Below are 115343 nucleotides of genomic sequence, written 5' to 3'. Positions count from 1 at the left end.
CCGCACCGGTTCGCCGAGCATCAGCAGGCGGGTGGCGTGGCCGAGGCCGACGACCCGGGGCAGCAGGTAGGCGGCGCCCATGTCGCCGCCGGACAGGCCGACGCGGGTGAAGAGGAAGGCGAAGCGGGTGCTGGGGTCGGCGACGCGGAAGTCGGCCGCGAGGGCGAGGACGGCACCCGCCCCGGCCGCGACGCCGTGCAGCGCGGCGATCACCGGGAACGGGCACTCCCGCACGGCCCGCACCACCTGGCCGGTCATCCGGTTGAAGTCCAGGAGCTGGGCGGTGTCCATGGACAGGGTGGCGCCGATGATCTCGTCGACATCGCCGCCGGAGCAGAAGCCGCGTCCCTCGCCGGCCAGCACCAGGGCGCGTACGGACCGCTCCCGGGACAGCTCGGCGAGCAGGTCGCGCAGGTCGGCGTAGGCCTCGAAGGTGAGCGCGTTGAGCTTGTCGGGGCGGGCCAGCGTGACGGTGGCGACACCGTCGGTGAGATCGACGCGCAGGTGCCGCCAGTCGGAGGTGCGGGCGGCGGAGCCGGTGAAGGGACTCATGAGGGCGGCCTCCTGGGACGGGCACGGCATCACTGAGCGCTACCCCTCGAAGCTATCACCCTTCTGTGACTGTCGTCACGAGTGCGCGATAGGCCGGGCGGGGGGCCGTTGGCGGACGATCGGCTTCCGTCACATCCGTCACCGGACGTCGATAACGCGGTAACAGCGGGAGCGCCCGGGCGAGGGAGGACGTTCACCCGGGTAGGCCGTCCGGTACCGGGGTCGAAGGTCCCGCGTGGTGCCCGTCGAAGGGCTCTGCCGGGCGGCGCCGTACCATTCATAAGGTTGAAAGCAGGACAGGACCGCCTGCTCCGGAACGGACTCGCCGTGCACGATCGCCCCTCTGCCCCCGCCCTCTGGCGCATCGCGCTGCCGCACACCACCGCGGCCGTGCCGGTGGCCCGTGCCCTGGTGCGTACGGCGCTGGCCGAACTGGAGCACACGGCCGACAGCGACACCGCGGAGCTGCTGACGGCCGAGCTGGTCGCCAACGCCGTCGAGCACACCTCCGGCGGAGCCCCGATAGAGCTGGTGGTGGAGCTGCTGCCGACCGGCTGCCAGGTCGAGGTGCACGACCCCGACCCGCGACCGCCGGGCGACCTCACGCGCCCGGACACGGAGCCGCCCGACCCCTGGCAGGAGCACGGGCGCGGTCTGCTGCTGATCCGCGCCCTCAGCTCCTCCTGCGGTCACCGCCCCACCGACTCCGGCAAGGCGGTCTGGTTCAGGCTTCCTGGGGTACCCGCTCAGCGGCGTCCTCCGCGGTGAGCGGGGTCCGGGCGAGCCGGGAGTGCCGGCGCCCGTAGGCCGAGTAGACCAGCAGGCCGACCGCGAGGAACACGGCGAACTGGAGCCAGGTCGTCGCGCCCGTCTCGTAGATCAGGTAGAGGCAGAAGCCGACGCCGAGCAGCGGTGTCACCGGGTACAGCGGGACGCGGAAGGTGCGGGCGAGGCCCGGCTCGCGGCGGCGCAGGGCGATCACCGCGATGTTGACGGCGGCCATCGTGGCCAGCGTGCCGATGGTGCACAGGTTGACCACCGCGTCCAGCGGGGCGAAGGCGGCCGGGAGCGCGAAGACGACGCCGACGATCAGGGTGCCGGCGACGGGCGTGGCCGTGCGCGGCGAGACCTTCTCGAACACCGGCGGGACGAGCCCGTCGCGGGACATGGACAGCAGGATGCGGGTCTGGCCGTACATCACGGCGAGCACCACCGAGGCGATGGCCACGACCGCGCCGAAGGCGACGATGCCGCCGCCGATCGTGGAGCCGGTGACCTCGTTGACGACGTAGGACAGCGCCGCGGGCCGGTCGCCGACCGTGTCGCCGCCGACGGCGCCGATCGCGGCGACGGCGACCGCGCAGTACAGCAGGGTGACCAGGCCGATGCAGACCAGGATCGCGATGGGGATGTCGCGGCGCGGGTTCTTGGCCTCCTCACCGGCGGTGGTGATGGCGTCGAAGCCGATGTACGAGAAGAAGGCGGCCGTGGTGCCGGCGCCGATGCCGCCGAGGCCGGCCGGGGAGAACGGGGTGAGGTTGCCGTCCTCGAAGGCGACGAAGCCGATGGCGCAGAAGGCGACCAGGACGGCGAGCTTGAGGACGGCCATCGCCGCGGTGGCCCGGGCGCTCTCGCGCACGCCCCGCACCAGCAGCACGCAGGCCAGGGCGATGACGATCACCGCGGGGAGGTTGATCAGGCCGCCGTCGCCGGGACCGGCGGAGAGCGTGTGCGGCAGCTGGAGGCCGACGACGCTCTCCAGCAGCTCGTTGACGTACTGGCTCCAGCCGACCGCGACCGCGGACACGGACACGCCGTACTCCAGCAGGAGGCACCAGCCGACCAGGAAGGCGGTGCGCTCGCCGAGACCGGCGTAGGCGAAGGAGTACGACGATCCGGACACGGGGATCGCGCCGCCCAGCTCGGCGAACGCGAACGCGGTGAAGACGCAGGTGATCGCGGCGAGCACGAAGGAGACGACGACGGCCGGGCCGGCTTCGGCGACCGAGTCGGACAGGCCGACGAAGATGCCGGTGCCGACGATGGCGCCGACGCCGAAGCAGACGAGCTGGAACAGCCCCATGGTGCGCTTCAGGCCGTGGCCTTCGCGGTCGGCGCCGGATTCGGCGACGAGGAGTCGGGGCGACTTGATGCGGTGAGCGGGCATTGCGGGTGGTGCTCGTTTCTGGTGGTGCGGGGCGCGACGGTGGTCGCGGTCGGCGGCGCGGAAGGGGTGGCTCCGGGCCGCCGGTCAGCTTATCGGTGCTGCTCAGGCGAGGGTGGCGACCAGGACGGCCTTGATGGTGTGCAGGCGGTTCTCCGCCTCGTCGAAGACGATCGAGTGCGCGGACTCGAAGACCTCGTCCGTGACCTCGAGGGAGTCGAGGCCATGGGCGTCGAAGATCTCCTGGCCGACCTTGGTGCCCAGGTCGTGGAAGGCCGGCAGGCAGTGCAGGAACTTCACGTCCGGGTTGCCGGTGGCGCGCAGGACGTCCATGGTCACCGCGTACGGGGACAGCGCGGCGATCCGCTCGGCCCAGACGTCCTTGGGCTCGCCCATGGAGACCCAGACGTCCGTGACGACGAAGTCGGCGCCGCGGACGCCCTCGTCCACGACCTCGGTGAGGGTGACGCGCGCCCCGCTCGCCTCGGCGAGCTTGTGGGCCTCCTCGACGACCTCCTGGGCGGGCCAGTAGGCCTTCGGGGCGACGATGCGCACGTCCATGCCGAGCAGGGCGCCGGTGACCAGGTAGGAGTTGCCCATGTTGAAGCGGGCGTCGCCGAGGTAGGCGAAGGAGATCTCCGACAGGGGCCCCGCGCTGTGCTCGGTCATGGTGAGCACGTCGGCGAGCATCTGGGTGGGGTGCCAGTCGTCGGTGAGACCGTTGTACACGGGCACTCCGGCATGGGCGGCCAGCTCCTCGACCTTCTGCTGGCTGTCGCCGCGGTACTCGATGCCGTCGAACATCCGCCCGAGCACACGGGCGGTGTCCTTGACCGACTCCTTGTGGCCGATCTGCGAGCCCGACGGGTCGAGGTACGTGGTCGAGGCGCCCTGGTCGGCGGCGGCGACCTCGAAGGCGCAGCGGGTGCGCGTGGAGGTCTTCTCGAAGATCAGCGCGATGTTCCTGCCCCGCAGGTACGGTGTCTCGCTCCCGGCCTTCTTGGCGGCCTTCAGCTCCGCGGCCAGCTCGACCAGGCCGCGGAACTCGTCCGCGGTGAAGTCGGTCTCCTTGAGGAAGTGGCGGCCGGCGAGGGCGGTCGGGACTGTCGCCATGGGGGCGCTCCAGAGGTACAGGGACAGGGACTCCTGGAAGTCTATACGAAGTTCTGAATTTATATACGGACCTGCCTTTCCGAGGACTCCGGACGCCCCTCTAGACGGCCGCGCGTTCCACCGGACAGCTCATGCAGCGCGGCCCGCCCCGTCCCCGGCCCAGCTCGCTGCCCGGGATCTCGATCACCTCGATGCCCTGCTTGCGCAGGTGCGTGTTGGTGGTGGAGTTGCGCTCGTAGGCGACGACGACGCCCGGCTCGACGGCCAGGACGTTGCAGCCGTCGTCCCACTGCTCGCGTTCGGCCGCGTGGACGTCCTGCGTCGCGGTCAGGACGCGGATCTCGCCCAGTCCGAGCGCGGCGGCGATCGCGCGGTGCATGTGCTCGGGCGGGTGGTCGGTGACCTTCAGCTCCTTCTCGCCCACGCCCGGTTCGATGGTGTAGGAGCGGAGCATGCCGAGCCCGGCGTACTGGGTGAAGGTGTCGCCGTCGACCATCGTCATCACGGTGTCGAGGTGCATGACGGCCCGCCGCTTGGGCATGTCGAGGGCCACGATGGTGCGGGCCGAGCCGGCCGCGAACAGCTTGTGCGCGAGCATCTCGACGGCCTGGGGCGTGGTCCGCTCGCTCATGCCGATGAGCACGGCGCCGTTGCCGATGACCAGCACGTCCCCGCCCTCGATGGTGGAGGGGTAGTCGGCCTGGCCCTCGGACCACAGCGGAAACGTCTCGTCGCGGAAGAGCGGATGGTGCCGGTAGATCGCCTCGAAGTGGACCGTCTCGCGCTGCCGTGCCGGCCAGCGCATGGCGTTGATCGAGACGCCGTCGTAGATCCAGGCCGAGGTGTCGCGGGTGAACAGGTGGTTGGGCAGCGGGCCGAGCAGGAAGTCGTCCAGCTCCATCACGTGGAAGCGCACGGAGGTCGGCTCCGTGTGGGCGTCCAGGAACTCCCGCTTGGTCATGCCGCCGACCAGGGCCTCGGCCAGCTCGCGGGCGGGCAGGGTCTCGAAGGCGGCCCGGAGGTGGTCGGTGGCCAGCACTCCGTACTCCTTCTCGTCGAAGACCCGGTCCAGGACGAGCCGCCGGGCCGCCGGCACGTCCAGGGTCTCGGCGAGCAGGTCACCGAAGAGGTGCACCTCGACTCCGCGGTCGCGGAGCACGTCGGCGAACCCGTCGTGCTCGGCGCGCGCCCGGCGCACCCAGAGCACGTCGTCGAAGAGAAGGGCGTCCTTGTTGCTGGGGGTGAGCCTTTTGAGCTCGAGATCCGGCCGGTGCAGGATGACGCGGCTGAGCCGCCCGGCCTCGGAGTCGACGTGGAATCCCATGCCTCCATCCTGACCATTCGGGCGCGCGTTCACCCCCCGCTTGCGCGGACCCGTGCGCGACGCCGGTCCGGGCGGGGTGCCTCGGGCGCCGGGAGGCCCGGAGCGGGCACACCGGTGCCGGGCGCACCGCCGTGCCGTGCACCGGGGCCGCCGCGCGCTCCCGCGCGGCCGGGCGGCCGGTCAGCAGCGGCAGCGGCTGGGTGAGCCGCGTCGTGGTGGGGGCCATGAACACCGGTACCGGGGGCCGTACACCCGCTGACCGCCGGGCGCGGCGGGCGGGCGGCCCGCCGTCGCCCGCCCGCCGCCCGGATTCACAGCCGCGGGTCCACCGGCTCCGACTCCAGCGCCAGGACGCCGAAGACCGCCTCGTGCACCCGCCACAGGGGTTCGCCGTCCGCGAGCCGGTCCAGGGCCTCCAGGCCGAGGGCGTACTCGCGGATCGCCAGGGACCGCTTGTGGTTCAGGAACCGCTGCCGCAGCCGGACCAGGTTGTCGGGACGCGTGTACTCGGGACCGTAGATGATCCGCAGGTACTCGCGGCCCCGGCACTTGATGCCGGGCTGCACCAGGCGGCCCTTGTCTCCCCCGCTCTCGGCTTCGCTCGATCGGGAGGACCCCCACCGCACGAGGGCGCCGACAGGCTTGACGACCATGCCCTCGCCGCCCCGGCCGGTCATCTCCAGCCACCAGTCGATGCCCGCCCGCACCGACTCGGGGTCGCCGGTGTCGACGTACAGCCGCCGGGTGGTCTGGAGCAGGCCGCTGCCGTCGTGCTCGACGAGCCGGTCGATGAGGGCGAGCTGCTCGTCGTGCGGCAGGGCGGCCAGGCTGCGGCCCTGGGCGGCGAGTATCTGGAACGGGGCCAGGCGGACGCCGTCCAGGCCGTCGGTGGTCCAGCAGTAACGGCGGTAGGCGTCGGTGAACGCGGCCGCGTCGGCGGACCGGGCGCGCTGGCGGTCCAGCAGCCCGGCGACGTCGACGCCCCGTGCCGCGGCGCCCTCCAGGGCGGCCAGCGCGCCGGGGAACACCGCGCCGGAGGCAGCGCCCACGGCGGCGTACTGGGAACGCAGCAGCCCGGAGGCCTTCAGCGACCACGGCATCAGCTCGGCGTCCAGCAGCAGCCAGTCGGTGGACAGCTCGTCCCACAGGCCGGCCTCGCCGATCGCCGTGCGCAGCCGGTCGAGGACCGCCTCGGTGAGGGACGCGTCGTCGAGGAAGGGGCGGCCGGTGCGGGTGTAGAGGGACCCGGTGGGGCCGTCCACGCCGAAGCGGCGGCGCGCCGCCTCCGCGTCGCGGCACACCAGGGCGACGGCCCGGGAGCCCATGTGCTTCTCCTCGCACACGACCCGCGCCACCCCGTCGGCCGCGTACTGCGCGAACGCCTCCTTCGGGTGCTCCAGGTAGCCGTCCACCGCCGAGGTGGCGGTCGGCGCCATGGTCGGCGGGAGGTACGGCAGCAGCCGGGGGTCGGTCGCGAAGCGGCTCATGACCTCCAGGGCCGCCGCGCCGTTCTCCTCCCGTACGGTGATGCGGCCCGCGTGCCGGGTCTCCACCACCCGGCGGCCCTGAACGTCCGCCAGGTCCAGCGGCCGGCCGTCGTGCCCGCCGGGCGCCTCGGTGCGCAGCGGCTTCGCCGGCTCGTACCAGACCCGCTCGGCGGGTACGTCGACCAGCTCGCGCTCCGGCCAGCGCAGCGCGGTGAGCCTGCCGCCGAAGACGGCGCCGGTGTCCAGGCAGATGGTGTTGTTGAGCCAGGTGGCCTCGGGGACGGGGGTGTGGCCGTAGACGACGGCCGCGCGGCCCCGGTAGTCCTCGGCCCACGGGTAGCGCACCGGCAGCCCGAACTCGTCGGTCTCGCCGGTGGTGTCGCCGTAGAGGGCGTGGCTGCGGACCCGGCCGGAGGTGCGGCCGTGGTACTTCTCGGGCAGGCCGGCGTGGCAGACCACGAGCCGGCCGCCGTCGAGGACGTAGTGGCTGACCAGGCCGTCGATGAACTCCCGCACCTCGGCGCGGAACTCCTCGCTCTCGCCGTCCATCTGCTCGATGGTCTCGGCGAGTCCGTGGGTGTGCTGGACCTTGCGGCCCTTGAGGTGGCGGCCGTACTTGTTCTCGTGGTTGCCGGGCACGCACAGCGCGTTGCCCGCCTTCACCATCGCCATGACGCGGCGCAGTACGCCGGGGCTGTCCGGGCCGCGGTCGACGAGGTCGCCGACGAAGACGGCGGTGCGGCCCTCGGGGTGGACGCCGTCGGTGTAGCCGAGCTTGCCGAGCAGGGTCTCCAGCTCGGCGGCGCAGCCGTGGACGTCGCCGATGATGTCGAAGGGGCCGGTGAGGTGGGTCAGGTCGTTGAACCGCTTCTCGGTGACGACGGTGGCGTGCTCGATCTCCTCGACGCCGCGCAGGACGTGCACCTTGCGGAAGCCCTCGCGCTCCAGGTGGCGCAGGGAGCGGCGGAGTTCGCGGGTGTGGCGCTGGATGACCCGGCGGGGCATGTCGGCCCGGTCGGTGCGGACGGCGTTGCGCTCGGCGCAGACCTGCTCGGGCACGTCGAGGACGATGGCGATCGGCAGGACGTCGTGCTGCCTGGCCAGGTCGATCAGCTGGCGCCGGGCGTCCTGCTGCACGTTCGTCGCGTCCACGACGGTGCGGCGGCCGGCGGCGAGCCGCTTGCCCGCGATGTAGTGCAGGACGTCGAAGGCGTCCCGGCTCGCGCTCTGGTCGTTCTCGTCGTCCGCGACCAGCCCCCGGCAGAAGTCGGAGGAGATGACCTCGGTGGGCGTGAAGTGGCGGCGGGCGAAGGTGGACTTGCCGGAGCCCGAGGCGCCGATCAGCACGACGAGGGAGAGGTCGGTGACGGGCAGGGCGCGGGCCCGCACGGTGGTGTCGGTGGTGGTCATGCGGCCTTCGCCTCCTTCTCGTTCGCGGTCTTCGGGTCGTCGGTCTGCGGCCCGTCCCCGGTCTTCGGGTCGCTCGCGGCCAGGGTGAACACGGCCATCTGCGTGGGCGGGCCCACCTCGGGGTCGTCGGGTCCGACGGGGCGGAACTCCACGCCGTAGCCGTGCCGTTCGGCGACCGCCCGCGCCCAGGTGCGGAATTCCTCGCGGGTCCACTCGAAGCGGTGGTCGCGGTGGCGTACATGGCCGGCCGGGAGGGTCTCCCAGCGCACGTTGTACTCCACGTTCGGCGTGGTGACGACGACGGTGCGGGGGCGGGCCGAGCCGAAGACGGCGTACTCCAGCGCGGGCAGCCTCGGCAGGTCGAGGTGCTCGATCACCTCGCTGAGCACGGCGGCGTCGTAGCCCTTGAGGCGCTTGTCGGTGTAGGCGAGGGAGCCCTGGAAGAGGCGCACGCGGGCGGCCTGCCGCTCGCCCATGCGGTCCAGCTTCAGCCGGCGGGAGGCGATGGTCAGCGCGCGCACGGACACGTCCACACCGGCGATCTCGGTGAACCGCGGGTCCTTGAGCAGCTCGCGCACCAAGTGCCCCTCGCCGCAGCCGAGGTCGAGGACGCGGGCGGCGCCGCCGTCCCGGAGCGCGGTGAGGATCGCCTCGCGGCGCTGCACGGCGAGCGGGGTGGGCTTCTCCTCGGTCTCCGGGGCCACCTCCTGCGCCACGGCGTTGTCGATCTCCTCGACGACGCTGTCGTCGGTCTCGGCCAGCCGGACGAGCTCCAGCCGCTCCATCGCCTCACGCGTCAGCGACCAGCGGCGGGACAGGAACCGGTTGGTGATGAGCCGGACCTCGGGGTGGTGGTACAGCCAGGCTCCGCCGGCCCGCATCAGCTTGTCCACCTCGTCCGGGGCGACCCAGTAGTGCTTGGCGTCGTCCAGCACCGGGAGGAGGACGTACAGGTGGCGCAGCGCGTCGGAGAGGGTGAGGGTGTCCGCCTCCAGCGTCAGCCGCACGTACCGGGAGTCCCCCCACTCGGGGAACGCGGTGTCCAGCGGGACGGCCTCCACGGTCACGGCCCAGCCGAGCGGCTCGAACAGACGCCGTACGAGGTCGGGGCCGCCGCGGGCGGGCAGCACGGGCACCTCGACACGTAGCGGGAGCGGCTCGGCGGCACGCTCGGGGCGGGCCTTGCACACGCCGCGCAGCGCGCTGGAGAAGACGTTGCTCAGGGCCACGGCGAGGAGGGAGGAGGCCGCGTAGGGCCGGTCGTTGACGTACTGCGCGAGTGCCGCGTCGGGGGCGCCGCCCCGGCCCTTGCCCTTGCCGCGCCGGACCAGGGCCACCGTGTCCACCTCCAGCAGGAGCGCCGCCGTGCAGCGCTGTTCCTCCGCCTCTGGGTAGAGCACGTGGGCCGTGCCGAAGGAGGTGGAGAACGCCTGCGCCTTGTCGGGATGCTTGTGCAGCAGGAAGCCGAGGTCGGTCGCGGGGCGCTCGGGGGTGCCGGTGGTGGTGATGGTCAGGAACATGCGGAGGGCCTCTCCGGCTTGGACGGACACAACTGCGCCGTCGTACGCGAAAGCCCCCAGGAGTGGTGATCCTGGGGGCTCGGCAGGACGACGGTCACACCATCGCACAGGGCGGCCGGCCGGCGCCTTCGTTTATCGCGGGGGCGCGGTCAGGACAGCTGCGCCTGCACCTGGGAGGAGATCAGCTCCAGGTGGTCCAGGTCGTCGAGGTCGAGGACCTGGAGGTAGATCCGCTGGGCGCCGGCGGCGGCGTAGCGGCCGATCTTGTCGACGACCTCGGCCGGGGAGCCCGCCAGGCCGTTGGCCTTCAGCTCGTCGACCTCGCGGCCGATCACCGCGGCCCGGCGGGCGACCTCGGCGTCGTCCTTGCCGACGCAGACGACCAGGGCGTTGGAGTAGGTCAGCGCGTCGGCGCCGCGGCCGGCCTCCTCGGCGGCGGCCCGCACCCGGGCGAACTGGCGCTCGGTGTCCTCGATCGAGGCGAACGGGATGTTGAACTCGTCGGCGTACTGTGCGGCGAGACGCGGGGTGCGGGTGGCTCCGTGGCCGCCGATGAGCACGGGGACCTTCGCCTGGGCGGGCTTGGGCAGCGCGGGCGAGTCGGTGAGGTCGTAGAACTTGCCGTGGAAGTCGAAGGTCTTGCCGGCCTCCGTGGCCCACAGGCCGGTGACGATGGCCAGCTGCTCCTCGAGGCGGGCGAACTTCTCCTTCGGGAAGGGGATGCCGTACGCCTTGTGCTCCTCCTCGAACCAGCCGGCACCCAGGCCCAGCTCGACGCGGCCGCCGGACATCCGGTCGACCTGGGCGACCTGGATGGCGAGCACGCCGGGCAGCCGGAAGGTGCCGGCCGTCATGAGCGTGCCGAGCCGGATGCGCTTGGTCTCGCGGGCGAGGCCGGCGAGGGTGATCCACGCGTCGGTGGGGCCGGGGAGCCCGTCCACGGACCCCATGGCGAGATAGTGGTCGCTGCGGAAGAAGGCGTCGAAACCGAGGTCCTCGGTCGCCTTCGCGACGGTGAGCAACGTGTCGTAGGTGGCCCCCTGCTGGGGCTCGGTGAAGATACGGAGATCCATGCCGTCCATCCTGCCCGGTCGGGCGGCGTCCGCCGGACAGGCTCCCGCGTGCCACGGCGCGCGGGGCGGCCCCTCGGGCTATCCCGCCTCCCGCTCCGGTAACGACGCGTCCCGGTCCGCCAGTCTGCGCAGCATCTCCAGGACCCGGTCCCGCGACTCGTCCGCCGCGTCGATGGCCTCCATGCACTGCCAGTACGTGCCCTCGTCCTCCACCGTGCAGGCGATGCCGACGAGGGCGATGCCGATCTCGCCGAGGAGCGTGCCGAGGCACATCAGGGCCTGGCGGGCGTCACCCAGCTCGGTGAGCTGGGCGGCGCGCAGCTCACCCGGGGCCAGGTCCGGGGTGCGCAGCACTCCGCAGCCGCGGCCCGCCAGTTCGGTCAGTCCCAGGGCCTCGCCGCGCAGTTCGGGTGGTCCGTGGACCGCCAGCCGGCTGCCGATCGCCTGGGCGAGCGCCTGCGCCTGCCACACCTCCGTCAGGATCTCCGGCACCTCGCCGCCGGCCGCCAGGGCACGCCCGCTCGTCACGATGAGCCGCACCGCGTCCATGCGCTGCCCCCGTCTGTCCGACGCGCCTGCGGCGCGTCCGCCCGAACTCCGTTGCTCACTACCCAGAGTGAAGGCGTGTGGGGCGAAAAGCTATAGCTAGGCAGAAATATTCGGACAACAAAGGGGTCAAGGGACGAGATGTGGATGCGGAGAGTAATACCGGAGCGTACGGCTCCCCTATTCTCCGCTCCCGCCGCGCGCGGGGAAGCGGGACTCGTTGCGGTCGATCTTCGCGTCCAGCGCGGCGAGGGGATCGATGCCGAGCACCTCGCAGAACTGGAGCAGATACGCCAGGACGTCGGCGACCTCGTCCCGGACGCGGTGCGCGGACTCGGGGTCGTCCATGACGCGGGCCGACTGCTCGGGCGTCAGCCACTGGAAGATCTCGACGAGTTCGGAGGCCTCCACGCTGAGGGCGGCGACCAGGTTCTTCGGGGTGTGGTACGGCTGCCAGTTCCGTGCGGCGGCGAACTCGGCCAGTCTGCGCTGCAACGCCGCCAGGTCCGGGGCGGGCCGGGGGTGATCGGTCACGGGCTCAGGTGTACCACCGTGACGCCCGGTGCCGCCGTCCAGGAGGCGTCCGCGACGGCGCCGACGAGGCGGATGTGCCCGCGGTCGCACATCCGGGCCGCCAGCCGGAGCAGTTCGGCGCGCTGACGCACGTCCAGGCCGCGGTCGAGGCCGTCGGCGAGGACGGTGAGCGCCTGCAGCGCGGCGGGCACCTCGCCTGCCGGGTCGACCTCCAGGACGCCGGGGCCGGTGAAGAGCACGAGCGCGAGGGCGAGGTAGCGCAGCTCGCCGTAGCCGAGGCGCGGGAGGCCCGTGCGGATGCCGTCGCCCCGGTCCAGCAGCGCGCGGACCGCCCCGCCGACGAGCGGTTCGGCCAGGACGTCCTCGACGGGGCCCGCGCATCCGGCGCGTACGGCGGTGACGAACTGGGCGTGCCGCCGGCCGCACTCGGCACGGGTGCGCCACAGCACGTCGGCGAGGTTGTCGCAGCCGCCGAGCAGCCGGCCGGATCCGGTGGGCACGGGCTCGCGCATCCTCGCGGGGCGCGGGTCGCAGGCGAAGACGGAGCGCAGGGCGACCACCGTCTGCTCGGCCGCCGCCAGCACCCTGCGCTGCCCGTCGGTCTTGCCCGCCACGCGCAGCGGCAGCAGCGGGGTGCCGAGCCGGTCGTCGGGCAGCGGAGCGCGTGTGACCGGCGCCGACCCGGCCGTGTGCCAGGCGGCCTGCACGGTTCGCCGGCCGGGGTCGCGCAGGGCGGTCTGCAGCAGGACGAGTCCGCCGGCCGTCAGCCGCTCCCCCACGATGCGCAGTTCGGGCTCCGCCTGCACGGCCACGTCGAGGCGTACCGGGCCCTCGGGTCCGTCGACCGTGCAGCCGATGCGGAAGCCGCGGCGCCGCTGGGCGTCGGGCCGGGCCCGCTCGGGGACGCAGGCGGCCGGGTCGGGGAAGACCGTGCCGAGCTCCGCGCCGCCGCCGAGCCGGGCGAGCGCCTCGTACGCCCGCAGGGCGCTGGTCTTGCCGCAGCCGCTGGGCCCGGCGAGCAGGGTGAGGGGCGCGAGCGGAATCCGGGCACGCCGGTGCCGGGCGAACGCGGACAGCCGCAGTTCCGTGACGCGCGGTCGGTCCGGGTGCGCAGGGACGGGGACGGCGGACGCCGTCGACGGGGACGCCGTCGACGCGGGTGACACGGCCATGTCCGGACCGTAGGGCTCCGGATTCCGGGCGAACCGTTCCGCCCGGGCGACGTTCCCACGATCGGGGGACGGGCCCGTCAGGCCGGGAGCGCATGTCACACGTCGGGGTCCGCAGGACCCTCGCCGCACCGGCTCCCGGCCCGGGGGCCGTCACATCCCGGGAACCCCGGCCGCGTCCTCCATCAGGCCGTTCACCTCGGTCCCCGACGGGGTCAGCAGGAACACGTTGCGGTCGACCCGGTGCATGCCGCTGGCCAGACCGAAGACGACACCCGTGCTGAAGTCCAGGACGCGCTTGGCGACCTCGGTCTCGGCGTTGGTCAGGTCCAGGAGCACCGGGATACCGGCCATCAGGGTCTCGGCGACCTCGCGGGCGTCCGCGAAGACGTTGACCCGCAGGACGACGAAGCGCCGCCGTGCCTCCGTCTCCGCCTCCGGCATCGCGCGATGGCCGACCGACGACGGCCAGGCGTCGCGCCCGCGCAACGGAACGACCTGGGCGAGCCCTTCCCACTGTTCATCGGTGACGTCGTAGCTGTTCACCGGCTCCCCCGATTCCACTCGCCTTCAATGCGTGCACCAGCCAATTCTTACGTCAACTCACCCGTTCGGCCCAACAGCGACACGGTTCGCACCCTTCCCGGCGCTCACCGCCACCCCGAGGTCGCCGTGACCCGCGACGGGTACCCGGACAGGACGAGCGGGCACGCGCGCCCGCCGATGCCGGTGAAGCCCGGGGCGGGACGAGCCCGTTGGCCGCGGTTTGGCGCACAGGGGGCCGGGCGGGGCCGGGCCGCCCGGGGTCGCTACGCCCGGAGGGCGGCTCGTGGCATGCGGGCCCTCGCCGCCTCGCGTTTACTGAAGCACACACGATGCACGCGCGACGGGCCGTCGGTCCGCGCCGGGAGGTGGGCGGACCATGGGAGGGCCCGTGACGACTCAGCCCCTGCCGCCGCTCGCCGTGCCCGTGCCGGGTTCGCGCCGGACGGGCCCGTGACGGCGCCCGAGAGCCCGTCGGCCGCACCGGCGAACGCCGTCCCGGCCCGGGCCGAGCAGTCCCTGCGGCGCACCCTGCTCAGCCCCGGCTACCTGCTGCTGTTGCTGCTGTGCGTGCTGCTCGGCGTTCCCATCGCGCTCGCCTGCTTCTTCTTCGTAGGCCTCCAGCACGAGCTCCAGCACTGGGTGTGGACGTCGCTGCCGGAGGCCGCCGGTTACGGCACCCCGCCCTGGTGGTGGCCGTTGCCCGCGCTGGTGCTGGCGGGGCTGATCCTGGCGCCGATCGTGACCCGGATGCCGGGCGCCGGAGGGCACCTGCCGGTGAACGGGCTGGGCGGCGCGCCCGTCGGGCCGAAGGCCCTGCCCGGCGCCGTCCTGGCCGCGCTGGCCACCCTGCCGCTCGGTGTGGTCCTGGGACCCGAGGCCCCCCTGATGGCCGTCGGCAGCGGGCTCGCCCTGCTCGCGGTGCGGCGGGCGGGCGCGGACGCGGATCCGAGGGCGAGCGCGATCCTCGCCACGGCCGGCTCCACCGCCGCGATCTCCACCATCCTGGGCGGCCCGGTGGCGGCGGCCGTCCTGCTCATCGAGGGGGCGGGGCTCGCCGGCGCCCGGATGGTCGCCCTGCTGCTGCCCTGTCTGCTGGCCAGCGCGACGGGCGCCCTGGTCTTCACCGGCTTCGGCAACTGGACCGGCCTGGAGATCGGGGCGCTGTCCCTGCCCGACGTGCCGCCGAGCACCGCCCCCGACGCCGGTGATTTCCTGTGGGGCATCCCGGCGGCGGCACTGATCGCGGTGCTGATCACGCTGGGCCGCGCGCTGGGCCGCCGCACCGCGACCTGGACGGGGCACCGCACGGCCGCCCGCACCGTCCTGTGCGCCACGGCGGTCGGCGTCTGCATCGCCGCGTACGCCCTGATCACCGGCCGTTCACCGGCGGAGGCGGCGCTGTCCGGGCAGGCGGCCCTCGCTCAGCTCGCCGCGCATCCGCACGCCTGGTCCGTGGGCGCGCTGGTCGCGCTCGTCGCGTGCAAGGGACTGGCGTGGGGCATCGCGCTGGGCAGTCTGCGCGGGGGTCCGATCTTCCCCTCCGTGCTGCTGGGCGCGGCGACGGCCATGGCCTGCTCGGGCCTGCCCGGCTTCGGCGTCACTCCGGCCCTGGCCCTCGGCATCTCCGCCGCCGCGGCCGCGGTGACGGGGCTGCCGCTGGCCAGTTCGGTGCTGGCGGTCCTGCTGCTGGGCAGGGACGCGCACGACCAGATGCCGCTGATCGTCGTCGCGTCGGTGGTCTCGTTCGTCGTCGCCCAGGTGGTCCGCCGGAGCCCGCCGGAGACGGAGGCGGGGAAGTCACCGGTGCGGCCGGGGCCGGACCGCGGGGCGGAGCCGGATCGGTGACCGGCCGCGGGGACGACGGCCGGGGCCGCCGGGCCGGGTTCGGCGGTTCCGGGCGTTCGGTGCGGTCCTGGCTGGTACGGGTCAGCGTGGCCGTGGGCCTGGTCACGGCCTACTTCCTGCTGCCCCTCGACCGGCTGGGTTCCGATCGCCCCGTCCTGAGCTGGCTCCTGTTCGCCCTGGCCCTGGCGGTCGTGGCCGCGCTGCTGCTGCGGCAGATCCGCCACGTCCTCACCGGCCGCACGGACACCCATCCCGGCGTGGTCATCGCCCTGCTGATCGTGCTCTCGGTCCACGTCTTCGCCGCGACCTACTACGTCCTGGCCAAGCAGCCCGGTGAGTTCACGGGGCTGCGCACCCGCGTCGACTCCCTGTACTTCACCGTCGTCACCCTCGCCACCGTCGGCTACGGGGACATCACCCCGCACGGCCAGACGGCGCGGGTCGTGGCCGTCCTGCAGATCCTGTACAGCTTCGTCTTCCTCACCGCCGCCGGCACGGCACTGGGCCAGCAGCTGCGTTCCCGGGTGGTCCGGCGCGCCGACGACAACCCCGCCCGTGACGACCCGCCACCTCGCCCTCCAGCGCAGGCGTGAGGAGATCTTCGCCACGTCGTGCGGGGACGGCGGCACCGTACGAGGGAGCGCCCGCGCGGAATGCTCCCGCGGCCACCGGCCCGGCGGGGGCCGGCCGCGGGGAGGCCCGCTTGTCACCACCCTCGTGGGCGCACTACTGTCGCCACGCCTTGGTGAACGGGAAATCCGGTGAAGTACCGGTGCGGCCCTCGCCACTGTGATCGGGAAGTCCGGCTCCAGCCCTCCAAGGGCAGCCACTGGGTCTAGGGCCCTGGCACTGCATTCCCGTCTGCCCTTCGGGCGGACGACGGGAATGCAGTGCCAGGGCCCGGTGACCCGGGAAGGCGGAGTTCGGGCGGTGGTACCCGTCAGCCAGGAGACCGGCCAAGGCGCGTCGTCCATCCACGAGGTGCTGGAGAGGGTCTGCTGAGCCATGCACATAGCCGAGGGCTTTCTGCCTCCGGCGCACGCGATCGCCTGGGGTGTCGCGTCCGCGCCGTTCGTCGTCCACGGAGTACGGTCACTCACCCGTGAGGTCAGGGAACACCCCGAGAGCACGCTGCTGCTCGGGGCGTCCGGAGCCTTCACGTTCGTGCTGTCGGCCCTGAAACTGCCCTCCGTCACCGGGAGTTGTTCGCACCCCACGGGGACCGGTCTGGGCGCCATCCTGTTCCGGCCGCCCATCATGGCGGTCCTGGGCACGATCACCCTGCTCTTCCAGGCCCTGCTGCTCGCCCACGGCGGTCTCACCACGCTCGGCGCCAACGCCTTCTCGATGGCGATCGCCGGCCCCTGGGCCGGATACGGCGCTTACCGCCTGCTGCGCCGGTACGGGGCGCCGCTGATGGTCACGGTGTTCTGCGCGGCGTTCGTCGCCGACCTGTCCACCTACTGCGTCACCAGCGTGCAGCTCGCGCTGGCCTTCCCCGACCCGAGCAGCGGATTCCTGGGCGCGCTCGGCAAGTTCGGGTCCATCTTCGCCGTCACGCAGATCCCGCTCGCGGTGAGCGAGGGCCTGCTCACGGTGGTCGTGATGCGGCTGCTGGTGCAGTCCAGCAAGAGCGAGCTGACCCGGCTGGGCGTGCTGCCGAGGGACACCGGCGAGCGTGCGGAGGCGGTCGTCCGATGAGCCGCAACACGAAGATCAACGTCCTGCTGCTGATCGCGGTGGCCGCGCTCGCGGTGCTGCCGCTGGTGCTCGGACTCGGCGACCACAAGAAGGAGCCGTTCACCGGTGCCGACGCCGAGGCGGAGACGGCGATCACGGAGATCGAACCGGACTACGAGCCGTGGTTCTCGCCGCTGTACGAGCCGCCGTCCGGGGAGATCGAGTCCGCGCTGTTCTCCCTGCAGGCGGCGCTCGGCGCGGGCGTGCTGGCCTACTACTTCGGTCTGCGCCGGGGACGCCGGCAGGGCGAGGAGCGCGCGGCCCGGGCCGCCCGCCAGGACACGCACACGCCCGAAGGGGACTGAGTGCTGCCGATCGACGCGGCGGCGCACAGCAGCCGGTGGCGCCACCGCCACCCCGTGGACAAGGCCGTGCTCGGGCTGGGCCTGACCGTGCTCGCGATCTCGCTGCCGCCCTGGCCGGGCGCGGCCCTGGTGCTGGTGGCGGCGCTGGCCGTGCTGCTCGGCCCGGCGGGTGTGCCCCGGCGGCGCCTGTGGCGGGCCTACCGGGTGCCGCTGGGGTTCTGCGTGACCGGCGCGCTGCCGCTGCTGGTGCGGGTCGGGGGCCCGGGCGGCTTCGTGGGCGCGGCGGACGGCGGTGCGGTGCGCGCCGGGGAGCTGCTGCTGCGCACGTCGGCGGCGTCCCTCGGGGTGCTGCTGTTCGCGTTCACCACGCCGATGTCCGACCTGCTGCCCCGTCTGGTGCGGGCCGGGGTGCCCGCGCCGGTGGTGGACGTGGCACTGGTGACGTACCGCATGAGCTTCCTGCTGCTGGACTCCGTGCGCCGGATCCGTGAGGCGCAGGCCGCGCGGCTGGGACACACCACCCGGGCCGCCGCCTGGCGTTCGCTCGGCGGGCTCGGCGCCACCGCGTTCGTGCGGGCCTTCGACCGGGCGACGCGGCTGCAGGCCGGGCTCGCCGGGCGCGGCTACGACGGCACGCTGCGCGTCCTGGTGCCCGAGGCCCGGGTCTCCGTGCCCTTCACGGCGGCGAGCGTCACCCTGCTGGCGGCGCTGACCGCCCTCACCTTCGTACTGGAAAGGCCGTTGTCGTGAACGAGCCCGTCGCACCTGCCCTGGTCGCCCTGCGGGACGCGTCGTTCGGGTACGAGGAGGGGCCGGTGGTGCTGAGCGGCCTGGACTTCGAGGTCCGCGAGGGGCGCGCGCTGGCACTGCTGGGCCGCAACGGCAGCGGCAAGACGACGCTGATGCGGCTGCTCAGCGGCGGACTGCGGCCGCATTCCGGGCAGTTGACGGTCGACGGGCGGCCGGTGACGTACGACCGGGCGGGGCTGACGCGGTTGCGGACCACCGTGCAGCTGGTGGTGCAGGACCCGGACGACCAGTTGTTCGCCGCGTCCGTCGCCCAGGACGTGTCGTTCGGACCGTTGAACCTGGGGCTGCCGGATCCGGAGGTCCGCTCCCGGGTCGAGGAGGCGCTCGCCGCGCTGGACATCGCCGCGCTGGCCGACCGGCCCACGCATCTGCTGTCGTACGGGCAGCGCAAGCGGACCGCGATCGCCGGTGCGGTCGCGATGCGTCCCCGGGTGCTGATCCTCGACGAGCCGACCGCCGGGCTCGACCCGGACGGGCAGGAGCGGCTGCTCGACACCCTCGACCGGCTGCGGACGGGCGGCACGACGGTGGTGATGGCCACGCACGACGTGGATCTCGCCCTGCGCTGGTCCGACGACGCCGCCCTGCTCACCCCCTCCGGGGTGCACACCGGCCCCACGGCGCCGACGCTGGCCCGCGCCGACCTGCTCGGTCTGGCGGGGCTGCGGCTGCCGTGGGGCGTGGCGGCGGCGCGGCTGCTGTGCGCCCGGGGACTGCTGGCGGACCCGGCCGAGGGGCCGCGCACGGCGGAGGACCTGGCGGCCCTGGCCGCACCGGCCGACTGACCGGCCCGGCGCCGGTCAGCTCGTGGAGTCGCTGTACTCCGCGTCCCGCGCGGGCGCCGGCTCGTCCTCGGTCCGGTGCTGTGCGGCGGCGCGGCGGCCGGGCAGGACGGCGAGGACGATCACGGTGCCGGCGGCCATGATGATCCCGCCGATCAGGCTGGTCGTGGCGACGCCGTGGGCGAACGCCTCGTGGACGGCGTCGGCCAGGGCCTGGGCCTGCTGCGGTCCGGCCGACGGCGACTTCGCGATCTGTTCGGCGACCGCGAGCCCGCCGCCGACGGAGTCCTGGGCGGTGTCCAGGGCGGCGGCCGGGAGCCGGCCTCCCACCAGGTCGGCCAGTTCGTCGCGGTAGGCGGTGCCGAGCAGGGAGCCGAGGACGGCGATGCCGAGCGAGCCGCCGAGTTCCAGCGCGGTGTCGTTGGCGCCGCCGCCGACACCCAGTTCGCTCTCCGGGAAGGAGCCCATGATGGTGTCGGTGGCCGGGGAGACGCTGAGGCCGATCGCGAGACCGAGCAACAGCATCGGGGCCAGGAAGCCGGAGTACGTCGAGCCCTTGTCGACGAGGACGAGCAGGAAGACGCCGACGGTGCCGATCACCATGCCGGACCCGATCATGGCCTTGACGCCCAGCTTCGGGGTCAGCCGCCCGGTCACGGCGGCGCCGACGAACACGGCCCCGGCCAGCGGCAGCAGCCGTACGCCGGTCTCCAGGGCGCCGTAGCCGAGGACGAACTGCAGGAACTGCGTGGAGTAGTAGATGGCGCCGTAGGTGCCGAAGAAGAAGAACAGCACGGCCAGCATCGAGCCGCTGAACGGCCGCTGGAGGAACCTGCGCACGTCCAGCATGGGGTGCGGGTGGCGCAGCTCCCAGGCCACGAAGGCCACCAGCCCGACACCGGCGACGACGGCCGCGGTGACCGGGCCCGCGCCCCAGCCGAAGTGGGGGCCCTCGATGGTCGCGTAGACCAGGCTGCCGACGGAGACGATGGAGAGCAGACCGCCCACGTAGTCGATGCGGCCCATGCCGGCCGCGCGGGACGGCGGGACGAGGAGCAGCGCGCCGATGACGGCGAGGACCGCGACGGGGACGTTGACCAGGAACGTCGAGCCCCAGGCGTGGTCGCCGAGCAGCCAGCCGGCCACCAGCGGGCCGACGGCGATGGCGAGTCCGGACGTGGCGGTCCAGGCCGTGATGGCGCGGGCCCGCTCACCCCTCGGGAAGATCGCGACGAGCAGGGACAGCGTGGCCGGCATGACGACGGCGGCGCCGACGCCCATGACCGCGCGGGCCGCGATGACCAGCCCGGTCTCGTCGACCAGGCTGCCCATCACCGAACCGCCGGCGAAGATCACCAGGCCGGTGACCAGGGCGCCGCGACGGCTGTACTTGTCGCCGATCGCGCCCAGCACCAGCATCAGCGCGGCGTAGGGGACGGTGTAGCCGTCGATGACCCACTGCAGGTCGCTGCTGCTCAGGCCCAGGTCGGTGGTCATGGCCGGGGCGGCCACGATCAGGGACGTGTTGGCCATGACGACGATCAGCAGGCTCAGGCACAGCACGATCAGGGCCCACCAGCGCCGTGGGTACGGCCCGGTCATCTTCTCGACGGGTGTGGTGGCCAGTAGGGGCATGGGGGCTCCCGGGTACGAGGGCGGGTTAATTGCCCATCGGTGTGCAGACTAATCTCAGGTTAGTTTCTTGCCCACTGATGTGCAAAACAACCTCGGGGTACCCACCGATGACCACCACACGCACCCGGATCCTGCGCGCGGCCGAACGCGAACTGGGTCGCGACCCGGACAGCTCACTCGCCGCGATCGCCGAGGCGGCCGGTGTGGCGCGCCGCACCCTGTACGGGCACTTCGCGGGGCGGGACGCGCTGATCGAGGGGCTCGTCGGGGAGGCCGCGGAGGCGGTACGGCACGCGCTCGACGACTCCGGCGCTCCGGCCGCCCGCGCGACGCGGGACGACCCCGCGACCGCCCTGGCCCGTTTCGTCCTCGCCCTCTGGCCGGTCGGCGACCGCTACGGCACGCTCATCGCCCTCGCCCGCCGGGACCTGGGGCCGGACCGGACGAGCGAGCGGATGGGGCTCCTGCTCGCCCCGGCCCGGGACACGCTGGCCGCGATCCTCGCCCGCGGCCGGCGGGAGGGCGTCTTCCGGACCGTCGTCCCGGCCGGTGTGCTCGGCGCGGCCGTCGAGGCGCACCTGCTGGCCCTCCTGGACTGCGTGCGCCGCGGCGCGTGGACCGACGACGGCACCGGCGCGGCCACCGCCGCGCTCGTCGCGGCGGGCGTCGCCGCCGACACTGCGACGGAGACGGCCCACCGGGCCCGGGGCACGCGTGCGTGACCCGGCCGTGCGGGGCGTCCGACGTGAGCGGCTCCGGTCACCCGGGACGGCTCCCGCGCCCTGGGCCCGTCCGGCCTGCGCCGCGCGCCGACGCCTGCCTGCCGCGCGCGGGCGGGGCGGACCGGACAGCGCGGCCCGCCGGGACGGTGCCGAGCACAGCGGGGACGGTCCCGGCGGCGGGCGGGCGCTTCGGAACGGGCAGGGGCGGGGAGCGCCCCGCGCGGGAGTGGGTGGGCAGGGCGTCGGCGGGCCAGGCCGGGGTGCCGGGTGGGCGCGCTGGAGGGGCAGGGATGGGGAGGCGCCCCGCGCGGGAGGGGGCAAGGCGTCGGCGGGTCCGGCCTGGTGGGCGGCGGGTGCGGGGCCGACGAGGGTCAGTCGCCGGGGTCCGGCTTCGGGGGGACCGTCGGGGCCACGGACTCGACGACGGTGCGGGCCCGGTCCTGCGGCACGCCGGCCGCGACGAGTGTGGCGACCGCGGCCCGCGTGCCGTCGTCCTCCAGCGCACCGGTGTTGACCTGCTCCAGCAGGGCGACCGTCATCGCCTCCAGCCCGGCGCTCAGCACGGCGGGCGGCAGATGGGCGGGGAAGGTGCCGTCGCGCTGGCCGCGCTCCAGGATCGCGGTGACCTCGGCGCGGGCCGGCGTGAGGATCTCGGCCACCCGCTCCGCGCCCAGGTCGTGCCGGGCCAGCGCCAGCAGCATCCGGTAGCGGTCGCCTACGGGCCACATCAACAGCAGGAAGTACGCGAGCGCGCGCTCGGCCGGTACCTGCGGCCCGGCCCCCTCCCCGGCCGACTCCATCGTGCTGCGCAGCACCTCGGAGGCCTCCTCGGCGAGTGCCTCCAGCAGCGCCGCGCGCCCCGGGAAGTGACCGAAGAGGGTGCGCCGTACGACACCGGCGGCCCGCGCCAGTTCCTCCAGGGTGGTGTCCGGGTTCCGTCCGAGCTCCCGGCGGGCCGTGGCCAGGATGCGTGCCCGGTTGGAGCGCGCGTTGCGTCGCTGCGGCTCGCGGGCCACTGGCTTGGACACGGGAGGACCTCGGTGGATCAGTGCGGAGGGACGCGGGGCGGGACGGCGGGACGGAGGCGCGTCCATTCTGGCACGGAGGACTCCCCCGGCCCGGTCGCCGCCCTCAGTCCCGCAGGCACCAGTCGACGAACCGGGTGATGCTGCCGTCCACCCGGGCGTCCTCGTCGGCCACCGCCGCCGTGCAGAAGTAGCGGACCTCCTGGAAGTCCAGCTCCATCGCCTGGACGAGACTGCGCAGACCGAGTCCCTCGCAGAGCCAGGCGCGGGCGCCGTCACTGTCGTCGAGGCGGTCGGGCACCAGGCCGTGCCCGGCCAGCAGGTCGGTCTTGCTGATGGCGACGGCCAGCCGCGAGCGCTTCAGCGGGGCGCCCATCGCGGCCACCGCCTGGACCGACCGGCCGAAGACCTCCTCCGGGTCGACCGTCGAGGCGAGGGTGCGGTCCAGCAGCGGGCCCGGCGCGGGTTCCAGCGAGGTCCAGAACGCCTTCACCGACATCGGGTCGAGGACGAAGAGGAAGGTGCGCGCGGCCCGGGCATAGCGCAGCGCGTCCGTCTCGTCGCGGTCGACGAACCGCTCGCCGGCCGTGTCGAAGAGGTGGACCAGCCGTTCGGAGCGGCCGGTGCCGAGGACGAAGGAGTGCGCCCGGGGCAGCGCCTTCTGGGTGGCCCGGGTGTGGCCCTGCATCCGCAGGACCTCGCGCAGCACCTGGTAGTTGGCGTCCGAGTCGTCGTCGGCGAGCGTGATCGCCGGCCCGCCGTCGGCCGCCGCGTTCTCCAGCGCGAGGAGCATCGCCGCCATCAACTGCGTCTTGCCCGCGGCCTGTCCGCCGATGAGCGGCAGGACGACCTCGGGCATGTGCCCGGCGTCCGCGTTCATCGGCTTCTCGCAGTGCGGATGCACGCAGTACGCCTGGAGCCGCGCGTCCCTGCTCATCAGCATCAGCAGTGTCGGCATGCGCTGCCCGCACTCGCAGCGGCGGCGGAAGATGCCGTACGTGCCGGGGCGGATGTCCGCGTGCCGGCGCCGACAGGTCGCGCGGGGGCAGTCGTACGCCGGATAGGGGACGCGTTCGAAGCAGTGCGGGCAGAGCATCCCGGTGCGCAGCCGCTTCACCCACAGCACCGTCCGGTCGGCCGCCCGCAGGGTCCCGGCGACCGCCCGGGCCCCGCCCGTCAGCAGGACGAGGACGAGCGCGTGCAGCGCGAGGAGCACGGCGAGCGGCGGCAGCGCCAGGACCGCGCCAAGGCAGAGGCCCAGGTACAGCGTCACTCCGTACGGCACGGTGAACGCCCGGTGCCGGGTCGGGGCCACGAACTGCCGCGAGGTCACGGCGCGGAAGGAGTCGCCGGTCGTCCTCAGGTACGCCCGGCGCTCCAGCGTGAGGAGTTGGCGCAGGTCCCGGTAGCCCGGGCCGAAGAAGTAGTTGCGGTACGCCTTCACCGCCTCGTCCTGCGGGCGGTAGGGCGCCATCGTGCGGTACTCGGGGGTGCGCCGGTACAGGACGCCGATCAGCAACCGGACGTGGCCCCACAGGAGTTCCATCGTCAGCGCGACGCCCCGCAGCAGCACGACGGCCGGGACGACCACCAGGTAGGCCGTGAGCGCGGCGAGGTAGAGCACGGGCATGAAGACCCAGGCGATGATCTCGGCCACCGGACGTCACCGTCCCTTCTTCTCGCCCTGGGAGCCGTCGCCCTGGGAGGCGTCACCGCGGGAACCGCCGTCCGGAGAACCGCCCTTGCCGCGGCGGAAGGACAGCCGCACCTTCCCGGCCAGCTTCTGCGGGCCGCTGCGGCGGGCCTCGGCGCACTCCCGGTAGTAGTCGGCGAGCTGTGGGTGGTGGGGGCGTACCACCGCTTCGAGCCGCTTCACGTCCTCGGTCCGCCAGTACCTGCCGGTGTGGCCCCGGACCGTGTGGACGAGCTCCCGCTGGGCCTGGGAGAGCCGCCCGTCGGCCGTGGGCAGGGCTGCCACGGCGGCCACATGGCCGAGCAGGACGTCGTCGAAGCGCTCGGCGCCGGTCGCGGCCCGGCGTACGGCCGCCAGGTAGTCCTCCGCGAGGGAGTGGCCGAAGTCCGGCAGCCCGTCGCGGAGCCGGCGGACGTCGACGGGCAGGGCCAGCATGGCCGGCACCAGGCGGTACCGCTTCAGCGCCTGTGCCGCGGTCCAGGTGGCGGTTCCCGACACCCGGAACGCGCCGGCGAGTCGGACGGCCTCGCCCTCCGTGCGCAGCGCCCGGTCCAGTTCCAGGATGATGCGCACGCGTTCCCGCGCGGCCGGCGGCAGCCAGGCCGTGTGCCCGGGCGAGGAGAGCACCTCGCACAGCTCCAGGCAGGCCGCGAGCCCCTCCTCGTCGTCGATCCGCTGATTGACCGCGCGGTCGAGCCACTCGCCGACCGCCTCGTCCACCCGCCCCGCGTCGGACAGCCCGCGGACGATCCGCAGGGCCTCTCGGTGGGTCCAGGGCCGTGAGTGCCGCCACAGGCCGCGCAGCAGTTCGGCGTCGGGCGAGGTCCGGCCGCGCACCTCCAGGATCGCGAACAGGATCTCGACCGTGCGCGAGGGCTCCCGTTCGGCGCGGGCCCGCCAGTGGTGCTCCAGGAGCAGCGGGCGGTCCCGCAGGTCCCGCTCACCAAGGAGTTCGGCGGGGAACTGCGCGAAGAGCTGCTCCTGTCCGTCCCGCCCTTCGAGGGCCTCCTGCACCGCCTCGGCCAGCGCCTCCCGCATCCGCGGCAGGCCGTCGACGAGTTCGACCACCTCCCGGCGCAGGCCGGGGCCGGGGCCGGCGGAGCCGAGCAGGGTGCGGGCCAGGGCGAGCGTCTCGCGTGCGACGAGGTCCGGTGCCGGTGCGAGTCGGGCACCGAGCGCCCACAGCAGCAGCCGCACCCGCTGCCGGGCCGTGGTCGCCTCGCCGCCCAGCAGCCGTTCCCACAGGGCGGTGGCCCGTTCGCGTTCCGCCCGGTCGGTGATCGGCACCGGCGCGCTGGCGTCCTCGGCGCCGGTCATGTACGCCCGCATCCGGGACTCGTGCAGCTTTCCCTCGATCTCCTGGTGCACGGCCGTTTCGCCGCCGGCCTTCGCCGCGTCGCTGAGCGCCGCCAGCTGAGCGTCGTCCAGGTCCCGGTGCTTGCGGTGCAGGTCGGCGGCGACGGCGGCGCGGCGCGGCCCCAGGTGGTCGGCGCCGGCCAGCCAGCCGATCACCGCGCGGACGTCGGCGCCGGTGAGCGCGATGCCGCCCGAGGCCGCCGCCGCGGCCACCGGTGCGTGCCAGTCGGCCGGGGTCTCCTCCCCGCCGTGGGTGTAGTCCGCCGTCCAGGACCAGACGGGCCGGACGGAGCCGACCCCGATCCGGGTCAGCAGCGGCACCAGCCCGGGGACGGCCACCTGCGGGAAGTGGCCGCGGGAGAAGTCGAAGACGGTGTAGGCGGCCTCGTCGTCCGTGCCGAAGTCGAGCTGCGCCTCGGGCACCGTGCCGATCAGGTGCAGCCGGCTGCGGGCGGGCCGGAAGACGTAGGTGGCGAAGGAGAGACGGCGGGCGAGCGGGGGCGGCAGCAGGTAGGACACGGCGGCGAACCAGCGCGCGATCCGGTCGGTCGAGTCGTCGACGACCACCACCGAGCCGTGGTCGGTGAGCGCGGCGAACACGGCGGCCAGCAGGTCCGGCAGCCGCTCCGCGTGCGGGTGGGACCGGAGGAAGTCACGGACCGCGCGGGTGCCGAGCGTGCCGCGCGGGGGCGCCGCCAGCACCGGGATCTCGGTGTCCGGGGACGCCGAGCGGGTCCACACCGGCGAGTCCCACAGCTCGATGCCGAGCATCCCGCCGCCGGCCGCGGGGAAGTCGTCGCTGTGCAGGGCGTGGGCGAAGTAGTTGCCGAAGCGGCGGGCCGAGTCCCGGCCCACGTAGCGCACGCACAGCACGGTGGCCGTCCGGCCCTGCGGGTCGAAGGGCCGGTAGCAGAGGTTGACCGGGCAGCGCGCGAGCAGTTCCGGGGTGTCCGACTCCACCATGGAGCGCGGCGGTTCGTACCCGGCGAGGGCCTCCACGGCGTGCCGGGTCTCGGCGCTGACGCCCGCGCTGACGGCGTTGAACTGGAACCCGGAGAAGCCGCTGAGACCGTGCTCGCAGGAGGTGTAGTACAGCTGCTGGAAGTGTGCCCGGGGGCCGGGCGGCCCCGGCGCGTCCCGGCCGCTCATCCGCGTCCCGCCCTCGGCACCGAACCGAACTCGGCGAGCAGCCACAGCAGCGGGTCGGCCACCCGGTAGGGCTGGATGCCGGTAGGGGCGACCCGGGCCTCGGGGGTGGGGTTGCGGCCGAGGGCGGAGACGCCGAAGTAGCGGTAGCGGGTGTAGTGGTTGTCGAGGAGCTGGTCGATCTGGACGCCGTCCCAGTCCTTGAGGAGCCGGCGCACCTCCTCGTGGACGCTGAGGCTGTCGCTCACGTCGAACCGGCCGCCCGGCGGGGCGTAGTCGCGCAGCGGGCTGCCGGCGTCCAGCTGGTGCCAGAAGGCGTCCATCTTGGAGAAGACCACGGCGATCGGCGTGTCGATCTTCTGCGAGGACCGGCCGCCGCGCGGGGCGAGCAGCAGGCTGGTGACCCGGGACAGGACGTTGACGGGCGCGTCGAGTCCCTCGGTGCCCGGCAGCGGGGTGCCCGGCAGGGCGCCGGCCCGGGCGTCGGACATCTGGAGCGGGTCGAGGAGCAGGATGATGCCGTCGGCGCCGGTGAGGTAGCGGGTGTTGAGCTCCACGCTCTCCCGGGAGCTGAAGTCCTCCCCGGCGGTGTCGAAGAAGGACAGGACGGTGTGCTGGGGGCGTTCGCCGAGGAGGGTGCGCCGGCCCAGGCTGAAGCGGAAGACCAGCGGGTCCACCCGGTTGAGGTTGGTGGAGGCGGTCTGGGTGCCCGGGAACATCTGGTTGTCGCGGTAGAGGCGGTCCTCGTAGTCGGAGCTGTAGCGGCGCATCGTCGCGTCGTCCAGGCCCATCAGGGCGGCCCCGAACGCCTCGCCCACCCTGTTCCTCATCTCGTGCAGCAGCACCGTCATGTAGACGGTCTTGCCGGACGCCTTGGCGCCGACCATGGCGATCAGCCGGTTGTCCACCCGGCCGAACTGGACGGGCAGTTCGGAGTGGCACACCGGGCAGATCCGGTAGGTGCTCTCGCCGTCGCAGTCGGGGCACGGGGCCGTCGGCTTGCGGCCGTCGGCGGCGAAGTCCGGTCCGAGGTCGTGGCTCGGGCGCGGGCCCCGGCGCTCGTCGAGCACCTGGTCGCGGCGGCGTGAGCATTGCTTCCCGGTGCGGCTGAGACGGCTGTTGCAGCGGAAGCGGATCTCGCGCGGCGCGAAGCTCTCGTAGCAGTAGGGGCAGGTGAGTCGTCTGGCCATCACGTCACTCGCAGTCTGTGCAGCGCCGTCGGGCGGATGTCGACGGGCGCGTCGGTGGCGGCGTTGCCGTCCGCCGGGAAGCAGACCAGCCAGGAGGGGCCCCGGGTGGCGGGCAGCGGGAACTCCACGGTCAGCGGGGTGCCGGCGGGCAGTCGTTGCGCGGGCACCTCGTGCAGCACGGTGCCCTCGGCGGTGCTGGTGGGACGGAAGCGGCCGAGGCTGTGGACGATGCGCAGTGCGGGCAGGTCGCAGCCGGTGGCGGAGGTGAAGGCGACCGAGGCGACCCGGCCCTTGAGGCGCCGGCGCACGCTCGGTTCGTACTCCACGACGGGTGCCTCGGCGGGCACGAGGAGCGACGAGGCGCCCTCGCAGTCCGCGCCGGGGTCCGCGACCAGGGCCTCGACGGTGAGGGTGACCGCGCCCCGGCCGACGGCCAGGTCGAGGCCGCCGTCGTGCTCGTAGACCCGGCGCCGGCAGAGCATGTCGCCCTCCCTCGGGAGGCCGCTGCGCGGCCCGTCGCCGACGGGGCCCGTCTCGCGGCGCCAGCGGACGCGGGCGCTGAGGGCGCCGTCGGGCCAGGCCCACAGGACGAGGAGGTGGTCGCCGCGGCGCAGGGCCTGGAGCTGTCCGACGGGGACGGCGAGGTGGTCCCGGGGGGCCGTGGCGGCATCGGCGGGGTCCGCCGCCGGGGCGCCGGGGGCGGTGTCCGCGGTGTCCTGGCCGCCCGGGCCGCGGGTGGCGTACGGGTCCGGGGAGGGCCCCGGGACGGCCTCGGGGGTCTCGGGCGGCGGCTCCGGTGCCCGACGGGGGCCGGGGACGGTGACGGTGGGGTGTGCGGGCGCGGGCCCGGCGACCGGGGCCGCCGGGTGCTCCGGCTCGTGCGGTGGAGGCGGGTGCGGTGACGACGGATCGTTCGGCGGCCGGGAGCCGTCCGTGGCGCTCCGCGGGTCGCCGGGAGCGGTCGTGGGGGCGTCGCGGTGTGTCGCCGGTTCGGGGTCCTCGGGCAGCGGGTGCCGGGGGCGGGGGTCGGGGTCCGGTACGGGTGGGGCGGCGGGGTCCGTGTCCCGGCCCCGGGCAGGGGCCGTACGGGTGTCCCGGTCCCAGTCCCGTACGGGGATGCCGGCACGGTCCGCGTCCGGGTCCGGCAGGAAGTACCGGCCGCCGGTCCGGGCGGGCGCGGGGGCGGGGCCGTCGACGATGCGCAGGACGGGGAAGTCGCGCAGGGCCAGCAGCCCGCGTACGACGGCGAGTTCGGGCAGGTGACCGCGGACCGTGAGGCCCTGGGCGGCCGGCAGCTCCTCGATCTCGGCCCGCCGGCCGGGCGTCGCGCACAGGCCGCCGGCCAGCAGGACCGTGTCCACCATCGGCCCGGCCGCGGTCAGTTGCTCCGCCACGGCTTCGAGTGCCCGCTCCCGCAGGGGGCCCACCGCCCGCTCGAAAGCGGCCCGGTCCAGGGTCAGCCGGTGCCGGCCGCCCGCCGCGTCCTCGACGGTCTCGACGGCCTCGTCCGAGGCGCCGAGTGCGCGCCGCAGCAGCTCCGCCGCCCGGAGCGGGTCCACCCCGTCCGGCAGCCGCCCGGCGAGGCCGGCGGCGAGTGCCGCGTCCCAGTCGTCGCCGCCGAGCCGGTGACTGCGGGTCCGCACGAGGCGCACCGTGAGGTCCGGTGTGACGGCGAGGACGGTCAGGTCCAGCGTCGTCGCCCCCTGGTCGCAGACCAGCACCGTGCGGTCCACGCCCTCGTCGACCGCCCCGTAGTGCAGCGCCACCGCCACCGGGTCCGGTACGACCCGCGCGACGTCCAGCCCGGCGCTCTCGGCCGCGCGCCGCAGCTCGTCCTCCCGGCCGCCGGACGCCGGTATGCCGAGGACCGCCTGCCGGTCCGGCTCCCCGGCCGCGGCCGCCCTGCCCGCCGGGGCGGGCCCGAACAGCAGGGGCAGCGCCCGCCGCGGCCCCAGGACGCCGTCGGTGCCGTCGAGTCCGGTGGCGGTCACGGCCGGTTCGCCGTCGGGGCCGATCCGCCCGACGCGTCCGAAACGGTGCCCGAGGTCGATGCCGATCACGTTCCCTCGCCCTCCTCCCGCGCGCGGGGCGCGGTCCCGTCGGCCGTGACGCGGGCGGTGCCGTCGGCCGCGATGGCGGCCCGGATCCGGCTCCCCGGGGCCGGCCGGTGCTCCAGCAGGTGGCGCACGACGGCCGCCCGCACCTGCTCCAGTTCGTTGCGGATCTGCCGTCCGCCGTACGCCTGGTGCTCGGGGTCCGACATCCGCTCGGTGATCCACGGGTGCAGGGTGTCCGCGTCGGGGACCAGCTCGACGCGGTGCCGCTCGCGCACCGACTCGGTGAGCTGTCCGAGGAGCCGGTCGGCGATCCGGACGATGTGCTCGCGGCGCAGCATGTCGAAGACGACCACGCCGGGCTTGAGCCGCCCGTAGATCTCCGGCCTGCCGATCTGCCGGAACTTCTCCTCCACCGCCCGCGTGAAGTGCGCCTCGAGCTCGGGGTAGGTGAGCTCGTCGCCGCGCTCGCTCAGCAGGCCCTGCACCGCGTCCGCGCCCGTGTTGGAGGTGAAGATGATCAGGCACTGGGAGAAGTACGCGGTCTGGCCGCGTCCGTCGGTGAGCCGGCCGTCCTCCAGGATCTGCAGGAACTTGTCCAGCACCTTGGGATGGGCCTTCTCGATCTCGTCGAAGAGCAGCACGCTGAACGGCCGTTCCTGCACCCTGCGGGTCAGCTCGCCGCCCTGCTCGTGGCCGATGTAGCCCGGCGGTGCGCCGGCGAGGCGTTCGGCGGCGTGCTCCTGCTGGTACTCGCTCATGTCGAACCGGGCGTAGGCGCTCTGGTCGCCGAACATCAGCTCGGCGACCGACTTGGCCAGTTCGGTCTTGCCGACGCCGGTGGGGCCGACGAAGAAGAACGCGCCCCGGGGCCGCGCGTTCCCGGAGTTGCCGAAGTCGACGCCGACGAAGGCGGACTGCAGGGCCGACGCGACGGCGTGCACGGCCGTGTCCTGGCCGACCACCCGGGCCCCGAGCACGTCCGCGGCGCCGGCGACGGTCTCGCGGTCGAGCTGGGTCCAGGGGTCGACGCTCACGTTGAGCCGGTGCAGCTCCAGGAGCTTGTCGGGCTTGCGCAGGGGTGCGTTGCGCAGCCACGAGGTCCGGGCGAGGGACTCGATGTCCCAGCCCGTCATGCCGTCGGTGGCGCCCACGAGGCCTTCGAGGTCGGCACGCGAGGCGTCCTGCGCGCCGTTGAAGTGCCGGTGCAGCCAGCTCAGCCAGAGCCGGCGTTCGCTGGGGTCGGGCGGGGCGATGTGGAGGGTGGCGATCCGGGGGTCCTCCAGGTGGAACCAGCCGGGCAGGCGTCCCACGTCGCCCACGGCGCAGAGGACGGCGTTGCGGGCGTGCGGGGCGGGTCCCGCGGCGGAGTGCGGGGTCACGGCGTCCGTCATGGCGGCGCGCAGCCGCAGATAGCCGAGGTGCGAGTCGGGCTGGCCGGGCGGGAGTTGGTGGTCGACGTCCTCGAAGACGAACGCCGTGGCCGCGTCGGGCGAGGCGGCCAGGCGGTGCACGGTGGCGACGACGTCGTCGAAGGTCCGGGGCCGTCCCGGCGTCCGCGGGGCCAGCAGGCGCTCGCGGCCGCGGTGCCGCTCGTCGCCGCGCCGGGTGCGCGCGGTGCGGGCCTCGGTGTCGGTCGCGTCGTCCTCGCCGCGGTTCTCCCAGGGGCGTGCCGTCCTGCCGTCCTCCGGTGACCGGCCCCGGCCGTCCGGGGCGCCGGTGCCGGTGCCGGTCCCGTGGGCCGTGCCGCCGGGTGTGCCGTTCGACGCGCCGCCATGAGCGCCGCCGGGTGTGGCGGGGCGGGTGCCCTGGGGGTCGTTCGGCGGGAGTCCCGCGACCAGGCGGTCGAAGCGTTCGGCGTGGCCCGGGACCGGGAAGGTGAGCCCGGCGACCGGGTCCCACCAGCCGACCAGTTCCGCGCCGCGCAGCTCCAGCATCCCGGCGACCACCTCGCGGAACGAGGCGGGCCGGTCCTCGAACCACCAGCGGTCCCTGACCTGCCCGTTCAGGATCACCTGGCGCCCGCGTCGCAGCTCCCACCCGAGGGAGACCGCCCACAGCGGCATCATGCCGTCCGCGGCGGCCGGCTCACCGTCCCGGCCGGCACCGCCCCGCTGCTCGGCGCGTTCGGAGGGCGACGGGCCGCCGACGCCGTTCGCCCGCTTGTCCCAGCCGACCGTGCTCACCGGCTCCATGTCCACTCCTCCGCGCCGGGCAGCTGCCGGGCCTGCCGCGAGGGCGGCTTGCCCTGCCAGGTGAGTTCGCCGGGGACGAAGCCGTCCTGTCCGCCGACCGCCTCGTGCACCCGCTCCAGGAGGTCCTCCGTCCGGTCGCACACCGCGCCCTCGGGCGCCGGTTCGAGGGCCACGTCGGGCTCGCCGTCCACGTGGTAGACGAGTACGGGCGTGCCGCCGGTGTCCGTGGCGATCGTCGTCTCGTAGCTCGCGCCGCTGGGACGTTCGAAGCGCAGGACGAGGCGCTCGCCCTGGTCCTCGCCGCCCAGGAAGGCGAAGCCCTCGCCGAGCATGGCGTCCTGGAGCGCCTGTCCGAGGTCCATCCGCCGGGTATGGGCCAGCTGGAGTTCGTCCAGCCGCGCCTCGGCCTCGGGGAGCAGTTCCTCCAGCGCGGTGACCGCCGCGAGGGCCTCGGTCGCCGCGCCCGCCGCGAGCGGCCCGGTGGCGGCGCGCAGGGCCTCCTCGATCCGTTCCGCGAGCTGCGGGTCGGCGAGTTCCCGGGCGTCCTCCGCCGCGTCCTGCGCGGAGCGGTGCACGACGTCGAGCCGGTCCGCCGCCTCACCGAGGGCGGCCGCCAGGCGTTCGCGTTCCGCCTCCTGGGCCGCCTCATCGGCCGCGGCCCGGGCGGCGGCGCGTTCCTCGGCCTGCCGCTGCTCCTCCCGGACCTGCTGTTCGCGCTGCCGTTCCGCCTCGACGCGCCCCGCGGCGGTCGCGGCGTGCCGGGTGAGCGCGTGCTCCATCGTGCCGAGCAGTGCCTCGAAACGGGTCCGGCCGTCGGGACCGGCCGAGGCGCGCAGCCGGCCGAGCAGTTCCAGGCACCGCTGCCGGCCCTCCGCGTCGTGCTCCGCGGCGTCCGGGCCGATCTCGGCCAGCCTGCGTTCGAAGCCGGCCAGCACGGCACCGGGGTCGGCTCCCCGGTCGGCGTCGTCCCCCCGCCGGTCCAGCAGGACGATGCGGCCGCGCAGTTCCTCGATCGCCCCGCCGAGCTGCTCCCCGTGGCCGATCCTGCCCCGCAGCGTCCGCACCTGTTGTTCCAGCGCGTCCAGTTCGCCGGCCGGGGCGCCGTTGCCGGACGTCCGGACGCGGACGAGCAGGTCGTGCACCTCGTCGAGGCGGCGTGCGTCGGCGCCCGCCTGCTCCTGGCCGAGCCGGGCGGCGTGGGCCTGCTGCTCGGCGGTGCGCCGGGCCGCGAGTTCGTGTCGCCGACGCTCGGCCTCGGCCTTCGCCCGTTCCCGGCGCGCGGCGGCCTCCCGGGCCCGCCGGGCGGCGAGTTCGGCGCGTTCCCTGGCGCGCTGGGCCTCGCGGCGGCGGCGTGCCGCCTGCTGTTCCCGGCGCCGTTGCTCCTCCCGCTGCCGGTAGGCGGGAGCGACCGTGACGGTGCTGTACTTCGGTGATCCGCTCATGCTTCCCTCCGTGCCTGGGTGTGCAGCACGAAGCCCCGCGCCGCGAGTTGTTCCTCGAGTCCCTCCCGGAATCCGGGGGTCGGTGGCACCCCGGCCCAGGAGAGCGATCCGTCGGCCTCCAGCGAGAGTTCGACGCCCGCGCTGGTGTCGGGCTGGTCCGTCAGGTGGGCGTAGCGGTCGGTGAGGGCGACGATGCGCTGGTTGGCCGAGCCCCGCCAGCGCAGACCGGCGTGGCGCGCGGCCACGTAGGGGCCGTCGACGAGGAGGTCGAGGCGCCGCAGCAGGGCCTGCCGGTCCGGGCCGCCCCTGCGCAGGGCCTCGTAGCGGAATCCCGAGTACGCCATCGCGCTGAGCCCGGGCCTGCGCGCGCGTACCGCGTCGAGCAGCGCGGCCAGCGGGGCCGCCTGACTGAAGGGCTCGCCGCCGGAGAGGGTGACGCCCTCCACGTCGGGCAGTGCGCAGAGCCAGTCGGCGAGTTCGCCGACGGTGTACGCGGTGCCGCCCTCGAAGGGCAGGGTCTCGGCGGCCACGCAGCCGTGGCAGCGCAGGGGGCAGCCCTGCACCCAGATCACGGCGCGGTTTCCCGGGCCGAGGACGGTGCAGTGGCCGAGCCTGCGGGCCACGGAGAGCCGGGTCGTCTCGGTCATGCGGTCTCCTCCTTCGGGTCCTGCCCCTCGCCGGCCCGTTCGGCCAGGTCGCACCAGGGGCACCAGGGCCGCTCCACCGTGTGCACGTGCAGGGGGTCCGTCCGGCAGGTCCTCAGCCGGGTCGGGGCCGACTCGGCGGCCAGCGCCTCGGCCCAGGCCGACGCGGAGGGCCGCACGCCGCCGAACGCGGCGCGCATCAGGTCCGCGAGCCGCCGGGGCAGCAGGTCGACGGGCGGCGCGGAACGGGGCAGCAGCACCGACGTGCGGTCGAGGAGGCGGCACCGGCCGTGCAGGACGTTGTCGTCGTGGGAGCGGTAGTCGCCGCCGTCCGCGGGATACCCGGCGAAGGGGTGCAGTCCGTCCATCAGCAGCTGGTGGATCAGAACGGCGAGCACGAAGTCGTCCGAGGTCCGCTGCGGCGGGGTGCCGGCGGGCGCGCCGATCCGCTCGGGGGCCAGGTAGCCGGTGGTGCCCATCCGCCCCGGGAACAGTTCGCCGCCGTCCGTGAACTGCCAGGAGTCCACGTCGGCCATGCCGACCTCGCCCCGGTCGTCCACCCACAGGTTGTCGGGCTTGAGGTCGCCGACCACATAGCCCTCGGCGTGCAGGTCGGCCAGCAGCCGGGCGAGCGAGAGGGCGGCGGTCAGCGCGGTCGCCCAGGTGGCCCGGGGCAGCAGGGCGCGGCGGGCGGCCGGGGTCAGCAGGTGCGGGAAGGGCCGGTGGGCGTGGCGCATGTCGGTCATCACGTAGCCGTCGACGCCGTCGGCGCCCGGGCCACCGGTGCGCACCCCCACCATCGGCCAGGCGACCCGTACCGGCGCCGTGGAGAGCAGCCGCACCGTGCGCGGCTCGCGGCGCTGGCGGACCAGCCGGGCTATGCGGCGGCGGTAGGCGGCCGGGTCGGGCGGGTCGGGGACGAGCTTGGCCACCAGGGGGCGCGCGTCGTCGACGCCGTACACGACTCCCTCCGAGCCGCTGCCTATCCGCTCGGTGAGGCGCCATTCGCGTCCGTTGCCGGACACCACGGTGAGGGCCATCGTCACCTCCCGTCGGCCAGGGCGCACAGCACGGTCAGGTCGTCGCCGGTGCGTGCCGCCCCCGGCCCGGAGAGCAGGGCCCGCAGGGGTTCGGCGTTCCCGCCGTTGGCGCGCAGGGTGGCGGCGAGCCCGCAGAAGAACCGCTCCGACGGCAACGGCCCCGCCTGCGGGGGCAGTCCGCGTACGGAGGGGTGGTCGAGGGTCAGTGCGGCGCAGCCGTCCGTGGCGAGGACGACGCCGCTGAGTTCCGGCTCCCACACCACGAACGACCGTGCCCGCAGAGCGGCCCCGGGCGAGGAGAGGAACACCGGTCCCGGACCCCGGGGTTCGGGCGGCGGCAGGACGAGGTGGCAGCGCTCGGCCGGCTCCGGCTCCGTCCCGTCCGTGGCCCGCCGGGTGAGCACGGTGCCGAAGCAGTCGCCGACCGAGACGAACGCCGCCCACGGCGGCCGGACGACGGCGGCGGCCAGGGTGGCGGCGAGGGCGCCGGCGTCCACGGGCTCCGCGTCCGGCGGGTCCGTCCGGTGCGCCGGGTGGGCCGGAGCCGTCGCCGACAGGACGGCCGTCACCGACCGCAGGTACTCCGCGACCACCCGGGCGCCGGCCGCGGCGATCCACCGGGTCCAGGTCTCCGGGGCGTCCTCCGGGCCAGGGGCGTCCTCGGCCATCACCCGGCAGGCCGTGTCCACGGCGATGTGGGCGCCGAGCGCGCTGCGCTCCCGTCCGCCGGCGCCGTCCGCTACGGCGAGGACGGCGCTCTCGCCCAGGTCGACCGCTTTGAAGGCGTCCTGGCATCCCCGTCCCGTCGCCAGGTGCCCGGTGCCCTGGACGGCGGCCCCCGCGACGATCACTGGTATCTCTCCTCGAGCAGTTGCAGACGCCGCTGCCGGTCCGCCAGATCGGCCACCCGGCCGCGGATTTCGTCGGCCGTCTGGTCCGGTCCGCTGCGGTCCGAGCTCTGGAACAGGAGGTCGAGGATCCGCTCGAAGCTCAAGTCCTCCAGCATCAGCGTGCCCTCGGGTGCGAGGACCCGCAGGAGGTCCAGGTCGGCGCCGCGCACTCCGACGGCCTGGAACACGCACTCGCCCCGCTCCTCGCCGCGGCGCACCCTCGCCGCCGTGCCGGCCAGGGCGGCGGGACCCATCGGCTGCCCGTCTGCGTCGCTCGGCGCACCGTCCGTCAGCACCCACAGGAACGGCCGCCGCACCTGGACGCGCTGCGCCTGGAGCGCCCGGTAGCGTTCCCGGGCGAGGTCGAGCGCCGTCTCGACGGCCTCCGTCATGCGCGTGAGCCCGGACGCCTCCAGCCGGGGCGGGCGCATCCGGTCCACCGGCACGAAGAGCCGGTCCGCCGCGGACTCCCCGGCCGGCGCCAGCGCCCCGCGGACCGGGTCGAAGACCCGCACCCGCGAGTCGAACGCGATCAGGCAGACCTCCACCCGCGCACGCAGTCTCGGCTCCTGCCTGACCCCGGCGAACCAGCGGGCCAGCGCGTCGTTGAGTTCGTCGATGCGGGGGCTTCCGGCGGGCCGCCCCATGGAGGCCGACGTGTCGAGGAGCAGGACGACGGGCTGCCGTTCGTCGTAGCCCTCCGCGAGGCCGATGCCGTACTCACTCATGCCCGGGCCGCCCGTCCCCGGCCCCCGGCGCGGCCCGGTGGGCGACGAGCCCCCGCCGCTCGGCGTCGTGGCGCACGACGACCTCCGTTCCCGGGGGCATGTCCGGGGAGTCCGGGCGCATGCGCAGCAGCACACCCTCGACCAGGACATACGCGTCGGGCGCCGGCCAGGTGACGATCCGGCCCGACGCCCCGAGAGCCCACTCCCGCATCCCGCCGCTCATGCGCCCACGGTAGGTGACAGACCGTCAACTGTCCCTGACCAAGCGGAAATCCGTGGTGCGTACATCGCCTGACACCTCCTCGCGCCCCCGTGCGCCCCAGTGGATCACCGTGCGCTCCCGTGCACCCTCACGCACCCTCGTCCGCGCCCCCGCGCCTCCTCGCACGGACCGGGGCGCCCTTCCATTCCACCGGGTCAGCCGGTCGGCCGCTGGTCGCGGGCCGGGCGGATCCTGGCCCGGACCCGCTCGACCACCGCCGCCGCCTCCGGCGTACGCACCAGGAAGTGGACGTCCCACCGCGCCCCGCGCGCGAGTTCGGCCTCGAGGGCGGCCCACACGGCGGCGAGACTGACGTCGTACGGCAGTCCGCCGCGCCCCGACCCGAGCAGCGGGAAACACACCGAACGCAGCGGCGGGTCGTGCCGGTCGTGCTCCTGGGCCAGTACGGCGAGGGCCCGGGACGCGGCCCGGGTGACGTCGGCCGGCAGCACGTCGTAGTCGTTGGTGCCGGCCCGCGGCACGGCGACGGCCGCGTGGTAGATCCGCCGGATGCCCTGCTCCGCCAGGGCACCGGGCCCGGTGGCCACCACCGTGCCGGGCAGCACCGCGCGGCCCGACGTGCCCTGCCGGTCCGCCCAGGCCCGCAGCTCGTCGCGCACCGGGTCGTCCAGGACCTCGCCGGTCACGCCGCGCACGGCGGCCGCCCGGCGCAGCGACGCGGCGACCGACGACTTGTACGACTCGGGCAGCGCGAAGTAGACGTTGGCCGGGGAGACGATCACGTCCACGTCGCGCAGCAGGTCCGCGGGGTGCATGTGGAGGGTGAGCCGCACGTCCCGGCCGGCCACCCGGGCCGTCACGGAGCGGTGCGTGCCGGTGTCCCCGGCGTCGACCGCCGCGGCGCCGGGGGATCCGGTCGTCGTCTCGGCCATCAGCAGCACGATGTGCTCGGCGATCTGCCCGAGGACCATCACCTCGTGGTCCTTGCGGAACCGCTCGACGCTCACCCCGTACACCGCGGCGGCCCTGGCGCGGCGGGAGGACGCGGGCCAGTCCCTGGTGCCCTGCGCCAGACCGAGGGTGTACTCGGCGGCGGTGCGCAGCGTGCCCGCGTCCAGGCGCGACACGGCGAGCCGCAGCAGCGCCTCGACGGCGGCGCCCGGGGTGCGGGCGGTGCCGGCGCCCACCGCCTCGGCGGCCGGCTCCAGCGCGGGCAGCGCCCGTCCGCGCAGCCGGACCAGGCCCGCGCGCCTGACCTCCCTGAGGTCGCTGTGAAGTGACGCGTGGTCAGGAGGAGTCGATGCCATGCGCTCACGATGGCACCAGGTTTCACACCCGGACAAGCGGGACGACCGGCCCCCGAACAGGGCCGGTCGCCCCGGTCGTCACGGACGGGCCGGCCGGGAGATCTCCGACCGCAGCGGTGCGAGGAGTTCGTTCGCCCGGTCGATGCCCGCGTCGGAGCCGAGGTCCGCGATCCCGCCGTCGGGCAGCACCTCCAGTGGTTTGCCGTCGCAGCCGCGGCAGTCGCCGAACCGGTCGTGGAAGAGCACCAGTGCCCGCTCGGGCCGGTTGCGCCGGGACTGCCAGACCAGACCGACGATGTCGGGCGTCCGGGCGCGGATCTCGCTCGCCCAGCGCCTGGCCTGCGGATAGTTCCGCTCGTCCTCCAGGAGCGTGGAGTCCTGGCAGACGGCGGCCAGGTCCTGTTCCCCGAGCAGCGAGACGAGGCTCAGGTCGCACCTGGTGCGCAGGGCGCTCAACGACCGTCCCCGGACGGTGATCCAGGGGATGTACCGCATGCTGTACCGGGGGTCGAACGGCCGCGAGCGCAGCACGCTCTCGGCCAGTGCCGTCGTCGGGTCGGCCGCCAGGTACAGGGAGTGGTACGGGTCGAGCACCGTGCCGTCGAAGCGGCTGCCCGCCCTGTGGTCGTGCACGTCCGCGAGGTTCGGGTTGAACTGGTCCGGCGCGTACGTGGTCTTGTGCACCCGCCACAGTTCCGTGCCCGCCGGGACCGACTGCCGGTTGGGGCGCAGCTCCAACGGCGTCGTGGGAAAGAAGCCGCTCATCAGTCCCCCTCCGCCAGTGCCGTGGCCGCGCCGACCAGCTCGCCGTCGGGCAGCCGGCCGAGGAGCGACGCGGGTGTTCCGCCCAGCCAGCTGTTCCCGCTGAGCCACCAGGCGGCGGCGCCCCAGGGGTCGATGTCGGCGAGGAGTACGCGGTTGACCTCGAGGACCACCGCGCAGGGGCTGCCGTCGCCCGCGCCGAACTGGAACTCCGGGTAGCGGTCACCGCCCCGGGCGTCCGTCAGTCTGATCAGCTCGGGCGGCGGTGCCGTGCCGCCGCACCGGGCCCGCGCCTCGTCGGCGGAGAGGGCCGGTGCCCTCAGCAGCTCGTCCTGCGCGGTGTCGCCGTCGCCGGTGTCGGGGTCGGCGCCTGCGGGCTCGGTGTCGTCGCCGGTGGCTTCGGGACCGGGGGAGGGTGCCGGGATCACCAGGCGGGCCATCAGCTCCCGCGCCCCGGTCACCGTGGACGGCCCGGGCGGCGCCGCGACCAGGCGTACGGAGTCCAGCGCCGCGCGCACCGGATGGTCGAGCGGCAGCGGGAGCAGCGCGAGCTGCACGCCCCGCAGCGCTCTGCGGACCGCCCTCGTGTCGTCGGACGCCGCGTCGGCGAGCGCGGCCAGCCTGGTGAGCAGCAGCGCGTACTGCTCGTCGTCGAGGGCGTCCCGGACGGTGTCCCGGTGCTCGCCGATCAGGGCGAGCAGCCGTTCCGCCCCACCGCCACGGTCCTCGCCCGTGCCGTCGTCGTTCACGCGTTCCTCCCTTCTGTCGTGCCGGGTGTCGTGCCGTCCGTCATGGTCCGTGTCCTCGCTTCCCTCCGGCCCGGATGTCCCTGGTGGACGAAGGCGGCCCACAGCGGGATGCGGTCGAGCCCGGGCCGTTCCATCTCCCTGAGCAGTTCGCCGTCGAGCGAACCCGGGTTCTCGCGGTGCGGGTCGAGCATCCACAGCTGCGCCGCCCTGAGCGCGTCGACGGGGCTGAGCCCGTCGACGGTCAGGTGGTGGTGGAAGACCGCCATCAGCAGCGCCGACGTGCTGTCGTTCGTCGTCCACCGCGAGCCGACGACGTCCCGCGCCCCGCCGGCGACGAAGGCCGTGGTGAGGGTCAGCGCCTCGTCGTGGTCGCGGTTGCTCAGGTCGGTCTCGCAGGCGCTCAGCACGACCAGCGGGCCGTCCGGGGCGCCGTCCGCCGCGCCGTGCCGCGGACCGGCCCGGTCGAGCAGCCGGGTCACCGTGAGCAGTCCGGGGCCAGGCGCGGCGTCCGACGCGGTCCCGTGGGCGGGAGCGTTCCCGTCGTCCTCGGCGTTCTCGGCGTTCTCGGCGTCCTCGGGGGCGGCGAGACACAGGGCGGAGACCGTGGGACGCGTGCCCGCCGATCCGTGCGTGGCCACGTGGAGCAGCGACGCTCCGTCGGCGAGCAGCGCGAGGATCTCGTCGGGCGTGCCGGCGGCCAGGCTTCCCGGGGGCTCGTCGAAGATCTCCCCGCACAGCCGTGCCCGCGGGTAGAAGGCGTCCCGCAGGGCCCTGACCTCGACGTCGGCGTGGACCAGGTCCATCGTCGGGTCGGCCACCAGGACGGGGGCGGCGGCGGGGTCGCGCGGTGCGCGCCGCACCGTGCGCAGGAACTGGCCGCCGGACGCCGCGTAGCTGACGACCGCCGTCTGGCACAGGTGGTCGTAGGGCGCCTCGGCCGGGAAGCGGGCGGCGTGCCAGGGGACGATGCCGAGGCGTCCGCAGGGCACCAGGACCGCCCGCAGCGGCCTGTCGTCGAGCCGTCCGGCGGCCGTGAGGCGTTCCTCGATGCCGGCGAGGACCGGGCCGATCACCTGGAACGCCCAGTCGCACAGCGCCCCCAGGGCCTCCTCCCAGGCCTCTTCGGCGTCCGGGTCGGGTTCCGGGCCGGTGCCGCGTGCGTCCGCCGCGTCGAGGTAGCGCTCCAGCGGACCGCTCCCGGAGCCGGACAGCAGGGGCAGCGCGCCCACTCCGGCGCCGAGGTCGGGTCCGACCGCGATCACCATCCCGGGGACCTCGTCCTCACCGGGGACCAGGTACAGGAGTACGTCCGCGCCGGCCTCGGCGACCGCGTCCGCGAGCTCGGCGAGGGTGGGTGTGGCGAGCAGGCCGCCGTCCTCCTGCCGGTAGCCGAGGGCTTCGAGGGCCTGGCGGCGCAGCGTACTGGGCAGTTCGCCGGGGACGCCCGCTTCTGCCGGGCCGGTGCCGCGGGCGCCGCCGGCCGCGCGCCAGGCCTCGGCGAGTGCGGGGTGCCCGGCCGCGTCGAGCAGGTCGGGCACGGCCGACGCGGTGGCGGCCGCCTGGAGGACCAGGGCCCGGCCCAGTTCCAGGGCGGCCACGGCCTCGTGCACCCGCCCGCAGGTGAGCGCCCAGTGGGCGGCTCGCAGTCCACGGCTCGCCCCGGAACGCGCGGCCAGCAGTCCGTGTTCCGCCCCCGTCTGCAGCAGGACGTCGGCGGCCAGCGCGGTCAGGGCCTCCTGCGCGGCGTCCACGCAGGCGGTGTCCCCCGCGTCCTCCCGCAGCACCCTGCGCAGGTGGTACGCCTCGGCCAGTCGCCACAGCGCGTCGGCGGCGATCCGCTGTCCCCTGCCCTGCCGGACCTCGCCGCGGACGCGCTCCAGCACGTGGACCAGGGCGTCCAGGGTGGCCGGGTCGCGGGTGTGGGCGAGGCGCATGCCGAGCAAGGCCGCGCAGGCGTCGAGCTCCTCCGCCGAGGCACCCTCGGGAGGCTCGGGCGGGAACTCCTCGGGCACCGCCACCCGCTCGCCGGTGAGACCCGCCCGGATCAGGGCGAAGTCGGGCAACGGCGTGTCCGGCACGGGCAGTCCGCCGGCGAACGGCAGTCCGCTCTCCTTGGCGCCGGTGATGCCCTGCTCGGTGTAGGGCAGGGATCGCAGGAGCATCTCCCTGTCCTGGGTGACGGCGCCGAGCCGGCCGTAGGCCGCGCCGAGGCAGGAGAGCACGGCGAAGCGGAACGGATGCTCCTCGGGCACCGATCTCTCCAGTGCCTCGGCCTCCGCCACGAGCTCACGGAGCCGTTCGACGTCCTCCGTCTCGCCGGCCTCGAGGATCCGGCTGAACGTGGCGAACGCGCGGCCCAGGACGGAGGGGTCGCCCACCCCCGGGGGCGGCGACTCGGCGATCCGGTTCATGTGCGCCAGGACCGCGTCGATGTGGGCGCGGCCCGCCGAGCGGTCCTGGAAGGTGCCGCCGACGGCGGGGCTGACGGCGAGCAGCAGTGCCCGCAGGCTCTCCATCGCGGGCGTGGCGTCCAGCCCGGGCAGCGGCGTGTCCTGGACGGAACGGAGCTGGCCGAGCAGCCGGTTGAGCCCCTCGGGCTCCCCTCGCCTCAGCACGTCGTCGAGCCCGACCGTGGTCTCCCCCACGGCCCCCAGCGCGGCGGCGAGCCGACGGAGGTCGTCGGGGGTGAGCGGGGTCCGCGGGGGTGGGGCGGGGTCGGGAGGCGTCGGGCGACCGGGCGTCGGGGCTTCCTGCGCACCGGGCGGCCGCTCCGTCATCCGCCGGACCCGGTCGGCCGTCGCCGTCCCGGCGGGCATCGTGCCGGCCGGCAGGTCCCCGGCCCCGGCCCCGGCGGGCGTCGCGAGCACCCCCCGCACGCGGCGCAGCTCGTCGAGGAACTGCGGCGGCAACGGCAGTCGCATCACCTCCGCCGACAGCGTCTCGACCTCCGCCGCCGCGGCCGCCATCCCGCCGGGGCCGCGCCGTACGGCCCACTCCAGCAGCGCCGAGACGTCGGGCGCCGCCCCCGGCCCGGCCGACCCCGGCCGCAACGGCATCACGTGCGACAGCAGGAACAGCGCCGCCCACCCCCGGTCCTCGTCGCTCACCGCCGCGCCCGGCGCCGTCCCCCGGTCCCGGGCGTCCCGCAGCAGCCGCTCCGCACGCTCCCGGTCAGCGGGCGCCCCGCCCCCGGCGGCGTGCCGCAGGGTCAGCGCGCCGCCCAGCCACACGCTCACCGCGCCGCGCAGGCCGGGGTCGTGGTCCAGGAGACGGGACAGGCCGTCGAGTTCGGCGACCGTCGCGTCGTAGGCCGACGGCGGTGACGCACCGGCTCCCGTGGCGGGCACCAACCGCCGCGCCCGCTCGATGGCGTCCGCCGCCCAGACACGCAGGCCCAGAACACCGCCGGTCTCCTCGTCGCCCGCCGACACCCGCCTCACCACCTGCCTCGCTCACGGAAGGGGCCCGGCCCCCTGTGCCGGTCCGTACTATGCCGATCCGTCGGGCGTCCGGTGGCCGTTCCGCCCGTTTCCCGTGCTCAACGCCCGGAATCCGCCCGGGAAGCACCCAGATCGGCGCGCATCTCGCGCCGCATCTCCCGCAACCGCTCCCAGAGCGCGTCGATGGCCTCCTGCGCGGCGGCGGTCGAGTCCCCCGGCCGTGGTGCGCCGTCGTCCAGTCGCCGGACCGTGCCGTACACGACGCCCAGTTCGTGGCTGACGTCTCCCGCGTGCGCGAGCACCCGCTGCGGCAGCCGCATCTGGGCCTCCGCGTACACGTCCCGGTACTGGTCGCGCGCCCCGGTCAGCCGCTGCCGTGCGGAGGGCAGTTCCTCGGCGCGGCCCAGTGCGTGCAACAGGTCGGTGAGCGCGGCGAGATACTGCCGGCCCGCGGTGTTGAGCGCGACGTAGCAGGACCGCAGTTCCTGGGCCTCACTGCGCCGTTCCCGCACGGCCTCGGCGCGTTCCTGCTCGCGCTGCCGGCTGCGGTCAGCCGCCCGCTGGGTCAGCAGCGCGGACAGCAGCGTTCCGACGACTCCCACGACCGCGGCGACCAGCGCGGTCGCATCCCCGAGATCCACGTCGCCTCCTCCCTCGCTCTCGTCCACGACCAGCGAAGCAGCAGGCATCCGCGGGGTGAACCCCCGGCCCGGACGACGACCGGTGTTCGCCCCGCCGCCGACCACCCGCGCACCGGCGGCCGGACGGGCGCGGCGAAGGCAGCGCAGGGCGCCTCCTGGCCGATTTCCGGTCGCGTCGAGGGAGTTGGCGCCATCCCCGTACCGGAAGGCCTGCTGCCGAGCCATCATGAGGCCACGGGGGCCGGTGAGCCGGCGGGTACGGATTCCGCGGCGGACAGGGGGCGCGCGAGCATGGTGAACGACGAGGCGGACGGGGGCGTCCGGGGGCTGCGGCTCTGGGCGGACGACGCGATCGGACGTGCGGCCCGGCTGATCGCCCGGTCGGGCGAGGGAACGGTGTCCTCCGGGGATTTCGACGGCCCCGTGGCCGAACTGTCCGGGCTGCGCGACCTCTTGGACCACGACCGGCCGCTGCTCGGTGCCGTCACCGTGCGGCTCGGCTGGCTGCTCGCCATCCGGTACGCCACCGGGAACGGCACCCCGGAGGACCGCGCGCGTGCGCAACGCCTGCTGGACGAGGCCCGGGACCCCTCGACACCCGCGGGCGAGGCGGTGACGGCGCAGGACAGGCAGATGGCGGCGTTGCTCCTGCTGACCGTGTCGGACTCCTCCGTGCCCGTCGGCACACCGGGGGCGGCCCCGGACTTCTGGCACGTCTTCGACCGGGCCCAGCGGATGGGATCGGGCACGGCGGCAGAGGAAGCGGCGAAACTCGCCGCGCTGGCCGCGGAGGCGTCCGAGGCCGGGCAGCTGCCCCTGCCACCGGAGTTGCGGGAGCAGCTCGCGCTGATGCAGGACCTGCTGGGCCATCCGGCGCTGACCGACTTCTCCGATCCCGCGGCGCTGCTGGGCATGCTGCCCGACGGCTTCCCGTTCGCCGATCAGCTGCGGATGCTGGTGGACCTCGCGAAGGACCTGCCCGAGACACCCGCCGACGCCACCACGCCCGGAGGCACCGGGGCCGGAGACGACGAGGCCGGCGACACGGTCACCGCCTCCTGGCTGGCCGCGATGTTCGGCGCCACGGAGGCCCTGCGCACGGGCGACCCGGAGCAGGTCAGCCGGCTGCTCCGGCGACTGGGCGCGGACCTGGACCGCCTGCCGGAGGGCCATGACCGGGCTCCCGAGATCGAGAACCTGATGCGCCTGGTGCTGCAGACGGGGATGCCGCTGAGCGGCAGTCACCAGGACACGGACGTCGCCCGCGACCACGCGAGGCGGGTCACCGAGCACTTCGAACAGCAGGCGGCGTCCGACCCCGCCGCCACCGGACTCCTGATCGGCAACCGGGCGATGAACCTGCTCGGCCGGGTGCGGGAGGCGGAGGAGGCGGAGTCGGCGGAGGACCTCGCGGCGGTGGTGGACGAACTCGAGTCCCTCGAGCGGTCCGTGCCGGACGGGCACCCGTTCCGCCCGGTGGTGCGGCTGGCCCTCGGCAGCGCGCTGACCAGCCTCGGCTCGTACACCCACGACACGGGGGCGCTGCTGCGCGGGTTCGCCCGGCAGGAGGAGACGCTGGCCGCCATGACCACCGCGTCCCTCGGCGTCCCGGAGGCGCTGGCCGATGCGCTCAGGGACACGTTGCGCACCGCCCGGGCCGTCGTGGGCGGTGCGCCGGACATGATGCCCGAGTACGCCCCTCCCGCCGCGGACGCCTCCACGGAGACCCGCTACCTCTCCGCCCTGGCGGCGACGATGCGGCACACCGTGACCCAGGACCCGGCCGACCTGGACGCCGCCATCGGCGAACTGCGGCGGGTCCGCGACCGCGTCCGGCAGGGCCGGTCGCCGCAGATCGCCGCCCCCGCCCTGTGGCAGCTCGCGGAGAACCACCGCCTCCGCCTCGAGCGCACCCAGGACCCCGCGGACCGCGACGCCGCCACGGACGCGGCGCTGGAGTCGCTCCAGGCGCTCGCGGGTGACGTGGTCCTTCAGGACGGCCCCGACCACGGTCTGCTCGCCGCCCGGTCGGGAGCCGACCGCGGCATCCGGGCCGCGATCTGGGCGGCGTCCCAGGGCAGGGTCGAGGAGGCCGTGGCCGCGCTGGAACTGGGCCGGGCCCTGGTGCTGCAGGCGGCGTCCACCTCGCGGGCCGTTCCCGAACTGCTGGAGTCCCGGGGGCACCACGACCTCGCCCGGGAGTGGCGGGCGGCGGCCGGCGCACCCGACGGGCAGCCCGGCGCGCTCCCCCGCGAACTGCCCAGCTCGCTGCGCCGCCGTGCGCTGGAGGCCCTCGGCCACCGGGAGCCGGGCGGCGCGCTGTTCCGCACGCCCACGGTCGAGGAGCTCAAGGCCGGTGTCGCGGAGGGCGACGCGGACGCGCTGGTCTACCTGCTGGCGGGCGAGGGCACCATGCCGGGCATGGCGATCGTGGTGGGACCGGACACCGGCACCGGCGTGCGGGCCCTGCCCCTGCTCTCCGGCGAGCACAGCGGGCCCCTGGAGCGTTACCTCGACGCGGCCGCCCGGCACCAGGCGAGCCCCGGGGACTCCGCGGCCACCGCGGCGTGGGAGGACGCCCTCTCCGAGCTGTGCGACTGGGCGACCGGAGCGATGGTCGCGCCGGTCATGAGCGGTCTCGCGGAGCGGCTCGCCGCCAACGAGGACCGGCGCAGGGACCGCCCCGGGCCGCCCAGGATCGTGCTGGTGCCGTGCGGCCGCCTCGGCATCGTCCCGTGGCACGCCGCGCGGCTCCCGGCCGGGGCGCCGCACGCGTACGCGTGCCAGGCGATCGTGTTCAGCTACGCGGCGTCCGGCCGGCAGTTCCTGGACTCGGTCCGCCGCGCCCGGCGGGCCCCGGACGCGGATGCCGTGCTGGTGGCGGATCCCAGCATGAGCCTGCCGTACGCCGACCTGGAGGTGACGGCGCTCCAGCGGTCCGTCTATCCCGGAGCACGGCTGTACGGGGAGCTGTACGAGCCGCCGGTCGAGCCGGAGGCCGCCGGCACTCCGGACGACCTCCTGGACGCGCTCGGCGGGGCGCCGTCCCTGCTCCACATCGCCTGCCACGGCTCGGCCGGCCCGAGCCCGACGGCGTCCGCGCTGCAACTGGCGTACCCGCAGGGCGGTCCGGAGGAGTCCGCCGAGCTGCCGCCGGACGAGGGCGGGCCGGACGCGCGGCCGAACGCGGGCATGCTGACGGTGTCCCGGCTGCTCGGCCGCCGGACGGGCGAACGGCGCACCCCGGACGGTCCGTTGATCGTGCTCAGTGCGTGCGAGACGGACCTGAGCCGGCGCGACCACGACGAGGCGCTCACCCTGACGACCGCGTTCGTTGCGGGCGGTGCGCGGGACGTGGTGGGCTCGCGCTGGGCCACCCGTGACTCGGCCTCGGCGCTGATGATGGCCGTGTTCCACCACTACGTGGCGGTGGAGGGCCGCAGTCCGGTCGACGCGCTGAGGGCCGCGCAGATGTGGATGCTCGACCCGCGCCGCACGGCCCCGGCCTCGCTCGGCGGCGACCTGCTCGACGAGCTGGGCAAGGGCCCGGTGCTGGACCGTCCGGCGGCCTGGGCCGCCTTCATCCACCAGGGCCATCCGGGGCCCGGCACGACACGCACCGCACAGGGCACCGGCTGAGAGCCGACGCCGCGGCCGCTCCCGGGAGCGCCGCGGCGTCGGCGGACACGGCAGGGCCGCGTCAGTCCAGGCAGAACTCGTTGCCCTCGGGGTCGGTCATCACGATGAAGCCGGTGCTCATGGGGGGTTCGGGTTCGAAGCGGCGTACCCGCGTCGCGCCCAGCGCGACGAGCCGCTCGCACTCGGCCTCCAGCGCCGCCATCCGCTCCTCGCCCTGGAGACCGGGGGCCACCCGGACGTCGAGGTGGACCCGGTTCTTGGCGGTCTTGTCCTCCGGGACCTGCTGGAAGAACAGCCGCGGGCCGTTCCCGTCCGGGTCCTCGATGGCCGATCTGCTGTTGCGCTGTTCCTCCGGTACGCCGACCCGGGCGAGGAAGTCGTCCCACGCGGCCAGCGGGTCGGTGCCCTCGGGCACGTCGACGCCGGGCGGGCCGGGGTGGACGTACCCCAGGACGTCACGCCAGAAGCTCGACAGGGCCCGGGGGTCGTGGGCGTCGAAGGTGACCTGGAAGTGACGGCTCATCGGGTTGCTCCGTTCGCAGTGGGGTTCCGGCCGGGTCGGTCCGGTCCGTCGAGCCACCCTGACACCCCTTGCGGTCAGATGCCGTCCGCTTTTAGGAAGGGCGACACGATCGGGCCGGCCGAGCCCGTCGCGCCGGCGCGACGGTCATCCCCGTCCAGGACCACACGGACCTGGGCAAGCATGTCGACGCCGCGAGCGAGGGGACGACGATGCCGTATCGGTCGGTGATCGTCGCCAGGGCGCCGTCGTGGATCTGCCGGGCGGTCACCGACGTACTTCCCGCAGGCAGGGACGCGCCTTGGGCCGTGAACACGACGCACACGTTGGTCATGAACCCGGCGATGACGAGGTCGCTGTTCCCGGCAGGACTGAAGGAGCCCGCCGCGCCCGGCGAGTGTTGGCCAGAGTAAAGGTGATCGACAGAGAGGTCTAGACCCCATACGTCTTACCTTCGTCCCGCGCGCCCTTCATCATCATGGGAACACCACCCAGTTGATGGTCCAGACCAAGTGGGGAGATCTCATGGGAAGACGCGCGAGCACCATCGTCACGATCGGCACGATCTTCGCACTCGCAAGCGCCGTGACGCTCGAGGCACTGCCGGTCGCCGCCGCCCCGCACACCGCTCCCCGCGCGGCGTCCGGGGCGTCCGCGGTGCCGCCGGTCTCGCCGACCCCGCAGTCCCTCACCCGCACGGGCCGTGACGCCGACGTGACGGGCCGGGTGCTCGTCGTGGCCGACGAGGACACCGACGCCGCCGCCCGTACCCGCCTGGTCGAGGAACTGAAGGCACACGGCGCCGACCGGGTGGACGTCGTCGCCCCCGGGAAACTCCCCGCGGCCGCCGCCGGCCTGCTCACCCTGCGGCTCGGTCCGGCCACGCGGCCCGACATCGAGGCCGCGCTCGGGGACACGGCCGTACCGGACCACGCCGAGGGCTACGCCCTGCACGTCTCGGGCGCCAGGCCCGGCGCGCGGATCACCCTGGCCGGCACGGACGCGGCAGGCCAGTTCTACGCCGTCCAGACGCTGCGTCAGCTCTTCGCCCGCGCGGGCGACGGCTGGGCGGTGGCGGGCGTGCGGGTCGGCGACTTCCCGTCCATGCCGCTGCGGGGCACCATCGAGGGCTTCTACGGACAGCCGTGGACCCACGCGGAGCGCCTCGACCAGATGGACTTCTACGGAGACGTCAAGGCCAACACCTACATCTACGCGCCCAAGGACGACCCCTACCACCGGGGCAAGTGGCGCGAGCCCTACCCGGCGGACAAACTGGCGGAGCTGGGCGAGCTGGTGGACCGGGCCACCGCCAACCACGTGCGCTTCACCTTCGCCGTCTCCCCCGGCGAGTCGATCTGCTACTCCGATCCGGCCGACCGCGCGGCCCTCAAGGCCAAGATGCAGGCGCTGTACGACCTGGGGACCCGCGCCTTCTCCATCCCGCTCGACGACATCAGCTACACCCGCTGGAACTGCGAGGGCGACCGGACGGCGTTCGGCGAACCCGGCCGCGAAGCCGCCGCTAAGGCCCAGGTCGACCTGCTCAACGACGTCCAGCGCACCTTTGTCGCCACCCACGAGGGCACCCGCCCGCTCCAGATGGTGCCCACCGAGTACGGCGACCTCACCGACACCGCCTACAAGCAGACCATGCGCAGCACCCTGGACCCGGCGGTCGTGGTGATGTGGACCGGCACGGACGTCGTACCACCGAAGATCACCGTCGACGAGGCCGACCGGGTGTCGAAGCTCTTCGGGCGCAAGGTCTTCGTGTGGGACAACTATCCGGTCAACGACTTCGGCAACACCAGCGGCCGGCTGCTGCTCGCGCCGTACGACAAGCGCGAGGCCGGGCTGTCCTCGCACCTGTCCGGCATCGTGGCCAACCCCATGAACCAGCCGTACGCCAGCAAGGTCGCCGTCTTCGGCGCCGCCGACTTCGCCTGGAACGACCGTGCCTACGACGCGCGGACGAGCTGGCCGCGCGCCATGGCCCACCTCGCGGGCGGTGACCGCGAGGCCACCGACGCGCTGCTCGTCCTCGGCGACCTGGAGCACCTGGCCCCGACCTTCGGCGCCACGCCCTGGCAGCCGCAGGCACCCGAACTCGCCCGGCGCGTCCAGCAGTTCTGGACGGCCTGGGACACGGGAGAGCGCACCGAGGCACTGACGGCCCTGCGCGCCTACGCGACCGCCGTCGCCGAGGCCCCGGCCACCATCCGCGGCGGTGCCGTGGAGCGGGGCTTCGCCGTCGACGCGGGCCCCTGGCTGGACGCCACGGAGCTGTGGGGCCGGGCGATGGTGACGATGCTCGATGCCCTCGCGGCGCGGCAGTCCGGGGACGAGGCCGCTGCCGGCCGGCTCCTCGCCGAGTCGAACGACCTCCAGCGGCGGGCCCGCGCCGTGCGGGTCGACCCGCCCCGCAACTCCTGGGGCAGGGTCCAGCCCAAGGTCGGCGACGGAGTCCTCGACGCCTTCCTCGTGCAGGCCGACGTCCGGCTCCAGTTGTGGGACGCCGCGGGCGGCGGGGAGAACCTGGCCCTGAAGGGGACGGCGTCCGCGTCCAGCGTGGAGCAGAACCTCGACCGGCTGGCCCCGCGGTACGTCAACGACGGCCTGCTCGGCACCCGTTGGGCCTCCGGCTACGCGGACGACGCGTGGGTACAGGTCGAGCTCGCCGCCCCGGCGAGGGTCGCGGCGGTGACCTTCGCGTGGGAGAGCGCCTGCGCGAAGCAGTACACCGTCCAGACCTCGCGGGACGGCGTGCACTGGACCACCGCGTCCACCCAGCGCCCCGACGGCTGCGGCAACGACGTCGTCCGGCTCCCCGCCACGGAGGCGGTGCGGTACGTCCGCATGCAGGGCGTCGAGCGGAGGACCGCGTGGGGTTACTCGATCCACGAGATGGGCGTCTACGGAGCCCCCGCGTCCTGACGCGCGGCGCGTGCCCCGTCGTCACCGGTCCGGGCCGCCCGTCGACGGTCCGCTCGACGAGCCTTCGCGGTCGCTGCGCACGGTTGCGGCGGAACAGCCCCGCGGAGTCTGAAGCGGCGCACTCCGCCTCACACTCCGCGGGGCTGCCTCGTCGTAGGGGTACGACCACTTCTCGAGGAGGATGCGATGACGTCGCACGAAACCGACATCAAGGCGCTGCTGGAAGAGCGCGTCGAGGCCAGCCGGACCAAGGACATCGACCGGCTCATGTCCCTCTACTCCGACGACATCGTCTACTACGACGTCGTTCCCCCGCTCCAGTTCACGGGCCGCGCGGAGGTCCGCCGCAACTTCCTGCGGTGGTTCGACGGTTACGAGGGCCCGATCGGCCTGGAGACACACGCGCTGACCGTCGCGAGCGGTGACGGGGACATCGCCTTCGCGCACATGCTCCACCTGGACTCCGGCACGCGCAGGAACGGGATGCACATGGGCATCTGGGTGCGCTCCAGCGTCGGTCTCCGGCGGTCGGAGGGCAGGTGGCTGATCACGAACGAGCACATCTCCCTGCCGATCGACCCGGAGAACCTCCAGGCCTGGTTCCCGCCGGACGAGTGAGCCGGAGCGCCGACCGCGCCTTCCCTCTCTCCCCTGCCGTCAGAGCATGATGAGCAGGCGTGTCTGCGGCTTGAGCTTCCTGTTCACCGAGCGGCTCTGCACGTACACCTCCAGCTTGGGGTTGTTGCCCGCCTTCACGGAGACGGTCCCCTGGATGCCCGTGCCGAACAGGAGGCTTCGGGCCGCGTCCCCCGTGTAGGCGCGGTCGGTGTCCTTCTCGACCACGATGACCTCCTTGTTGGGCTGGACCAGGGCGCGGGCGCCCAACTGGTAGTAGCAGGAGCCGCGTTCGTAGGTGACTCCCGGGTGCGAGTCGACGAACGGGCGGATCTCGATCTCCTTGTCGACCTTCAGGAGCCGGTACTTGTCGGCCGGGATCGGTTCGAGGTTCGCCCGCACGTCGTCGACGGATATGTCCTGGCCGACGGCGAACAGGTTCTTCGTGCCGCGCACGCCCTGCTCGCGGCCCCGCAGGAAGCTGGTGGCGGCGGCCCGCACGGTGCCGATCGCCTCCTCGACGCCCTTCTGGGAGTCCGCGTCCCAGATGGCGATGTTGCCGGCGGGGAAGCCGTAGTTCTGTGCGGTGCGCTTGGCCAGGGAGTTCGGGACGAGGATCGCGGAGGTCCAGTGGCCCGGCAGTCCGCTCATCTTCGCCGCGATCCTGTCGAGCCAGGGGCCGAGGATGGTCATGTCACCGTCGTGCCGCCGGTCGCCGCCGGAGGCGTTCTCCTCGCCGTCCGTCACCACGATCTGGAGGAAGCTGTGCTCGCCGTACTCCTCCCAGATGTGCCCCAGGTCGTCCAGGGACTTGAGGGACGCCTCGATCAGGGCCGTGGCGCCGTTGTTGACCTTGTACAGGCCCCGCATGGACGGCAGGTGCTTCACGTCCATGTCCCATACCAGGTTCTCCACCCGGTGGTCGAAGGAGTAGAGGCTGATCCGGGTCTCATGGCCGAGGCTGTCCGACTCGGCCTTCAGGCCGGCCACGAACTCGTCCACCACGCGGATGAGCTGGCTCTGGTGCTGACGCATGGAACCCGAACAGTCCACGACCAGCGCGACGTGATTCACCTTGTGCTGGATCCTGTTGGCGGACATGGTTCTGCTCCTTCTCCGAGGCTCCCCGACTGATGCTCGAACACTAGGGGGAGGCACTGACAACGCCGTCTGACGCACGATCACCCGCCGCCCGCCCGCCCGGCCGACCGTCCGGCGCCGGGCGCGCCGGGCGAGTGGCCGCGGCGTATTACGGGGATGAGAAATACGCCCGGAATTCCTCGCCGACGCACCGCATCTGCGAGGGAATGCGGCCGGTACCCCTCGTAACTGCCAGCCCGAGTTCCACGGAGCGTGGATACGGTGACCACGGGCCGGATGTGCCCGACCGTCCCACCCAGACCGGCTCGCGTCCTGTACGGGACCGCGGCGGAAGCCGGCCGGCAGTCGGGCCTTGACCGACAGCCCCGCGGCACCGTATTTTCGACCGGACCGACTCGTGGGCTGCTGGAAGGAGGCGAAGTCGGATGTCGATCATCTCCGACCTGCATCGCCTCGCGCAGCGGACCGTATGGGTCCCGGGTCGCGTCGCACACGGCTGCTGACCAGCCTCTTCTTCCCGGCGTGCCGGATTCACGGCCCCGGTGTCTTCTGATCTCTTCACCCGCCCTCGGCACGCCCTTGCGCGCTGTTTTCCGGACGGGATTCTCACGCTTCAGCTGCGCCACCGAAAGAGAAAGCCCCTGAAATGGCGACGAGCATCATCTGTACGACCGCGCTCCGAAATGAGGATGTGCCATGGTAGAGGCACGGATCACGGTCAACGGGAAGAGCACACCGATTTCCCCGGCCGCACCCCAGGCGACGGTCCTGGATTTCCTGCGTGAGCGTGGCCTCACCGGGACCAAGGAAGGCTGCGCCGAGGGCGAATGCGGCGCGTGTTCGGTCCTGGTGGCCCGCCCCGGGGTGAACAAGCCCACCGACTGGGTGGCGGTCAACGCCTGCCTGGTTCCGGTCGCCTCGCTGGACGGTCAGGAGATCGTCACCTCCGAGGGCCTCGCCACCGCCGGTGAGCCCGGTACGCCGCCCGCGCTGCATCCGGTGCAGGAGGAGATGGCGGTCCGCGGCGGCTCGCAGTGCGGTTACTGCACGCCGGGGTTCGTGTGCAGCATGGCCGCCGAGTATTACCGGCCCGACCGCTGCGCGCATTCGGACAAGGACGCCGGCGCGGCCGACGGCGCCGACGCCGAGCACGGCCCGAACGGTTTCGACCTGCACTCGCTGAGCGGGAACCTGTGCCGCTGCACCGGTTACCGCCCGATCCGCGATGCCGCGTTCGCCGTCGGCGCGCCCTCCGAGGACGACCCGCTGGCGCGGCGCCGCGAGCAGTCCCCGCCCGAGCCGGTCGCCACCGAATACACCCAGGGCGGCAGCGCGTTCGTGCGGCCGGGCACCCTGGACGAGGCGGTCCGGCTGCTGCGCGAGCGGCCCGACGCGGTGGTGGTCGCCGGCAGCACCGACTGGGGCGTCGAGGTGAACATCCGCTCCCGCCGGGCGGATTGCGTGGTCGCCGTCGACCGGCTGCCCGAACTGCGGGAGCTGCGCGTCGAGTCCGACCACGTCGAAATCGGGGCGGCGCAGACGCTCACCGAGATCGAACGGCGCCTGGACGGCGCGGTGCCCCTGCTGGCGGAGCTGTTCCCGCAGTTCGCGTCGCGGCTCATCCGCAACAGCGCGACCCTCGGCGGCAACCTGGGTACCGGCTCCCCCATCGGTGACAGCCCGCCGGTGCTGCTCGCGCTGGAGGCGTCGCTGGTGCTCGCCGACGCCGACGGCGAGCGGGTGGTCCCGCTGGCCGACTACTTCACCGGTTACCGGCAGAGCGTGCGCCGTCCCGGCGAGCTGATCCGCGCGGTGCGCATCCCGCTGCCGCTGTCCCCCGTCACGGCCTTCCACAAGATCGCCAAGCGGCGCTTCGACGACATCTCCAGCGTGGCGGTCGCGTTCGCGCTCGACATCGAGGACGGCGTCGTCCGCAAGGCACGCATCGGCCTGGGCGGCGTGGCCGCCACCCCGATCCGCGCCCTCGCCACCGAGGCGGCCCTGGAGGGCAAGCCGTGGGTGACGGAGACCGTCGAGGCCGCGGCGCAGGTGCTGCAGGCCCAGGGCACGCCGATGAACGACCACCGCGCCAGCGCCGACTACCGCGCCGCGATGCTCGGCCAGAGCCTGCTGAAGCTGTACGCCCAGACCCGTGAGGCGGTGTCGTCATGAGCCATCTGTCCGAGCGACCCGAGAAGGCCGTCGTCGGCGTCTCGATGCCGCACGAGAGCGCGACCCTGCACGTCACCGGCACCGCGCTGTACACCGACGACCTGGTCCAGCGCACCAAGGACGTGCTGCACGCCTACCCGGTGCAGGTCATGAAGGCCCACGGCCAGATCCTCGCGCTGAACACCGAGCCCGCGCTCGCCGTGCCCGGTGTGGTGCGCGTGCTGACCAAGGCCGACGTGCCCGGTGTCAACGACGCCGGCATGAAGCACGACGAGCCGCTGTTCCCGGACGAGGTGATGTTCCACGGCCACGCCGTGGCCTGGGTGCTCGGCGAGACCCTGGAGGCGGCCCGGCTCGGTGCGGCTGCCGTCGAGGTGGAACTCGACGAACTGCCCTCCCTGGTCACGCTCCAGGACGCCATCGCGGCGGACAGCTACCACGGCGCCCAGCCCGTGATGGAGACCGGCGACATCGACGCCGGTTTCGCCGACTCGGCGCACGTGTTCTCCGGGGAGTTCCAGTTCTCCGGCCAGGAGCACTTCTACCTGGAGACGCACGCGGCGCTGGCCCAGGTCGACGAGAACGGGCAGGTGTTCATCCAGAGCAGCACCCAGCACCCGTCGGAGACCCAGGAGATCGTCGCCCACGTGCTCGGCGTGCCCTCCCACGAGGTCACCGTGCAGTGCCTGCGCATGGGCGGCGGCTTCGGCGGCAAGGAGATGCAGCCGCACGGGTTCGCGGCCATCGCCGCGCTCGGGGCCAAGCTCACCGGCCGGCCGGTCCGGTTCCGGCTCAACCGGACGCAGGACCTGACCATGTCCGGCAAGCGGCACGGCTTCCACGCCACGTGGAAGATCGGCTTCGACGCGGACGGCCGTATCCAGGCCCTGGACGCCACCCTGGTCGCCGACGGCGGCTGGAGCCTGGACCTGTCCGAGCCGGTGCTGGCCCGTGCGCTGTGCCACATCGACAACACCTACTGGATTCCCAACGCGCGCGTCGCCGGTCGCATCGCCAGGACCCACACGGTCTCCAACACCGCCTTCCGCGGCTTCGGCGGACCGCAGGGCATGCTGGTGATCGAGGACATCCTGGGCCGCTGCGCGCCGCTGCTCGGCCTGGACCCCATGGAGCTGCGGGAGCGCAACTTCTACCAGCCGGGCCAGGGCCAGACGACGCCGTACGGGCAGCCGGTCACACAGCCCGAGCGGATCTCCACCGTCTGGCAGCAGGTGCTGGACGAGGCCGGTATCGCCGACCGCAAGCGTGAGATCGCCGCCTTCAACGCCGCGCACCCGCACACCAAGCGGGCGCTGGCGATCACCGGCATCAAGTTCGGCATCTCGTTCAACCTCACCGCCTTCAACCAGGGCGGCGCGCTGGTGCTGATCTACAAGGACGGCTCGGTCCTGATCAACCACGGCGGCACCGAGATGGGGCAGGGCCTGCACACCAAGATGCTGCAGGTGGCCGCGACCACGCTGGGCATCCCGCTGCACAAGGTGCGCCTCGCCCCGACGCGCACCGACAAGGTGCCCAACACCTCGGCCACCGCCGCCAGTTCCGGAGCGGACCTCAACGGCGGCGCGGTGAAGAACGCGTGCGAGCAGCTGCGCGATCGGCTGCTTCAGGTGGCCGCCTCCCAGCTGGGGGTGAACGCCTCGGACGTGCGCATCGTCGAGGGCGTCGCCCGTGCCCTGGGCAGCGACAGGGAGCTGGCCTGGGACGACCTGGTGCGCACCGCGTACTTCCAGCGGGTGCAGCTGTCGGCGGCCGGTTTCTACCGGACCGAGGGGCTGCACTGGGACGCGAAGACGTTCCGGGGCTCGCCGTTCAAGTACTTCGCCCACGGCGCCGCCGCGACCGAGGTGGAGGTGGACGGCTTCACCGGCGCGTACCGCATCCGGCGGGTGGACATCGTGCACGACGTCGGCGACAGCCTGTCCCCGATGATCGACATCGGTCAGGTCGAGGGCGGGTTCGTGCAGGGCGCGGGCTGGCTGACGCTGGAGGACCTGCGCTGGGACACCAGCGACGGCCCGAACCGCGGCCGGCTGCTGACCCAGGCGGCCAGCACGTACAAGCTGCCGAGCTTCTCGGAGATGCCCGAGGAGTTCAACGTCACGCTGCTGGAGAACGCCACCGAAGAGGGCGCGGTGTTCGGGTCCAAGGCGGTGGGTGAGCCTCCGCTGATGCTGGCGTTCTCGGTGCGCGAGGCGCTGCGGCAGGCCGCCGCGGCGTTCGGGCCGGCCGGTATCAGCCTGGTGCTCGCCTCCCCGGCGACTCCGGAGGCCGTGTACTGGGCGATCGACGCCGCCCGCAAGGGGGGCGCCCGGGTCGGCGGCGATGCCCGTGAGGGCAGCGAGGTCACCACCGGCACCAGTGCCCTGAGCAATGCCTGACATGACCTGGGTGGCCGCGGTCGCGCGGTTGCGAGCCCGCCGGGAAGCCGGCGTGCTCGTGACCGTCGCGGCCGTGCGCGGTCACGCCCCGCGCAAGGCCGGCGCCAAACTCGTCGTGGGACCGTCCGAGACGTGGGGTTCGATCGGCGGCGGCAACATCGAGGCGGTCGCGATCGACCGGGCCCGCGAGCTGATCGGCAGGCACGACGCGGAGCCGGAGCTGATGGAGTTCAAGCTCAACGACAAGGTCACCAACCGGCACGGCGTCCAGTGCTGTGGCGGCGCCGTCACGGTCCTGCTCGAACCGCTGCCGGTGGTGCCGGCGGTGGCGGTGTTCGGCGTCGGTCACGTCGGGCTGGAGCTGGCCCGCATCCTGGCCCGCCATCACCTCGATCTGCACCTGATCGACACCCGCCCCGACATGCTCACCGACGAACGGCTCGGTGTGCTGGCGGACGCGGTGGCGCAGATCCACGTGCACCACACGCCGCTGCTGCCGGAGGAGGTGCTCGAGGAGCTGGCGCCGGGCACTCACGTCCTGATCATGACGCACGACCACGCCGAGGACGCCGCGCTGGCCGACGCCGCCCTGCGTACCGCCGGTCTCGGCTCGATCGGCTTGATCGGCTCGGCCGCCAAGTGGACGCGGTTCCGGCACCGCCTGGCCACCGAGGGCGGCCACGACGCCGCCACCATCGACCGGATCAAGACCCCGATCGGACTGGCCGAGATCACCGGCAAGGAGCCCGCCACGATCGCGGTGAGCGTCGCGGCGGACCTGCTCCGGACCTTCGAACAGGACGGCCGCTGAGCGGTTCCGGTGAGCGGAGCCGGCCGGCCCGGGCCTCGAGTCAAGCAACAGGGACGACGGCGGACCGGCCTTGTAGGAGTCTACGAAGAGCCGGTCCCTGCCTGCGGGGTTTTCATGTTTTCCACCCCTAGCTGACGCCCCTTCGCGGGCTGTGTACTCCTCACACAAGCCGCGCTTCGCATGCCGATGCATGGTGAAGCAGCCCGAAAAGATGCGGCGGTGCCCCGCATGGGGCGGGGCGTCCGGGGAAATCCCCACCGTGTCCGAGAAGGAGTGACCGTGACCGCGCACACCCAAGAAGCGAGCATCCAGGACCTCAAGCGCGCCTGGATGGAAGAGGCGATCAGCCTGGCCACCAACAGCGTGATGAACGGCGGCGGCCCGTTCGGCGCACTGGTCGCCAAGGAGGGGAAGGTCGTCGCGCTCGGGAACAACCAGGTCACCGCGACCCTGGACCCGACGGCGCACGCCGAGGTGAGCGCGCTGCGTGCCGCCTGCAAGGAGCTGAACACCTTCTCGCTCGAGGGCTGCGTGCTGATCACCTCGTGCGAGCCGTGTCCGATGTGCCTGTCCTCCGCGCTGTGGGCGCGCGTCGACGGGATCGTCTACTCCGCCGACCGGCACGACGCGGCGGTGGCCGGCTTCGACGACCGCAAGTTCTACGACCTGTTCGACAAGAAGCCGCAGTCGATGTGGCCGACCCGCGTCGAGCACCTGGACCTGCCGAACCGTACGGCCCCGTTCGACGCCTGGCTGGCCAAGTCCGACCGCATCGACTACTGACCCGGCGTCAACGGCAGCCCGTCCACGCGCCCGGGCAGCGGTGACCCCGCACATCACCGCCGCCCGCGCCGACGCCCCTCCTCGCCGCTCGCGGCCGGCCTGTGATGCCGCGGTAACGGCCGCTGCACAGCGTCCATGCTCCCCGTACCGCAGACGCGCCCTCTGGGCGACGGCCTAGCTGACCACGGCGACCGCCCTGCCGACCGGCCCACTGCCCGCGGCGAGGCCGCCGGTTCCCCGACCAGAGCCGCCAAGGTGTACTCGCCCCCAGCCCGCCTCTGAGGAGCCAGCGGGGACGCGACGTTCTTCGTCGCCTTCGAGAAGCAGGAGCTGCGCGCCCCCGTACCCGCGTCCCCGCTCTGACCGGCTTCCGCTTCACCTCGCGCCTGACAGGACCGTCCGTGGAGCCTGACGCTCAGGCGACGGCATAGTGGGCCAGGGCCGCTTCGAGCATGTCGAAGGCGGTGCCCGCTTCCCCGGTGATGACCTCGGCGATCTCCTGGTCGGGGTGGCCGGCCAGGGTGAGATCCTGGATGCGTTGGAACAAGATGCGGTGGACGGTGCCGATCAGTCCGGCGGCGGTCCGGACGGTGATGTCGTCCGACGGTGCGCCAGTGGCCGCGGCGAGCGCTTCGGCCAAGGCGCTCTCGCGCTGGTCGTGCAGGCCGCGCAGGCAGGCCGTGAGGGTGGGGCTGTCCGCGATCATGCGGGCGAAATCGGGGCCGGAGAACCCTGAGACCGGGTCCGCTGCGGCGGCTGCGTCCATGAAGGCGCGGCGCAGCGCCGCCAGGGCGGACTCACCGGACCGCCGCCCGGTCACCGTCCGTGCCAGGGAGGCGATGAACGCGTCCTGGTGATCCAGGGCCAAGTCCTCCTTGCGCGCGAAGTAGTTGGTCACCGTCTTCTTGGCGACCCGTGCGGCGGCGGCGATCTCGGCAACGGTGGTCTGCTCGAAGCCCTGGGCGATGAACAGGCGCGTGGCGTGATCCGAGATGAGCTGCCGGGTCTCCTGCTTCTTGGATTCACGCAGGCCGGCGGCGGGCGCGGGCGCTGTGATGTCGGTACTCATGGAGCAATCTTACCCTCGTAGCATTTTTATGTTGACAGTCAGGCACCGCCGAGGCTAACTTTACCTCCGTCGTAAGTTTACGTCGACCGAACGAAGAGGAGAGTCCATGCGTGCCTTCCCCCGCATCTCGGCCGTCGCCCCAACCACCGGCCTCGGCAAGCTCCTGGCGGCCCGGGACAGCGGCAGCCCCGCGTCGGTCCCCGCGTCGCGTCGCCGTGACGGGCAGCAGCACTCCCGGACGGCGGCCACCCGCGCCCGGCGCGTCACCCCGCCCGTCCGCAGCCTGCCGCGCCGCAGCGGCTACTGAGGTACTGGCTCACCGCCTCACCGACGATCACGCCCGACCGCCTCGCCCCCCCGCGGCATCGGACTCCGCGAAGCCATGAGGAGAACGTCTTGCAGATCACCGCGTCCACCGTCTCGCTCACCGTCGACGACCTCGCCGCGTCCCAGCGCTTCTTCACCACCCATCTCGGCTACACCGAGCAGGCCGCCGCCGAAGGATTCGCCTCCCTGTCGCGCGACGACGCGGCGGTGGACATCGTCCTGCTCGCCCGCGGCAACGAGGTGCTGCCCGCCGGCCAACGTGACCAGCGCGCCGCCGGCCTGATCCTCGCCTTCACCGGCACCGGCATCGACCACGAGGAGAAGCGGCTGCGCGCCGAGGGCGTCGAGATCACCATGCCGCTGCGCGAAGAGCCCTGGGGCGAACGCCTCTTCCAGGTCACCGACCCCAACGGCGTGATCGTCCAGTTCGTCGAGTGGGTCACCCCCTCCTGACCCCGGAATCCGACGTCACAGCGCCGGCCCGGCTACGGTGAGAACATCGGCGTCGCGTCCCTGCCCCCGCGATTCCCTCGTGCCCCCGCCCCGAACGACGAAGGAAGCAGACCCTTGATTTTCATCACCGTGAAGTTCCGTGTCCTTCCCGAGCACGCCGACCGGTGGCCCGAGGTGGTGGAGGAGTTCACCCGCTCGACGCGCGCCGAGCCGGGATGCCTGTGGTTCGACTGGTCCCGCAGCATCGAGGACCCGGCGGAGTACGTTCTGGTGGAGGCCTTCCGGGACGACGAGGCCGGTGCGGCGCACGTGGGCTCGGCGCACTTCAAGGCGGCGCAGCAGACATTGCCGCCCCATCTCGCCGAGACCCCCAGGATCGTCAACGTGAAGGTGCCCCAGGACGACTGGTCACTGCTCGGCGAGATGGCCGTCGACGAAGGCTGACGCGGGGCGGCCGCACCACGGAGGGGGCGTTCGGGAAACGCGTGGTTCACGCTGCCGTGGCAGCAGGGGCGAGGCCCGTGCACCGCTCGTCCATGGCGCACCGCATACAGCAGGCGGCCCCTCCTCCAGTCAGGAAGGGCCGCCGGATCATGGTCGTTTCCGCATACGCCGAGGGCTACGCGGGATCCAGCACGGGCCGCTCGGGGAGTCCGCCGTTCTTCTCGCAGCGCAGTTCCTTGGCCATGGCCAGCGAGAAGGAATGCGCCACGGTCGCGTAGGCGTCCTTCAACGCCTCGACGTTGTCCTCGTTCTCCGTCGGCATGCCCCAGCGCTCCACACCGATGGCGACGAGAGTCTCACTCGTCCTGCTGGGGAATTTGTCACTCCGACAAGCGAACAGCACCGACGCCCTGTTCGCCGCCGCCAGAGTCTCCTCCCCCATCGGCAGCACGGTGAAATCCGGGGCCGGAGTTCCCGTCGAGTTGCCGTCATCCAGTCGCCAGGTGACTCGGATCGAGAAATCCGACGTTCCGTCGGCCGGGTAGATGCGGCAGACGTCGTCGCGTCCCCCGGTGGGGGCCGGAAACGCCGCGACAAGGTCCGTCGCGGCCTGCGCGACGGTGGACTTCTCCCCCGTCGTGCCGAACCTCGACGACCCCGTGATCACCTTCAGCGCCTTGGACGCCTGGGCCGACACGGCGTCGCCACCGCACAGTTGCGTCCCGGCCACAGTCTCGTCGGCCGCCTCCTCGTCTGCGTCCCCACCGCAACCGGTGGCCCCGAGACACAACAAGCCGGCCACGGCCGTGGCAAGGAACCCAACGCGCACCGGCCTACGATTGATCACTATCCGCATCCTTACGTCTCCTCGGCCGCCGGCCTCAGCCGGTCTCAGGGTCGTTGCCCTGCTGGTTCTCCCGGTCGTTGCCGACCCCGTAGCCGATCAGCATCGATTCGCGCAGGTCCTGCCCGAACTCGCTGTTGGGGTCCACGCCGTTGTGCCGCAGGAACTCCTCCATCGGGGCCTCGGCCATGCCCTCACCGGCGGAGTAGATCTTGGTCTTCTCCTCCCTGGTGAGCTCCTCCACCTTCTCCTTGTGCTCGTCCACCGAGTTGTCGGAGATGTCGCCGACCATCTGGCCGATGAGCTGTTCGGCCGCACCACTGGCGGTGTCGGTCGCCAGCGGGATGAGCACCGCGGCCGTGCCCACGGCCGCGGTCGCGGGCAGGAAGGCGACGCCCGCCGCGATGCCCGCAGCGGCCCCGAACTCGACCCAGCCCGCCCGCTTGGCGACCGCCTTCTCATAGTCCTCGTGGGTCTTGAGGTTCGTCGCCTCCACCTGGTCGGCCCGGGACTGGTCGAGCATGCCCTGCACCTCGGCACCCACGCGTACGGTCGCCCTGGCCGCGCCCTCGTCGTCGATCTTTCCGTTCGGGCCCACTGTCTCTTCCAGCGCGCTGCGGGTGTAGACCTGCTCCGCGGTCGAGACCGTCGCGTAGGCGTCCGGGTGCTGACCCAGGGTGCTGAGGAAGCCCCGGACGACGCTCCGCCCGTTCCCGTCCGCGGTGTCCGCGAAGTCGAGGTGCCCGCCCGGGTTCTTGCCCGGCGCGAACACGCTGTTCGGATCGTTCTTGTCCAGCGCCCAGTTGATGTCGTCGATGTAGCCGGCGCCCATGACGCCCAGGCTGTCGGCCATCGCCTCGTGGTGTTCCTTGAGGAGACCCGGGTCCGCGGCGTACTTCTCCATGACCTTCTGCATGATCCCGGCGTTGTCCGCGTCCCGCACCACGCCGGCGTCCGGGTGCCCGGCCGGGTAGCCGAGGGTCGCCGCCTCCAGGGCGTGGCCGAGGGCATCGGGCATCTGGTCGAGCGACGCCTTGAGCTCCTTCTCGTCGAGCGAGTTGACGTCGGGGAAGGACTCCCACTTCTCGTTGCCGAAGAAGTCGAGGTAGTTGTCGATCGCCTCGCCGTCCTTGTTCTTTCCGAGATCGGCGGTGGCGCCGCGGTTGACCGTGCCGTCCTCGTTGTACGCGGTCGGGGGGTCGGTGAAGAACTTCTTCGCCGCTTCCGGACTGTTGCCGAGCGCTTCCAGCATCGCGGTGGCCGGATCGTAGCCCGCCCCGTTCACGCCGGAGGGGTTGAACGGGTTCTTGAACGGGCTGTTCACCACCTTGTTGTCGGCGAACATGTACGGGTCCTTCTGATGCAGCTGCGCCACGTGTTCGGCGATCGGATTGAGGAACTTCGCGTCGTAGTTCCCGTACCGCATGATCCCGCCGAGCAGCTGGTATCCGAACGGCCCGCCGTAGTCGTGCTTGGCCAGCGGAATGCGCTCCGTACCCAACTTGCGGAGCTCCGGGCCCCACTTGTCGGTGAACTCCTTGTCGTGGGAGGCGGTGGCCAGGTTGAGGCCCAGGTTCTTCTGGAGTTCCTGGACGTCCTTGAGGCGCTCCTTGTCGACCTTGCCGTACTCGTACGTGTCCGTGGAGAGCTGGCCGAAGAACGCGAGCGACTTCTCGGGGCCGAGCTTCTCGTAGAAGCTCTTGGAGAAGTCCACCGACGACCCGTTGTCCTTCAGCAGCTCGTTGAGCTGCTGAAGTTCCGTGTGCGTGATGTCCCGGCCCTTGGCCGCCAGGGCGGCGGCACGGGCGGCCTCCTCCTGGTCCAGCTTCGTGTACGTCGGAGCGCTGAAGTCCTTGCGGTCGGTGACGTTGGCCTCGAGGGTGTTCTTGAGGGCGACGTCGGTGTCGTTGCAGTTGTCGACGATGAGGTCGATCCTCTTCTGCCACGACTCGATGTTCTTCCTCTCCTCCTGGAGGAGACTGCTGTAGTCGGGGTCGTGCCGCGCCGCGGGGATCTCGGACAGCGGGTTCTTCGCGGTGACCTTGCCCTTGCCGTCCACCCGGATGCCGGCCGCGGGGCCCTCGTGGTCCCGGATGTTGGTCAGGTCGTCCTTGGCCTTCTTGATGGCCGCGTGACCCTCTTCCAGGATGATCTTGACACCCTTGGCCTCGGCCGCGGCGTCCGCGAACTCCTTGGCCGTCTTGCCGATGAACGCCTTGGTGACGCCTGCGTTGACGCCCTCCCAGGAAGCCTTGTCCGCCTTCGTCTTCATCCCGTCGGCGGCTTCGGTGGCGAGCTTGTCCAGCTTCCCCGCCATCTCCGACCAGTCGTCGGCGGCGGCCTTCAGCTTCCCCACCGGGGCGTCGATTATGTCCTCGTACTTCAGCATGTTTCGCGCTCCCCCGAGCCCTATTTCATGTATTCCGTAAGCACGGATATCCGCGTCAGATCGCCCTCGATCTTCGCCTCGTCCTCGGCGTGCCGGGCCTTGCTGTAATCGAGGTGATTGGAGATCTGCGCGCAGGCGTCCAGCAGCGTCTTCAGGTGGGTCTGCCAGAAATCGTGCACTTTCAGCACGGCCGAGCCGCTCACGAAGTTCCCGTTGGTCAGCGCCGTCGCCGCGTCGAACGTGGAGGCACGGGCGATGTCGCCGTCCTTCCCCAGCCGGCCCAGCAGGTCGTACGCGTCACTACCGATGGCGCCGAGGTCGTCCCGATTGACCACCAGGTCTTTCCCGCCGCCGCCTCCGCCGCCTTCGGCCGGAATGCTGTCGATCTGCATCGCAGTGCGCTCGGCCGCCGCGGAGTGCAGTTCGGCCCATTCTTGCTCGAACGTCATGAATTCCCCCAAGTCCATCCGGGCGGGCCACTCCACCGTACTCGCGCGGCCACCGACCTGATCACCCGTCCCTTGTATCATCAACCACCCCCGGGGCGGCCAGGGCGAGGGAGAACTCCAGGGCCGTTCCCCGGCGTTCGGTGCGGCGCCGGAGCTTGCCGGCCTGGTTCACAGCGACCGTCTCTGCCGGCCGCTCGTCCGGCTGGAGTCGAGCCGCATACGCATCGGCGGAACTCTGCCGGGCACAGCCATGGTCAAGGTCCCGGTGAGCGCGGACGCCTGTCGCACACCGCGGAACAGGCCGAGAGACGACCCGGAACAGAGATCCTGATCCATTCGACGCCCGACGAGACGAAGACCAGCATCGATGCGACCTTCGGCGCCGACGATGCGACCCACGCCCGGTTCCGCCCACCCGACCGCCGAGAGCCGGGCCGAACGTCAACGAATGGGGAACCAGGTCGAGAGGCATTCGGTGATGACCTGTACATCGATGTCGTCCCGTGCGACTTCCTCGACGAACCGGCCGGCGACGGAGACCACTATTCCCGGCCGTCCCTGGCGAACTTCGCAGCAGTGCTCGGCTGCCCGACGAGAGTGCTGTCCGACGGGCACGTGGCGGCACTTGAGCAAGTACCCCATGCGTTCGCCGCGACCGTGGTGGACTGGATCGGTCGCATCTGACCTCCGCGGAAGGCGACCCCGGGACAGGGAAGGGCCCCTCTGGCTGCCCGGAGGGACGGGTCGAGCAACCCGCCCCGACGGTAAAAGCGCGGGTCAGAGCCAGCCCCTTGCCCGCCGGTTCGAGGATCGCCACACACTCCACGTGATGCGTCGTTGAGAAGATGTCGGCCGGAGCACCTCACGGAAAAGCCCAGGTCAGCGTCAGTTTCTCAGTTCGCCGTCCTGCGCGTGAGTACCTGGAGCGTCAAACGAGCGTCACAGCGGACAGTGTCGGGTCGGTGTCGGGCCACCCGGCCTCGCGGGGCGAGCGAGCGGGATCCCTCGGGATGATCTGGTTGCCGCAGTCTGTTCAGCCCTAAGCAGCACGGAGCAGGTCGCGCGGTCTACCAGGATTCCTGGTCTCGCCTGGAAGCGCCCCACTCTCGTCGGCGCAACAGGTCCTCCGCCCACGGCGGAACCGCGACCGGCATGCCCGCGATCGCCACGGTCATGTCCGGTCACGATGCACGTGCGGCTCTGTCACCCGTTGAGCGCCACGCACTCCCGGAATACCGGTTCCAGGCGCAGTTGGGTGTCCTCGCGATCGAAGACCTGGAGGGCGTCGAGGAAGTCGACGATCCACCGTGCCTCGTCCTCATCATCGATCTTGAGCGCGACGGCGGTCACCGCGCCTTCCAGGTCGAAGAGGCCGTCCTTGAACTCGTCGGTGAGGGCCCGGTATCCGGCGGCCAGCAACTGATCCGCGTACACGCCGGTCGCCTCGGCGAATGCGCGGGCCTGGGCCCGGTCCGCGCGGAGGTCGGCCAGACGGCGCAACACCTCGTCGGGGTCGCCCAATTCCTCGTGCAGGCGGTGGGCCCGGTCCACCAGGAGCGGCCAGCCGCCGGTCAGTTCGTGGAGACGGTCCAGGCGGTCCTCCGTGTGGAACATGTTGATGCGCTGGGCCCAGCCGCGCAGGCTGCGGTGGTCGTGCCTACGCAGCACCACCGGTGCGGCCGAGGTGGGCTCGGTTCCCGTCAGCAGGGAGCGCCACAGGGTGAGCTGAGCGGGGTCGGTGACGATGACGACGGCGCGGGTGACCCCCGGAGTGGCAGGCAGCAGCGTCTCGGCCAGGTCGACGGCTTCGCGGCAGGTCTCGGGCCGGACCGGATCCCGGTAGTTGACGAAGTCGCTGATGACGACCCGTCGTTCTCGGGGGCGTCCGCCAGAGAGTTCCTGTTTGTAGACGCTGGGCTTGCCCACGGGTGGCAGCGTCCAGCCGTCGATCGGTCCGGCGATCGTACGCAACGTCCGGGCGACGTCCATGACTCCGGTGGCGGTGCTACCGAGGACGACTCGGGTCCGGTTGGACCGCTCGCCCAGGACATCGTCGAGTTGAGTGTTGGTCAGCGGAGCCGGCCGCCCGTCGGGGAGCTCGGGGCGGCCCTCCTGCACGATGCTCTCCTGCAATTCACAGTCCTGTTCAGCCCTAAGCAGACGTGCCTCCACCTCGTGCGAGGTCCCGATCATGCGCAGGGCGTTGGGGCCACGCAGATGCCAGCCCAGCCCGTCGTGGTTGGGCGCGAGGATACCGAGACCCACCATCTCGGAGAGGTAGGCGCGGAAGCCCTCGGTGTCGAGCTGTTCGAACCCCTTGCGCCAGTACGTCTCGCACTCCTCACGCAACTCGGTGTCGCTCAGCCGCACCTCCAGGCCGTGATGGCGGGCGTGGTACGCCAGCACATTGGCGATCACGTCATAGCGGTGGTCGAGGCTCAGCGTGTCCTTGAAGGCCGCCGAGATGCCGTCCCGGAGCGCGGCGTCCGACTCCACGATCTCGATGTCGGTCACCTCCACCTCGTAAGGGGGTTGCCCGGCGCCGCGCCGCGTCCGCTTGCGGTGCATCAGCTCGACCAGCCGGTGCCCGAACATCTGCAGGAGGAACGGCTGGTACGAGCAGTAACCGAGCACACGGTTGACGAGATCCAGGTCCTTGAACTCGAACCCGAGCGCCCGCATCGGCTCGACCAGCAGTTCCGCAGCCGACTGGGGAGCCAGCGGGCCGATCACCTTCGGGGTCTGAGCGAGGTGGCCGAACGGCCCGTTGCTCGCAAGCTTAGAGAAGCGCTGCACGGAGTGAAGTCCTGCGAAGACGACCTTTGCCGCGTCCTTGGTGTCGGACCCGAGGCCCTTGAGCTTCTTGGTCTGGTCGAACCGCGGGGCGTCGGCCTCAAAGAACTGGTCGCACTCATCGAGCAGGATCAGCAGTCGGCGACGGGAGTCCCCGTCCAGCCAGGCCCGGATGCCGGCGCGCACCCGCTCGGAGGTCTCCTGTCGCTTTCCGCGCCCCTGCGGCCGGTCATCGAGTACCTGTGCCACGGTCAGCTCTCTCAGGAGGACGCTCCACAGCGCCTCCGGCCCGCGCGAGCTGCCCTTGCCGATGTTCTCCTGGTCGAGGTTGACGTACACGGTCTGGTGATATCCGGGGCGCTGCTCCGTGAACAGTTCCCCGGCGTCGGCGAGCAGCGCAGACTTGCCCAGGCCCCGGCCGCCGTAGATGACCTGGGTGCCGCGCGGGTCGAGGATGCTCTTGCGTTCGGCGTCGCGGCCGTAGAACATCTCGCCGCCGATCCGGCCGCGCTTCTCCCTGATGTACGGGTTGACGCCGGAGAAGGGCAGCAGGGTCTGCGTGGCGGCGCTGACCTGGCGGTTGCCGCAGGCCGCGAGATAGGCGAGGGCTGCATCGTCCACCACGAGCAGCGGCTGCAACCGGTCGGAGCCGGCGGCGAGTTCGACTCGGGCCTCACGGCTCAGCGTGCCGAAGTAGACGACGAGAAGGCTGGCTCCGCTGGTGTCGCGCTCCGCCCAGCTCATGACGACCTTGGCGGGCGGCCTGCCCCAGACCACCATCACCCGCAGGTTGCCGCCCTGCTCCTTGATCTGCGAGCCGAACGCGGGCGCTTTCGCTCTACCGTTGATCTCCACGCCGGTCGCTTCGAAGAGACGGTATTCCCGCCGGTGCTGGGATCGGTCGTCGAGCGGCCTGGCGCTCTTGGCGTCGTAGCCGAGGAGCTTTAGGAGAGGCGGCACCTGTCGCGTCGGAGCCACCTGGAGCCGGTCCTTGCGTTCGGTGGCGGCAAGCGCGCGCCACTCACCGAGGGCGTCGGCCGCCAGCGCCGCCTCGTCGGTGGAGAGGCCGCCGTAGTCCAGGACGGGGACCATCGGATGCTTGCCGCCGGACCGGACCAGCTCGACGAGCTCATGGTCGATCCCTCCGGGCAGGCCGTCGGGCACGGCCGGGAAGAACTCGGTCAGATGGGACTCGCCACCCTCGATCTCCGGGACCGGCTCGCCGATCTCCAGGAAGTAGACGAGGTCGGCAGCGGTGGCCAGGTCGTTCGTCTCCAGGCGCCGCAGGACCTGGGCCCGCTCCTCCACGGAGGGGTCCAGGGCGTCGAGCCGAGCCCGGATTCGATCCGCCGCCTGCTCCCGGAAGGCCGGCAGGCCACTCCGTACCGTGTCGAGCGCCCGCCGCACGTGCAGCAGGTCGTGTCGGTCACCGCTTTCGAGGCTGTTGTGGGCGTCGGCGAGCAACTCCTGAAGGCCCAGGTCCTGGTCCTCGGTCACGGCACCGTCGGCCTGCGCACGGTGCAGCTCGGCGACGAGTGCGTCGTGTGCCTTCCGTAGCTGCGCACGCCGGGTGGTCTCCCTGTCGTCGATCTCGGCTTCCGCAGGCGGGACGAACTCCCCCGCCCCAGCGGCAGGCAACAGCCCGCGCCCGGCCAGCTCGACGATGTCACGGGCCGCGGTGAACGCGTCGTGGGAGAGCCGCTCGTCCAGAGCCTCCTGCCAGCTCCGGTGGACCGCGGTCAGCAGTTCGTCGGGCGACGGCCGCTCGTCACGGGTGTCACACACCTTCAGCAGCTCCGCGTCCAGAACGAGCGCTGGGTCGACGGGACCGCCGGAACGCGTGGTCACGGTGACGTCAGCGAGCAGAGCGAACAGCTCCTCCATCGAGGCGTGGGCCGCCCAGGCCATCGCGCCCGAGAGGGCGTCCGGGCGCCGCGCCAACCGCTCCAGTTCGCCCAGCGCCGCTTCCCTGCCGTCCAGCAGGGACTGGCGCAGGGAGGAGGTCTCCTTGACCGCCCGGCTGCCGTCGGAACGGTCACCGCGACGGGTGCCGTCGACCGCCAGGCACCACTCCCTGACCAGGCTGACGGCCCGCTCCACAAGATGCACCAGGTCCTGCCGCCCGGAGCCCTGGAGCGGCTTGCCGCTGGACGAGCGGTACTTGCGGTCCATGCGGTCGATCTCGCTGTTGACCTCGGCCAGTTTCGACAGTCGATCGGCCTGCTCCCGCACCTGCTGCAGCGCGTGGCGGTCGTCGCCGACGACAGTCGTGAGCAGCGATCCGAGCATCCCGTTGTCGGGGGCGAGCCAGCGTTTGGCAATCTCCGTCGCCCGTGCGAACCGCAGCCGCTGCGGCGAGAGCAGGGCACGGCTCTGATCGCGCAGTTCCCGCAGCCGTGCCTCGGTCTCGGAGACGTCGGCGACCAGCGGCGAGGCGATCAGCAGGGCGCCGCTGAGGGCACGGTCGGCGACGGCGGTCGCCGCCTCCCCCAGCCGGTCCGGGAGCCTCGGCACCAGCCCTTGAGCTGAGCGCCCGCAGCGTGGTCACCGGTGATCAGCGCGGTACGGAGCAGGGCGGGCAGCAGTAGGAGTTCGCTGCCCTCGGTGTCCTGGCCCGCATATCCGCCGTACTCCTGCAGCAGGTCCGCCGTTAGCCGGGCACTCTGGCTGCCCCCAGAGGTGAGCAGCGCGGCGGCACCGGCCAGGCGGATCGCCGCCACCTGGGGCTCGGGGTGGCCAGCGGCCCTTGCGACATGGTGGGCGAGTCCGAAGCGCCGCTCCACGACCAGCTGCGCCAGGGCACCCTCGACCGCGGCCTCATGGGTGGCGTCGTCCGCCGCCGGGGCCGCTGCCCGGACGGGCGTGTCATCGACAGGAGAAGGCGTGGGTGCGGCGGGTGCCTGGACGGGCGCGTCAGCGGACGTGGGGAGTGCCGAGTCGCTGTCGGCGGCCGGCCCGGCGTCTGCCTTGGGTGCGTGGACCGGCACGGCGGTCGTGGCTTCCGGCTCGGCGGCGGGCTGGGGCGCGATCGCCTCAGTCGATGCGGCCGACTGCACGGTTTCGTGTTCTGCGGTCGTCTCGGCGTCGGCGGGCTCGGCGGTGCCGTGTGCCTCGGCGGTCCCGGCGGGGTACGGTTCACCGTCCACCGGCTGGTCCAGCGTCAGCTCGGGAGCGATGAGCACGGCCATGGCGCACGTGGGCAGGACCCGTACGATTTGTCCCTGCAGTGCCAGAATCTCCGTGGCGGCATCCGCCTGTCGTCCCAGCCTGATGAGCCGGGCCAGGGCGGCGAGCGCGGCGCTCTCCTCGTGTTGCAGCTCCTCCCATACCGGCACATCCAGCAGGCGGCGAGCCGCGCCGCGCACGGCCTCGGCGGCAGCGGCGGCAGCGGCGGAGCTGTCCGGGCGGCAGGCGACATCCAGCAGTTCCCGCAGCGGCTCGCGGGCCTGGAGGTCACGCTCCCGCGCTGTCCGATGTGCGTGTGCAGCGCGCGTGATGTCCTCCAGACGACGAGGCACCCCCTCGATGCCGGCGGCCCGGAACACCGCGTCCACGTCGTTGAAAACAGTGCTCAGCGCAGCGAGCCGGGCCAGGTCTTCGTCCTGCGGAGGGCGGCCGTCCATGACTGCGTCGGTGACCTTCTCCGCGGCCTGGCGGGCCCCCGCCAGGGCGGACTCCAGCTGCTGACATGTTTCCTCAGGAGCTGTCCCAGCCTTGGTCCCGGTGTAGTCGGACGCGGTAGCGGTCTCCTCGTGCGAAGTACCGGTGTCCGCTGCCGCGGTCTGTGGTGCGGGGGCGCTGGCGCCCGGCCGATCGGCGACGGCAGCGGCCCCTGGTTCACTCTCCTCCGCGAGCGCCAGCCCGTCGTCCTCCGCCGCTCCAAGTACGAAATCGGGGTACGCCTCCATGAGAGGCCGCGCCGCGGCAGCGACGGCGGCGAGCCGGGCCGCCTCGTCGTCGGCCGTCGCCCCGAACCAGTCCTGGTCCGCCGCCCAGGCAAGGATGTGGGCGTCGGTGACGGAGGCATTGCACCACGCGAACACAGTGGCCCGGACCAGCGTGGCGCCCCACCGGGCAACAGGGTCGGGGACCGGCTCCCCGTCGTGCGCCAGGACGAAGTCGCCCACCTGGTTCATCACGGTGACCGTGAGTCCCTTGATCCCGCATGTGCAGGTGTGCTGCCGCGACTGGCGCCGCAGCCTGGTGAGGACGTCCCGGCACAGGGCACTGCTCACCCGTCGAGGGGCCGACATGCGGATACCCAGACTGGTGAGCAGCTCCTGGCGGTGTTTGGGCCGCAGGGAGTTGAAAGCGAGTTCCACCATGTCCGCCGTGAGGTCGTTCAGGGCGGCGACGGCCGGGGATTGCAAGGCGTTGAGCGCGGCGGCCAGGCCTTCCAGGTCCTCTGCCGAGACACTCGGCGGGGACCACGGCGGCCCTGTGACGACGCGGTAGCGGTCCTGCATGTACACGCACTCCGTTTCTGCCGGTGACAGGAAGATGCCTGTGGGTGACGGGAGGAAAAGAGAGGGCCCGAGCCGTGGACGCACGACCCCGTGAAAGGTCAGCGGCCGCGCGTGTGCTCGGTCACGAACGTGTAGCCGTACGGCAGTTCCCAACCGTCCGCTTTGCCGAGCCTGCGGCAGTGCTCCCGGAAGGCCGCGCGCTGAACGTCGCTGGGCAGGCACCCCGGTCGCAGGCGTCGCAGATGACCTGCGACGAACTGAGCGCCGCGCAGTCCCTCAGCGCCCGGTTCGCCACCGCCCCACGGACGTATCACCCGCGGCCTGGCGGGACGGTAGCCAACAAGGAGAATGGTCCGCTGTCCGTCACGCGGCGGGAAGTGCGGCTGCCCCCAGGCGTCCCGGCTGCCCAGGGCCGGCTCCAGAAGACGTTCCGCGAGCAGTTCCGCGACGGCCGAGTCCAGATCGGCGGCCTGCGACCGGGCCGGTCGGCGCCCATAGACCGCGCTCGGCAGGACCGACCGGTCCATCAGGGCGTGACCGTCTAGGGTGAGCAGACCGCAACGGCGCACGGTGCGCATCACCAGTTGCCGGGGACCCAGCCCGACCGCGCTGTCACCGTGGCGGCTGCTGCCCGGCACGTCCTCCCTGGTGAGCACGCGAGGGTCGTAACAGTGCCCCGTCTCACGGTCACCGGCCTGCGCCCGTTCCTTCAACCGCGTCGTGACCAGCCGAATCACCGTGTTGCCACGGAGCCGGCGCAGCTCCAGCATCAGGCCGGGGAAGAAGTCACCGGGCCAGACGATTCCCGTCAACCGACCCGATTCGTCCCCGAGTTCGGCCGCGACGTACTGCACCGCCTCCTTCTCGTCCAACGTCTCACCAGCATGGTCGAGTTCGAGACGAAGCGTGGGGTGCGCGCCGCGGGGCTGGCAAAGGTCCTGCGCGACGAACGGGTGCAGGGGAAACCAGCCGCCGACGAGATGGGCCAGCCGCAGGGGCGCCCTCCAGACGATCTCCTGCGCGTCGCTCCGCAGGAGTTCGCCGGTGCCGAGGGCGTCGTGGTCGGCGAGGGGCGCATCTACCGGTTCCAGCTCCACTTCCGTTTCCGGCTCCGCCGGTGCGGGCAGTGTGGAGTTCCAGCCGCGCCCGGCCGGGACCAGGGGGTCTCCGGGTGCCTCTGCGTCACCGGGATGGTGGGACCGCCACACCCCTCCCCCCTCGAAGGCGTCGTCGAGGGTGACCCGGGAGCCGTTGCCGAACAGGCCCTGGTCGCTGTCCCCTTGGACCACGTCGGCAAGCGCCACGTTCGCCCGGCACACCGCAGCGGCGTACCCCACTTCCCTGAGCCGTTCCTCCGCCCCGGGAAAACCGCGGAGCCGTGGTCCGACCGCTGTGTACACAGTGACCGGAGCGACGAGGCCGTGTCGCCGCCTCGCCGGGGTGGCCGCGCGCTCGACCGCGGCCACGAGAGACTTGAGGTCGTCGCCGCCCAGCGGTCCGGTGTCCCGCCAGCAGTCCGCGAGGGAGGTACGGGTCAGGGCGTAGTGGCCCCAGGTGCGCAACACTGCACTGGAGTTGAGGACACCCCGCACCGTGTCGAGGAGACCGAGCAGTCCCGCCCGCAGATCGTCGTCGTGCGTGCCGCCCACCAGGGAGGCAAGGGAAACAGGGACGAAGGGGCTAAGAAGCTGTTCCCGAGCCGTCGTCAGGAGATGGTCCGCGTAGGCCGTCAGATCGTCGCGCCGGGCTGCTTGCAAGGACGGATAGCACACGTCGACGACGACATGCCCGTCCTCGTTGATCCATCGCCCGCGCGTGCGCAAGCGATGAAGCTGGGCCGGTGACAGACTCAGTGCCGGACCGAAGGCGTGGAGGTCCGGCACCAGCAGCTCCCTGCGCCTTGGTGCGGCGTCTGTACCCGGCCTACCCGAGCCCTCGGCGCCCGCGGGCGCTCCCGACACCCAAGCCGGTACGTCACCGAGCGCGTCCACCTCCGGGTGCGCGCCCTCTCTGTAGACGATTTCCGCGTAAAGCGGGTCCGACCCGGTAGCGACACACACCATGGCCCCGACCGGGAGCACCGGAGCGCACTCACCGAAGGTGATGACGGGAAAATCATCGAGGCACAACGGGCTTCCGCCGTAGCCGTCGCCGCCGAGCTCGTACCCGAAGTAGACGGCGTTGAAGGCGACCGTGGTGTGCACCGGCGCCGGACGGGCCGCGACAACGGCTTCGAGATAGCTCCGCAGTCGACTGCGTTCCTGGCCGGGGACGGCGTCGTAGCCCCCCGTCATGGCAGACGTCAGGAGAGCCTGGTCACCGTACGGATCCGGCACCCCCGAGCGCTTACGTTCTCCGACCCCTTTTGCTGACACATACGGGTCCCCACCCATGACACCTCCGCCGCATTACAGGTCGCCCGAGCCCACCTGCGGTGATTCCCGCAGAGTATGCCCATCCTTGGGTTTCCTGTGGCACTTTCATCACTTTGCGATGGCCCACGATGATCGAATCCGCCTACCGCGTTCATGAATTCTGTAGAACTGGAGCGTTAACGCCACGAACCCGGCCCTGCCGGAGAGGTCCACTAGCGCCGCCACCTGCCGCAGCAGTAAAGCTCCTACCACCAGGGGCGAGCCAGCCAGCCACGCAATAGGCCAATCCCGTAGCGGCCTGACGAGAAAGATCCACCACCCCGTGGACAGCAACGGCCACCCGCTGGCAGTCGTAGTCACCCATGGTCGGGTCCACGATGCGCAACAGACACAGCCCGGTGCGTGGGCTGCTCGTACCGCCGCACTCCACCACCCCTGTCGACACCGGACCGCCGGTCACCTTCCTGATGTGGCCCCCCATTACCGCGATTCGTGCAATTCGACGCACGGACCGCATACCGACCTCATGCATGAGCTGATGCCCTATCAAAGCGAACGTCCCATGAGTGTTGGGGCCGCCCTGCGCGGACCCTGTGAAGACCGGGGCAACACTCGCCCGTCTTCCCTTCCGGGATTGGAACGCAGGGTCGAGCACGCCCGGCTACGCCCGAACAACCCACGAAAACCGCAGGTCAGATCCCTTTTGCAGTAAGCTCCAGAATCGCCTCGTACTCCACATGAGGCGCCCTTGCCTCGTCGAACGTCAGGAAACGGGGAACCAGGTCGCGAGGCGCTTGGCGATCGCCGGTACATCGACGTTGTCCTGCGCGACTTCCTCGACGAACGGGCCGGCAACGGAAACGGGCGGCGGGGCGGTACTGGCACTGACGCCGTTGAACCGCAGGAAGACGCGCATGGCCAGCCAGGCGGTGCGCTTGTTGCCGTCGATCAGCGCATGGTTGCGGGCGACGGAGTGCAGCAGTGCCGCAGCCTTCTCGTGCAGCGTGGGATACAGCTCGGCCCCGAACACGTTCGTCCGGGGCCGCTCGATCGCCGACACCAGGAGACCCATGTCACGCACGCTGTGCTCGGTACCGTTGACCGTGCGGGCGATGGCCAGGATTTCGTCGATCTGGGTGTAGCGGACTGCGGTCACTTCAGGTAGTCCAGGATCTCCGCATCACTGTCCATAAGCTCGACCAGGACGTCCTCGACCTTCAGCTCGGCCCGGTTCTGGGCGTCACGGATGGCCTCGATGGCGAGCTCCTGCTTACTGCGACCCTCCCGACGAGCCCGCTCGGTGAGCTTCGCGTCAAGGTCGTCGGGGAGTCGGAGTGTCATCGCCATACGGCCATGATACCGGGCCGGTATCAACGGTGCTTTCAGCTCCGCGCGCACGGAACCAAGCAGTCACTCGCACCGCTGACGTGAAGGTGACGTGAAGGCGCGGTAGAGACGCCATTATGAGCGTCGTCCGAGCGTCAGGAATCCCCGAAGAGACATCTGAGACGTCATCCTGATGCAGCGCGTTCCTCAACCCACCAGAGCAACAGAACGGCAGGTCAGGCACCCTTGCCCGCAGGTTCGAGGATCGCCACGCACTCCACATGATGCGTCATAGGGAACAGGTCGAACACCCGCAGTGTCCGCACCCGGTACCCCCCGTCCCGGAAGTACCCCAGGTCCCGGGCCAGCGCAGCGGGATCGCAGGCCACGTACGCGATCCTCCGCGCGCCCAGCGACGACAGGTGCTGCACCGTCTTGCGTCCCGCACCCGCGCGCGGCGGGTCCAGGACGATCAGGTCGACCTCGCTGATTCCCGTGCGCGGCAGGACCGCCTCGACCTTGCCCTGCTCGATGCGGACGCGGTCGAAGCCGGCGAGGTTGTGCCGCGCGTCCTCCACGGCGCGCTTGCCCGACTCGATGCCGAGGACCGCGCCCTCGTCGCCGAGGCGGTCGGCGAGGGCGCCCGCGAAGAGGCCGACCCCGCAGTACAGGTCGAGGGCCATCTCGCCCTTGCGGGGCAGCAGGCCCTGCATGACCGCCGTGACCAGCGTGTCGGCGGCCTTCGGGTGCACCTGCCAGAAACCGCCGCTGCCGACCCGGTAGGTGCGGCCGTCGGCGCGCTCGCGGACGAAGGCGCGGCCGTGGACGCGGTGGACGCCGCCGTCCTTCTCCCCGACCCGCATGACGGAGACGGGCTTGTCCAGTTCGACGAGCGGGAGGCGGGCGCCGGGACGCGGCTCCAGGATGACCATGCGGTCCTGCGATCCCGTCGCGGCGATCGCGTCCACCGAGGCCATGCCCGTCCAGTCACGCTGCTCGATGCCCAGTTCGCTGACGCCCTCGGCGGCGATCATGCAGTGGTCGATCGGCTGCACCTCGTGCGAGCGGTGCTTGCGCAGGCCCGCACGGCCCTCGTCGTCCACGGCGTACTGCACGCGCGTGCGCCAGGACGGGACCTGCCCGGCGGGCACCTTGTCGCCCTCGGCCGGCATCACCGTGCCGTCCCAGCCCGCCTCCTCGGGGGTGAGGCCCGCGAGGCGCGCCAGCTGCTCGGCGACGACCTCGCCCTTGAGCCGGCGCTGGGCACCCGGCTTGGCGTGCTGCCAGTCGCAGCCGCCGCAGCGGCCGGGACCGGCGAAGGGGCAGGGTGCCTCGACGCGGTCCTTGGAGGCGTCCAGGATGTCGACGGCGTCCGCGCGCAGGAAGCGTGCGCCCTCCGCGCCCTCGGTCACCCGGGCCACGACCCGCTCACCGGGCAGCGCGTGCCGCACGAACAGCACCTGCCCCTCGGAGGTGCGGGCGATGCAGTGGCCCCCGTGGGCGACGGGGCCGATCTCGACCTCGTACTCCTCCCCCACCAGCGAGACCGCCGGGGACTCCGCCTGCGACTTCTTCGGTTCTGCCTGCATGGCGGGGTGACTCCAGAGAACGGGACGACGGACGACGTCAGAGGACAACAGCCGTCCAGTCTACGTGGACTGCGAGGACTCCTTCGACCGGTCGTGCTGCGCCGGACCCCGCCGGACCGCGCCGGGCGCGTTCCAGTCCTGCCGCTTGCGGGCCCGCCGCTTGGCCGCCTCGGAGGACTCCAGCTGGTACGGGACGGAGGTGACCATGACCCCGGGGGTGAACAGGAGCCGGCCCTTGAGGCGCAGTGCGCTCTGGTTGTGCAGCAGGTGCTCGTACCAGTGGCCGACCACGTACTCGGGGATGATCACGGAGACCGCGTCGCGCGGCGACTCCTTGCGCAGGCTCTTGACGTACTCGATGACCGGCCGGGTGATCTCTCGGTAGGGCGAGTCCAGCACCTTCAGCGGTACGTCGATGCCGCGCCGCTCCCACTCGTCGCGCAGCGCCTTCGTCTCCGCCGGGTCGACGTTGACGCTGAGCGCCTCCAGGGAGTCCGAGCGCAGCAGCTTGGCGTAGGCGAGGGCGCGCAGGGTGGGGCGGTGGATCTTGGAGATCAGGACGACGGAGTGGACCCGGGAGGGCCGCACCAGGTCGTCGCTCGGGGGCTCCGTGGGGTCCTCGGGGGCCGCGATCTCCTCGGCGACGCGGTCGTAGTGCTTGCGGATCGCCGTCATCGTCGCGAAGAAGATGCACATGCCGAGCAGGGCGACCCAGGCGCCGTGCGTGAACTTGGTGGCGAGGACGACGACCAGCACCAGTCCGGTGAAGAAGGCACCGAAGGCGTTGATGGCCCGCGAGCGGATCATGTGACGCCGCTTGGCCTGTTCCTTCTCCGTGGCCAGGTGGCGGTTCCAGTGCCGGACCATGCCGATCTGGCTGAGCGTGAAGGAGACGAACACGCCGACGATGTAGAGCTGGATCAGGCGGGTGGAGTCGGCGCCGTAGATGACGACGAGGAGCACGGCCGCGCCGGCCAGGAGCAGGATGCCGTTGGAGAAGGCGAGCCGGTCGCCGCGGGTGTGCAGCTGACGCGGCAGATAGCGGTCCTGGGCGAGGATCGAGCCGAGCAGCGGGAAGCCGTTGTACGCGGTGTTCGCGGCGAGGAAGAGGACCAGCGCGGTGGCCGCGGCCAGGACGATGAACAGGAAGCTGCCCTCGCCGAACACGGCCTCGGCGACCTGGGAGATCACCGGGTGCTGGACGTAGTCCGCGCCGAGCGGGATGCCGTTGTGAAAGAGGTCGGTGGCCGGGTTCTCCGACATCCGGACCTTGGTGGTGGCGGCCAGCGCGATGATGCCGCAGAACATGGTGACGGCGAGCAGGCCCATCATCGCGAGCGTCGTGCCGGCGTTCTTCGACTTGGGCTTGCGGAAGGCGGGGACGCCGTTGGAGATGGCCTCGACACCGGTCAGCGCGGCACAGCCGGAGGAGAAGGCCCGCAGCAGCAGGAAGACCAGCGCGAAGCCCGCCAGGCCCTGGTGCTCCGGTTTGATCTCGTAGTCCGCGGTGGGCGCGCGCATGCTGTCCCCGAGCACCAGCCCCCGGAACGCGCCCCACGCGATCATGATGAAGACGCCCCCGACGAAGACGTACGTCGGGATCGCGAACAGCTTGCCCGACTCCTTCACGCCGCGCAGGTTCATCAGCGTCAGCAGCACGATCACCGCGACCGCGCAGAAGACCTTGTGCTCGACGACGAACGGGATCGCGGAGCCGAGGTTCTCGATGCCGGAGGAGATGGACACGGCGACGGTCAGGACGTAGTCGACCAGCAGCGCGCTCGCCACCGTGAGGCCGGCCTTCGGCCCGAGGTTGGTGGTCGCGACCTCGTAGTCGCCGCCGCCGCTCGGGTAGGCGTGCACGTTCTGCCGGTAGGAGGCGACCACGGTGAACATCAGCACGACGACCGCGACGGCGATCCAGGGGCTGAAGTGGTACGCCGACACGCCCGCGATGGACAGGACCAGCAGCACCTCGCCGGGGGCATAGGCCACGGAGGACAGCGGGTCGGAGGCGAAGACGGGAAGGGCGATGCGCTTCGGCAGGAGCGTTTCCCCCAGCCGGTCGCTGCGCAGTGCGCGCCCGATCAGAATCCGCTTGGGCACGTCGGTCAGTTTGGACACAACAGAGGATCGTAAGCGTTCGAACGGGCGCCCGCCCACCCGCCACCCCCGATCCGTCCGCCGTCTGCTCTACGGGTGAATTCGGGGGGTGCCGCGGCTGCGGATTCCGCAGGGTGCGGGGCCGTCATGCCTATATGACAAACACCGCGTGATTCCTGGCCGTTGTCCTCCCTGGAGGTTCCATGCATCTGAGCGCAGAGCTCGTCGGCGGCGCCGTCACGCTCGTCGGCCTCGGAATCCTGACTCTTGCCAGCATCCGCAGCATCGGCCGCCGGGGGTCGTCCGCCGAGGGATGAACGGCTCGTGCGGACCCCACCGGCTTGCCGATACGTTGGGCAGGGGGCGGGGGGACCGCGGCTCCACGGGCCCCTGGGGGCGTCACCACGGTGGTCACCGGCATGATGTTCCCCTGCGGCCCGCAGACTGGCCGCTCCATGTCGCCAGGCGAGCCGAAAGAGAGACATGAGCACGACATCCACTAAGGTGGCAGTGCCCGTAGGAAGCGCGGTGTGACGCGATGCATATTGTCATCATGGGCTGCGGGCGTGTGGGTTCCGCTCTCGCCCAGACCCTGGAGCAGCAGGGGCACACGGTCGCCGTGATCGACCAGGACCCCACCAGCTTCCGCCGTCTGGGCTCCTCGTTCGGCGGCCGCAGGGTCACCGGTGTCGGCTTCGACCAGGACACCCTGCGCGAGGCGGGCATCGAGGAGGCCGGCGCCTTCGCCGCCGTCTCCAGCGGTGACAACTCGAACATCATCGCCGCCCGCGTGGCCCGCGAGATGTTCGGCGTGGAGAACGTCGCCGCCCGCATCTACGACCCCCGCCGCGCCGAGGTCTACCAGCGCCTCGGCATCCCCACGGTCGCCACCGTCCGCTGGACGGCCGACCAGATGCTGCGCCGGCTGCTCCCCTCGGGCGCCGAGCCGCTGTGGCGCGACCCCACCGGTGGCGTCCAGCTCGCCGAGGTGCACACCTCGGCCTCCTGGGTCGGTCACAAGATCAGCCGGCTCCAGGAGGAGACCGGCGTGCGGGTGGCCTTCGTCACCCGGCTCGGGGAGGCGATCCTGCCCTCCTCGCAGACCGTGCTGCAGGAGGGCGACCTGGTGCACGTGATGATGCGCACCGACGAGGTCGACAAGGTCGAGGCGGCGTTCGCCAAGGGTCCCGAAGAGGAGGGCGGTCACTGATGAGGGTCGCCATTGCCGGAGCCGGCGCGGTCGGCCGTTCGATCGCGGGCGAGCTGCTGGAGAACGGCCACGAGATCCTGCTCATCGATAAGGCGCCGACCGCCATCTCGGTCGAGCGCGTTCCGATGGCGGAGTGGCTGCTCGCCGACGCGTGCGAGATCACGTCCCTGGACGAGGCGGCGCTCCAGCGCTGCAACGTCGTCATCGCCGCGACGGGCGATGACAAGGTCAACCTGGTCGTGTCCCTGCTGGCCAAGACGGAGTACGGCGTTCCGCGTGTCGTCGCCCGGGTGAACAACCCGAAGAACGAGTGGCTCTTCAACGAGTCCTGGGGCGTGGACGTCGCCGTTTCCACCCCGCGCCTGATGTCCGCCCTGGTCGAGGAGGCGGTGAGCGTCGGCGACCTGGTCCGGCTGCTGCGCTTCAGCCACGGCGACGCCAACCTCGTGGAGCTGACGCTGCCGGAGGAGTCGGCCCTGGCCGGCACCCAGGTCGGCGACGTCGAGTGGCCCCAGGACACGTCCCTGGTGACGATCATCCGGGGCACCCGGGTGCTGACGCCGTCCCAGGAGGACTCCCTGGAAGCGGGTGACGAGCTGCTGTTCGTCGCGGCGCAGGCCCGCGAGGAGCAGCTGGAGGACCTGCTGTCGGCGCGGCGGAGCGACGCCGGGACCTGACGGCCGCCACGCGATACGGCGGTGGGGGCGCCCGGATTTCTCCGGGCGCCCCCACCGCCGTATGCCGTCACGCCTTGCGGTGCCTGCCGCCGTGCGAGTCGGCGGCGCCGCTCTCGCCGTCCGCGGGATGCGGCAGGGAGCCGGAGTCGGCGGTCTCGCCGACGAGCTCGGCCGTGTGCTCCCGGCCCGGCGCCTCGCGCCCCGCCTTCTCCTTCTCGGCCTTCTCCGCCGCCTCCATCTCCGCGAAGACGTCGATGGGGGCCGGCGCCTTCGCCAGGAAGACCCAGGTCAGCCAGACGGCGAGCAGGAAGGGCGGGATCTTCAGGGTGACCAGGACCCAGCCGAGCTGCTCGGTGTCCGCCCACCAGTACAGGGGGAAGAGGACCGCGCACTTGGCGAGCAGGATCAGACCCCAGGCGTAGCTGGCCTTCGCGTACGCCTTCTTGCGGCCCGGGTTGCGGGTGCGCCAGGAGAGGTTCTCCTTGAAGACCGGGCCGAGGATCAGGCCGATCAGGGGCACTCCGGCCAGCGTCGTGATGATGTACGCCAGGGCCAGGCCGAGCGTGTAGAGCATGCCGGGCAGATAGAAGTTCTTGGCGTTGTCGGTCATCATCGCGAAGACCACGCCGAAGGCGACCCCGAAGACGCCGCTGAAGGCGTGCTTGACGGTGTCCTTCATCACCAGCCGGACCACGACCAGCACCAGCGACACGGCCAGCGCCGCGATCGCCGACAGGTGCAGGTCGTTGTTGATCGTGAAGATGGTGACGAAGAGAAGCCCCGGCAGCACCGTCTCGACCATGCCCCGCACGCCGCCGAACGCCTCGAACAGCGCGGCCTCCGTCACCGCCCGGGCGTCGTCCGCTTCCGTGTCTTCGGTCGGCTTGTCGAGCGACGTCACCGGCTACTCCCGTCCGAGGGGTCTCAGTTCGTATTTCGGGTTGAAGAGCACCCGGCGGCCCCGGCTCATGGAGACCCGGCCCGATGCGATGAGCTTGCGCCCCGGCTCTATGCCCACGATGGAGCGTCTGCCCAGCCACACCACGTCCAAGGCCGCGGAGCCGTCGAAGAGCTCGGCCTCCAGGGCGGGCACGCCCGCGCGCGGACGCAGGGTGACCGTGCGCAAGGTACCAGTAACCGTGACGATCTGCCGGTCCTGACAGTCACCGATGCGTGTACAGCCGGCGGTGTCGGCGTCCTCCCGGAGCTCCTCCGACTCCAGGTCCTCCTGCGAAGAGGAGAGCCGGTCGAACATGCGCCGGAACCGGCCCACCGGCTTGTCGGAACGAGGAGCAGCACTCATACCTGAAGCGTACCGGGGCAGGCCGACAGCCACGCACCCCCTCGGGCCCCGCCCTGGAACGGGCACCTCCGGTTCGGTCCCCCGTTCACCTCTCGAAGCGGTACCCCATGCCCGGCTCGGTGATGAAGTGCCGCGGATGCGCGGGGTCCGTCTCCAGCTTGCGGCGCAGCTGCGCCATGTAGACCCGCAGGTAGTTCGTCTCCGTCCCGTACGACGGCCCCCACACCTCCTGCAACAGCTGCTTCTGGGCGACCAGACGGCCGGTGTTGCGCACCAGCACTTCCAGCAGGTGCCACTCCGTGGGCGTCAGCCGTACGTCCCTGCCGTCCCGGTTCACCTTCTTCGCGGCCAGGTCGACGGTGAAGGCGTCGGTCTCCACGATCACGTCGTCCTCGCCGCCCGGAACGGGCTCGGCACGGCGGACGGCGGCACGCAGCCGGGCCAGCAGTTCGTCCATGCCGAACGGCTTGGTGACGTAGTCGTCGGCGCCGGCGTCCAGCGCCTCGACCTTCTCGTCGGAGGAGTGGCGGGCGGAGAGCACCAGGATCGGTACCCGGGTCCAGCCGCGCAGGCCCCTGATTACCTCGACGCCGTCCATGTCGGGCAGGCCCAGGTCCAGCACCACCACGTCGGGGTGGCGGGCGGCGGCCGTCCTCAGGGCGGTGGCCCCGTCGTGGGCGGCGTCGACCTCGTAGCGGCGCGCCTTGAGGTTGATCACGAGGGCACGCACGATCTGCGGCTCGTCGTCGATCACGAGCACCCTCGTGGGGGTCCGCGGGGTGCCACCCGTCGAACTCGGCATCAGGCAGCCTGACTTTCTGCTGTCGCGGTGGGAGTGTCGGTGCCCCGGGCTCCCGCCCGGAGGGTGAGGACCATGGTGAGGCCCCCGCCGGGGGTGTCCTCGGCGTTCAGGGTGCCGCCCATCGCCTCGGCGAAGCCGCGGGCCACGGCGAGGCCCAGGCCCACACCGGCTCCGCGCGGGGCGTCGCCGTGGCGCTGGAAGGGCTCGAAGATGCGCTCCTTGGCGTCGTCCGGCACCCCCGGCCCCCGGTCGACGACCCGTACCTCGACACGGTCGGCGAGGGCGCTGCCGGCCACCAGGACGGTCCGGCCGGCCGGGCTGTACTTGACGGCGTTCTCCACCAGGTTGGCCATCGCCCGCTCCAGGAGCCCCGCGTCGACCGCGACCATGGGCAGCGTCTCGGGGATGTCCAGCTCGACGCTCGCCTCGGGCACCCCGCCGAGCGCCATCGGCACCACCTCGTCGACGTCGATCTCGCGGATCAGCGGTGTGACCGTGCCGGTCTGGAGGCGGGACATGTCGAGCAGGTTGCCCACGAGGTGGTCGAGGCGGTCGGCGCCGTCCTCGATGCCCGCCAGCAGTTCGGCCTGATCCTCCTCGGACCACGCCACGTCGTCGGAGCGCAGGCTCGTGACCGCCGCCTTGATGGCGGCCAGCGGCGTCCGCAGGTCGTGGCTCACGGCGGCCAGCAGGGCCGTGCGGATGCGGTTGCCCTCGGCCAGCGCGCGGGCCCGGTCGGCCTCCTCGCGCAGCCGCCGCCGGTCCAGGACGACGGCGGCCTGGGCGGCGAAGGCGGCCAGCACCCGGCGGTCCTCGGCGGGCAGGACCCGGCCGGTCAGCGCGAGCGCCATGTGGTCCCCCACCGGCATGTCCACGTCCGCGTCCTCCGGGCGCTCCACCGGCGGGCCCGCCCCGGCGCGGCCGGCGCAGACCCAGGGCGCCACGTCGCTCTCCCGCTCCAGCAGGACCGCGGACTCCATGGCGAAGGTCTCCCGGACCCGTTCCAGCAGGGTCTCCAGGCTGGTCTCGCCGCGCAGCACGTCGCCCGCCAGGAAGGAGAGGATCTCCGACTCGGCGCGCAGCCGGGCGGCCTGGTGGGTGCGGCGGGCGGCGACGTCGACGACCGAGGCCACGGACAGCGCGACGCCCACGAATACGGCGAGCGCAAGCATGTTCCTGGGGTCAGCGATGGTGATCCGGTTGACCGGCGGTGTGAAGAACCAGTTCAGCAGCAGGGATCCGACCGCGGCCGACGCGAGCGCCGGGTACAGCCCGCCGAGCAGGGCCGCCGCGACGGTCAGCGCCAGGTAGAGCAGGACGTCGTTGGCGAGCCCGAGGTGCACCCAGTTCAGGAACAGGGTGAGCAGCACCGGTCCGCCGAGCCCCGCGAGCCAGCCCCACACGAGCCGCAGTCGCCCCAGGCGCGCGCCCCTGGCGACCGGGAGCCCGCGGCCCTTGGCGGCCTCCTCGTGGGTGACGATGTGGACGTCCAGGTCGGGGCCGGACTCGCGGGCCACCGTGGCGCCGACGCCGGGTCCGAGGACGTACTGCCAGGCCTTGCGGCGCGAGGAGCCGAGGACGATCTGGGTGGCGTTGACGCCGCGCGCGAAGTCCAGCAGGGCGGCCGGTATGTCGTCGCCGAGCACGTGGTGGAAGGTGCCGCCGAGATCCTCCACCAGCGTGCGCTGCACCGCCAGCTCCTTCGGGGAGGCCGAGGTCAGCCCGTCGCTGCGGGCTATGTACGCGGCGAGCACCTCACCGCCGGCGCCCTTCTCCGCCAGGCGCGCGGCCCGCCGTATCAGCGTCCGGCCCTCGGGACCGCCGGTCAGGCCGACCACGATGCGCTCGCGGGAGCCCCAGATCTTCGACACCCGGTGCTCACTGCGGTACTGCTGGAGGTACTCGTCGGCCCGGTCGGCCACCCACAGCAGCGCGAGTTCGCGCAGGGCGGTGAGGTTGCCGGGGCGGAAGTAGTTGGACAGGGCCGCGTCGACCTTGTCCGGCTGGTAGATGTTGCCGTGCGCCATGCGCCGGCGCAGTGCCTGCGGCGACATGTCCACCAGTTCGATCTGGTCCGCGCGCCGCACCGTCTCGTCCGGCACGGTCTCCTGCTGCCGTACGCCCGTGATCGACTCGACGACGTCGCCGAGCGACTCCAGGTGCTGGATGTTCACGGTGGAGATCACGTCGATCCCGGCGGCCAGCAGCTCCTCGACGTCCTGCCACCGCTTGGCGTTGCGCGTGCCGGGGACGTTGGTGTGGGCGAGCTCGTCCACCAGGGCCACCCGGGGGGCGCGGGCGAGGACCGCGTCCAGGTCCAGCTCCGTGAAGAGCGCGCCGCGGTGCTCCAGCTGTCTGCGCGGCACGTACTCCAGACCGTGCAGCAGCACCTCGGTGCGGGATCTGCCGTGGTGCTCCACGAAGGCCACCACGCAGTCGGTGCCCCGCTCCACGCGCCGGTGGGCCTCGGAGAGCATCGCGTACGTCTTGCCGACGCCCGGCGCCGCGCCGAGGTAGATCCGAAGCTTGCCGCGTCCCATGGCCTCATTGTCTTCCGGTCACTGCTGACTGCGCAGCGTCGACCTTACGGCCAACAATCGCGCCACATGGGGTCGGGAGCGGGATGCCGGTCGTCCTTGACGGAACTCTGACGCCCGCGGCGTCACTGCTCGACGATCTCCCCGTCCCGCAGCTCCAGCACCCGGTCGGCGAGGTCGAGCAGCGTGGCGTCGTGGGTGGCGACCAGCGCGGTCACCCGCTCGCTGCGCACCACGGCCCTCAGCAGCTCCATCACGGCGTGACCGGTCTCGGCGTCGAGCTGGCCGGTGGGCTCGTCGGCGATCAGCAGCGCGGGGTTGTTGGCGAGGGCACGGGCGATGGCGACCCGCTGCTGCTGGCCGCCGGACATCTCGCCGGGCCGCTGGGCGGCGTGGTCGGCGAGGCCGACCAGGGAGAGCAGCAGGCCGACGCGCTCGTCGCGCTCGCGCGGCGCGGTCCGGCGCAGCCGCATCGGCACGCCCACGTTCTCGGCCGCGGTGAGGATCGGGATGAGCCCGAAGGACTGGAAGACGAAGCCGACGCGGTCCCGGCGCAGCGCCAGCAGCCCGTCCTCGTCGAGTTCGGCGAGATCGCGGCCGTCGACGGCGACGCGCCCGGCGTCCGGTGTGTCGAGACCGCCGACGATGTTGAGCAGCGTGGTCTTGCCGGAGCCGGACCGCCCCTTGAGGGCGACCAGTTCGCCGCGCGGCACCTCGAAGGAGACGCCGCGCAGGGCGTGGACGGCGGCGGTGCCGTGGCCGTACGACTTGTGCACGTCCTCGACGCGCACCATGGTCTCGGTGACCACCTGGTTCATGTGTCCTCCCCCGCCGGGAACCGGGCGCCAGTATCGCCAGCGGACCCCCCGGCGTTCAACCGGTCCGGCGGCGCGGCCCCGGACATGGTGAAGGGCCGCGTCCCGTGCGGGTCGCGGCCCTCGTCGTGCGGGTACGGAAAACCGTACGGAGTCTTTACCGGACCTCGGTGATCTCCGGTCCGCGCTGGAGCTGGCCCATGCCGCCGGAGAAGCGGGAGCCCTCCTCCTGCTGGACGCCCTCGGGGACCATCTGGGCGTCGTTCGGCAGCTTGAGGACGATGGGGTCGCGGGGGGCCATCGGGCCGTCGCCGCGGACCACGACCGTGTCCCGGAAGATCTGCTCGAGCAGACCGGCGGCCTGCGGCTGCACGGCGCCCTGGCCGGAGATCACTCCGCGCAGGAACCAGCGGGGGCCGTCCACACCGACGAACCGCACGACCTGGAAGCCGCTCGTGCCGTCCGGCAGCTGCACCGGCACCTGGGCCCGCAGCTCCCAGCCCAGCGGACCCTCGACCTCGTCGACGATGCCACCCTGCTGGGTGATGCCGGAGCCGATCTCCTCGCGCACCTCGCCCCAGATGCCCTCGCGCTTGGGCGCGGCGAAGCCCTGGAGCTGGATGGCGCTGTCGCGCAGCACGACCGTCGCGGCGACGATCGCGTCGCCCGCGACCTCCACGCGCAGTTCCATGCCGTCGACGCCGGGTACGAACAGGCCGCCCAGGTCCACGCGGCCCTCGCCCGGGTCGCTCACCTCGGTGCTGTCCCAGGGCCCGTCGGGCCGCGGTTCGGGTTCGAGCCGCACGCGCTCGCGCCCTTCGTCCGCCTCGGTGTCGACGCTGTCGACGACCTGCTCGGCCTCGCCGGCCGCGCCCTCGGCGGCATCCCTCTTCTTGCGACGTCCGAACACGTCACTGTCCTTCCCGGTCGGATACGACCGAAGCGTATCGATTCCCACCCGTCGGGCCGCCTTCGGCGACCTGACCGCTTGTGCCGCTTGCACGGTCCGTGCCGGCGTGGCCGCCGGTGGACCCGAAGCCCCCCTCGGCCCGAGCCGAGCCGGGAAGTTCCGCGACCGGACGGAAGCGGACCCTCTCAACCTGCTGGACGACCAGTTGGGCGATCCGGTCGAAGCGCTCGAACCGCACACTCTCGCGCGGGTCGAGATTCACCACGATCACCTTGATCTCCCCACGGTACCCGGCATCAATCGTCCCCGGGGCATTCACGAGGGCGACACCGAAGCGGGCTGCCAGGCCTGAACGCGGGTGCACGAAGGCCGCGTACCCCTCGGGGAGCGCCACAGACACCCCGGTGGGCAGAACGGCCCTTTCCCCGGGCGCCAGTTCGCAGTCCACGGTGGTGCGCAGGTCGGCTCCCGCGTCGCCGGGCTGCGCGTATGCCGGAAGCGGCACGTCCGGGTCGACGAGGCGGATCTGGACGTCCAGGGGCTCGCGGCTCACGGGTTCACCTCGAAGGCGCGGGCCCGGCGGAGCTGGTCCGGGTCGTCCATGGCGGCGCGGATCTCCTGCTCGCGGCCGTGGTCGACGAAGTGGTCGATCTTGACCTCGATGAACACCGCGTCGGCGCGGACGGCGACGGGACCGTCGGGGCCGCCGATCCGGCCGGTGGCGGTGGAGTAGATCTTCCGGCCGGCCACCGCGGTCACCTCGGCCTCCAGGTGCAACGTCGTGTCCACGGGCACGGGCCGCAGGAAGTCGGTCTCCAGCCGGCCGGTCACCGCGATGGTCCGCAGCAGCCAGTTCAGCGAGCCGATGGCCTCGTCGAGGGCGGCGGTCAGCACACCGCCGTGGGCCAGACCGGGAGCGCCCTGGTGGGCGGGCTGCACGGTGAACTCGGCGGTGATCGTCACGCCTTCACCGGCCCGCGCCTGGAGGTGCAGTCCGTGCGGCTGGTCGCCGCCGCAGCCGAAGCACTGGCCGTAGTGCGCGCCGAGCAGTTCGCCGGGGGCGGGCGCGTCGGGGTGCCGTACGGGTTTCACGGCGTCGGCGGGGGGCTGAAGAGCCGGGGAAGTACCACTCACAGGCGCAGACCTTACCCGCGCGTCGGCCGATCACCGATACCGTGCCAAGCTTGCTTCATGCAGCTCTCCGCCCCCTCGTACGAAGAACGTCTCACCGCGCCCCGCTCCTGGTGGCTGATCTCCTTCCTGGTGGGCCTCTCGTTCGCCCTGATCCTGCTGCCCTTCGGCACGCTGCCGATGCTGGGCGGTCTGGCGGGCGGTACGGCGGCAGCGGCGGTCGTGGCGAGTTCGTACGGCGCCGTCCGCATCCGGATCGTGGGGGACTCGCTGATCGCGGGCGAGGCCAAGGTGCCGCTGGCGGCCCTGGGCGAGGCGGAGATCCTCGACGCGGAGGAGGCCCGCGCCTGGCGCACCCACAAGGCCGACACCCGCGCCTTCCTGCTGCTGCGCGCCTACATCCCGACGGCCGTGCGGATCGACGTCACGGACCCCGAGGACCCGACTCCGTACCTGTACCTGTCGACCCGGGAACCGGAGCGGCTGGTCGAGACGCTGCGGGCGGCGAAGGCGGCGGCCTAGGGCACGCCGGGGGTCAGTGCCGGTCTCTTCGGGGCCGGCGCCCGAGCTCGCTTCCGAGGGCGCCCATGTCGAGGGCGTCCTCGGGGCTCTCCAGGGCGGGAAGCGCCTCGAGGGCGTCCCACGGCACCTGCCTCCTGCGCAGGTCCGCGCGGATGCGGTCGGCCAGCTTTCTGGTGTCGCGCCGGTTCATGACGGCGCCCACGGCCGCGCCCACCATGAACGGCATCAGATTGGGCAGGTCGCGCACCAGGCGCTTCATGATCTGCTGGCGCAGCTGGCGCTTCATGTGGCTGTTCATCGCCGTGCCGAGGGTGGCCGGCTTGGTCATCTCGACGCCGCGCTCGTCGGACCAGGAGTTCAGGTACGCGGTGCTGCGCTGCGTCAGGGTGCCGGGCGGGCGTACGCCGTAGACCTCGTGGAGTTCGGCGATCAGCTTCAGCTCGATCGCCGCCACGCCGGTGACCTCGGCGGCCAGTTCGGTGGGCATCGCGGGCGGTACGGGGAGCATCGCCGCCGCGCCGATTCCCGCGCCGACGGTGGCGGTGCCCCGGGCGGCGCCGGCCACGAGCCGGTCGGCGAGTTCCTCGGGTCCGAGCCCGGGGAACTGCCTGCGCAGCGTCGCCAGGTCCCGCACGGGAACGCGCGGGGCCAGGTCGATGACCCGGTCGGCGAGGTGCGCCAGGGCGGCCCTGGCACGGTCGCCGCTCTTGCGGACGCCCTGTCCCGCCCTGTCCCGGAACGCCGCTGCCCGGCGCCGGGCAGCGGGCGCCGGTGCCTGGACGGTCGCCGGGAGGTCACCCCGGTCGCCTGCCGGTTCGAGCGAGGCCGTCCCCGTATCGGTCGGGCCCCGCTCGTCGTCACGCGCGTGCTGCGGGCCGTCGGACGGCCCTTGGTCCGCTCCTCGCTTGGAGAAGCGGCGCTTCCAGGGAGGGGTCGAGCCGGTCACGGCCGACCCCGCCTCAGTCGCAGTCGCGGCAGATCGGCTGGCCGTTCTTCTCCCGGGCCAGCTGGCTGCGGTGGTGCACCAGGAAGCAGCTCATGCAGGTGAACTCGTCCTGCTGCTTCGGCAGTACACGGACGGCCAGTTCCTCGTTGGAAAGGTCTGCGCCGGGAAGCTCGAGGCCCTCTGCGGCTTCGAACTCGTCGACGTCGACGGCCGAGGCGGACTTGTCGTTCCGCCGGGCCTTCAGCTCTTCAAGGCTGTCCGAGTCGACGTCGTCGTCGGTCTTGCGTGGAGTGTCGTAATCGGTGGCCATGGTCGCTCTCCCCCTCTGGGTGTCTGCGGGTGTCTCCAGCGCACGTAACGCGTGAGAGGCCGGACTTGTGCCCGACCCGAGGCGGAGATTTTGCCTCACATCAAGGTCTGTTACTCAATCGACACCCAACCGCACTCCTCAAGAGTGATCGGCTTGGATGGCGATGGGGACCGTACACGGTCCGAATGCCGCACTTCAAAGGCGTCTCACCGTGTACTTCCCGTGATCAGGACCCCTGAAAACCAGGATTTTCCCGGCCTTCCGACAGGGTGCATGATCACGGAGAGTAGAGGGCGGGAAAGCCGTCGCTGTGATCGATCACACACGCCGACCTCTGGACGATGACCTGGAAATTCCGCTCAAAGCGAACATCCCCGGGCCCCTGCGAGATGTCGGGGTCATGATCTCAGATCGGAAGCGTGACACGCATCACGAGCCCTCCGCCCTCGCGCGGCTGCGCGTAGATGTGGCCGCCGTGCGCCCTGGCCACCGACCGTGCGATGGACAGGCCGAGGCCGACCCCCTTGTCGCTGCCCGTGCGCTCGGTGCGCAGCCGCCGGAACGGCTCGAAGAGGTTGTCGATCTCGTACGCCGGCACGACCGGGCCCGTGTTGGTGACCACCAGGACCGCCTGGCCGTTCTCCACCGCCGTGGTGACCTCCACCCAGCCCTGTTCGGCCACGTTGTAGCGCACGGCGTTCTGCACCAGGTTCAGGGCGATCCGCTCCAGCAGCACGCCGTTGCCCTGGACCACCGCGGGCTCGCGCTCGCCCTTGATCCGTACGCCCTTGGCCTCCGCCTCGGCGTGCACCTGGTCGATGGCCTGCCCTGCTACCTCGGCGAGGTCCACGGGCTTGCGCTCGACGATCTGGTTGTCGCTGCGGGCGAGCAGCAGCAGGCCCTCGACGAGCTGCTCGCTGCGCTCGTTGGTGGCCAGCAGCGTCTTGCCGAGCTGCTGGAGCTCCACCGGGGCGTTCGGATCGGACAGGTGTACTTCCAGCAGGGTGCGGTTGATCGCGAGGGGGGTGCGCAGCTCGTGCGAGGCGTTGCCGACGAAACGCTGCTGGGCCGTGAAGGCGCGCTGCAGTCGCTCCAGCATGTCGTCGAAGGTGTCCGCCAGCTCCTTGAGCTCGTCGTCCGGACCGTCCAGCTCGATGCGCCGGGACAGGTCGGAACCGGCCACGGCGCGCGCGGTGCGGGTGATCCGGCCCAGCGGCGACAGGACCCGGCCGGCCATGGCGTAGCCGAAGGCGAAGGCGATCACGGCGAGACCGAGCAGGGCCAGCAGCGAGCGGCTGAGCAGGTTGTCCAGGGCGACCTGGCGCTGATGGTCGATGCACTCGCTGATCGCCGCGTTGAACGTGGACAGCGAGAGGTTGTTCGCGTTGTTCACGACCGGGCACTTGTCGCTGGCGACCTTGATGTCGGTGCCGCCGACGATCTTGAACAGCGGTTCGTTGCCCGTGTTCAGCGCCTGCGCCGCCAGCAGGTAGATGATCGACAGCAGCAGGATGCCCGCGATCAGGAACATGCCGCCGTAGAGCAGCGTGAGCCTTATCCGGATGGTGGGGCGCAGCCACGGCAGGGGGGTCGCCGGGCGGGGGTCCCAGGTGGGCTTCGGAGGCGCCCCGGGGGGCGCGGGTGTCGTCGCCACGGTCGATCAGATCCGGTAGCCGGAGCCGGGCACGGTGACGATGACGGGCGGCTCGCCCAGCTTGCGGCGCAGGGTCATCACGGTCACGCGCACGACGTTGGTGAACGGGTCGGTGTTCTCGTCCCACGCCTTCTCCAGCAGCTGCTCCGCGGAGACGACCGCGCCCTCGCTGCGCATGAGCACCTCCAGCACGGCGAACTCCTTGGGGGCGAGCTGGACCTCCTTGCCGTCGCGGAAGACCTCGCGGCGGTTGGGGTCGAGCTTGATCCCGGCGCGCTCCAGCACGGGCGGCAGCGGCACGCTGGTGCGCCGGCCCAGCGCGCGCACGCGCGCGATGAGCTCGCTGAAGGCGAAGGGCTTGGGCAGGTAGTCGTCGGCGCCGATCTCCAGGCCCTCGACCCGGTCGCTGACGTCGCCGGAGGCCGTGAGCATCAGCACGCGGGTGGGCATGCCGAGTTCGACGATCTTGCGGCAGACGTCGTCGCCGTGCACGAGGGGGAGGTCGCGGTCGAGGACGACCACGTCGTAGTCGTTGACGCCGATGCGCTCCAGGGCGGCCGCACCGTCGTACACGACGTCGACGGCCATGGCCTCCCGGCGCAGTCCGGTGGCCACCGCATCGGCGAGCAGCTGCTCGTCCTCGACGACGAGTACGCGCACGTCGCTTGTCCTTCCTGTGTCCACCCGCGTAGCGCCGCTCGGACGCACGCGGGCAGGGGGGCTCGTGGGTGTGTTGGCCTCCATCCTGCCCTTTTCGGTCATAAGTCGGCTGTAAGGCGGGGGAGGGACCGGTGAGGTCGGCCGGTGGCGGCCGACCGGACGCGGCCGGGCGGAAAACGGTCGTCCGGAAAGGATCGCCGGACCGGGAATGCGGGATTTTCTCGTGCGGTTGAGGTTTCCGCGGAAGGGAGCTGGGGGAGGACGGCTTTACACCCCGCGATCACGCTCTGCCTGTACCGCACGCCACGCGGTGCGACGCGGTCCGCTTCCGCAGAGCGGGCGTGGGTGTCCGGCACCGTCGCCGCCCAGCCGGGCAGCGCTGGGCACTCCACCGGAGACGTGATCGCCCCTTCCGAATCGGCACACCCCCGTGCCACCGACCCACGACCCAGGACGAGGGGGCGCAGCATGGACGCTTTCACCGCAGGACTTCTGCAGCGCATACAGACGACCGAGTCCGACCTGTCCCGGGCCCGCGACGAGGGCGACGAGTTCCTCGTCGAGGTCGAGCTGGGTGAGCTCGACGATCTGCGCCGCCTCGCCGCCGAGCACGGTGTGGAGGTCGGGGCGACCGGCGTCTGATCGGCCCGCGAGAGCGACGGGGCCCCGGCGGGATCCAGCGCCGGGGCCCCGTCGTGTCGTGCCGTCGGGAGACGTCGCGGGACGACGGCCGGGTCAGGCGCCGAAGTCCACCAGGAGCCGCTGGAGGGGCTGGAAGACGTCGGGGGTGGCCGCGATCGTCAGATCCCGTGACGGGCGTTCCCCGGGGCGCCCACCGGTCACGGCGCCCGCCTCCCGGGCGATCAGGTCGCCCGCCGCGAGGTCCCAGGGGTGCAGTCCGCGTTCGTAGTAGCCGTCGAGGCAGCCCGCGGCCACGTCGCACAGGTCGATCGCGGCCGAGCCGCCGCGCCGGATGTCCCGGACGAGGGGAATCAGCCGCCGCGCGATCTCGGCCTGCTCGGCGCGGACCTCGGCGACGTAGTTGAAGCCGGTGGACACCAGCGCCTGGTCCAGCGGTGCCGCCGGCCGGCAGGCGAGCCGCCGTTCGCCGGCCCAGGCCCCCGTCGCCCAGGCCCCGCCGCCCCGGATCGCCCAGTACGTCTCGCCCCGCATCGGGGCCACGACCACCCCGGCGACCCGCTCGCCGCCCTGTTCTGCGGCGATGGAGACCGCCCAGGTGGGCAGTCCGTACAGGTAGTTGACCGTGCCGTCGAGCGGGTCGATCACCCAGCGGACGCCGCTGGTGCCCTCGACGGCGGCGCCCTCCTCACCGAGGAAGCCGTCGTCGGGCCGGCGGTCGGCGATCAGGCCGGTGATCAGCTTCTCGGCGGCGATGTCCATCTCGGTCACCACGTCGATCGGGCTCGACTTGGTGGCCGCGACCCCGAGGTCGGCCGGGCGGCCGTCGCGCAGCAGTTCGCCCGCCCGGTGAGCGGCCTCCTGGGCGATCTTCAGCAGCTCCGTGTGGAGGGGGTCGGTCGTCACGTCGGTCACGGGGCTCCTCAGGCGTAGGGGCTGTCGGCGCCCGCGGCGGCGGGCCGGGGGGCGCGGGCGGGGCAGCAGCCGACGGGGCACAGGTTGTGGCTCGGGCCGAGCGCGCCCAGGGCGCACGGCGTGACCTCCTGGCCGCGCTCGACGGACGCCCGCTCCAGGACGAGGTCGCGGACCGCGGCGGCGAACCGCGGGTCGGCGCCGACGGTGGCCGAACGGCGCACCGGCAGCCCCAGCTCCCCGGCCTTCGCCGTGGCCTCCGTGTCGAGGTCGTACAGGACCTCCATGTGGTCGGAGACGAAGCCGATGGGGGCCATCACCACGGCGGGGACGCCGGCCGCGTGGCGCTCCTCCAGGTGGTCACAGATGTCGGGCTCCAGCCACGGGATGTGCGGGGCGCCGGAGCGCGACTGGTAGACGAGCTGCCAGGGGTGGTCGACGCCGGTGCGCTCCCGGACCGCGTCGGCGATCAGCCGCGCCACGTCCAGGTGCTGACGGACGTAGGCACCGCCGTCGCCGTGCTCCTCGACGGGGCCGGAGGTGTCGGACGCGGCGGTGGGGATCGAGTGGGTCGAGAACGCGATGTGCGCTCCGTCCCGGACGTCCTCGGGGAGGCCGGCGAGGGACCGGACGACTCCGTCGACCATGGGCTCGACGAAGCCGGGGTGGTTGAAGTAGTGCCGCAGCTTGTCGATCTTCGGCGGCTCGAGGCCCTCGGCCTCCAGGGCGGCGAGCGCGTCCGCGAGGTTCTCGCGGTACTGACGGCAGCCCGAGTACGAGGCGTAGGCGCTGGTGGCGAGGACGAGGATGCGGCGGCGGCCGTCGCGGACCATCTCGCGCAGGGTGTCCGTCAGGTACGGCGCCCAGTTGCGGTTGCCCCAGTAGACCGGCAGGTCCAGGCCGTGCTCGGCGAAGTCCTTGCGGAGCGCGTCCAGCAGGGCGCGGTTCTGGTCGTTGATGGGACTGACCCCGCCGAAGAGGAAGTAGTGCTGTCCGACTTCCTTGAGGCGTTCCTTGGGGATGCCGCGCCCGCGTGTCACGTTCTCCAGGAACGGGACCACGTCGTCCGGGCCCTCCGGGCCGCCGAACGAGAGCAGGAGCAGGGCGTCGTAAGGGCTGGCATCGAGCACGTCTGGCATGTCTCGATCCTGCCACCCGGCACTGACACAGGACATCGGTGGGTGGCTGCGGTGCGTCCGTGGGGGTTCTTTCGGGGCGCCTCCGCGCGTAAGCTGTATCGACTGCGATCGCACCTTACTGAGCCGTTACCGGAGACCTCGTTGCCCAGCCCCTACCGCGCCCTGTTCGCCGCCCCCGGCAGCAAGGGCTTTTCTTTCGCGGGCTTCCTCGGCCGGATGCCGCTGTCGATGATGGGCATCGGCGTGGTCACGATGATCTCCCAGCTCACCGGCCGGTACGGACTGGCCGGCGGGCTGTCGGCCACCATCGCGCTCGCCGCCGCCGTGGCCGGACCGCAGGTCTCGCGGCTGGTGGACCGGTACGGCCAGCGGCGCGTGCTGCGTCCGGCCACGCTGGTGTCGCTCACCGCGGCGGCGGTGCTGCTGCCGGCCGCGCACTACGGCTGGCCGGACTGGGTGCTGTTCGCGGCCTGCGTGGGCATCGGCTGCGTGCCGAGCCTCGGCGCGATGGTCCGCGCCCGCTGGGCGGCCATCTACCGGGGCACCCCGCAGCTGCACACCGCGTACTCCTTCGAGTCCGTGGTGGACGAGGTCTGCTTCATCTTCGGGCCGATCATCTCCATCGGTCTGTCCACGGCGTGGTTCCCGGAGGCCGGTCCGCTGCTGGCCGCCTGCTTCCTGGCGGCCGGTGTCTTCTGGCTGACCGCCCAGCGCGCCACCGAGCCCGTGCCGCATCCGCGCGAGCACAAGGGCCGCGGCGGCACCGCGCTGAGCTCCCGGGGGCTGCAGGTCCTGGTCGCCACGTTCGCGGCGACGGGGACGATCTTCGGGGCCGTCGACGTGGTCACCGTGGCCTTCGCCGAGGAGGAGGGGCACAAGGCCGCCGCCAGTGTGGTGCTCGCCCTGTACGCGGCGGGCTCCTGCACGGCCGCCATGATCTTCGGTCTGCTGCGCTTCGCCGGACCGCCCGAGCGCCGCTGGCTGCTGGGCGTCTGTGCGATGGCCGTGAGTATGATCCCCCTCCTACTGGTCGGAAACCTGCCGTTTCTGGCCGCGGCGCTGTTCGTTGCGGGTCTGTCCATCGCTCCCACGATGATCACGACCATGTCCCTCATCGAAGAGCACGTACCACGCGCGCAGCTCACCGAGGGCATGACCTGGGTGAGCACCGGGCTCGCGGTCGGGGTCGCGCTCGGTTCGTCCGCGGGCGGCTGGGTGATCGACGCGGCCGGGGCGCGTGCCGGGTACGGGGTTCCGGCGGTGGCCGGGGCCGTGGCGGTCGCGGTCGGTTTCCTCGGGTACCGCCGGCTCAAGCGGCCGGCTCCGCGTCGGGGAGGGACCGTTGAGCAGCACACGCACGGCGAGCGGGAAGACGAGCGGGAAGAACCGCACATGGCGTAACTGGGGCGGCAACGTCTCCGCGCGTCCCGCGCGGGAGGTCGCTCCGGCGTCCGTCGACGAACTGGCGGAGGCCGTACGTCGGGCCGCCGAGGACGGGCTGCGGGTCAAGGCGGTCGGCACCGGGCATTCCTTCACGTCCATAGCCGCGACGGACGGGGTGTTGATCCGCCCTCACCTGCTGACCGGCATCCGTCGCATCGACCGCGCTGCCATGACGGTGACGGTGGAGGCCGGCACCCCGCTCAAGAGGCTGAACCTGGCGCTCGCGCGGGAGGGCCTGTCGCTCACCAACATGGGCGACATCATGGAGCAGACGGTCTCCGGGGCCACCAGCACCGGCACCCACGGCACGGGCCGCGACTCCGCCTCGATCGCCGCCCAGATCAAGGGGCTGGAGCTGGTCACGGCCGACGGCTCGGTGCTCACCTGCTCGGAGAAGGAGAACCCCGAGGTCTTCGCGGCCGCCCGGATCGGCCTCGGCGCCCTCGGCGTCGTCACCGCGATCACCTTCGCCGTGGAGCCGGTCTTCCTGCTGACGGCCCGAGAGGAACCGATGCCGTTCGAGCGGGTCCTCGCCGACTTCGACGAACTGTGGGCCGAGAACGAGCACTTCGAGTTCTACTGGTTCCCGCACACCGGCAGCACCAACACCAAGCGCAACAACCGCAGCGCGGGCCCGGCCCAGCCGGTGGGGCGGCTCCAGGGCTGGTTCGACGACGAGTTCCTCTCCAACGGCGTCTTCCAGGCGGCCAACTGGGTCGGCCGCGCGGTGCCGGCCACCATCCCGGCGATCGCACGGATCTCCAGCAAGGCCCTGTCCGCGCGGACGTACACCGACATCCCCTACGAGGTCTTCACCTCCCCGCGCCGGGTGCGGTTCGTAGAGATGGAGTACGCCGTTCCGCGCGAGGCCGTCGTCGAGACGCTGCGCGAGCTGAAGGCGATGGTCGACCGGTCGGGGCTGCGGATCAGCTTCCCGGTCGAGGTGCGGACGGCGCCGGCCGACGACATCACGCTGTCCACCGCCTCGGGCCGCGACAGCGCGTACATCGCCGTCCACATGTTCCGGGGCACCCCCTACCGGGCGTACTTCACCGCCGCCGAGCGCATCTTCACCGCGCACGAGGGGCGCCCGCACTGGGGCAAGGTGCACACCCGGGACGCCGAGTACTTCGCCGGGGTGTATCCGCGCTTCGGCGAGTTCACGGCGCTGCGGGACCGTCTTGACCCTGATCGCCGGTTCCAGAACGACTACTTGCGCCGGGTTCTGGGGTCGTAGCCGAGGCGTCGGGGGCCGGGCTCGCGCCCTCGCCGGACTCGTCGCTCCCGGTGGCGCTCGACGTGGGCGCCTGGCCGGGTCCGGTACCGCCGTCCTCCGGTGAGGTGCCGTCCGACGACGTGGCGCCCTCGGAACCGCTCGGGGTCCCGGACGGAGTCGCCGCCGGCGCGTCGTCACCGGTGCCGGAATCCCCCGGGTCCTGCGAGCCCGCCGAGCCGGTCGGGGCCGGGGACTCCTCGGAGCCGCCGGAGCCGCCCGACTCCCCCGGGTCCGACGCCGACTTGCCGTGACCGGAGAACGCACTGCCGACGGTCGTGCTCTGCCCGCCGCTCAGGTTGTGGCCGGAGACGACCTCGTAGGCGGTGATCCCGCCCATGGTGACGCCGAAGACGAGGGCCGCCGCGACCAGCGGCCGCTTCCAGCTGGTGACCCGCGCGCGGTAGACGGTGCCCTCGGTGAACTCGCCGGGAGCGGGCGCCGTTCGTCCGCCGGGGCGTCCGGCACCCGCCGCGACGCCCGCCTCGGCGGCGCGCTTGGTCCGCAGCTGCTCCGCGGTGCGCCTGAAGAAGTGCTGGAACACCGAGCCGCCGCAGGTGGCGATGACGCTGATCAGTCCGGCGCCGAGGATCGTGCCGTAGACGCCGAAGGAGGAGGCGAGCTTGGCCGCGACCACCGCCGCCAGGGCGCTGCCCGCGACCTGGGGCACGCTCAAGTCGATTCGCTTGGATTCCACCTCCGTACGCATGTCCGCTTCACCGACGGCTTCGGGCTTTTCACGCATCCCCGGACCTTGCCTGCCTTTCCCGTACGTGATCGATCAACTGCACGAGAAGGGGACGTACGGTCGAAACCAATAGTTCCGTTTCTGGTGATTCCGTGAAGTACGCCACGTGCAAGATCGCGGAAATCGCGCCGGGGGCGGCCAAGTACCCCCTCTTGTCAGAAGTCGGGCGGCGTGCCAATCCACGCAGGTGGCCCGAATGGAGTACTGTGGCGAGCCCTGGGTCCGGTCTCCCGACAGGGGGTTCAGGATCCTGAAGGACCGCCGGGAGGGGGCTGGGTGCACAGGGTGACGGAGTTGGTCACTTAGCGTTGCGAACAGGTAACCGTGCCATAACGGCGATCCAGGGCCCGCGCCCGACACGCCGGGCAACTCGGCAAGGTTGTGGCAGGCTGCACCCGGGCAGGCCACACTCGACAGAGCGGAAGCAGCGACGCACGTGACGTCGGCAGGCACCACCCGGGAGGTCCCCATGCCCGAACTGCGTGTCGTGGCCGTCTCGAATGACGGCACACGGCTGGTGCTGAAGGCTGCGGACAGCACGGAGTACACGCTTCCGATCGACGAACGGCTCCGGGCCGCCGTACGCGGCGACCGTCCCCGCCTCGGCCAGATCGAGATCGAGGTGGAGAGCCATCTCCGCCCCCGCGACATCCAGGCGCGTATACGTGCCGGTGCGACCGCGGAGGAAGTCGCCCAGATGGCCGGCATCCCCGTCGATCGCGTACGACGCTTCGAGGGCCCCGTCCTCGCGGAGCGCGCCTTCATGGCGGAACGGGCCCGCAAGACCCCCGTCCGCCGCCCCGGCGAGAACTCCGGGCCGCCCCTCGGCGAGGCCGTGCAGGAACGGCTGCTGCTGCGCGGCGCCGAGAAGGACACCGTGCAGTGGGACTCGTGGCGCCGCGACGACGGCACCTGGGAGGTCCTGCTGGTCTACCTGGTCGCGGGCGAACCCCACTCGGCGAGCTGGACGTACGACCCGCCCCGGCGGCTCGTCCAGGCCGTCGACGAAGAGGCCCGCGCGCTGATCGGCGAGACCGACGACCTCGCGGCGAACGAGCCGAGCTTCCCGTTCGTCCCGCGCATCGCACGGCTGCCGCGCGACCGGCCGCTGGACCGCACCCTCGACCGGGAGCACCGGGAACGGCCGAGTCTGCCGGCGCAGCCGTCCGAGCCGGCCGAGGAGACCACGGCCACCGCGTCGGGCGAACGCGAGCGGGACTCGCTGACCAGTCTGCTGGAGGCCGTGCCGAGCTTCCGGGGCGATCTCGTGGTCCCCGAGCGGGTGCCGGAGCCGGTGGAGGAACCCGCCGAGGAGCCCGAGGTGGAGGAGCCCCCCGCCCCGGCGGCGTCGGCCGGTTCCGCCTACGCGGACGTGCTGATGCCGCGCTCCGTGGGCAGCCACCGGGACCGCCTCACCGGCTCCACCGACCGTCAGGCCGAGGCCGACGGCGTCCGTCCGGGACGTCGCGCGGCGGTGCCGAGCTGGGACGAGATCGTGTTCGGCACGCGGCGCAAGAAGCAGGAGTAGGCGGGACTTTCCCCGCAGACGCGTCTGGGCCGCACCCCGCGGGGTGCGGCCCAGACGCGTCTGCGGGGAGGGCTACTGGGGATCCGGCCCCACGGCCACCGGCCGCTCCGGGTCCGAGGACCACTCCGACCACGACCCCACGTACAGCGCCGCCGGGATGCCGGCCACCGCCAGCGCCAGCACCTCGTGGGCGCCGGAGACACCCGAGCCGCAGTACACGCCGACCTCGCCGCCGTCGGCCGCGCCCAGGGTCTTGAAGCGGGCCTGGAGTTCTTCGGCCGGCCGGAACCGGCCGTCCTCCAGCACGTTGTCCGCCGTCGGCGCCGACACCGCGCCCGGGATGTGGCCGCCGACCGGGTCGATCGGCTCGACCTCGCCCCGGTACCGCTCCCCCGCCCGGGCGTCGAACAGCACCCCGGACCGGGCCAGCGCCGCGGCCCCGTCCGCGTCCAGCAGCCCCACCGCGCCCGGCGCCGGCGTGAAGTCGCCCTCGTCGGGCACCGGGAGGTCGGCGGACAACGGCCCCTGCCAGGCACCCAGTCCGCCGTCGAGGACGCGCACGTCCGGGTGGCCCGTCCAGCGCAGCAGCCACCAGGCGCGGGCGGCCGCCCAGCCCTGCCCGCCGTCGTACACGACGACCGGCCGGCCCGACGACACGCCCGCGCGGCGCATCGCGGCGCCGAACTCCGCGACGTCCGGCAGCGGATGGCGGCCCTGCGCACCAGGCGCGGAGGCGAGTTCCCGGTCCAGGTCGACGAAGACGGCACCGGGGATGTGCCCGGCCGCGTACTCGGCCCGGCCGTCGAAGGGCGGCGCACCGGCCGCCTTGGCCGTGCTCAGCTGCCAGCGGACGTCGAGCAGGACGGGCGGGTTCGCGCCCGCCAGTTCGCTCGCGAGTTCGGATGCGGAGATGATGGCGTTCATGGCCCCATCCTGGCGTACCGAGTGGCCGCCGCGCCGATGTCGGGCTACTCTGCCCGCCGGACAGTACCGATCACGAGGCGTGCGGAATCGGGCACATGCTGTACTGCCCGGGCCGCCGGGCCGGCTTCCGGGGCACATCCGGGGCACGCGGGGCCGGGTCCGGGGCGGCATCGGCACGAGGGGCCGCGCGAGGGGCCGACGGAGCGCAAGCGGACGCACGGCCCGCGCAGGGCCGAGAAGAGAGTGACGATGACCGATGCACGGGGGCCGGCCGGCCGCGGCGGCGAGACGCACGCCCGGCGCACACCCGGCACGCCCTGCTGGGTGAGCCTGATGGTGCACGGGCCGGCCGCGACCCAGGAGTTCTACGGAGCGCTGTTCGGCTGGGAGTTCCGGCCCGGCCCCCAGCAGCTCGGCCCCTACGCGCGGGCGCTGCTCGACGGGCGTGAGGTGGCGGGCATCGGCCGGCTGCCCCCGGACCGGCAACTGCCCATCGCCTGGACGCCGTACCTCGCTTCCGACGACGTGAACCAGACGGCCGAGACGGTGCGCGCGTGCGGTGGCACGGTCGGCGTGGGCCCGCTGGACGCGGCCGAGGCCGGGCGCATGGCCATCGGCTCCGACCCGTCGGGCGCCGTCTTCGGCGTCTGGCAGGCCGCGACGCACCTCGGCACGGCCGTCACCGGTGAGCCGGGCACGCCCGCGTGGAACGAGCTCACGACGTTCGAGGCGGCGAGCGTCGCCAAGTTCTACGAGACGGTGTTCGGCTTCGAGGTGGAACGGGCGACCACCGCCGGCCTCGACTACGTGACCCTCCGCCTCGACGGCCGTCCCGTCGCCGGCATCCACGGCATCGGCGACGCCCTCCCCCGCGAACGGGGGCCGCACTGGACGACGTACTTCGAAGTGGCCGAGATCGGGGAGTCCCTGGAGCGGCTCATCGATCTGGGCGGACACGTCCTGGAGCCGGCCCGGGACACCTTCCGCGGCCGCGTGGCGTCGGTGGCGGATCCGGAGGGGGCGCGGTTCTCGCTGCTGCAGCGTCCGGGGTGACCGGCGGGGTGCCCCTCCGTCAGGCGGTGACCCGCACCGTCTCCACCCAGTCCGGGGGCTGCGGCGCTCCCTCGCCGATCAGGGCCGCGACCAGGCGGCAGGACGGGGTCTCGGCGGGCCAGGGGGTGTAGCCGTCGGTGAGGACGACCACGATGGACGGGCGGTCACGGGACGCGAGTGCGGCGTCGATGCCGACGCGCATGTCGGTGCCGCCACCGCCGCCGAGGACGACCTGCTCGGTGGACGTCACCCGGGCCACGGCGTGCACGTCGGCGTCGCAGGCGAGGACGGTGACACGGTTGCCGCGTACGCCGACCTCGCGCAGCACGCCGGTGATCTCCCCCAGTGCGGCGGCGAGTTCCGCGTCACCCATCGAGCCCGAGGTGTCGACGACGACGGCCACCCGGGGCAGCGGGCGGCGCAGGCTCGGCAGGACGACACCGCGCAGCGCCGGGGTGCGGCGTGACGGGCGGCGGTAGGTGTAGTCGACGGCCCCGCCGGCCCACGCGGCGGCCTCCCGCACCGCGCCGGACAGCGCCTGCCGCCAGTCCACCGTGGGTTCCAGTACCTCCTCCGCCCAGCGCTGCCAGCCCGCGGGCAGGGTGCCTCGGCTGCGCCGGTGGGCGCGCATCGCCTCGGCGGTGTGCCGGCGCAGCGCCCGGGCCTCGGCCTCCCCGAGGGGGGAGGGGCCGGCGGACGCCGGGAGTTCCCAGGGTGCCGGACGGCCGTGGGCTCCCGAGCCGCAGTCGTGTCCCTGGACGTGCGGGGGCAGTCCGTCCAGGTACGCCTCGAACAGCTGCCCGTCGGGCAGGCCGAAGAGACGGGGTTCGACACGTCCGGCGGGCAGGCGCAGGCCGTCGGCGAGGAGGTCGTCGTTGATCTCGCAGTCCTGGGCGACGTTGACGCGGTACCGGTCGCGCTGTGCGGCGGCAGTCAGCCGGCCGGCGCGACCGTGGTGGTCGCGCAGCAGGTGCGCCGTCTCGTGCACCCAGACGCCGGCGAGTTCCTCCACGGGCGTGGCGGCGACGAAGGCGGGTGACACGTAGCAGCGCCAGTGCCGGTCCACTCCCATCGTCCGCACGTCGGGGCAGGGCACGACGGTCAGCGCGTACAGGGCCGACGCCAGGTAGGGCCGGTCGTTCGCCGCCCGGTAGCGGGCGGCGAGCAGCTTGGTCCGGTCCAGGTTCCCGCCGGGCGACGTCATGTCCGCGGGCCTCACCGGCTGCCGGGCAGGGCCCCGGACATCTGCAGCAGGTCCAGGAACCCGTCGATGCCGGGGGGCACGGGCCAGTCGAGCCGGCGCATCGCCGCCAGGTCGGTGGCGGCCCGGGCGGCCACGTCCGGTACGCCCGCGTCCACGGCCTTGGCCAGGACCGTCCAGCCGGCCTCCCAGCGGGGCCGGGTGGTTTCGCTCTGGATGGCGGCCACCACCGCGATGAGGAAGGCCAGTTGCCGGTCGCCGCGCTCGGGCAGGGCGAAGGCGTCGGGGTCGGCGAGGACCCGCTCGGGGTCCGGCAGGTCGAGGTGTTCCAGGTACGACAGCAGTTCGATGCCCGCGCCGTCCCCGACGGCACCGGTGAGCGCGGCGGCCACCGCCTCGCGACCGGCACCGGTCGCGTAGCCCGTGGCGAGCAGCCGCAGCGCCATCTCCCAGGTCCGCGGGGACGGCCACGACCGGCCGCGGCTCTCGGCGTCGGCGGGTATGTGGTGGACCAGTCCCGGGCGGGCGGTGAGGAAACCCGAGACGGCGCCGCGGGCCCGCGCGACGGCGCCGGGCACCTTGCCCGGATCGACCAGGGGAACGGCCACTTCCGGCCAGGTGCCGGCCATGCCGCGGGCAACCGTGGCCGGGTCGTGGGTCCAGTGGAGGTGGACGAAGCGGTTGGCGAGCGGCGGGCTGAGGTGCCAGCCGTCGGCGGCGCTGAAGGGCGGGTTCGCGGCGGCGACGATGCGCACCGCGTCGGGCAGGACGAGGCTGCCGACCCGGCGTTCGAGGACGACCCGCAGCAGCGCCGCCTGCACGGCCGGTGGCGCGGAGGACAGTTCGTCGAAGAAGAGCAGGCCCTGGCCGGCGTGCTTGAGTCGGACCGCCCAGTCGGGCGGGGCCATCGGCACTCCGGTCGCGGCCGGGTCGTCCCCGACGATCGGCAGGCCGGCGAAGTCCGACGGCTCGTGCACGCTGGCGATGACCGTCTCCAGCGGGAGGCCGAGTCCGGCGGCGAGTTGCTCCAGGGCGGCCGACTTGCCGATGCCCGGCTCACCCCACAGCAGGACGGGCTGATTGGCCGTCACGGCCAGGGCCAGTGCCTCCAGTTGGGGGTTGGCCCCGGGTTCGGTGCGCCGGGTGCGCAGCCGGGCGACGAGGTCGTCCGCGGCGGCCAGCGGGGTCGGCGCGGTGCGGGAGCCGGGTGCGGTGCTCAACGGTCCTCGTCCTCGTCGTCGTGGTCCTCGTTGTTGTCCATCATCTCGTCCCACCAGTCGGCGCCGAGGCCCGGATGCTCCGTCCGTACCCGTTCCGCCAGGAAGGCCAGGTCGGCACGCTTGAACCGGCGCACGACCTGGGCCAGCGAGTACTCGGCATCGTCGACCACGTCGATGCGGGCGCCGGCGGCCAGCAACGCTTCGACCAGGGCCCGGGAACCGCCGTCGTTCACCGCCACGAACAGCGGTGTGCGGTCCCGGTGGTCCCGGGCCTCGAGGTCGAGGCCCTCCTCGATCAGCCGGGGCAGGAGCGGCTCGTGGTCGAGCAGGTGCAGTACGTGGAGCAGCGTGCGCCGGCCGGCGCCGCGCACCCGGGGATCCACGCCCGCGTCCAGGAGTTCGAGCACACCGTCGGTGTCCCCGTGCTGGGCGCGCAGGAACAGGTCCCGCATCTGGGCACGCAGGGCTTTCGGCAGCCGGCCGCTTCCCGACGACCAGGTCTGCTGGACGGCGAAACACCCGGCGACGGCGCCTCCGAAGGCGCGCAGGGCCCGTTCGCGCTGCTGCTCCTCGTCGCTGTGCGGCATGCGGAGGAGTCCGCCGCCCGCACGGAAGCCCACCTCGTGCCACTCGCCGCGGCACCGGACCCGGACGGGCGCGGGGGCGTCGGGGCCCGGCGGGCCGACGGTCCCCTCGGGAACCCGCAGGGCCGGGAACAGCGCCTCGCGGACCAGGGGGTGCAGATGCGCCGGCTCGACTCCTCCGGCGCACAGCAGGTCGAGGTCGGGGAGCCTGCGCCAGAGCGCCTCGGGCAGGAAGGGCACGCCGTCGGCTTCCTTCGGGTCGACGGCACGGAGCCGCAGCCCGGTACCGCCGGGGGACGCCGGCTCCAGCAGGATGTTCATCCGCCAGTCGCCGGCGATGAGGAAGCGGCCCCCCACCCCCTCGTCCGTCAGCAGGCGGACCTCGGGCTCCAGACGGGTGTGGCCGAGCGCGATCCTGCGGAGCAACCACGCCGGGTCGGCCGGGTACCGCGTCCGGGTGTCCGGTGGGGTCAGGTCGGCCTCGATGCCGACCGCGTCGAAGGCCGCCCGGATGCCGTCCCCGTGGTGCAGCAGGGTGGCCCATTCGGCCCGTGCCGCCGCGTCGCCGGAGCCGGGATCCGCCGTGGGCAGTTCCTCCGTTCCGCGCGGCCTGGCGTCGGGGTGGAAGAACGGCGGCCGGTCGGTGCCGCCGCACCGCTCACGCAGTTCGCCGGTGCGCCGCGCGTCCCACAGGTGCCGGGCGTACCGCCAGTCGTCGGTCCGTGGGCCGAAGACGCCCGCGGCCTTCTCGTCCCGGACCGTGCCGAAGCGCAGGGTGACGCGCTGCGGGCCCTCCCGCATCGGCGGCGTGGTGACGTGGAGGTACGGCGTGGCCCGGGGCCCTTCGGCCGCCCGCACCGGCCGGTAGCGGGCGAGGACCACGGTGCGACCGGTGTCGAGGGTGGTCCATCCGCCCAGTATGCGGGGCAGGTGCCAGCGCAGCAGGTCGGGGACCAGGTGGCGCAGGTCGTCCGCCAGGGCCTCGGCCACCTCGTGGCCGCAGTGCTCGGCGATCTCCGGCAGGTCGACGGCAACGTCGACACCGGCCGCCGCGCAGGCCCCGCGCCAGTCGCCGGCCGAGCGGCGTTCGGCCGCGCGCTCGATCATCGTCCGGGGCACCGCGTAGCGGCGGATCCGCCGCCAACTCGACGCCTCCTCCGGTGAGAAGCACGGGAGGACGGGGCGCGCGCTCACCGGTAGACACTTCCTATCGCGCTGAGGTCCGGATGGGCCCCGCCGGCGGACCGCAGGCGCTGGGTCAGGGACCGCTTCACCCGGCGGGGCAGTCCGGGGCCCAGGCCGACGTACTCCAGCGGTGAGCCGTCCGGCACGGCCGCCAGCAGGGACTTCGCGCCCCGCCCGGTGAGTCCGGTGTGGCGCAGCTCCAGCCGGCGCAGTGGGCTGCCGCGCAGGGCGGCGGCCAGGGCGTGGGCGCCTTCGTCACCGGTGGCGTTGGCGGGGGCGCCGAGGCTCCGCTCCGACGGCGGCCGGCCCAGGTCGAGCGCCTCGATGCCGTCCAGGGCGCCGGCGAGGGCGCGCGCCCCGGCGGGGCCGATCCCGTTGCCGCCCAGCCCGAGCCGCACCGGCCGTCCGGGGTCGGCCGCGGCCGCGAGGACGGCGGCGCCCTCGTCGCCGAGGTGGTTGGCGGGCAGGTACAGCTCGCGCACGCCCGCGTCGCGGATCAGCGCGGCCAGCAGCCCGGCGGCGTCTGCGGCCAGGCCGTTCCCGCCGAGGAAGAGGCGTTCCACCGGGCGCGGGCGGCCGGTGAGGGCGTCGAGCAGCGCGCGCAGCCCCGTGGTGGTGAGGCCGGTGTTGACCAGGTCGAGGGTGCGCACCGTGGCGTTGCGGCGGAGCATCGCGGCGAGGGCGCGGGAACCGTCGTCACCCACCGGATTGCGCTTGAGCCACAGGGCACGCACGGTCGCGTCCGCCGACAGCACGTCGGCGAGCGCGGCGACGCCCTCCGGGCCGATGCGGTTGCAGCCGAGGTAGAGCGTGTGCAGGTTGTGGCCGTCGCCGAGTGCCCGGGCGACCGTCGACGCCCCTTCGTCGCCGACGGCGTTGGTGCCGAGCAGGAGGTGCCGGGCGTGCGGCGAGGTGGCGGCGACGGGCATCAGGCGGGCGGCGCCGGCCGCTCCGAGCCCATGCTTGCAGAGGTCGACGCGGCCGTCCGCACGCAGGGTGCCGACCCGGAAGGTCTCGTCGGTCTCCACCGCTCGCTCCGACCTCAGCCGGGCCAGCAGCGGGTCCAGGCCGGCGGGGTCGCCGATCGGGATGTCCGGGTGCTCGATCGCCGGGCAGCGCACGGGTGTCGGCTGCGTCATCACCACTCCACCGGTCCGTCGCCGGTGCCCGGCGCGCCGAGGGCGGCATCGCCCTCCGCCCGCCCGGGACGGACCGACGCCAATCGACTCTCTCCACGACAAGGGTGGCAAGGCCGGTCGGATTCGAACCGACGTCCTCCAGCTTGATGCGTGGGCGCGACGACCTCTGCGCTACGGCCTTGCCGGGGAGATCATATCCTCGTCCGCTCCACCGATGATCGTTTGTTCGATGGGTTGTTCAGCGGCCGCGCCGGTGCAGCTTCAGATCCGTGACCACGGGGCGGTGGTCCGACGCCCCGGTCGCCACCTCCCGGGCGCCGGCCACGGTGATGTCGGGCGAGACGGTGACCAGGTCGATGCGCTTGACCGGGTCGACGGCCGGGTACGTCCCGCCGCCACCGGGGGCGGCATCCCGCAGCTCGCGCCACAGCGGGGCCAGTTCCGGGGCCGTGGGTTCGGCGTTGAAGTCGCCGACGAGGATCTTCGGTCCGCGGTCGGCGGCCAGCACCTCGAGCATGTCGTCCACCTGGGCCGCCCGGATCGAGGGGTCGGCCCGGTAGTCGAGGTGCGTGACGTAGACGTGCGTGTGCGCGCCCCGCACGTTGACGGTCACCTCGGCGAAGCCGGGCGCCGGGGCCGGCACGGGTTCCGAGGTCTGGGTGGAGAGCCGGGTGATCTCGTGGTTCTCCGCCTCGAGGATCGGGTGGCGGCTCAGCACGGCGACGCCGTACTGCCGGCGTTCCGCGCCCGGGGCGGCCGGGTCCAGGTCGTAGATCGGCGCGAAGTACACCCGCATGTCCAGCTTCTCGGCCAGGGCCCGGGCCTCGTCGACGAAGTCGCTGCGCGCGCCCCAGTGCACGTCGACCTCCTGGAGGCCGATCACGTCGGCCCTCAGGTCGCGGACGGCCTCGGCGGTGCGGTCGAGGTCGAAGACCTGGTCGGCGCCGGCTCCGGCGTGGATGTTGTAGGTGGCCACCCGCAACGGCACCGCCGGGGCCCGGGACCCGGGGGCGTCCCCGTCCAGGGCGGACGCCGGTGCCGCCGCGGCCAGCAGGGCGGCGGAGAGGAGGGCGGCGGAGGCGCGGTGGGCGCGGACGGGACGTCGGAAACGGGGCTTCATGCCTTCTCCGATCACGTGGAAGCGAGACCGGAACAGTGACGCTCACCACCTGACGGCGCGTCAACCCCACCCGCGGGCCGCGCCCCGTGTCAGACCGGGGTGACGGGCAGCACGTCCGGCGACAACGCCGCCGCGTGGGCCGTCGCCGCCGTCATGCGGCGGCGGTGGTGGCGTCGGCACAGGACCTCGTAACCGACCTCGTCGGAGGAGTGGGTGACGTCGCCGACGACCACCTGGGCGCCCTCGACGACCATGACGCCGCCTACGGTCCGGGCGTTGTGCGTGGCGCGGGCGCCGCACCAGCACAGGGCCTCGACCTGGAGCACCTCGACGCGGTCGGCGAGTTCGACCAGCCGCTGGGAGCCGGGGAACAGCTTGGAGCGGAAGTCCGTGGTGATGCCGAAGGCGTACACGTCGAGTTCGAGGTCGTCGACCACACGCGCGAGCTGGTCGATCTGCTCCGGCGCGAGGAACTGCGCCTCGTCCGCGATCACGTAGTCCGCGCGGCCGCCCTGCGAGAGATGGTCGACGACGTGCGCGTACAGATCGTGTCCGTCCTCCACCTCCACCGCGTCCGTGACCAGACCGAGGCGGGAGGAGAGCTTGCCCTCGCCCGCGCGGTCGTCGCGCGTGAAGATGATGCCCGCCAGGCCCCGCGCCGAGCGGTTGTGCTCGATCTGGAGAGCCAGTGTCGACTTCCCGCAGTCCATCGTTCCGGAGAAGAACACCAGCTCGGGCATGAGGGGTTGAGCACCTTTCGGCAGTGGGGTCGAGTGGGGGGCAGGGCGTCAGGAACGCACTTCGAGCAGGGGGACGAGCTGCTCGGCGGGGGTCATCGAACCGTGGTTGCCGACCATCGCCGACTCCCTCGGCTCCCGCTCGGAGGCGATGAGCAGGACGTCGTCACGCGCGGCGGCGACCACGTCGCCGATGCGGCCGTACACCCGGTCGTCGATGCGGGGGCCGAACCAGCCGGCCTCGATCGCCTCGTCGCGGGACGCCACCCAGAACTGCTCGCCGAGCACCTCGCGCCAGCAGGTCAGCACGTCGTTGTGGGCGCCGGGGACGGCGTACACGTGCCGCGCGCGGCCCTCTCCCCCGAGGAGGGCGACGCCCGCCTTCAGCTCCCAGTCCTCGTCGAAGTCGATGCGGTGGTCCTCGTCGAAGGGCACGTCGATCATGCCGTGGTCGGCGGTGACGTAGAGGGCGCTGCGCGGCGGCAGCTGCTCGGCCAGGCGCTGGGCCAGCCGGTCGACGTGCATCAGCTGGCCGCGCCAGGTGTCGGAGTCCACGCCGTAGCGGTGGCCGGCGCCGTCGACCTCCGCGTAGTACGTGTAGACCAGGGCGCGGTCGGCGGCGGCCAGCTGCTCGGCCGCGACGTCCATGCGGTCCTCGCCGGAGAGCCGGCCGTGGAAGGTGCCGCCGCTGAGGGCGATCTTGGTCAGCGGGGTGTTCGCGAAGGTCGGGGAGGAGACCTGGCCGGCGTGCACGCCGGCCTGCTCGGCGAGGCCGAAGACGGTGGGGTACGGCTGCCAGGCGGCCGGCGGGGTCCACGGCTGCCAGCGCAGCTGGTTCATCAGCGCGCCGGTGTCCGGATTGCGCACGGTGTAGCCGGGCAGGCCGTGGGCGCCCGGCGGCAGGCCGGTGCCGACGGAGGCGAGGGAGGTGGCGGTGGTCGCCGGGTAGCCGGCGGTGACCGGGCGTCCGGTGCCGCCGCGTGAGCTGCCGAGCAGGGAGTTCAGGAAGGGGGCTTCGTCCGGGTGGGCCCGCAGCTGCTCCCAGCCGAGGCCGTCGACCAGGAACACGCAGTTCCGGTCGGCGGGGGTCAGTTCCGTGATGCCCGCGGTCATGCCGGGGACGCCGAGGCCGGCGGCCAGCGTGGGCAGCAGGTCGGCGAGGGAGCCGGTGCCGTACTCGGGCACGGGGGCGGAGTCGACCGGGAGCGGTTCCGGGTGGGTGTCCCAGGTGGCGTGCTGCGCCATCAGCGGGGGGAGTCCGCGGTCGCCTCGGAGAGGGCCTGCGCGAAGGCGAGCGCCTGGCGCACCGTCTCCGGGCCGTCCCCGGCCTCGCTGACGCGCAGGCTGAGGTCGTCGGCCGTCGAGCTGCCGGTGTAGCCGTGGTCGGCCTCGCAGTTCGGGTCGCCGCAGGCGGCCGGCTCCAGGTCGAGGCGGGAGACGGCACCCCAGCCGATGGTCAGCACGATCTCGCGGGGCAGGGTGCCCGGCTTGTACTGCTCCGGGTTGGCGACCACGCGACTGACGACGATGGACGAGATCCGGCCGAGCTTGACGGACTCCGTGGACGTCGTGGCGTAGGGCGTCGGGGAGGTGTCGTCGGCGGCCTGCTCGTCGGTGTGGCTGACGATGAAGCGGTTGCCGGTGAGCACCAGCACGGTCACGTGCCGGCGCACCTCGTTCTGGTCGAAGGTGGTCTCCTGGTGGACCAGGTACGACCGGATGGGCTCGCCGCCCACGGCGGCCTCCACCGCCTCGGCCACGAGGGCCGGGTAGTAGCCGCTGCGTTCGATCGCCGCTCGCAGCCCCTGGGTCGTCGTACTGGTCTTGGCCATGCCGTCCATCCTACGGGGGCCCACTGACTGCGCGGGACGCCCGTGCGGCAGCCGCGTGGACCCCGTGCGCTTCGCCGGCGCGGTGCCTGAGCGTTCTCGCGCGGTTCCGCGCGTGGTCAGTACGCGGGCAGCGTCCGCGGGCCGAGGTCGTCCCGGGCGGGAGGGGGCGCGAGGCGGACGGAGGCGCCGAGGACGCTCAGTCCGCGCGGGGCGACGACGACCGGCTCCAGGGTGACCGCGACGACCTCCGGGTGGTCGTCGACCAGCCGGGAGACCCGCAGCAGCAGCTCCTCCAGGGCGGGAGCGTCGACCGGGGCCGAGCCGCGCCAGCCGAAGAGGAGGGGGGCGGTACGGATCGAGCGGATCAGGGAGGTGGCCTCCCGGTCGGTGACCGGGATCAGCCGGTGCGCCATGTCGCCGAGGAGCTGGGTGGCCGCCCCGGCGAGCCCGAAGGAGAGCACCGCGCCGGCCGCCGGATCGATGACCGCCCGGACGACCGTGTCGACGCCGCGCGGTGCCATGCCCTGCACCACCGGCCGCAGCTCCTCGGGCCTGCCGAAGAGCTCGGTCAACTCGGCGTAGGCCCGTCGCAGTTGTTCCTCGTCCGCGAGGTCCAGGCGTACGCCGCCCAGGTCGGCGCGGTGGCGCAGGTGCGGGGCGGTGGCCTTGAGGGCGACGGGGTAGCCGAGGGTGCCGGCGGCGGCGACGGCGTCGTCGGGGGTGGGTGCGGGCAGGGCGCGGTGGACGTGGATGCCGTACCTGGCGAGCAGCTCGCAGGTCTCCTCGGCGCCGAGGGCGAGCCCCTGGCCGCGGGCGAGGTGTCCGCCGATCAGCTCGGCGGCGCCCTTCTCGTCGATGTCGTCGTACTCCGGGACCCTGCCGGGGTCGGCGGCGTCGCGGCGCCACTGCGCGTAGGCGACCGCCTGGGCGAGGGCGCGGACGGCGCGTTCGGCGGCGGGGTAGGCGGGGATGAGGTGGGCTCCCTCCGGGGCCTCGACGGCCTCGGCGGGCGGCTCCGTGGCGGGTGCGCCCTCCGGGGTGCCCGGCGTGCCCTGGAGCGGGGCCCCCGGGGCGGCCTGCGGTGCGGTGCTCGCCGCGGCGGACAGGGCCTCGGCGAGGCCGCCCAGCTCCACGTGCACCACGAGGACCGGCTTGCCCGGCACCGCGGCCGCCGCCGAGCGCAGCGCCTCGGCCAGCGCCGCGTCCCCGGCCGCCCCCTCCCCCACCGTCGGGATGGCGGTCACCACCACCGCGTCGCAGGTGTCGTCGGCCAGCGCCCGGGACAGGGCCGCGTGGAAGTCCTGCGCGGAGGCCGCCGTCGTCAGGTCCAGCGGAGGGTGCGGCCGCAGGCCCTCCGACAGACACGCGTCGTAGGTGAGCACCCCCAGTGACTCCGAGTTCCCGAGGATCGCCACTCGTGGTCCGGCGGGCAGCGGCTGGCGGGCGAGCAGCAGGCCCGCGTCGACCAGGTCGGTGATCGTGTCGACGCGGATCACTCCGGCCTGCCGCAGCAGGGCGGAGACCGTGGCGTGCGGCAGCCGCGTCGCCCGGACGGCGTGGCCCTGCGGCGCGACGCCGCCGTGCCGGGCGCCCTGCACCACGACCAGCGGCTTGACGGCCGCCGTGCGCCGGGCCAGGCGGGTGAACTTGCGGGGGTTGCCGATGGACTCCAGGTACATCAGCGCGACGTCGGTCTCCGGGTCGTCGTACCAGTACTGAAGGACGTCGTTGCCGGAGACGTCGGCCCGGTTGCCGGAGGAGACGAAGGTGGACACGCCGGTGACGCCGGTCACCCCGCCGCCGCGCCGGTGCAGCCGGGAGAGCAGGGCGATCCCGATGGCGCCGGACTGGGCGAACAGGCCGATCCGGCCGGGGCGCGGCATCTCGGGGGCGAGGGAGGCGTTGAGCAGCACCTCGGGAGAGGTGTTGATGACGCCGAAGGCGTTGGGGCCGATGATCCGCATGCCGTACGTGCGGGCCTGACGCACGAGGGCGCGCTGGCGGTCGCGTCCCTCGGGGCCGCTGTCGGCGTACCCGGCGGAGATCACGACGAGGCCCTGGACGCCGTGTTCGCCGCACTCGGTGACGACCTCGGGCACGTGCTCGGCGGGCACGGTGACGACGGCGAGGTCGACGGGGCCGTCGATGTCGCGCACCGAACGGCGGGCGGGCACCCCGTCGAGTTCCCTCAGGTCCTCGGGGAAGGCCTTGTTCACGGCGTGGAGCCGGCCGGTGTAGCCCGCGTCCCGGATGTTGCCGAGGATGCTGCGGCCGACGCCGCCGGGGGTGCGGCCGGTGCCGATCACCGCGACGGAGCCGGGCTGGAGCAGGCGCTGCACCGAGCGGGCCTCCGCGCGCTGCTCGCGCGCGTACTGCACGGCGAGCGAGCGGTCGGTGGGCTCGAGGTCGAACTCCAGGCGGACCACGCCGTCCTCGAAGCTGCGCTTCTGGGTGTACCCGGCGTCCATGAACACCTTGATCATCTTGGTGTTGGCGGGCAGCACCTCGGCGGCGAAGCGGCGGATGCCGCGCTCCCGGGCGACGGCGGCGATGTGCTCGAGGAGCGCGGAGGCGACGCCCCGGCCCTGGTGCGCGTCCTGGACGAGGAAGGCGACCTCGGCCTCGTCGGCCGGGGACGACGCGGGCGCTCCGCCGGCGCCGATCCGGTCGTAGCGTACGGTGGCGATGAACTCGCCGCCGATCGTGGCCGCGAGTCCCACCCGGTCCACAAAGTCGTGGTGCGTGAAGCGGTGGACGTCCTTGGCGGACAGGCGAGGGTACGGCGCGAAGAAGCGGTAGTACTTCGACTCGTCGGAGACCTGCTCGTAGAAGCTGACCAGGCGCTCGGCGTCATCAACGGTGATGGGGCGGACGCGCGCGGTGCCGCCGTCGCGCAGCACCACGTCGGCTTCCCAGTGGGCGGGGTACTCGTGCCGGTCCGACGAGGTCTGCATGGGCCCCAGAGTACGGCTCGCGTACGACAACGGCGCGGGGCAGTCTGTGGGGACGGAAGGTCGGGCCGAGGCCGCGGTCCGACGACCACCCGGGGCGGCGCACAGCCGTCCGGCGATGCTTCATGATGTGGGAAACTGGTCTAGACAACCTGAACACCTGAAGGGCAGCAACACATGGCTGAGCGCCGCGTCAACGTCGGCTGGGCCGAGGGTCTCCACGCCCGCCCCGCCTCCATCTTCGTCCGAGCCGCCACGGCCACAGGCGTCCCGGTGACGATCGCCAAGGCCGACGGCAACCCCGTCAACGCGGCCTCCATGCTGGCCGTCCTGGGCCTGGGCGCCCAGGGTGGTGAGGAGATCGTCCTCTCCTCCGACGCCGAGGGCGCGGACGCCGCCCTCGACCGGCTGGCGAAGCTGGTCTCCGAGGGCCTCGAGGAGCTCCCCGAGACCGTCTGATGTGACGGCACACCGAAAAGGCCCGCCCGGTTCACCGGGCGGGCCTTTTCCTGCCCCCCCTTTTCCGGGCAGCAAGAAATAACCCCCTGAATTACTTCTCTTTTGTATACGGCACCCGTGTTAATGCCGCAGGCTCGGCGTGTTTGCGGGATGTTGCGCATTCCTCACACCGCCCGGGCGGTCGCCGGAGGTGAAGCGCAGCCGGTGCGCCTGAGCCGACCGTTCGACGTGCAGCGCCATGAGCGCCCGCGCGCGGTCGCCGTCGCCGCGCGCCACCGCGTCGACGACCGCCCCGTGCTCCGCCCAGTGCTCCACGGCAGCGACCGGCGTGTCCACGAGGTACATCCAGGCGATCTTGCGGCGCAGCTGG

The 115343-nt window shown here is 72.8% G+C and carries 95 protein-coding genes, 1 pseudogene and 1 riboswitch (2 of these 97 only partly in view); of the genes and pseudogenes, 27 read left to right on the top strand and 69 right to left on the bottom strand.

Features of this window, described 5'->3' with window-relative positions; translation table 11 throughout:
- On the bottom strand, positions 1-552 hold the 5' portion of the coding sequence (locus IEZ05_RS22070) for an enoyl-CoA hydratase family protein (RefSeq protein ID WP_189231926.1). It extends 276 nt beyond the left edge of the window; the window shows 552 of its 828 coding nt (coding positions 1-552); its start codon is at positions 550-552; the stop codon falls past the left edge of the window.
- 285 nt (positions 553-837) lie between these two features.
- On the opposite strand from IEZ05_RS22070, the gene IEZ05_RS22065 reads away from it, so the two are divergent.
- A complete protein-coding gene (locus IEZ05_RS22065) occupies positions 838-1320 on the top strand; it encodes an ATP-binding protein (protein WP_189231925.1) in 483 nt (160 codons plus the stop codon).
- Here the strand turns inward: IEZ05_RS22065 and IEZ05_RS22060 are convergent.
- The 10 genes from IEZ05_RS22060 to IEZ05_RS22015 form a co-directional block, all read right to left on the bottom strand.
- Positions 1277-2719: an amino acid permease gene (locus tag IEZ05_RS22060; protein ID WP_189231924.1), complete on the bottom strand. Its 1443-nt coding sequence runs from the start codon at positions 2717-2719 to the stop codon at positions 1277-1279. The two genes, IEZ05_RS22065 and IEZ05_RS22060, sit on opposite strands and share 44 nt — an antisense overlap.
- A gap of 102 nt (positions 2720-2821) precedes the next feature.
- Positions 2822-3829, bottom strand: a complete 1008-nt coding sequence (gene argF / locus IEZ05_RS22055) for an ornithine carbamoyltransferase (RefSeq protein ID WP_189231923.1) — start codon at positions 3827-3829, stop codon at positions 2822-2824.
- Between the two features lie 100 nt (positions 3830-3929).
- Positions 3930-5153, bottom strand: coding sequence for an arginine deiminase (locus IEZ05_RS22050; RefSeq protein WP_189231922.1), 1224 nt, complete (start codon positions 5151-5153; stop codon positions 3930-3932).
- A gap of 311 nt (positions 5154-5464) precedes the next feature.
- Entirely contained in the window at positions 5465-8050 is a 2586-nt protein-coding gene (locus IEZ05_RS22045; protein WP_189231921.1) for a polynucleotide kinase-phosphatase, read from the bottom strand.
- Positions 8047-9570, bottom strand: coding sequence for a 3' terminal RNA ribose 2'-O-methyltransferase Hen1 (locus IEZ05_RS22040; RefSeq protein ID WP_189231920.1), 1524 nt, complete (start codon positions 9568-9570; stop codon positions 8047-8049). The genes IEZ05_RS22045 and IEZ05_RS22040 overlap by 4 nt, the downstream gene beginning before the upstream one ends.
- 149 nt (positions 9571-9719) lie before the next feature.
- Entirely contained in the window at positions 9720-10643 is a 924-nt protein-coding gene (locus IEZ05_RS22035; RefSeq protein ID WP_189231919.1) for an LLM class F420-dependent oxidoreductase, read from the bottom strand.
- Positions 10644-10721: 78 nt separating this feature from the next.
- The gene (locus tag IEZ05_RS22030; protein WP_189231918.1) at positions 10722-11192 is read right to left on the bottom strand and encodes a DUF6099 family protein; all 471 of its coding nucleotides are present in this window, start codon (positions 11190-11192) and stop codon (positions 10722-10724) included.
- 177 nt (positions 11193-11369) lie between these two features.
- A complete protein-coding gene (locus IEZ05_RS22025) occupies positions 11370-11723 on the bottom strand; it encodes a nucleotide pyrophosphohydrolase (protein ID WP_189231917.1) in 354 nt (117 codons plus the stop codon).
- A complete protein-coding gene (locus IEZ05_RS22020) occupies positions 11720-12895 on the bottom strand; it encodes an AAA family ATPase (RefSeq protein ID WP_189231916.1) in 1176 nt (391 codons plus the stop codon). Before IEZ05_RS22020 ends, IEZ05_RS22025 begins: the two co-directional genes overlap by 4 nt.
- A 150-nt stretch (positions 12896-13045) precedes the next feature.
- On the bottom strand, positions 13046-13438 hold the full coding sequence (locus IEZ05_RS22015) for a cell division protein SepF (RefSeq protein WP_225631578.1): 393 nt from the start codon (positions 13436-13438) through the stop codon (positions 13046-13048).
- Between the two features lie 450 nt (positions 13439-13888).
- Between IEZ05_RS22015 and IEZ05_RS22010 the strand changes: the two genes are divergently transcribed.
- The 6 genes from IEZ05_RS22010 (at position 13889) to IEZ05_RS21985 (ending at position 18923) form a co-directional block, all read left to right on the top strand.
- Positions 13889-15283, top strand: a complete 1395-nt coding sequence (locus IEZ05_RS22010) for a chloride channel protein (protein WP_229869801.1) — start codon at positions 13889-13891, stop codon at positions 15281-15283.
- A 59-nt stretch (positions 15284-15342) separates the two neighbouring features.
- On the top strand, positions 15343-15876 hold the full coding sequence (locus IEZ05_RS22005; protein WP_229869807.1) for a potassium channel family protein: 534 nt from the start codon (positions 15343-15345) through the stop codon (positions 15874-15876).
- 133 nt (positions 15877-16009) lie between these two features.
- Positions 16010-16258, top strand: a riboswitch (cobalamin riboswitch).
- A gap of 30 nt (positions 16259-16288) precedes the next feature.
- Entirely contained in the window at positions 16289-16984 is a 696-nt protein-coding gene (locus IEZ05_RS22000) for an energy-coupling factor ABC transporter permease (protein ID WP_189231914.1), read from the top strand.
- On the top strand, positions 16981-17328 hold the full coding sequence (locus IEZ05_RS21995) for an energy-coupling factor ABC transporter substrate-binding protein (RefSeq protein WP_189231913.1): 348 nt from the start codon (positions 16981-16983) through the stop codon (positions 17326-17328). The genes IEZ05_RS22000 and IEZ05_RS21995 overlap by 4 nt, the downstream gene beginning before the upstream one ends.
- Positions 17329-18078 (top strand): cobalt ECF transporter T component CbiQ, encoded by a 750-nt coding sequence (cbiQ, locus tag IEZ05_RS21990; RefSeq protein WP_189231912.1) that lies wholly within the window; start codon positions 17329-17331, stop codon positions 18076-18078. It abuts the gene before it with no gap.
- Complete coding sequence (locus IEZ05_RS21985; RefSeq protein WP_189231911.1) at positions 18075-18923, top strand: ATP-binding cassette domain-containing protein; 849 nt, start codon at positions 18075-18077, stop codon at positions 18921-18923. Before cbiQ ends, IEZ05_RS21985 begins: the two co-directional genes overlap by 4 nt.
- A 15-nt stretch (positions 18924-18938) precedes the next feature.
- Here IEZ05_RS21985 and IEZ05_RS21980 read toward each other — a convergent pair whose 3' ends face one another.
- On the bottom strand, positions 18939-20555 hold the full coding sequence (locus IEZ05_RS21980) for an MFS transporter (protein WP_189231910.1): 1617 nt from the start codon (positions 20553-20555) through the stop codon (positions 18939-18941).
- Positions 20556-20662: 107 nt separating this feature from the next.
- Here IEZ05_RS21980 and IEZ05_RS21975 point away from each other — a divergent pair, with 107 nt between their 5' ends.
- Complete coding sequence (locus IEZ05_RS21975; RefSeq protein WP_229869800.1) at positions 20663-21277, top strand: TetR family transcriptional regulator; 615 nt, start codon at positions 20663-20665, stop codon at positions 21275-21277.
- A 371-nt stretch (positions 21278-21648) separates the two neighbouring features.
- Here the strand turns inward: IEZ05_RS21975 and IEZ05_RS21970 are convergent, their stop codons facing one another.
- From IEZ05_RS21970 to IEZ05_RS21890, 17 genes are all read right to left on the bottom strand, one after another.
- Positions 21649-22305, bottom strand: a complete 657-nt coding sequence (locus tag IEZ05_RS21970; protein WP_189231908.1) for a TetR/AcrR family transcriptional regulator — start codon at positions 22303-22305, stop codon at positions 21649-21651.
- Positions 22306-22408: 103 nt separating this feature from the next.
- Entirely contained in the window at positions 22409-23959 is a 1551-nt protein-coding gene (locus IEZ05_RS21965) for a TRAFAC clade GTPase domain-containing protein (protein ID WP_189231907.1), read from the bottom strand.
- 6 nt (positions 23960-23965) lie between these two features.
- A complete protein-coding gene (locus IEZ05_RS21960) occupies positions 23966-26500 on the bottom strand; it encodes a GTPase-associated protein 1-related protein (protein WP_189231906.1) in 2535 nt (844 codons plus the stop codon).
- Positions 26497-27687, bottom strand: coding sequence for a hypothetical protein (locus tag IEZ05_RS21955; protein WP_189231905.1), 1191 nt, complete (start codon positions 27685-27687; stop codon positions 26497-26499). Before IEZ05_RS21955 ends, IEZ05_RS21960 begins: the two co-directional genes overlap by 4 nt.
- The gene (locus IEZ05_RS21950) at positions 27687-29747 is read right to left on the bottom strand and encodes an Hsp70 family protein (RefSeq protein ID WP_189231904.1); all 2061 of its coding nucleotides are present in this window, start codon (positions 29745-29747) and stop codon (positions 27687-27689) included. The genes IEZ05_RS21955 and IEZ05_RS21950 overlap by 1 nt, the downstream gene beginning before the upstream one ends.
- Entirely contained in the window at positions 29744-31936 is a 2193-nt protein-coding gene (locus IEZ05_RS21945) for an AAA family ATPase (RefSeq protein WP_189231903.1), read from the bottom strand. Before IEZ05_RS21945 ends, IEZ05_RS21950 begins: the two co-directional genes overlap by 4 nt.
- Positions 31924-33378 (bottom strand): coiled-coil domain-containing protein, encoded by a 1455-nt coding sequence (locus tag IEZ05_RS21940; RefSeq protein ID WP_189231902.1) that lies wholly within the window; start codon positions 33376-33378, stop codon positions 31924-31926. Before IEZ05_RS21940 ends, IEZ05_RS21945 begins: the two co-directional genes overlap by 13 nt.
- Complete coding sequence (locus IEZ05_RS21935) at positions 33375-34025, bottom strand: 4Fe-4S single cluster domain-containing protein (RefSeq protein WP_189231901.1); 651 nt, start codon at positions 34023-34025, stop codon at positions 33375-33377. The genes IEZ05_RS21940 and IEZ05_RS21935 overlap by 4 nt, the downstream gene beginning before the upstream one ends.
- Positions 34022-35062, bottom strand: coding sequence for a protein kinase domain-containing protein (locus IEZ05_RS21930; protein ID WP_229869799.1), 1041 nt, complete (start codon positions 35060-35062; stop codon positions 34022-34024). Before IEZ05_RS21930 ends, IEZ05_RS21935 begins: the two co-directional genes overlap by 4 nt.
- A 2-nt stretch (positions 35063-35064) precedes the next feature.
- A complete protein-coding gene (locus IEZ05_RS21925) occupies positions 35065-35913 on the bottom strand; it encodes a protein phosphatase 2C domain-containing protein (RefSeq protein ID WP_189231899.1) in 849 nt (282 codons plus the stop codon).
- Positions 35910-36680 carry a vWA domain-containing protein gene (locus tag IEZ05_RS21920; RefSeq protein WP_189231898.1) on the bottom strand — a complete coding sequence of 257 codons (771 nt, stop codon included), beginning with the start codon at positions 36678-36680 and terminating at the stop codon, positions 35910-35912. The genes IEZ05_RS21925 and IEZ05_RS21920 overlap by 4 nt, the downstream gene beginning before the upstream one ends.
- Positions 36673-36903: a hypothetical protein gene (locus IEZ05_RS21915; protein ID WP_229869798.1), complete on the bottom strand. Its 231-nt coding sequence runs from the start codon at positions 36901-36903 to the stop codon at positions 36673-36675. Before IEZ05_RS21915 ends, IEZ05_RS21920 begins: the two co-directional genes overlap by 8 nt.
- A gap of 194 nt (positions 36904-37097) precedes the next feature.
- The gene (locus IEZ05_RS21910; RefSeq protein WP_189231897.1) at positions 37098-38210 is read right to left on the bottom strand and encodes a macro domain-containing protein; all 1113 of its coding nucleotides are present in this window, start codon (positions 38208-38210) and stop codon (positions 37098-37100) included.
- A gap of 78 nt (positions 38211-38288) precedes the next feature.
- A complete protein-coding gene (locus tag IEZ05_RS21905) occupies positions 38289-38975 on the bottom strand; it encodes an RES family NAD+ phosphorylase (RefSeq protein ID WP_189231896.1) in 687 nt (228 codons plus the stop codon).
- Positions 38975-39721 carry a hypothetical protein gene (locus IEZ05_RS21900; protein ID WP_189231895.1) on the bottom strand — a complete coding sequence of 249 codons (747 nt, stop codon included), beginning with the start codon at positions 39719-39721 and terminating at the stop codon, positions 38975-38977. The genes IEZ05_RS21905 and IEZ05_RS21900 overlap by 1 nt, the downstream gene beginning before the upstream one ends.
- On the bottom strand, positions 39718-43152 hold the full coding sequence (locus IEZ05_RS21895) for a CHAT domain-containing protein (RefSeq protein ID WP_189231894.1): 3435 nt from the start codon (positions 43150-43152) through the stop codon (positions 39718-39720). The genes IEZ05_RS21900 and IEZ05_RS21895 overlap by 4 nt, the downstream gene beginning before the upstream one ends.
- A 107-nt stretch (positions 43153-43259) precedes the next feature.
- The gene (locus IEZ05_RS21890) at positions 43260-43802 is read right to left on the bottom strand and encodes a hypothetical protein (protein ID WP_189231893.1); all 543 of its coding nucleotides are present in this window, start codon (positions 43800-43802) and stop codon (positions 43260-43262) included.
- 291 nt (positions 43803-44093) lie between these two features.
- Between IEZ05_RS21890 and IEZ05_RS21885 the strand changes: the two genes are divergently transcribed.
- Positions 44094-47441: a CHAT domain-containing protein gene (locus IEZ05_RS21885; RefSeq protein ID WP_189231892.1), complete on the top strand. Its 3348-nt coding sequence runs from the start codon at positions 44094-44096 to the stop codon at positions 47439-47441.
- Positions 47442-47502: 61 nt separating this feature from the next.
- Here IEZ05_RS21885 and IEZ05_RS21880 read toward each other — a convergent pair whose 3' ends face one another.
- The gene (locus IEZ05_RS21880; RefSeq protein ID WP_189231891.1) at positions 47503-47964 is read right to left on the bottom strand and encodes a VOC family protein; all 462 of its coding nucleotides are present in this window, start codon (positions 47962-47964) and stop codon (positions 47503-47505) included.
- Between the two features lie 522 nt (positions 47965-48486).
- Here IEZ05_RS21880 and IEZ05_RS21875 point away from each other — a divergent pair.
- A complete protein-coding gene (locus tag IEZ05_RS21875) occupies positions 48487-50898 on the top strand; it encodes a beta-N-acetylglucosaminidase domain-containing protein (protein ID WP_189231890.1) in 2412 nt (803 codons plus the stop codon).
- 186 nt (positions 50899-51084) lie between these two features.
- Positions 51085-51516, top strand: a complete 432-nt coding sequence (locus tag IEZ05_RS21870) for a YybH family protein (RefSeq protein WP_189231889.1) — start codon at positions 51085-51087, stop codon at positions 51514-51516.
- A 39-nt stretch (positions 51517-51555) separates the two neighbouring features.
- Here IEZ05_RS21870 and IEZ05_RS21865 read toward each other — a convergent pair whose 3' ends face one another.
- Positions 51556-52614: a vWA domain-containing protein gene (locus tag IEZ05_RS21865; RefSeq protein ID WP_189231888.1), complete on the bottom strand. Its 1059-nt coding sequence runs from the start codon at positions 52612-52614 to the stop codon at positions 51556-51558.
- Positions 52615-53310: 696 nt separating this feature from the next.
- On the opposite strand from IEZ05_RS21865, the gene IEZ05_RS21860 reads away from it, so the two are divergent.
- The 4 genes from IEZ05_RS21860 to IEZ05_RS21845 all read left to right on the top strand — a co-directional run bounded on the left by IEZ05_RS21860 (position 53311) and on the right by IEZ05_RS21845 (position 58782).
- Positions 53311-54786, top strand: coding sequence for a xanthine dehydrogenase small subunit (locus tag IEZ05_RS21860; RefSeq protein WP_189231887.1), 1476 nt, complete (start codon positions 53311-53313; stop codon positions 54784-54786).
- Entirely contained in the window at positions 54783-57188 is a 2406-nt protein-coding gene (gene xdhB, locus IEZ05_RS21855) for a xanthine dehydrogenase molybdopterin binding subunit (RefSeq protein WP_189231886.1), read from the top strand. Before IEZ05_RS21860 ends, xdhB begins: the two co-directional genes overlap by 4 nt.
- Before the next feature lies 1 nt (position 57189).
- On the top strand, positions 57190-57999 hold the full coding sequence (xdhC, locus tag IEZ05_RS21850; RefSeq protein WP_189231885.1) for a xanthine dehydrogenase accessory protein XdhC: 810 nt from the start codon (positions 57190-57192) through the stop codon (positions 57997-57999).
- A gap of 273 nt (positions 58000-58272) precedes the next feature.
- Positions 58273-58782 (top strand): nucleoside deaminase, encoded by a 510-nt coding sequence (locus tag IEZ05_RS21845; RefSeq protein WP_225631557.1) that lies wholly within the window; start codon positions 58273-58275, stop codon positions 58780-58782.
- A gap of 415 nt (positions 58783-59197) precedes the next feature.
- Here IEZ05_RS21845 and IEZ05_RS21840 read toward each other — a convergent pair whose 3' ends face one another.
- Positions 59198-59851, bottom strand: coding sequence for a TetR/AcrR family transcriptional regulator (locus IEZ05_RS21840; RefSeq protein WP_189231884.1), 654 nt, complete (start codon positions 59849-59851; stop codon positions 59198-59200).
- 106 nt (positions 59852-59957) lie between these two features.
- Between IEZ05_RS21840 and IEZ05_RS21835 the strand changes: the two genes are divergently transcribed.
- The 3 genes from IEZ05_RS21835 to IEZ05_RS21825 all read left to right on the top strand — a co-directional run bounded on the left by IEZ05_RS21835 (position 59958) and on the right by IEZ05_RS21825 (position 61075).
- Positions 59958-60158 carry a hypothetical protein gene (locus tag IEZ05_RS21835; RefSeq protein WP_189231883.1) on the top strand — a complete coding sequence of 67 codons (201 nt, stop codon included), beginning with the start codon at positions 59958-59960 and terminating at the stop codon, positions 60156-60158.
- Positions 60159-60247: 89 nt separating this feature from the next.
- Entirely contained in the window at positions 60248-60631 is a 384-nt protein-coding gene (locus IEZ05_RS21830) for a VOC family protein (RefSeq protein ID WP_189231882.1), read from the top strand.
- 114 nt (positions 60632-60745) lie between these two features.
- Positions 60746-61075, top strand: coding sequence for a putative quinol monooxygenase (locus IEZ05_RS21825; RefSeq protein ID WP_189231881.1), 330 nt, complete (start codon positions 60746-60748; stop codon positions 61073-61075).
- Positions 61076-61250: 175 nt separating this feature from the next.
- Here the strand turns inward: IEZ05_RS21825 and IEZ05_RS21820 are convergent, their stop codons facing one another.
- The 10 genes from IEZ05_RS21820 to IEZ05_RS21780 form a co-directional block, all read right to left on the bottom strand.
- Positions 61251-61931, bottom strand: a complete 681-nt coding sequence (locus tag IEZ05_RS21820) for a hypothetical protein (RefSeq protein WP_189231880.1) — start codon at positions 61929-61931, stop codon at positions 61251-61253.
- Between the two features lie 25 nt (positions 61932-61956).
- Entirely contained in the window at positions 61957-64308 is a 2352-nt protein-coding gene (locus IEZ05_RS21815; protein WP_189231879.1) for a hypothetical protein, read from the bottom strand.
- A gap of 20 nt (positions 64309-64328) precedes the next feature.
- The gene (locus IEZ05_RS21810) at positions 64329-64757 is read right to left on the bottom strand and encodes a hypothetical protein (protein ID WP_189231878.1); all 429 of its coding nucleotides are present in this window, start codon (positions 64755-64757) and stop codon (positions 64329-64331) included.
- Positions 64758-65960: 1203 nt separating this feature from the next.
- Complete coding sequence (locus tag IEZ05_RS21805; RefSeq protein WP_229869797.1) at positions 65961-70064, bottom strand: hypothetical protein; 4104 nt, start codon at positions 70062-70064, stop codon at positions 65961-65963.
- Complete coding sequence (locus IEZ05_RS36425) at positions 69989-72016, bottom strand: hypothetical protein (RefSeq protein WP_229869796.1); 2028 nt, start codon at positions 72014-72016, stop codon at positions 69989-69991. Before IEZ05_RS36425 ends, IEZ05_RS21805 begins: the two co-directional genes overlap by 76 nt.
- 98 nt (positions 72017-72114) lie before the next feature.
- A complete protein-coding gene (locus tag IEZ05_RS21800) occupies positions 72115-74409 on the bottom strand; it encodes a hypothetical protein (protein WP_189231877.1) in 2295 nt (764 codons plus the stop codon).
- 745 nt (positions 74410-75154) lie between these two features.
- Complete coding sequence (locus tag IEZ05_RS21795) at positions 75155-75547, bottom strand: type II toxin-antitoxin system death-on-curing family toxin (protein ID WP_189231876.1); 393 nt, start codon at positions 75545-75547, stop codon at positions 75155-75157.
- A complete protein-coding gene (locus tag IEZ05_RS21790; RefSeq protein WP_189231875.1) occupies positions 75544-75738 on the bottom strand; it encodes a ribbon-helix-helix protein, CopG family in 195 nt (64 codons plus the stop codon). Before IEZ05_RS21790 ends, IEZ05_RS21795 begins: the two co-directional genes overlap by 4 nt.
- 215 nt (positions 75739-75953) lie before the next feature.
- Positions 75954-77306, bottom strand: coding sequence for a class I SAM-dependent RNA methyltransferase (locus IEZ05_RS21785; protein ID WP_189231874.1), 1353 nt, complete (start codon positions 77304-77306; stop codon positions 75954-75956).
- A 60-nt stretch (positions 77307-77366) separates the two neighbouring features.
- The gene (locus tag IEZ05_RS21780; protein ID WP_189231873.1) at positions 77367-79430 is read right to left on the bottom strand and encodes an APC family permease; all 2064 of its coding nucleotides are present in this window, start codon (positions 79428-79430) and stop codon (positions 77367-77369) included.
- A gap of 517 nt (positions 79431-79947) precedes the next feature.
- Here IEZ05_RS21780 and IEZ05_RS21775 point away from each other — a divergent pair.
- Together IEZ05_RS21775 and IEZ05_RS21770 are read left to right on the top strand one after the other, a co-directional pair.
- The gene (locus IEZ05_RS21775; RefSeq protein ID WP_189231872.1) at positions 79948-80619 is read left to right on the top strand and encodes a potassium channel family protein; all 672 of its coding nucleotides are present in this window, start codon (positions 79948-79950) and stop codon (positions 80617-80619) included.
- Positions 80619-81296: a potassium channel family protein gene (locus IEZ05_RS21770; protein WP_189231871.1), complete on the top strand. Its 678-nt coding sequence runs from the start codon at positions 80619-80621 to the stop codon at positions 81294-81296. The genes IEZ05_RS21775 and IEZ05_RS21770 overlap by 1 nt, the downstream gene beginning before the upstream one ends.
- 67 nt (positions 81297-81363) lie before the next feature.
- Here the strand turns inward: IEZ05_RS21770 and IEZ05_RS21765 are convergent, their stop codons facing one another.
- From IEZ05_RS21765 to IEZ05_RS21730, 8 genes are all read right to left on the bottom strand, one after another.
- Positions 81364-82197, bottom strand: coding sequence for a DUF3159 domain-containing protein (locus tag IEZ05_RS21765; RefSeq protein WP_189231870.1), 834 nt, complete (start codon positions 82195-82197; stop codon positions 81364-81366).
- 3 nt (positions 82198-82200) lie between these two features.
- Positions 82201-82599 (bottom strand): OB-fold nucleic acid binding domain-containing protein, encoded by a 399-nt coding sequence (locus IEZ05_RS21760; protein ID WP_189231869.1) that lies wholly within the window; start codon positions 82597-82599, stop codon positions 82201-82203.
- An 85-nt stretch (positions 82600-82684) separates the two neighbouring features.
- Positions 82685-83401, bottom strand: a complete 717-nt coding sequence (locus tag IEZ05_RS21755; RefSeq protein ID WP_189231868.1) for a response regulator — start codon at positions 83399-83401, stop codon at positions 82685-82687.
- Entirely contained in the window at positions 83401-85941 is a 2541-nt protein-coding gene (locus IEZ05_RS21750) for a sensor histidine kinase (RefSeq protein WP_189231867.1), read from the bottom strand. Before IEZ05_RS21750 ends, IEZ05_RS21755 begins: the two co-directional genes overlap by 1 nt.
- 122 nt (positions 85942-86063) lie before the next feature.
- A complete protein-coding gene (locus tag IEZ05_RS21745) occupies positions 86064-86756 on the bottom strand; it encodes an ABC transporter ATP-binding protein (RefSeq protein WP_189231866.1) in 693 nt (230 codons plus the stop codon).
- A gap of 154 nt (positions 86757-86910) precedes the next feature.
- Positions 86911-87663 (bottom strand): DUF3710 domain-containing protein, encoded by a 753-nt coding sequence (locus IEZ05_RS21740; RefSeq protein ID WP_189231865.1) that lies wholly within the window; start codon positions 87661-87663, stop codon positions 86911-86913.
- 1 nt (position 87664) lies between these two features.
- Positions 87665-88216 (bottom strand): dUTP diphosphatase, encoded by a 552-nt coding sequence (gene dut, locus IEZ05_RS21735; protein WP_189231864.1) that lies wholly within the window; start codon positions 88214-88216, stop codon positions 87665-87667.
- Entirely contained in the window at positions 88213-88797 is a 585-nt protein-coding gene (locus IEZ05_RS21730; RefSeq protein ID WP_189231863.1) for a PaaI family thioesterase, read from the bottom strand. Before IEZ05_RS21730 ends, dut begins: the two co-directional genes overlap by 4 nt.
- A 57-nt stretch (positions 88798-88854) precedes the next feature.
- Between IEZ05_RS21730 and IEZ05_RS21725 the strand changes: the two genes are divergently transcribed.
- Entirely contained in the window at positions 88855-89316 is a 462-nt protein-coding gene (locus IEZ05_RS21725) for a DUF3093 domain-containing protein (RefSeq protein WP_189231862.1), read from the top strand.
- A gap of 13 nt (positions 89317-89329) precedes the next feature.
- On the opposite strand, the gene IEZ05_RS21720 is transcribed toward IEZ05_RS21725, so the two are convergent.
- The 4 genes from IEZ05_RS21720 to IEZ05_RS21705 form a co-directional block, all read right to left on the bottom strand.
- Positions 89330-90262, bottom strand: coding sequence for a hypothetical protein (locus IEZ05_RS21720; RefSeq protein ID WP_189231861.1), 933 nt, complete (start codon positions 90260-90262; stop codon positions 89330-89332).
- 13 nt (positions 90263-90275) lie between these two features.
- Positions 90276-90572 (bottom strand): DUF4193 domain-containing protein, encoded by a 297-nt coding sequence (locus IEZ05_RS21715; protein ID WP_003993510.1) that lies wholly within the window; start codon positions 90570-90572, stop codon positions 90276-90278.
- A 406-nt stretch (positions 90573-90978) separates the two neighbouring features.
- Positions 90979-92226, bottom strand: coding sequence for a sensor histidine kinase (locus IEZ05_RS21710; protein WP_189231860.1), 1248 nt, complete (start codon positions 92224-92226; stop codon positions 90979-90981).
- A 6-nt stretch (positions 92227-92232) separates the two neighbouring features.
- Positions 92233-92886 (bottom strand): response regulator transcription factor, encoded by a 654-nt coding sequence (locus IEZ05_RS21705; RefSeq protein WP_003993508.1) that lies wholly within the window; start codon positions 92884-92886, stop codon positions 92233-92235.
- Between the two features lie 468 nt (positions 92887-93354).
- Here IEZ05_RS21705 and IEZ05_RS21700 point away from each other — a divergent pair, with 468 nt between their 5' ends.
- Positions 93355-93528, top strand: coding sequence for a hypothetical protein (locus IEZ05_RS21700; protein ID WP_189231859.1), 174 nt, complete (start codon positions 93355-93357; stop codon positions 93526-93528).
- Positions 93529-93621: 93 nt separating this feature from the next.
- Here IEZ05_RS21700 and IEZ05_RS21695 read toward each other — a convergent pair whose 3' ends face one another.
- On the bottom strand, positions 93622-94440 hold the full coding sequence (locus IEZ05_RS21695) for an inositol monophosphatase family protein (protein WP_189231858.1): 819 nt from the start codon (positions 94438-94440) through the stop codon (positions 93622-93624).
- Between the two features lie 8 nt (positions 94441-94448).
- Positions 94449-95576, bottom strand: coding sequence for a ferrochelatase (locus IEZ05_RS21690; RefSeq protein WP_189231857.1), 1128 nt, complete (start codon positions 95574-95576; stop codon positions 94449-94451).
- A gap of 141 nt (positions 95577-95717) precedes the next feature.
- On the opposite strand from IEZ05_RS21690, the gene IEZ05_RS21685 reads away from it, so the two are divergent.
- Both IEZ05_RS21685 and IEZ05_RS21680 read left to right on the top strand, forming a co-directional pair.
- Positions 95718-96977, top strand: a complete 1260-nt coding sequence (locus IEZ05_RS21685; protein WP_189231856.1) for an MFS transporter — start codon at positions 95718-95720, stop codon at positions 96975-96977.
- A complete protein-coding gene (locus IEZ05_RS21680) occupies positions 96919-98256 on the top strand; it encodes a D-arabinono-1,4-lactone oxidase (RefSeq protein ID WP_189231855.1) in 1338 nt (445 codons plus the stop codon). Before IEZ05_RS21685 ends, IEZ05_RS21680 begins: the two co-directional genes overlap by 59 nt.
- Here the strand turns inward: IEZ05_RS21680 and IEZ05_RS21675 are convergent.
- The gene (locus tag IEZ05_RS21675; RefSeq protein WP_189231854.1) at positions 98180-99037 is read right to left on the bottom strand and encodes a hypothetical protein; all 858 of its coding nucleotides are present in this window, start codon (positions 99035-99037) and stop codon (positions 98180-98182) included. The genes IEZ05_RS21680 and IEZ05_RS21675 overlap by 77 nt on opposite strands.
- Before the next feature lie 472 nt (positions 99038-99509).
- Between IEZ05_RS21675 and sepH the strand changes: the two genes are divergently transcribed.
- Positions 99510-100568: a septation protein SepH gene (gene sepH, locus IEZ05_RS21670; protein ID WP_189231853.1), complete on the top strand. Its 1059-nt coding sequence runs from the start codon at positions 99510-99512 to the stop codon at positions 100566-100568.
- A 72-nt stretch (positions 100569-100640) separates the two neighbouring features.
- Here sepH and IEZ05_RS21665 read toward each other — a convergent pair whose 3' ends face one another.
- Positions 100641-101492: a sulfurtransferase gene (locus IEZ05_RS21665; protein ID WP_189231852.1), complete on the bottom strand. Its 852-nt coding sequence runs from the start codon at positions 101490-101492 to the stop codon at positions 100641-100643.
- A 249-nt stretch (positions 101493-101741) separates the two neighbouring features.
- Between IEZ05_RS21665 and IEZ05_RS21660 the strand changes: the two genes are divergently transcribed.
- On the top strand, positions 101742-102545 hold the full coding sequence (locus tag IEZ05_RS21660) for a VOC family protein (protein ID WP_189231851.1): 804 nt from the start codon (positions 101742-101744) through the stop codon (positions 102543-102545).
- Between the two features lie 19 nt (positions 102546-102564).
- On the opposite strand, the gene IEZ05_RS21655 is transcribed toward IEZ05_RS21660, so the two are convergent.
- The 10 genes and pseudogenes from IEZ05_RS21655 to IEZ05_RS21610 form a co-directional block, all read right to left on the bottom strand.
- Positions 102565-103749, bottom strand: coding sequence for a vWA domain-containing protein (locus IEZ05_RS21655; RefSeq protein WP_189231850.1), 1185 nt, complete (start codon positions 103747-103749; stop codon positions 102565-102567).
- Positions 103750-103760: 11 nt separating this feature from the next.
- A complete protein-coding gene (locus tag IEZ05_RS21650; protein WP_189231849.1) occupies positions 103761-104966 on the bottom strand; it encodes an AAA family ATPase in 1206 nt (401 codons plus the stop codon).
- On the bottom strand, positions 104963-106744 hold the full coding sequence (locus IEZ05_RS21645; RefSeq protein WP_189231848.1) for an ankyrin repeat domain-containing protein: 1782 nt from the start codon (positions 106742-106744) through the stop codon (positions 104963-104965). Before IEZ05_RS21645 ends, IEZ05_RS21650 begins: the two co-directional genes overlap by 4 nt.
- A complete protein-coding gene (locus IEZ05_RS21640) occupies positions 106741-107874 on the bottom strand; it encodes a leucine-rich repeat domain-containing protein (protein ID WP_189231847.1) in 1134 nt (377 codons plus the stop codon). The genes IEZ05_RS21645 and IEZ05_RS21640 overlap by 4 nt, the downstream gene beginning before the upstream one ends.
- 105 nt (positions 107875-107979) lie before the next feature.
- A pseudogene (locus IEZ05_RS21635) lies at positions 107980-108055 on the bottom strand.
- Between the two features lie 57 nt (positions 108056-108112).
- Positions 108113-108994 carry an endonuclease/exonuclease/phosphatase family protein gene (locus tag IEZ05_RS21630; RefSeq protein WP_189231846.1) on the bottom strand — a complete coding sequence of 294 codons (882 nt, stop codon included), beginning with the start codon at positions 108992-108994 and terminating at the stop codon, positions 108113-108115.
- Positions 108995-109083: 89 nt separating this feature from the next.
- Complete coding sequence (locus IEZ05_RS21625; protein ID WP_189231845.1) at positions 109084-109734, bottom strand: thymidine kinase; 651 nt, start codon at positions 109732-109734, stop codon at positions 109084-109086.
- A gap of 48 nt (positions 109735-109782) precedes the next feature.
- The gene (locus IEZ05_RS21620; protein ID WP_189231844.1) at positions 109783-110976 is read right to left on the bottom strand and encodes an alkaline phosphatase family protein; all 1194 of its coding nucleotides are present in this window, start codon (positions 110974-110976) and stop codon (positions 109783-109785) included.
- The gene (locus IEZ05_RS21615; RefSeq protein WP_189231843.1) at positions 110976-111563 is read right to left on the bottom strand and encodes a DUF5998 family protein; all 588 of its coding nucleotides are present in this window, start codon (positions 111561-111563) and stop codon (positions 110976-110978) included. Before IEZ05_RS21615 ends, IEZ05_RS21620 begins: the two co-directional genes overlap by 1 nt.
- A gap of 116 nt (positions 111564-111679) precedes the next feature.
- Positions 111680-114517 (bottom strand): bifunctional acetate--CoA ligase family protein/GNAT family N-acetyltransferase, encoded by a 2838-nt coding sequence (locus IEZ05_RS21610; protein WP_189231842.1) that lies wholly within the window; start codon positions 114515-114517, stop codon positions 111680-111682.
- Between the two features lie 174 nt (positions 114518-114691).
- Here IEZ05_RS21610 and IEZ05_RS21605 point away from each other — a divergent pair, with 174 nt between their 5' ends.
- Positions 114692-114973 carry an HPr family phosphocarrier protein gene (locus IEZ05_RS21605; RefSeq protein WP_189231841.1) on the top strand — a complete coding sequence of 94 codons (282 nt, stop codon included), beginning with the start codon at positions 114692-114694 and terminating at the stop codon, positions 114971-114973.
- A gap of 120 nt (positions 114974-115093) precedes the next feature.
- Here the strand turns inward: IEZ05_RS21605 and IEZ05_RS21600 are convergent, their stop codons facing one another.
- Positions 115094-115343, bottom strand: the 3' portion of a protein-coding gene (locus tag IEZ05_RS21600; RefSeq protein ID WP_189231840.1) for a GntR family transcriptional regulator. The gene runs 443 nt beyond the window's last position; only the last 250 of its 693 coding nucleotides appear in the window; its start codon lies beyond the right edge, outside the window; its stop codon occupies positions 115094-115096.

The organism is Streptomyces flaveolus (assembly GCF_014648815.1).
Lineage (GTDB): Bacteria > Actinomycetota > Actinomycetes > Streptomycetales > Streptomycetaceae > Streptomyces > Streptomyces flaveolus.
This window is presented reverse-complemented; position numbering and strand designations above follow the sequence as displayed.

Excerpts from the sequence above, each read along its gene's own strand:
- IEZ05_RS22030 (WP_189231918.1), bottom strand. The coding sequence starts at position 11,192 with ATGGACGCGGTGCGGCTCATCGTGACGAGCGGGCGTGCCCTGGCGGCC.
- IEZ05_RS21915 (WP_229869798.1), bottom strand. The coding sequence starts at position 36,903 with ATGAGCGGCGGGATGCGGGAGTGGGCTCTCGGGGCGTCGGGCCGGATC.
- IEZ05_RS21610 (WP_189231842.1), bottom strand. The coding sequence starts at position 114,517 with ATGCAGACCTCGTCGGACCGGCACGAGTACCCCGCCCACTGGGAAGCC.
- IEZ05_RS21815 (WP_189231879.1), bottom strand. The coding sequence starts at position 64,308 with ATGCTGAAGTACGAGGACATAATCGACGCCCCGGTGGGGAAGCTGAAG.
- IEZ05_RS21960 (WP_189231906.1), bottom strand. The coding sequence starts at position 26,500 with ATGAGCGGCCGGGACGCGCCGGGGCCGCCCGGCCCCCGGGCACACTTC.
- IEZ05_RS21835 (WP_189231883.1), top strand. The coding sequence starts at position 59,958 with ATGCGTGCCTTCCCCCGCATCTCGGCCGTCGCCCCAACCACCGGCCTC.
- IEZ05_RS22060 (WP_189231924.1), bottom strand. The coding sequence starts at position 2,719 with ATGCCCGCTCACCGCATCAAGTCGCCCCGACTCCTCGTCGCCGAATCC.
- IEZ05_RS21980 (WP_189231910.1), bottom strand. The coding sequence starts at position 20,555 with ATGCCCCTACTGGCCACCACACCCGTCGAGAAGATGACCGGGCCGTAC.
- IEZ05_RS21715 (WP_003993510.1), bottom strand. The coding sequence starts at position 90,572 with ATGGCCACCGATTACGACACTCCACGCAAGACCGACGACGACGTCGAC.
- IEZ05_RS21755 (WP_189231868.1), bottom strand. The coding sequence starts at position 83,401 with ATGCCGAGTTCGACGGGTGGCACCCCGCGGACCCCCACGAGGGTGCTC.
- IEZ05_RS21620 (WP_189231844.1), bottom strand. The coding sequence starts at position 110,976 with ATGGCGCAGCACGCCACCTGGGACACCCACCCGGAACCGCTCCCGGTC.
- IEZ05_RS21750 (WP_189231867.1), bottom strand. The coding sequence starts at position 85,941 with ATGGGACGCGGCAAGCTTCGGATCTACCTCGGCGCGGCGCCGGGCGTC.
- IEZ05_RS21625 (WP_189231845.1), bottom strand. The coding sequence starts at position 109,734 with ATGCCCGAGCTGGTGTTCTTCTCCGGAACGATGGACTGCGGGAAGTCG.
- IEZ05_RS21810 (WP_189231878.1), bottom strand. The coding sequence starts at position 64,757 with ATGACGTTCGAGCAAGAATGGGCCGAACTGCACTCCGCGGCGGCCGAG.
- IEZ05_RS21770 (WP_189231871.1), top strand. The coding sequence starts at position 80,619 with ATGAGGGTCGCCATTGCCGGAGCCGGCGCGGTCGGCCGTTCGATCGCG.
- IEZ05_RS21800 (WP_189231877.1), bottom strand. The coding sequence starts at position 74,409 with ATGGGTGGGGACCCGTATGTGTCAGCAAAAGGGGTCGGAGAACGTAAG.
- IEZ05_RS21700 (WP_189231859.1), top strand. The coding sequence starts at position 93,355 with ATGGACGCTTTCACCGCAGGACTTCTGCAGCGCATACAGACGACCGAG.
- xdhC (WP_189231885.1), top strand. The coding sequence starts at position 57,190 with ATGACCTGGGTGGCCGCGGTCGCGCGGTTGCGAGCCCGCCGGGAAGCC.
- IEZ05_RS21920 (WP_189231898.1), bottom strand. The coding sequence starts at position 36,680 with ATGAGTGAGTACGGCATCGGCCTCGCGGAGGGCTACGACGAACGGCAG.
- IEZ05_RS21875 (WP_189231890.1), top strand. The coding sequence starts at position 48,487 with ATGGGAAGACGCGCGAGCACCATCGTCACGATCGGCACGATCTTCGCA.
- argF (WP_189231923.1), bottom strand. The coding sequence starts at position 3,829 with ATGGCGACAGTCCCGACCGCCCTCGCCGGCCGCCACTTCCTCAAGGAG.
- IEZ05_RS22020 (WP_189231916.1), bottom strand. The coding sequence starts at position 12,895 with ATGGCCGTGTCACCCGCGTCGACGGCGTCCCCGTCGACGGCGTCCGCC.
- IEZ05_RS22000 (WP_189231914.1), top strand. The coding sequence starts at position 16,289 with ATGCACATAGCCGAGGGCTTTCTGCCTCCGGCGCACGCGATCGCCTGG.
- IEZ05_RS21910 (WP_189231897.1), bottom strand. The coding sequence starts at position 38,210 with ATGGCATCGACTCCTCCTGACCACGCGTCACTTCACAGCGACCTCAGG.
- IEZ05_RS21775 (WP_189231872.1), top strand. The coding sequence starts at position 79,948 with ATGCATATTGTCATCATGGGCTGCGGGCGTGTGGGTTCCGCTCTCGCC.
- IEZ05_RS21840 (WP_189231884.1), bottom strand. The coding sequence starts at position 59,851 with ATGAGTACCGACATCACAGCGCCCGCGCCCGCCGCCGGCCTGCGTGAA.
- IEZ05_RS21935 (WP_189231901.1), bottom strand. The coding sequence starts at position 34,025 with ATGACCGAGACGACCCGGCTCTCCGTGGCCCGCAGGCTCGGCCACTGC.
- IEZ05_RS21885 (WP_189231892.1), top strand. The coding sequence starts at position 44,094 with ATGGTGAACGACGAGGCGGACGGGGGCGTCCGGGGGCTGCGGCTCTGG.
- IEZ05_RS21655 (WP_189231850.1), bottom strand. The coding sequence starts at position 103,749 with ATGACGTCGCCCGGCGGGAACCTGGACCGGACCAAGCTGCTCGCCGCC.
- sepH (WP_189231853.1), top strand. The coding sequence starts at position 99,510 with ATGCCCGAACTGCGTGTCGTGGCCGTCTCGAATGACGGCACACGGCTG.
- IEZ05_RS21745 (WP_189231866.1), bottom strand. The coding sequence starts at position 86,756 with ATGAACCAGGTGGTCACCGAGACCATGGTGCGCGTCGAGGACGTGCAC.
- IEZ05_RS21790 (WP_189231875.1), bottom strand. The coding sequence starts at position 75,738 with ATGGCGATGACACTCCGACTCCCCGACGACCTTGACGCGAAGCTCACC.
- IEZ05_RS22035 (WP_189231919.1), bottom strand. The coding sequence starts at position 10,643 with ATGGATCTCCGTATCTTCACCGAGCCCCAGCAGGGGGCCACCTACGAC.
- IEZ05_RS21955 (WP_189231905.1), bottom strand. The coding sequence starts at position 27,687 with ATGGCCAGACGACTCACCTGCCCCTACTGCTACGAGAGCTTCGCGCCG.
- IEZ05_RS21615 (WP_189231843.1), bottom strand. The coding sequence starts at position 111,563 with ATGGCCAAGACCAGTACGACGACCCAGGGGCTGCGAGCGGCGATCGAA.
- IEZ05_RS21760 (WP_189231869.1), bottom strand. The coding sequence starts at position 82,599 with ATGAGTGCTGCTCCTCGTTCCGACAAGCCGGTGGGCCGGTTCCGGCGC.
- IEZ05_RS21630 (WP_189231846.1), bottom strand. The coding sequence starts at position 108,994 with ATGAAGCCCCGTTTCCGACGTCCCGTCCGCGCCCACCGCGCCTCCGCC.
- IEZ05_RS21880 (WP_189231891.1), bottom strand. The coding sequence starts at position 47,964 with ATGAGCCGTCACTTCCAGGTCACCTTCGACGCCCACGACCCCCGGGCC.
- IEZ05_RS21640 (WP_189231847.1), bottom strand. The coding sequence starts at position 107,874 with ATGACGCAGCCGACACCCGTGCGCTGCCCGGCGATCGAGCACCCGGAC.
- IEZ05_RS21820 (WP_189231880.1), bottom strand. The coding sequence starts at position 61,931 with ATGCGGATAGTGATCAATCGTAGGCCGGTGCGCGTTGGGTTCCTTGCC.
- IEZ05_RS21675 (WP_189231854.1), bottom strand. The coding sequence starts at position 99,037 with ATGCGTGAAAAGCCCGAAGCCGTCGGTGAAGCGGACATGCGTACGGAG.
- IEZ05_RS21660 (WP_189231851.1), top strand. The coding sequence starts at position 101,742 with ATGACCGATGCACGGGGGCCGGCCGGCCGCGGCGGCGAGACGCACGCC.
- IEZ05_RS21865 (WP_189231888.1), bottom strand. The coding sequence starts at position 52,614 with ATGTCCGCCAACAGGATCCAGCACAAGGTGAATCACGTCGCGCTGGTC.
- IEZ05_RS36425 (WP_229869796.1), bottom strand. The coding sequence starts at position 72,016 with ATGCAGGACCGCTACCGCGTCGTCACAGGGCCGCCGTGGTCCCCGCCG.
- IEZ05_RS21605 (WP_189231841.1), top strand. The coding sequence starts at position 114,692 with ATGGCTGAGCGCCGCGTCAACGTCGGCTGGGCCGAGGGTCTCCACGCC.
- IEZ05_RS22040 (WP_189231920.1), bottom strand. The coding sequence starts at position 9,570 with ATGTTCCTGACCATCACCACCACCGGCACCCCCGAGCGCCCCGCGACC.
- IEZ05_RS21725 (WP_189231862.1), top strand. The coding sequence starts at position 88,855 with ATGCAGCTCTCCGCCCCCTCGTACGAAGAACGTCTCACCGCGCCCCGC.
- IEZ05_RS21905 (WP_189231896.1), bottom strand. The coding sequence starts at position 38,975 with ATGAGCGGCTTCTTTCCCACGACGCCGTTGGAGCTGCGCCCCAACCGG.
- IEZ05_RS21945 (WP_189231903.1), bottom strand. The coding sequence starts at position 31,936 with ATGGAGCCGGTGAGCACGGTCGGCTGGGACAAGCGGGCGAACGGCGTC.
- IEZ05_RS21870 (WP_189231889.1), top strand. The coding sequence starts at position 51,085 with ATGACGTCGCACGAAACCGACATCAAGGCGCTGCTGGAAGAGCGCGTC.
- IEZ05_RS21690 (WP_189231857.1), bottom strand. The coding sequence starts at position 95,576 with ATGCCAGACGTGCTCGATGCCAGCCCTTACGACGCCCTGCTCCTGCTC.
- IEZ05_RS22045 (WP_189231921.1), bottom strand. The coding sequence starts at position 8,050 with ATGACCACCACCGACACCACCGTGCGGGCCCGCGCCCTGCCCGTCACC.
- IEZ05_RS21860 (WP_189231887.1), top strand. The coding sequence starts at position 53,311 with ATGGTAGAGGCACGGATCACGGTCAACGGGAAGAGCACACCGATTTCC.
- IEZ05_RS22050 (WP_189231922.1), bottom strand. The coding sequence starts at position 5,153 with ATGGGATTCCACGTCGACTCCGAGGCCGGGCGGCTCAGCCGCGTCATC.
- IEZ05_RS21785 (WP_189231874.1), bottom strand. The coding sequence starts at position 77,306 with ATGCAGGCAGAACCGAAGAAGTCGCAGGCGGAGTCCCCGGCGGTCTCG.
- IEZ05_RS21995 (WP_189231913.1), top strand. The coding sequence starts at position 16,981 with ATGAGCCGCAACACGAAGATCAACGTCCTGCTGCTGATCGCGGTGGCC.
- IEZ05_RS21975 (WP_229869800.1), top strand. The coding sequence starts at position 20,663 with ATGACCACCACACGCACCCGGATCCTGCGCGCGGCCGAACGCGAACTG.
- IEZ05_RS21930 (WP_229869799.1), bottom strand. The coding sequence starts at position 35,062 with ATGGCCCTCACCGTGGTGTCCGGCAACGGACGCGAATGGCGCCTCACC.
- IEZ05_RS21940 (WP_189231902.1), bottom strand. The coding sequence starts at position 33,378 with ATGAGCGGATCACCGAAGTACAGCACCGTCACGGTCGCTCCCGCCTAC.
- IEZ05_RS21665 (WP_189231852.1), bottom strand. The coding sequence starts at position 101,492 with ATGAACGCCATCATCTCCGCATCCGAACTCGCGAGCGAACTGGCGGGC.
- xdhB (WP_189231886.1), top strand. The coding sequence starts at position 54,783 with ATGAGCCATCTGTCCGAGCGACCCGAGAAGGCCGTCGTCGGCGTCTCG.